The following is a 115,343-nucleotide window of genomic DNA, read 5'->3' on the forward strand; positions in this document are numbered from 1 at the left end:
GCAACGCCATCACGCTCCAGAACGTCGGGCGTAATCGTCAACGGCACTTCAAATGCTTGCCCGGCATAGCGGACGTCAATTTCGAACTCGCTGGTGATGTCCGCATCGTTGATGCCATCTGACTGCAACTGCGCGCGCGTCTGCTCTGCCATTTCTTTCAAAATAGCGATGAGCTCGGACGCGTCGGTTGTTGTCGCAAGCCGTGAAAAGCTGCGCGCTGTTTCTGTACGCATCCGCGTCGTGGCATCACCCAATGCGCACAAGACACCTGGCGAAACGGGTGACACAGCAGGCCAGCTGCCCATCAACCGCGCAACCGCGTTCACATGCAATGGTCCGGCCCCACCAAAGCCCATAAGGGCAAAATGCCGTGGGTCATAACCCTGCTGAACCGAAATCATGCGCAGTGCGCCGAACATATTTTCGTTCACAATATCAATGATACCGCGCGCAGCCGCCATCAGGTCAATGCCAAGCGCGTCAGCGATAGTCTGCACCGCTTTTTTCGCGCCCTCACGGTCAAGCTGGAACGTTCCGCCCAACAGGTTTTCTGGAAGGTAACCCAACACCACATTGGCGTCGGTCACGGTTGGCGCTTCCCCGCCCTTGCCATAGGCAACTGGCCCAGGAACAGCGCCAGCCGATTGCGGCCCAACGCGCAACGCCTTGGTCAATTCAGGCACATAAGCGATCGAACCACCGCCGGCACCAACGGTTTTGACATCAAGCGATGACGCACGCACCGCCAAATGGCCGACCTCGGTCGTACGCACGCGGCGCGGTTCCAGATTTTCGATCAGCGCAACATCGGTCGATGTACCGCCAACATCAAGCGTCAGGATATTCTTGATGCCTGCGTTTTTGCCGACCCAAAGCGCACCTGTCACGCCGCCAGCTGGACCCGACATCAAAATGTCGACGGGATGCTCCTGCGCTTTTTGCGCGGACATCAATCCACCATCGGACCGCAACAACGACAATTTGCCGGTGAAACCAGCGTCAGCCAACTTGCTCCGCAGATTGGAGATATATTTGCCGACCACCGGACGGACCGCGGCGTTCGCAACGGTTGTCAGCGTCCGCTCATATTCCTGCATTTCCGGAAGAACTTCATGGCTGAGCGACACCGGAACATTTGGCATCATTTCACGCGCGAGATCCCCCACCTGCTTTTCATGTGCGCCATTGGTGTAGGCGTTCATGAAGCTGACGGTGATTGCTTCGACGCCCTGTTCTTTCAAATAAGTCAGTGCAGAATTGGCCGACGCGATATCGAGCGGACGGACTTCTTCGCCCTGCGCGTTCATGCGGCCACCAACGGTGACTGTATCTTCCAAAGCGGCCAATGGCGTTGGCTTTGGCCAGATAATCCATGCGGCAAGACCGCCGGGCACATAAGACCGGGCGATCTGCATGATATCCCGATACCCTTCCGTGACGATCAGGCCGACGCGAGCGCCTTTGCCTTCAAGCACGGCATTGGTCGCTACCGTGGTTCCGTGGAGAAAATATTCGATGCCTGCCGCATCTACGCCAGCGTTCGCGCAAATCGCGTTGACGCCGTTCAAAATGCCCTCGCTGCTGTCATGCGGCGTCGACGGCGTTTTGTGCCTCCAAAACGCGCCAGTGTCTGCATTGAACAGCAACAGGTCGGTAAAAGTCCCGCCGACATCTACGCCCAAACGATACCCCATTAAACTCTCCTCACGCTGCTTTTGGAAATGATGGCGATTGCGCCACCATGCCGGGCAATTTCCTGCCCATAATTTCTGAAAGCCAATTGCTGGCCTCAATCAGACTTTGTAAATTCATACCTGTGCTGACGCCTGCGCGCTCAAGCATGTAGACGACGTCTTCGCTGGGCACGTTTCCGGCTGCACCCGGCGCGAATGGACATCCGCCAAGTCCGCCTAGCGAGGCATCTACGACGCGCGCGCCAGCGCCAACAGCTGCCCAAACGTTCGCAAGACCAGTGTTCCGTGTGTTGTGGAAATGCACCCGAACAGGAAGCGGGTTAACCGCCTTGCGAATTTCCGTTACGAGCCGTGCAACATGCGCTGGGTTTCCAACGCCAATGGTATCCGCCAACGCGATTTCCACGGGACCAGCCTCAGCGATCGCGACGGCCATTTCAATGACGCGCTTATCGGCCACTTCACCTTCGAATGGACAGCCAAAAGACGCCGCAATTGTGCATTGCGCCGAACGTCCTTCAGCATGGGCAAGCGCGATAATAGCTTTCGCTGCTTCGACCGATTCGTTGCTGCTTTGGCCTTGATTGGCCATCGCAAATGTATCGGTTGCAACCGCCACCGCGCCCAGCTGATCGATTTTTCCTGTAGCAATGGCGCGCTCTGCGCCACGCAGATTCATGACCAAACCTATAAACGTGACGTCGTCGCGATCAGGAAGGCCCGCACATATATCTTCCGCGTCCGCCATTTGCGGAACGCGCTTTGGGTTCACAAAACTTGTTACCTCAATACGGCGCGCGCCGGCATCGATGGCTCTGTTTGTCAGCGCCAGCTTATTCTGAGTCGAAACCAATACAGCCTCATTTTGCAGGCCATCGCGCGGTCCAACTTCGACAAACTCAATGTGGTCAGAAATGCTCATCGCGACGTAAATGGCATAATTGTATACAAAATCAAATAGGATTATGCGGCCAAATTCGACTTTCGAATTTCCGTATCGGTCGAATGCGCTTCCGCATAGGCGTGGAAGGCGCGCCGGATATGGCCAGTCATTACAGCAGCAGCCCATGCACCATCACGTTTATCAAATGCGATCAGCAATTCGTCGTGATCATGGTGCGAACGACGCAGATTTTCCAAGTCATAATGTCGTGCCGTGCGCAGAACCACAGGTTGCTCGGTAACTTGCGCAAGCATGTTGGTGAGCCGCTCAGATGCGGCAGCTGCAAGGATAATCGCATGGAACTGCCGATTATGATCCAAAAATTTCGGCACATCGGGATTAGGCATGTCGATAGCCTGCTTAAGCTGGGCATTGTGAAAACGAAGCTGCCCCAATTGCTCACGGGTAATCCGGCTTGCTGCGCGCTTTGCGGCATGCGCCTCCAGCATGGCCCGCAATTGGAAGGCATCTTCCAGATCATCCAGTGACCAGTCCGCCACAAAACTCCGCTGCGAATCGTTCCGCCGAATGAACATCTCTGCCTCAAGCCGGCGGAGTGAATCACGTACAGGCGTACGCGACACCCCGCACAATTCCGCAAGCGCCTCTTCACGAATTTGCGAACCGGGCTGCAATTCACCAGACAAAATCATGCTGCGTATATTATTATATGCTCGTTCCGATGCCCGGGACATTAGTGCAACGCTCCTCTTGACGAATGCCATTTGTATACAATAAGCTGCCCCCAAAGCAATAATTGGAAAACTAGGGGAGTAAAGTTACATGCGTATTGGGAAAAGTGCACTCCTGTCATCGATAGCAGTCAGTGTTTTAATTCCGACCACGGCGTTCGCACAGACGGCCGAAGAGGGCGTTGAAGCTGAAGAAATCATCGTAACCGCGCGTCGACAGAATGAACGGCTCGTGGACGTCCCTGCATCTGTATCCGTTATTGATGCCGAATCGCTTGCGAAAACCGGTGCAGACAATGCGCAAGGATTTGCCCAGCTTACACCCGGCGTAACAATCGTAACGGGAACCGCCGAAGCCGGTGATACACAAATCAACATCCGCGGCATTAACGGCGCGCGTGACGCTGAAAGCTCGGTCGCTCTTGTCGTTGACGGCATTTTGAAGACCAACACTGCGCAGCTCAACCAAACGCAAGGCACGCTGCGCCAGATCGAAATATTGAAGGGCCCACAAGGCGCCATCTACGGTCGCAACGCCGCTGCCGGCGCGATTGTCGTATCGACCGTGAAGCCAGGCGATATCCTCGAAGGCGCGGTGAAGCTTAGCTACGCTAACGAAAAAACGGTGGAAGGTTCGGCCTATATCTCATCGCCATTGGGCGATAATGCAGGCTTTGTTCTGTCGGGTAACTACCGCAGCACGGACGGTTTTTACCGCAACCTGTATCTCGATCAAAAGGTGGTCGACGATCAGGAGGTCTACTCCATCGACGGCCGCTTTATGGCGCAACTGGGCGATGCGACGGAACTGGACGTAAAGGCACGTTATTCGAAGTTCTCGGGCGCATCCATCAACTTCAACTCGGTATTTCATATCGAAGCATTTGGTGGCGCATTTTTCGAAGACGTCGATGCCCATGAACTGCGTTACTACAGCAACATCCGCCCAACGAACGACCAGCGGTCGATCGATCTTTCGGCAAAAATCGATCATGACTTTGGTTCAACGCGTTTAACGGCTTGGGCATTATATTCAGATGTCGACCAAAGCCTAACCGCAGACGGCACCTCGGCTGATTTCGCACGTTATATTTCACCAGCGCTGGGCGCGCCTTCGAACGCAACAAATGTGGCGGTACAAAACCGATGCTTTGCATCAACGGCATCTTTGACTGGCTTCCCGGTCAACGCACCAGGTTTCGTCGGACAAATTCCAGTGCCATTTATTTTTGCACCAGCGACGGGCTCAACCTTCGGTGCGTACAGCCCGACAACCTGCGACGGTACGCAGCTGCAAATTCGCAACCAAAAGGACATCAGCGGCGAAATCCGTTTGGCGTCGAATACGGATGGCGCGCTGAATTGGCAATTGGGTGTCTATGGACTGCACATCGACCGCACCGTGGGCGTCAGCCTTGGCGCGGACTTGGGCCAAGGCGTGAGCCGTTCGCTGTACAACGCACCGGGCAGCAGCAACCCGACTTCGCAGTTGTTCAACGACACATTCAAAACCGATGTTTATGCAGCATTTGGCTCGCTCGACTATAAAATGTCCGATCAATTCAAAGCAGGCGTCGCATTGCGTTATGACGTTGAAGATCGCACAACGTCCAACCTCGTGCCAAATGTGTTTGACCCGATTACCGGCGCGAAGATCAATCCCGGCCTTCCCGCAACAGGCGGAATCGCGGATAAATCAGCCAGCTTTAAGCAAGTGCAGCCAAAGGTCACGCTTAGCTACACGCCGAATAGCTCGACAAACATCTACGCCAACTGGGGCATTGGATTTAAATCGGGCGGCTTCAACAACACCGGTTCGTCTGCTCTGGTGAATGCAAACTTCAATGTTCCTGCAATCGGCGCAGGCGTGACGATCAATGACCTGTTCCGCAAAGAACGGTCGAGTTCATTTGAAGCGGGCATCAAGGGATCGTTGTTTGACAACCGCGTGACGTTTGATCTTGCCGGTTATTACACCCGCATCACAGACATGCAGTTCTTCGAATTCTTCGTGGGCTCCTTTGGTCTGCTGCGCGTTGTTTCCAACATCGATCAGGTCGATGTTAAGGGCGTCGAGCTGAACACAACTGCCAAAATTGTGGATGGTTGGAAGGTCTTCGGTTCGGTCAACCTGACGGACAGCGAAATTAAAGAAAATGCGTCACGGCCTTACACCGTGGGCAACAAATCGCCTTACACCGCAGACTACACAATCAACCTCGGCAGCCAGATTGATACACCGCTGAATGACAGCATGGATCTGGTTCTGCGTGCCGATTATCGGATTACCGGTGCGACGTGGTTCCACACCGTTCAGGATCAAACACGGTCGACGATTTTCAGCCAGCTGCTGCCAATTTCGGCGCTCGCGCTCCCCGGGGCCGTTGGAAACGCCAATTACAGCGTAGCCAAGCGTGATCCGTTCGGCGTCTTGAACCTGCGCTTTGGTCTCGAAGGTGATAACTGGAATGTCACTGCATTCGCTGACAATTTGCTCGACCGCAAATACATCAACGAAGCCATTCCAGCGATTGAATTTGGCGGTTCATTCATCTCGCCAGGCGCACGTCGCCTGATGGGTGTCGAAGTGGGCTACAAATTTTAATCAGACCGATCATACGCTCTAACAGAAGTTGGTAGTTGAATTCCATTCTCGCACTTTGGCTAAGTGCGAGGGATAAAAGTACCGGTAGGATGGCATCGCGAATACTATTCGTGGTGCCATCTTGCTGTATATCATGGCATTTTGCCCAGCCGAAACACCGAAAAAGTAAATAGGCTGAGGCCTTATTGCTCTCGGGGGCAATGTTGCCTTCCGCCCGTGCCTGGAAACCTGAACACAGGAACCACAAGCGGCGGGATCTTTCAATGTGGCGGCTTCCGTCAAAACATTGCACAAAGCCTTTTGATCAAATTGCGTGGAGAATGTTCGGATCGTGTTCGGATTTTTCAGGGTTCTTATAAATACCTGATTTATAGTGTAAATTTCATAGAGCCGAATCTTGCCAAGGTTGGGGTCGAGGGTTCGAATCCCTTCGCCCGCTCCAATGATTTCAATGCTTTAGGCGAAAGAGCCTTTGCTACCGAAGGCCGCCTTTCGGCGTGCGTTTGTGTATAAGTGTTCTGATTGGAACTGCTGCACAAAAATCATGGAAATTCAGTGTTTAAGTCAGCCTTGGATGGAGCATTGCCGGTTTACGCGATTGGTATTGCGTTCATCATTGAGTTCAGCTTGCCCCTAAAAACGGATGAGCGAGCTCATCCGTAACGCTTTGGGACTGGTCCGCGCAATCCCGAACCCCATATAAGCCGAATTTGTCCGGGAATAGCCGTTGGCGTCCAACACCGTTCGCCGGCGTTCCATTGAGAACAGTTTGCCTTGTCGAAAAGTCTAAGCGGCCATCGTGCTTGATCGGTTATCATGGCAGCTTCTGGGCCGGGAGCGGACATACGGCTTTTTGGTCTATGATTGTCCAACGCTGCCTGTCAGCAACCGCTAATACTCGAATTGATCTGCAGGGTGACTGGTGGATCATTCTATCAAAATGCTCGCCTGATCGCTTTCATGCCATCATCATGGAATGCGAAAAAGTAGCGCCTCAAACCACGCGCTGAATGTCTGTATATGGGCCGCTTGTTTGCAAAGTAATGATCACGCGTTGTTTGGACCGATTGCGCCAAAACCAGCCATGCGTGCCGTCAAAGGCCGTGATGATACTGCCTTTTTGACCGACTGACCCTTTGCCCTTGCCATATCCATGATAGAATCCGCGTCGTTTGACGAGCGGATCGCCGTGCGTGTCGTAATTGACAGCGCCGCCCGATACGCTCCAACTATATGTGATGCGGACACCTTTATCTGCGCGCAATTTAATCTCTGCGCCCTCCCCCGGTTCAAGCGTAATCTCCTTACGGTCCGTTCGATCAGCTACCGCGACAGCAGGAGGTGATGCTGCTTCGACCAATGGAATATCATTTAACTGAGGTTCCGACTCCAGATCAGCCGCAGCTTCATCGGCAAGTTGCATCTTGATTTCACCCATCTCGGTCAAGCCGAGAATGCGTCCTGCTCCGGTGGGATCAATGCCATATTCCGATGGAAGGACAACCGTCACAAGCAGCGCGCCTGCGCCCCCCAACGCAATCAGCGTCGATCTTATCAGTTGGCGCGATGTTGGTAGCTCAGACAATTCAGGCAGTTGAGAATTGAACATAAAAATATCCTTACGCTAAAGCCAGGCCAGTCAGCTGATAGCCCACGAGCATGAACCCGGCCATCATCAGCAAGATATTCGCAGCATAAGCATAACCAGCAAAACTGCGTGTTCTGCGCCAAAAGCTCATGATGATTAAGATTGCAGAAAGGGCAATCAATTGCCCGATCTCGACGCCAATATTGAACGCAATGAGGTTGGGCAGCAATCCGTCCTTTGACAGTTCAAATTCTTGAATCTTGGTGGCCAACCCAAAGCCATGAAAAAGGCCGAAAACAAAAGTGGCCAATCTTGTATCAGGTTGCACACCAAACCAGCGCCGGTACGCACCCAAATTATCAAGCGCTTTGTAGACCACCGATAAGCCAATGATCGCATCAATCATGTACGCGTTGGCACCTACACCTGCCAGAACGCCGAACAGCATGGTCGCAGAATGGCCAACCGCAAATAATGTCACATACAGTGCGATATCTTTGAGCTTGTAGAGAAAGAAAATGACGCCGCACAAAAACAGCAAATGGTCATAGCCCGTGACCATATGCTTCGCGCCGAGATACATAAACGGCAGGAATTGCACCCCGCTTACTTCCTGCACATAGCCTTGGTCGCCCTCGGCCACACCATGGGCAAAAGCATCGGTCGCCCCGAGCATGATGAACAGAAGCAGGGCACCGCAAAACCAAGCCCATGACGAAGCAAAATGTCTCATAACTGGAATTTTCACGACGCCGATTCCTGCGCAAATTTGAGGCAAGTGGTACGCGCCACATCAGCACCAACATGCGCTGCCGTCAAAACATTTTGCACCGCTGCTGCAATTGGGCCGGTCAGAATGCGTGGCCGTCGGCACTAGAATTGCAGATGTTGGCTGGTCCGATCCTGCAGGCTTCACTCAGTACAACTGCACCTTGAGCTGCCGGATTGTTCGCAAATTGTGCGGCCTATCACAGAGGATTGACAATGTAATGATATTCTATCACATTATTGTTGATTTCTGAGACCTTGGGAGATTAAACACGTGCGTTCTATATCCATTTTGCTGGCTGGTATTTCCTGCCTAGCGACCGTTCCTGCTTATGCCGAAGAGGTTGATGACGCTGAAATTACGGTGACAGGCATCCGTCAGGCGTATCGAGGCGATTTTGAACAGAAGGAAATCCCGCAGGCAATTGCAACGATCGATGCAAAGCAGTTGGTGGAGAACAATATCCTACGGCTGACCGATGCACTCGATCTCAACGCCTCCGTCGCGCGGCAAAATACGCTGGGCGGGTTATGGGATGCATTCGCCATTCGCGGCTTTGCCGGTGATGAGAATTTGCCCAGTGGCTATCTGGTCAATGGGTTTAACGGCGGGCGCGGTTTTGGTGGCCAACGTGACGTGGCGGGGATCGAAAGCATTGAGGTTTTGAAGGGACCTGCCGCCGCACTTTTGGGGCGTGGCGAGCCTGGGGGGACCATCAACATTGTCACCAAACAGCCCGTTTATGGCAGCGGCTTTGGAACGGCCGCGTTACAATATGGCAGCTTTGACCGATTGCGCGCAGAGGCCGATGCCAATGTGGCGATCGGACAGAACCTCTCCGTCCGCTTGGTCGGCTATGCGGAGGGGACGGAGAGTTTCCGCGACACTATCGAGTCCAATCGCCGCGGGTTTTTGCCCTCTGTAGGTCTTAGGTTGGGCGACCAGACCCGGCTGACCTATGATCTGGAATGGACCCGCGTGGCTGTGCCCTTTGATCGCGGCATCGTTGTCCTCAACAACAATTTCAAAACGATACCGCGCAGCCGTTTCTTGGGCGAGCCAGGTGATGGAGACCATGTAGCGCGCGCCGAAGGTCACCAACTACGGGTCCAACATGATTTCAATGACAAATGGAGTGTGCAACTGGGTGTGAGCCACAGGGACACCTTACTCACCGGGCAATCGTCCGATGCAGAACTGGTCCGTTCCCGGCAAAAGCTATTTGCGGACGGACGGTCGCTGTCCCGTCAGCGTAGGTCACGTATGTATGATTCCGAACACTTTGTCGTGCGTGGAGAAGTGTCTGGCGAATTTGATCTGGGTGGCATGCGGCACCGGATCCTGTTTGGCGCAGACTATGATAAGTTCGAAAATGACCAAGATTTCCGACGTTTCCGTCCACCGGCAGTTTCCGGGAATCCTTCGGATCTGGCCGCGAACATCATAGACATCGTGAATCCCGTATATGGACGCTTTCCTCTACCGACACCCGCTCCACTCACCAATCGGGTGGATATTCAGAAATCGACAGGCTTTTATTTGCAGGACCAGATTAACCTGTCTGACAGGCTGCAGGTGCGGATTGGCGCGCGTTATGATGATTTTCAATTGACGACCAATAACCGGATTACAACTGTTGTAAGCGAACGGAAGGCCAGTCGCCTGAGCCCACAGGCTGGCCTTGTTTTCGAAACATCGGATGCAGTTTCCCTATATGCTGTGTATGGTGAAGGCTTCCGCGCCAATATCGGCACAGATGCCGCCGGCCGGATATTTGATCCCGAAACCAGCCAGTCCATCGAAGCTGGTGCAAAGCTCAGCCTGCTAGACGGAAAACTGACGGGAACATTCTCGCTGTATGAGATGACGAAGAGCAATGTGTTGGCAACGGACACCGCCAATCCCGGGTTTCTGGTAACGGTCGGTAAGGCACGAAGCCGCGGTGCGGAGATGGATATCGCCGGGAAAATCACCTCTACGCTGGGTCTATTGTTCAGCTATGCCTATACGGACGCGGAATCCCGCTCGTTGATCCTTGATCCCAATTTCTCGTTTCAGATCCGGCCGGGCGATCCGCTCATCAATATTCCCAAGCATAGCGTGAATGTTCAGGTGACACAGGATTTCACCATGGGTTCCATGAACGGAAAGATCGGCGCCGGAGTGCAGCATGTCGGCAAGCGTTCAGGCGAAACCGGCACGGCATTCAAACTGCCAGCGCACAATTTGGTGCGACTGTTCGGCCAGTTTGAAGTGATCGACGGGGTGGAACTATTCGGTGAAGTGCGCAACCTGTTCAATGCACATTGGTATGCCAACAGCTATGCGTCTTTATGGGTGCAACCCGGAACGCCGAGGGCAGCTTCGATTGGCGTCCGGAGCCGGTTCTGATGACTGTCATTCAAATATCGGAACTGAGTGTTGAACGTGGCGGTAAGACAGTGCTCGACAACCTTTCGCTGTCGGTTGCAACGGGCGAAATCTATGCGCTGCTGGGCGGTAATGGCGCGGGCAAGTCGACGACGCTTTCAACGTTGCTTGGGTTTCTCAAACCGTCATCAGGTTCTGCAATGGTTGCAGGCATAAACCCGGCCCATGACGCGGAAGCCGCCCGGCACAAAATTGCGTATTTGCCGGAAAATGTGGCGCTATATGAGCATTTAACGGCACGCGAAAATGTCGATTATTTTTTGGCGCTTGCTGGTGAAACACACAGTAGTGAAGAAATTGAAGCGGCGTTTGATGCGGCAGGCCTGCAAGCAGAAGCCCGCAGCCGAACCCTATCCGGTTTTTCAAAGGGCATGCGGCAAAAGGTGGCGATTGCATTGGCGGTCGTGCGCGAAGTGCCTGTATTGTTGCTCGACGAGCCGACGTCCGGCCTCGACCCCCGCGCTACCGCCGATTTCAACGCGCTGCTCGCCACTCTCAAGGCGCGGGGCACCGCCATTCTGATGGTAACGCACGACCTGCTTGGCGCAGCGGACTGCGCCGACCGGATCGGCTTTCTCGATGCGGGGCGCATTGTCGAAGAGGTTTGCCGTGAGCAAGGCTATGACGTGATGGCTCTGCACCGCCGCTATGGCGAGGCCGTTGCTGCATGAGCAGCATCCGGTTAATTGCCGGCGACGAATGGCGTCTGCTCCGTCGGAACCGCGTTGCGATGCTCGGGTTGGTCATCCTGATTGCGCTATCGCTGATCGCCGCGCTGACTTCGATTGCCCAGCGCGACGCAAGCGACTCCATTCGCGCCAGATTCCAGCAACAAGCTGATGCGGCCTTTGATGGTGCGCCCGCACGCCACCCGCACCGTATGGTTCATTACGGCCATTTCGTATTCCGCCCGCTGCCCGTGCTTGCGGCTTTTGATCCCGGCGTGGACGCGTTTACTGGCAATACGATTTATCTGGAGGGACACCGGCAAAACAGTGCCAATTTCGGTGATGTCCGGCAAAGTTCCTTGCTCGTCCGATTTGGCCAGCTAACACCCGCCTTTGTGTTGCAGGCACTTGCGCCTTTGATGTTGATCTTCATCGGTTTTGGCGCGGTCGCGCGCGAACGGGAACGTGGCACCGTCCGACAACTTTTTGCCCATGGCGTTTCGGCGCGCAGCGTGATCCTCGGCAAGGCATTAGGGCTGGGTCGCATAGCTGCATTGATGCTGGCTCCTGTTGCCCTTGCGCTTGGCTGGTTGATGGCGACCGAGGGTGCGCCCTTGGCGCCGAGCCTTTTCATACTTTCCGGCTACGCACTTTATCTCGCGATCTGGGTTCTGCTGATCATCATTGTATCGGCCTTGTCAGGCCATGCGCGTGGTGCGCTTATGACATTGATAGGGCTTTGGGCGCTTGCGGTGATCTTGCTTCCCCGGCTCGCGCCAGATCTTGCGGTTGCGGCAAACCCCGCTCTCACCCGGCTGGAAACGGATATCGCCGTCCAGAAAGATCTGCGGAATATGGGGGATAGCCATGATCCGGATGATCCCCATTTCAACGCCTTCAAGGCACGCACGTTAAAGCAATATGGCGTTGAGAAAGTGGAAGACCTGCCCGTCAACTATCGCGGATTGCTGGCAATGGAAGGCGAAAAGCTGACATCCAAGCTGTTCGATGACTATGCGAAGCGCCAGTTTGCTGTCCATAGGACGCAGAGCCTTCAGTCAGATATTGTCGGCCTGATAAGCCCCGCAATCGCGTTACGCCGTCTATCCATGTCCGCGTCGGGCACCGATTTGGAAGGACATCGTCGGTTCCTCTCGCAGGCCGAAGCCTATCGTTTCGCGATCGTCCAGAAGCTTAATGCCTTGCAGGTCAAATCCATAACCTATGAAGATGACAGTAATCGGAACAAGGACCCCGAAGCCGCACGCCGCGTTCGCATTGATCCCAAAAATTGGCAAGAAGTGCCCGACTTTAGCTATCGTGCGGCATCAACGTCTGAGAAACTGCGGGCCGCGCTTCCGGGCTTACTGATCCTCTTGGGATGGTTTGCTGCCCTCCTGCTTGGCCTCCGCTTTGCCGCCCGTCGGCTTGGAGGCACGGCATGAAGGGACTATGGCAACAAGAGGCATATCTATTCCTTAAACAAAGGCTGGCCTTACCCGCACTTTTGCTGATGGCGATCCTCTCCATAGCGAGTGTCTGGGCCGGCATGGCAGAGATAGCACGTCAAAAGGAGACGATTGCACGCATCCAGCCACAACAGGCCAATGATGTTGCCGCTATTGCCAAATGGGTGTCGAAAGAAGGTGATGCCGGAAACGCTGCTTATTATACCTTCCATGCAACTTGGGATAATCCATCGGCGCTGGCATTTGCCGCGATTGGCCAGCGTGACGTCGCGCCCTATATCCTTCGCGTGCGCGCATTGGGGTTAGAGGCGCAACTTTATGAGAGCGAGAATTACAATGCTGAACTCGCGCTACCCGGCCGGTTCGATTGGGCTTTTGTGCTCACATATCTCGCGCCCCTGTTTGTTATTGTTCTTTTGCATGACTTGAAATCGGGCGAGCGCGAGGCAGGACGCTTTAATTTGCTGGCTGCCATGGCGCGAAATGAAACAGGCCTGTGGCGTCGGCGTATTGTTCTGCGCACAGGGCTCTTATGGTTAGCGCTCGTCATGCCACTTGCGGCAGGAGGCTTACTGTCAGGAGCAAATTTTGGTGGCATCCTGATTTTCTTTGCTGTTTCTGCCGCTTATCTGGGATTTTGGACTGTGCTATGCCTGTTGGTGGATCGCAAGGGCTGGAGCTCTGTCACCAATGCCGCAACGCTCGCCGCAAGCTGGCTGGTACTCACGCTGATCCTGCCTGCACTGGCGCATCTGGGTATCAACGCAGCCGTCCCCGTACGACAGGGCGTGGAGTTGACTCTCGAACAGCGCGAGAAGATCCATGGCGGTTGGGACCGGCCAAAGGAAGAAACGATGCAGGCCTTTTTCAAAGTTCATCCTGAATGGAGGAACAACAAGCCCGTCGAAGGTGGGTTCCACTGGAAATGGTATTACGCTTTTCAACATTTGGGCGACCTTGCGGCTGCGCCCCAAGCCCAAGCCTATCGAAATGGCCTCGAAGCGCGTGACCAATGGACGTCACGGATCGGATTTCTATTGCCTGCAGTCGGCGTGCAAGCAGTGCTGCACCGTCAGACGGAGACTGATCTTCGCGCTGGCCTAGCGTATCAAGACCGGGTCCGCGCTTATCACGAACGGCTACGGAAATTCTATTATCCCTATCTGTTCAACGACACGCCATTCCGCGAGGCCGATTTTAGCAAGGCGCCAAGGTGGGATTGACCCAAAACATTCTGACGTTCGTCTGGAAACTTGAACACAGGGTCAAGAGTGGCTAAGTCGTTTATGGCGGCGGCTTGTGGTCATCGCAGAAGATTGCTTACGCCCCGCGAACGAGCGTGCTGCGCGCAAGACGGTATACCAATCCGGTAAGCCCATCATAATTGGCGCGGTGGTAAGCAGAATCGGGCGCCAATTGTGCGGTCAGGCGTTTGTGCGCCGTCCCAAGCGCATGATATGGCACGCTGGGCAGCAAGTGGTGCAATGCGTGGTAACGTAGGCCCACAGGTGCCCAGATCTCTGCCAGCAAACCAGGCGGCGGGACGTTGACGCTGTCGAGGAACTGGGCGGTCACACTCAGTGGCTCACCGTCATTTTCCCATAAATGCGCGACAAGCGTGCGGACTTGGTTGAGCACGGCGACGCTTGCGACGATGGCAAGGAAGATGAGGAAAGACTGCAGCGGGATGAAACCGGTAAATACGCCGGTTAGGAGCACAATTGACCAGATACTTGCGGCGGTTTCCTGCACGATCCAGTTGCGATGTGCATCGCCCTCGGCGGGTCTGCGGCGGAATGCAGGGTTGATCGCAAGGCCCGAATAACGTTCGACCACTATCTTGCGCAATGCAGGAATGAACAGCGAAAGCGGCGCAAGTACAGCGTTGCGGAACAGCAAAGCGATCGGCGCCAGCAACGATACGATGATGAATACCGGCAGCGTCCATGGCTTCATCAGCGCCAAGGGCAGATATTCGGGATCCTGGTCCGTGCCATAACGTGTGCGCGCGTGGTGCAGGTTGTGGATGCCTTCATACATATAAGACGGCACGAGCAGGGGCACACCAATCACGGCGTTAAAGCCAAAGCGGAAACCGGGAAGCGCGGAATGCTTCACATGCGTCACTTCGTGAATGAAGCCGCCGGCGCGATATAAGCCAAGGATCGAGACCAACGCCGCAACGCACTGAACCCACGGGGTTCCCGACATGATGGCCACCGCAAGTCCGGCATAGCCAACCAGCGCTGACAAAAGGAAATCCGACCAGAAAATGCGCGGGTTCGGCGCAGCAAGGTCACGCGTGAGTTCGGCAACCGCACGCAACATCGCTTTGTCATCAGGAACCTGTTTGAGGCGCGCTGCGCGGTCGACGAGATCACCGCCCAAAATGGCGCCGTCTGTGTGCGTGTGCGGGGTCAGTAACATTTCACTCATGCGCGTATCAATCTGCCTGTCGGACCTGTTTGACCGTACATAGGCATTAGTCGTGGCGATAAAATGGCAGAATATATGAATTATGGCCGTTTTCTTTCGGCGCGCGAAGCCTAGCACGCGCACAGGCTTGCCAGCCGTGGCTTGGGCGCTAAACAAACGGGCATGTTAGGTGTCTGTTATTATCCCGAGCACTGGTCCGAGGATCATTGGCCACGCGACGCGCAAAGAATGTATGATCTTGGGCTGCGTTATGTCCGGATTGGCGAATTTGCGTGGGGTCGCATCGAAAAGGCGGAAGGCATATTCGATTGGGCATGGATGGACCGCGCGATAGACGTGCTCGGCGGGGCGGGACTGAAAGTCGTGCTTGGAACCCCAACCGCAACGCCGCCCAAATGGCTGTGCGAAAAATATCCCGACATTTTGCCTGTCGATATTCACACCGGCCAAGTTCGTGGCTTCGGATCGCGCCGCCATTATGACTTTTCGAGCGAAACATATCTGGTGCAGGCGGAACGCATCACTGCCGCCATGGCTGCGCGTTATGGCAGCCATCCGCATGTGGCAGGATGGCAGACCGACAATGAATTGTGCTGCCACGATACGACCACGAGCGCATCGCCAGCGGCGCTGGAAAAATTCCGGGTCTATTGTGCGCAACGTTATGGCACGATCGACGCGCTGAATGCGGCGTGGGGCAATGTGTTCTGGTCAATGGAATATGACCATTTTGATCAGATCGACCTGCCCTTTTTCACGGTGTGCGAAACGAACCCTGCGCATCGCTTGGCCTATCGGCGCTTTGCCTCGGATCAGGTCGTTCGCTTTCATGACGTCATGATATCGGCCGTTCGCCGCCACGCCGCGCCGCACCAGTGGGTGACGCACAATATCATTCCGCCGTCGACAACGGGCGTCGACAATGCCGCGCTGACGCGCGAGCTCGATTTTGTCAGCTATGACAATTATCCGCTCGGTTTTTCCGATCAGCTCATGGCCAAAGCCTCGGCTGATGAATGGAAGCCGTTCATGCGCACGGGGCATCCTGATTTGGCGGCGCTCAATTTTGATTCGGTGCGCGGGCTATCCAAAGGTGCGTGGTGGGTCATGGAGCAGCAGCCCGGGCCCGTAAACTGGGCGCCGCATAATCCGCGTCCCGCGCCGGGCATGGTGCGCCACTGGACGCTTCAGGCATTTGCCCATGGCGCGGCCTGCGTGGCCTATTTCCGCTGGCGGCAGGTGCCCTTTGCGCAAGAACAAATGCATGCCGGGCTCAGACGGCCTGATGATATGCCCGCCGCGGCATGGGCGGAAGTGGAACAGGCCGCATCGGACATGCAGCGGCTTGGCGACTTATCCGTTGTCGCGGCGAAGTCCCCCGTTGCCATTATCATTGATCCGGTGTCTGGCTGGGTCGACGACATTGAACGGCAGGGTGCGGGATATCGCTATGATGCGGTCGTCTTCCAATATTACCGTGCGTTGCGTGGCCTAGGCGTGGATGTCGACTTTGTATCCGCAGGCGACGCGCAGCTGGCGGGATATCGACTGGTCGTTGTGCCGACCATGGCGGTGGTCGACGATGCCGCGTTCGATGCATTGCAGGCGAGCGATGGCCTATTGCTTTTCGGGCCACGCGCGGGTGCGAAGACCGATGAATTTTCGATGAGCGAAGGCTTGCCGCCCGGACGGCTGCGTGACTTTGTGCCTATCAAAGTCACTTCGGTCGAAACGCTGCGCGCGGATTGCGGTGGTAGCATTGCGTACAAAGGCGCGGAATATGAAAGCGGCCGTTGGCGCGAGACGATTGAAGTTGGCGACGCGGACATCATCGCAACTTATGAAGACGGCGCACCGGCAGCGGTGCGGGCAGATCGCAGCATCTATCTTGCGACGCTGACGGACGATGCCTTTCTCACGAACTTGCTCGTCGATTTATGTGCGGAGGCGGACGTGCAGATTACGCCGCTGCCGCCCACGCTGCGCTTGCGCCGACGGGGTGAACTGACTTTCGCGTTCAATCTGGATAGCGTCAGCGCGCGCGCCCCTGCACCAAAGGGCGCAGAGTTTGTCATCGGCGGTTCGGACATCGAACCTTATGGCGTTGCTGTCTGGCGTTAGCGTTCTTTGGTCGCGCTGAATTTCAGGTCCGGGTGCTTTTCCTGCTGATAACCAACATCCCATGACGAACGCGCCATAAACACCGGATGGCCATCGCGGTCCTTCGCCATGTTTCCGCCATTGAACGAGATGAATTGCGCAAGCGCCGTGTCCGACCCGATGAGCCAGCGGGCGGTGTCATATGGTGCGGGCTCCAGAAACGCATCGACCTTATATTCCGCCTCAAGCCGCGAAATCAGAACGTCGAGCTGAAGTTGCCCGACAACGCCAATCACCCAGTTTGAACCGATCTCAGGGTAGAAGACTTGAATGACGCCCTCTTCGCTCAGGTCATCCAGCGCCTTGCGCAGCTGCTTGGTCTTCGTGGGGTCACGCAGCACAACGCGGCGCAAAATTTCCGGTGCGAAGTTGGGCAGTCCTGTAAAGCGCACATCATTACGTTCGGACAAAGTATCGCCGACGCGCAAGGTGCCATGGTTTGGAATGCCGATGATATCGCCGGGTTCCGCGCTGTCGGCAATCTCGCGATCTTGCGCGAAAAACAGGATCGGCGAATGAATCGCAACCGGCTTGCCAAGCCCCGAAGGCGTGAGCTTCATGCCGCGTTTGAAGGTGCCGGAACATAGCCGCATGAACGCGATGCGGTCACGGTGCTGCGGGTCCATATTGGCCTGCACCTTAAAAATGAAGCCCGTGACTTCTTTCTCGGACGGATCAATTTCGCCCTTTGAACTGGGTTGCGGGCGCGGTGGCGGCGCATATTTGGCGATCGCGTTGATGAGCTCGATCACGCCGAATTCTTTCAGCGCGGAGCCGAAATAAACAGGCGTTAGATCACCATTTTGGAAAGCGGTCAGATCGAACTCGGAATATCCAGCCTGCGCAAGCTCCGCCTCTTCGCGCAGCCGCGCGACGCCCGCAGACGAGAGCACATCTTCAAGGCTTGTCGCATTCAGGCCGGCATGGTCACTGACTTTGCCTTCAAACGCCTTGCTGTCGCCCGACGGCTGGCTGAGGCGACCGCTGTTAAAGTCATAAAGGCCTTCAAACTCGCCGCCCATGCCCACGGGCCAGTTCATAGGGCACACATCGAGCGCCAGTGCATCGGCGACTTCATCAATCGTCTCAAATGCGGGGCGACCTTCGCGATCCACCTTGTTGACGAAGGTGATAATCGGAACGCTGCGCAGGCGGCAAACTTCGAAAAGCTTGCGGGTCTGCGGCTCAATACCCTTCGCCGCGTCGATGACCATGATAGCAGAATCGACCGCAGTCAGCGTCCTGTACGTATCTTCGGAGAAATCTTCATGCCCCGGCGTGTCGAGCAGATTGAAGACAATGCCGTCTTTTTGAAACGTCATCACCGATGACGTAACCGAAATTCCGCGCTGCTGTTCGATCTTCATCCAGTCGGAACGCGCACGGCGTGCCTGACCGCGCGCCTTTACTTCGCCTGCCAAGTGAATGGCGCCACCTTGAAGCAAAAGCTTTTCCGTGAGCGTTGTTTTACCCGCATCGGGGTGGGAGATAATGGCAAAGGTTCGGCGGTTGAGCGTCATACCGCGCGGCTTAGGGATGATTGATTATCGCTTCAACCCGTTTGTCAGAAGGTCGGCGGCGATAGTCGCAACTTCAGCTGCATCGCGATCTTCATCAAGGACACCAAAACGCAGCCCCAAAAACACGTTCATGCCGACAATGGCCCACGCATGGACTTCCTCGACATCGTCCCGCACTTGTCCTTTGGCCGCAGCTTCTTTCAAGCTGGCGAGATATCCGTTGACGGTATTTTCATAATGCGCGCGGTAACTTGGCGGATCGACAAATTCAGCTTCGTCAATAATCCGGTACAGTTCCTTATGCTCGCGCACAAAATTCAAAAACTTGTTCAGCCCCTTACGCTCACCTTCAAGCCGGTCAGGCTCCGCAGCGATCACGGGCCCTACCGTCTGCCGTACTTGCGCCGACATATCGCGGACCAGCGCGCGGAAGAGCGAATCTTTGGAATCAAAATAGGTGTAGAAACTGCCCAAGGCTACGCCGGCCCGCTGCGTAATCGACACGACGGAACTTTCGTGAAAACCCTTTTCACCAAATTCGGCAGCAGCGGCATCCAGCAACAGACGCAATGTTTTGCGGCCCCGTTCGGTGCGGGGTGTTTTTTCAGCCGGTGTCATTGTTGCTGATATGCCACGTTCGACCGACATTCGCTATATTTCCTAAAGTGACTAAGTTGAAACATGGTTCAACTTTCACTATACGCATATTTGGAAATGGGTAAAGGCCCGCATTTCAATCAGGAGAGTGACAATGAAATCCCCCAATATTTCGATGATCCGCGCAGCATTATTGGCCAGCATTGCCGTCTCCGGCTTGGCAGTGACCGCGCCTGTTATGGCGCAAGAAGAAGCTGCGAGCGCGGAAAGTGGTGATGAAATCATCGTCACTGCCCGCCGCCGTGAAGAAAATCTGCTCGATGTGCCCATCGCCGTCAGCGCATTTTCGGGCGAAGCGCTTGAACTGCGTGGTGCGCTTGACCTGACCGACATTGGCAACATCACGCCGAACACCACGCTTGAAACATCGCGCGGTAGTAACTCGACGCTGTCGGCTTTTATTCGCGGTATCGGTCAACAAGATCCCGTGTCGGGTTTTGAACCCGGTGTCGGCATCTATCTGGACGATGTATATTTGAACCGTCCGCAAGCTGCGGTCCTCGACATTTATGACGTAGAACGCATCGAAGTTCTGCGCGGACCGCAAGGTACGCTGTATGGCCGCAACACCATCGGCGGCGCAGTGAAATATGTCACGAAGCGTTTGCCGCAAGAGTTCGCCTTAAGCGCACGGGCAACCGTCGGAACTTATGATCAGGCCGACGGCGTATTGACTATGTCTGCACCGATTGGCGACATCGTGCGCGTCGGCGGCAGCGTCGCGCGGCTGTCACGCGGTGGCTTTGGTGACAACCTGACCACTGGCCTTGAAAATTATAACAAGGATGTGTGGGCAGCGCGCGGCACATTGGAGCTTGGCGGATATGGTGCGCCGGTCTCGGTCCGTATCAGCGGCGATTATAGCCGTGACAAGAGCGACCCACGCGGCGGTCATCGCATCATTCCCGGATTGTTGTCGGGCGCGCCCGTGCTGGACAATGTTTTCGACACACGCGGCGGACTTGTTGATCCCAAACAGGATATCGAAGCTTATGGCCTCGCCATGAATATTTCGGTGGACCTGTCCGATAGCCTGACGCTGCGGTCCATCAGTGCATGGCGCAAAGATGACACGCTGACCCCCATCGACTTTGACGCGCTGCCTGCGGCAGATGTCGATGTCCCCGGCGGCTATTTCAACGAACAGGTCAGTCAGGAAGTGCAACTGCTTGTGGACGCTGGTCCGTTCAGCGGCATGGTCGGTGCATATTATCTGGATGCCACGGCAGATACCTTGTTCGATGTGCGCCTGTTCACGACGCTCAGTGGATTGACGGCATTTACCAATGCTGCGGTCGATACCGAAACCTACGCCGTCTTCGGCGATTTTACGTACGATCTTTCCGAGCAGCTCAGCCTGTCGGTTGGTGGCCGTTACACATGGGATAAGCGCACCGCGAATATTCTGCGCCAAAACTATCTCGGCGGCGGCTCACCCTTCTTTGGCGGGGCAGGTGTAGCCTTTGGCGCAGCCAGCACAAACTTCAGCGGACAGCGTGATTTCAAAAAGTTCACGCCCCGTATATCGCTGAGCTTTAAGCCAACGCCAGACGACAATATCTACGCCAGCTTCAGCCAAGGCTTTAAGGGCGGCGGCTTTGATCCGCGCGGTGTGGGTGCCAATGCGCCCGACCTCAACGGCAATGGTATCCGTGGCGAAAATGACGAAGTGGCCGCGTTTCTGAGCTTCCGTCCAGAAAGCGTCGACAGCTACGAAGTTGGCTATAAGGGCAATGCGTTCGACGGTGGCCTGACCTATGCGCTCGCTGGCTTCTACGCCGATTATACGGACGTCCAAATCCCCGGATCGGTTGCATGTATCGTCAGCGGTCTGCCATCCTTCTGCGGCGTAACGTCCAACGCGGGCAAGGCGACATTCAAAGGCGTCGAGCTTGAATTTAACGCACGGCTTGGTGAAAGCGTTGCCCGTGATGGTGACCGTTTGAACCTGTTGGGTGCAGTGGGTTATATTGATGCGAAGTTCGACCAATATATCTCGAACATCGCGAGCGTCCCGACCGATGTTGCCGCCTTCCGCGATGTGCAGAACACACCTTCATGGACCGCGAGCGCAACGCTTGCCTACATGACGCCAGTTGGCGCGGGACGCTTGAATCTCGGCACAACCGTCTCGTACCGCAGCAGCACGACGCAGTTCGAAATTCCGAACCCCTATATTGATCAGTCCGGCTATGCCCTCGTCGACGCAAGCTTGGTGTATACCGCGCCTGACGATCGTTGGAGCATTGGGCTTTATGGTAAGAACCTGCTCGACAAGGAATATAAGACTTCGGGCTACAGCTTCATCGCTGGTAACGCGACGACTGGCGTGCCCGTCCTTGGCGGAACCGGATTGCCCGTTGCGTCGCTGGGCCGCGAAGGCACGCTGACCGCATTTTACGGCAACCCGCGTCAGGTGTTTCTGACCGCTGGCGTGAAGTTCTAAAAAGCCGCGCGAAAGCGCGTTGAAAAAAGAAGGCCGGGTCATCATGCCCGGCCTTTCTTTTTATCCGCGAAGCACCGCGCCAAGTTTGGCCGCGGCCGCAATGACCTTATCTGAAATCAGTTTCAGATCATCATCGCCATAGCTTTTGTCGGTGGGTTGAAGCGTAATTTCAACCGCCAGGCTGACTTGGCCCTCAGGTACGCCATGCCCGGCAAAGCGGTCAAACAAACGCGCGGCGACGATGTTGTCTTTGTCGCATCCCTTAATCGCCCGAACCAGATCATTGGCGGGCGTATCTTGCGAAACCAGAAACGCAAAGTCGCGGGTAACGGCTTGCAATGCAGGCGGTGTGAAGGCCGGGCGCATAAAGCCAGTGGCTTTTTTGAGCGGTATCGCATCCAAAAAGATTTCCGCGGCGACAACGCTGCCATCCAGGTCAAAGGCTTTTGCCGTCGCCGGATGCAGCGTGCCAAATGCGGCAAGAATATTCTTTGGCCCCATGCGCAATGTTGCCGATTGTCCGGGATGATAATGCGCGCCGGCATCGTCCATCACAAGCAGACCGTCGGTCGCGACACCTGCTGCCTTGAGCAACGCGATGGCCTCTGCCTTGGCATCAAAAGCATCAAATTTTGCCGATTTACCGGTCGCCCAATTGCGCACGGATTTGTCACCTGCCAGCACGATGCCCGCCGTCAGACGCTCGTCGCTTGTGCCATCCGCCGCGGCAAAATAACGCCGTCCGATTTCGAATAGACGCACCGATGATGCGCCGCGGTCCATGTTCCGCTGCGCGGCAGAGAGCAGACCCGGCAAAAGCGAAGGGCGCATGACCTTCATGTCTTCGGAGATCGGGTTGGCAAGGCTCCATGTGCCGCCACCAAATGCGTCCGCTGCCTTTTGTGGCAGGAACGACCAGTTGATCGCTTCGTTCAAGCCACGTGCCGCCGCTGCACGGCGCACTTTGCGTTCCAGCGACTGAACAGGCGTTGCGGTTGGTTTGGCAACGCCGTCTGCACGGGGCAATGGCACGGACACGACATTGTCGAGCCCGACGATACGGACAACTTCTTCGACGATGTCTGCAGGGCCATCGACGTCACGACGCCATGTCGGCACGGTGACTCGCCAGTCGTCGCTTACAGAAAAGCCCAGTCTTTCCAAGATATTGCGCTGTTCCTCCGGCGCAACATCAACGCCGCCAAGTTGCTGGCAATATTGTGTGTCGTAAGAAATGTTGCGCGGCGCAACTGGTGCAGCGCCCGCCCTAGTGATGGCACTTGGCGTCCCGCCGCAATGGTCAAGCACGAGCTTGGTCGCGATCGCCAATCCGTCTTCCAGAAACGCTGGGTCAACGCCGCGCTCAAAACGTTGCCGCGCATCGCTGGTCAACGCCAGCTTCTGCCCGGTGCGTGCAATATGTTCAGGGTCGAAATAGGCGCATTCAATAAGGACATCCGTGGTCGTTTCCGAAACGCCGCTATGCTCGCCACCCATGATACCGCCAATGTCATGCACCATGCTGTCGTCAGCAATGACGGTCATGCTGGAATCCAGCATATAGGTCTTGCCGTTGAGGGCGACCATATTTTCCCCGTCGACAGCCTTGCGGGCCACCAGCGCGCCGTTCAGCTTTGCGCGGTCATAAACGTGCAACGGCCGGCCAAGATCAATGGATATGAAGTTGGTGATGTCGACGAGCACTGAAATCGGCTTTTGGCCAATGGCTTTCAGCTTGCTGCGCATCCATTCGGGTGCGTCGCCATTGCGGACACCGGAGACAGCTTGTGCGTAGAACGCAGGGCAGCCTGCGGCGTCGTCAGTGCGCACGATCGGCGCGGGTTCGCTGCCTTCATTTGGCGTGTCCAAATTGATTTTGTAAACTTTGTCCAGCGGGCGCAATGTTCCAAGGCCAGCTGCGGCGAGATCGCGCGCAATGCCGCGAACGCCCATGCAATCCTGACGGTTGGGGGTGATGCTGACATCAATGACGGGGTCGTCCAATCCTGCCCAATCGGCATAGACTGTCCCCACCGGCGCGTCGGCCGCGAGTTCGATGATGCCATCATGATCGTCGCCCAATTCCAGCTCCGCAATCGAACACATCATCCCGTTGGATTCGACGCCTCTGATCGCGGCGACCTTCAGCACCATGCCATTTGCGGGAACGACGGCGCCGGCTGGACCAAATACGCCAAGCATGCCTGCGCGCGCATTGGGTGCGCCACAGACAACCTGCAGCGGTTCGCCGCCCGCGTCGACGGACAGTATCTGCAATTTATCGGCCTGTGGATGTGGCGCTGCGCTCAGCACCTTTGCGATGCGGAACGCGGACAATTTGTCTGCCGGGTTCTCGATGCCTTCAACTTCAAGCCCGATACGGTTCAGGCAATCGGCAACGGCCTGCATATCGGCGTCGGTATCAAGATGCTCTTTCAGCCATGACAATGAGAATTTCATGCGCCTACTCCTCCGCTCAGCGTCGGAACATCGAGCGCGTCAAATCCGTAATGTTGCAGCCAGCGATTGTCGCCGTCGAAGAAGGCACGCAGATCGTCCATCCCATATTTCAGCATGGCAAGGCGGTCGACACCGGTGCCGAAGGCAAAGCCCTGCCATATATCGGGATCAAGCCCGCAGGCCTCGATAACCTTGCGGTGGACCATGCCGGAGCCAAGAACCTCCATCCAGCCTTCTGATCCGCCAATGACGCGCTTGCCGTTGACGATCGAATAGCCAACGTCGACTTCAACCGATGGTTCGGTGAAGGGGAAATAGCTTGGACGCAGACGCAAGACGACATCCTCGCGTTCGAAATAGGCCTTCAAAAATGTCTCCAGCGTCCATTTCAGATGACCAAGGTGAATGCCCTTGTCGATGACAAGGCCTTCGATCTGGTGGAACATCGGCGTGTGCGTCGCATCGCTGTCGCTGCGGTAGACGCGGCCAGGTGCGATAATGCGGATCGGCGGTTCCTGTGACGTCATGGTGCGGATTTGCACCGGTGATGTGTGCGTCCGCAGCAGCATTTTGCTGCCTTCGCGCGCCATTTCGTCGGGGAAATAGAAAGTATCATGCATCGCGCGCGCAGGATGCGTTTCGGGAATGTTGAGCGCGGTGAAATTGTGCCAATCGTCTTCGATCTCGCGCCCTTCGGCAACGGCGAAACCCATGTCGGCAAAGATTTCGGCAAGCTCGTCCATGACTTGGCTGACGGGATGCACTGTTCCGCGGGGCGTTTCGGGCGCAGGCAATGTCATGTCGACATATTCGCTTGCGAGACGCCGGTTTAGCTCGGCTGTTTCCAAAGCGGCTTTTTTCGCGGCCAGCGCTGCGGTAACGCTTTCGCGCAGACCATTGATAATCGGACCTTGCGTCTGGCGTTCATCAGGTGACATCGCGCCCATTGTCTTGAGCAACGCCGAAACGCTGCCTTGCTTGCCAAGGGCGGATATCCGAACAGCCTCCAGCGCATCCAGCGTATCCGCGGAATCAATCGCTGCCATCAGTTCGGTTTGGAGTGTCGCAATATCTGTCATCATGGTTCGCCTGAATAAGCAAAAGGGCGCGAACGGCAAGTGCCGCCCACGCCCTTTTGCGCAATATCGAAGTTTTAGGAGCTTATGCTGCTTTCGCGAGCGCTGCCTTCGACTGCGCAATGATCGTGCTAAACATCGCGGCTTCGTTCATCGCGAGGTCGGCAAGAACCTTGCGGTCCAGTTCAACGTTAGCAAGCTTCAGGCCATGCATGAACACGCCATAGGTCATGCCTTCGGCGCGGACTGCGGCGTTGATACGCTGGATCCACAATGCGCGGAAGTTCCGCTTGTTTACCTTACGGTCGCGATATGCGTACTGACCGGCCTTTTCGACGGCCTGACGTGCGACGCGAATGGTATTTTTGCGACGGCCATAATAGCCCTTCGCCTGCTCTAAAATTCTTTTATGTTTGGCTTTGGTGGTCACACCACGTTTGACGCGTGCCATAATCTATATCCTTTTTGTTTTTCGTGGTCGCGTGGCTTAACCGAAAAACCGGTTCCCACTTTTTCGCACCACGCTCAGTCTGAAAACGTTCGCTTGGTCTTACAGACCGTATGGCGCCCATTTCTTGATTGTCTTGGCATCGGGATCAGAGATCACGCTGGTGCCACGGTTTTGGCGGATATACTTGGCATTATGGCTGCTCAAACGGTGCCGTTTTCCAACGACGCCATGCTTGATCTTGCCTGTTGCGGTGATTTTGAAGCGTTTCTTCACACCGCTCTTGGTCTTGAGCTTGGGCATTTTGGTCTCCTTTGTTGAGTCCGTATCAAGCCGACATGGCAGCCCTATTGGCCAGCCTGCTTATTCGGAAGGGGCGCGCCTAACCGGATTCGCGCCCGATTGCAAGCTTAATGCCGGTAATGTGGCCCGAACCCTGAAGCGTTTGCAGCAAATGACCAAGATCGCGTGCTGGGAAACGGCGCTGCGGATCAAATGAAACGGACGGGGCTAGTGCGTTTTAGTGTTGGCATGCCAGTGCTTCGAGCACGTCATCAAGCCGGGCTGGGTCGCCCACCGCAATGATATGGCCGTCCGAAGCGCCATGCAGTGGTTCCCCCGACCAATCGCTCATCATCCCCCCTGCGCCCGTTACGATGGGGATTAAGGCCGCAAAATCATGCAGCTTTAAGCCGGCTTCAACGACGATGTCGATATGCCCGCTGGCGAGCAGGGCGTAGTTGTAACAATCGCCGCCAAACAGCATTTTCTTATGTGCCGTTTGCGCAGCGAGTTCCATAAAATGATCGCCATCATGCTGCGTAAAATATTGTGGCCCCGTTGTTGCCAGCGTCGCCTGATTTAATGCGGTGCATGCCCTTGTCGTGACAGGATTGCCGTTCAACGTCGTCGGATACCCGGCAGCGCCGACCCAGCGCTCGCCGCTAATGCATTGGTCAATGACACCCAGAACGGGCCAGCCGTCTTCGAGCAGCGCAATCAATGTTCCGAATATCGGGCGCCCGGCCATGAAACTTACGGTTCCGTCGATCGGATCGATAATCCAACTTCGGCCCGAACTGCCGGTTTTTTCGCCATATTCCTCACCGATGATCGTGTCGCGGGGGCACTCGGCATCAAGAATGCGGCGGATGGCGCTTTCGGCGGCGCGGTCGGCTTCCGTTACGGGTGACGAATCGGCCTTTGCCTCGTGGCTATAGGCTGACCGGAAAAAGGGCCGGATGGCTTGGCCCGCTGCCTCGGCCAAACGGTTGGCCAGAAGGGTATCCGCCGGTGTCATCAGTCGAACAAAGAGCTGACTGAACTTTCATCCGCAATGCGCTTGATCGCTTCGCCCAACAATGGCGCGATGGGCAGCTGGCGTATTTTGGGACTGGCATTGGCAATGTCCGACGCCAAGATGGAGTCGGTGATAACCAGTTTGCGCAGTGAGGACGCGTTGACCCGGTTCACAGCCTCGCCGGACAATACACCATGCGTAATATAGGCGACGACGTCTGACGCACCGGCGGCTTTTAACGCGTCGGCCGCGTTGCACAGCGTGCCTGCGCTATCTGCGATGTCGTCAATCAATATGCAGAAACGGTCTTTCACGTCGCCGATGATGTTCATGACTTCGGAAACGCCGGCTTTTTCGCGGCGCTTATCGACGATCGCCAGTGGCGCATCGTCGAGACGCTTGGCCAGCGCGCGCGCGCGGACAACGCCGCCAACATCCGGCGATACGACGGTGATATTCTTGTCGCCATGGCGCTCCAAAATATCGGCGCTCATGACAGGCGCGCCATAAAGATTGTCGGTTGGAATATCGAAAAAGCCCTGAATCTGGCCTGCATGCAAATCCACGGTCAACACCCGGTCAGCGCCAGCCTGGGTAATCAGATTCGCGACAAGCTTCGCCGAAATGGGCGTGCGTGGTCCCGGTTTGCGATCCTGCCGCGCATAGCCGAAATAAGGAAGCACTGCCGTGATGCGTTTTGCCGATGCACGGCGCAACGCATCAATCATGATCAGCAATTCCATCAAATTGTCATTAGCTGGGTGGCTGGTGGACTGGATAACGAACATATCTTCGCCGCGCACATTTTCATGAATTTCGACGAAAATCTCATTGTCGGCGAAACGGCGCACGCTGGCGTCGGTCAAAGGCAAGTTCATATAATCTGCAATGCCCTTCGCCAAAGGAAGGTTGCTGTTGCCTGTCATCAATTTCATGTGCGTGTCCCCGGACCCCTGAGCTTTGAATCGCGCGCCAAAGTTTCGTGAAATGCCTTAGCGACGCGCGACTGGCCTGACAATCGGCTTGCCCCGCTACATTGTGGACAATAGGGTGGTGAAATGACAAATCGGCTCAATATTGCAATGGCGCAGCTTAACCAGCGCGTGGGTGACCTGGCAGGCAACGCCGGCAAGATGCTGGAATGGCGTGCAAAAGCGACGGATGCCGACCTGATCGTGTTTCCTGAACAGCAGTTGATTGGCTATCCGGCCGAGGATCTGGTGCTGAAGCCAGCCTTTGCCGCGCGCGCTGCGGTGGAGCTTGCGAAGCTTGCGGAGGCGACGGCGGATGGCGGGCCCGCCATGCTTGTGGGTTCGATATTCCTCGACGATGGCGCTCTGTACAACGGAATTGCATTGCTCGATGGCGGTCAGATTGCAGCGGTGCGTTACAAGCATGAGCTGCCCAATTACGGAACCTTTGATGAAAAGCGGATTTTTGCATCTGGCCCCATGCCAGAACCCGTGCTGTTTAAGGGCGTGCGTATTGGCGTTCCGATTTGCGAAGATGGCTGGCTCGCCCCGGTTAGCCTCCATTTGAAGGAACGCGGCGCTGAGTTGCTTATTTCGACCAATGGCAGCCCGTATGAAATCGACAAGGATGACCGGCGTTTGGAAGAGGTTTTTGCCGCACGTGTGCGCGAAACCGGATTGCCGCTGATGTTTTTAAACCGTGTCGGTGGTCAGGACGAGCTGGTGTTCGACGGCAGTTCCTTTGTCCTGAACGCGGATGGTGCGGCGGCACATCGCTTGCCCGACTGGGAAGAGCATCTGCGTATGACGCATTGGACGCGCGGCGATGATGGCTGGCAATGCGCAGATGGGCCAAAGGCGCTTTGGGAAGACCATCCGGCGGATATCTACAGCGCCATGGTCACGGGCCTACGCGATTATGTGAACAGCAACGGCTTTCCCGGCGTCGTGTTGGGCATGTCGGGCGGCATCGATAGTGCGATATGCGCTGCCATTGCCGCTGATGCGCTTGGGCCGGACCGTGTTTGGTGTGTCATGTTGCCCAGCCGCTATACCAGCCAATCCAGTCTGGACGATGCTGCGCAATGCGCGGAAATGATTGGGTGCCGGATTGATACGATTCCCATTTCACCGGCTGTGGGCGCTTTCGACGACATGCTCTCGGGCAGCTTTGCCGACCGCGATGTCGACATTACCGAAGAAAATATTCAGTCGCGCATTCGCGGCGTCACGTTGATGGCGCTGTCCAACAAATTTGGACATATGCTTTTGACGACGGGCAATAAAAGCGAAATGAGCGTCGGCTATGCCACGATTTATGGCGACATGGCCGGCGGCTATAACCCGATAAAAGATGCCTATAAAATGACGGTTTTTGCCATTTCCGAATGGCGCAATGCGCATAAGCCGCGCATTGGTCTGGGTCGGGACGGCCCCGTGATACCCGACAATATCATCACCAAACCCCCCAGTGCGGAATTGCGACCGGACCAGAAAGACAGCGATTCGCTGCCGGATTATCCCGTCCTTGATAAAATGTTGCATGCATTGGTGGAGGAAGAGCGCTCGGTTGATGAGGTCGTTGCCCAAGGCTTTGATCGTGACACGGTCGTGCGGATAGAAAGGCTGCTCTATCTGGCCGAGTATAAACGGCGGCAGGCGCCTCCGGGGGTAAAGCTTGGCACACGAAACTTCGGGCGGGATCGCCGCTACCCCATTACAAACGCGTTCCGAAGTGGGCGATAAGCCCAGCCTCTTTACATCGCGCACTGGAAATCGCGCGATATCGGTCTTATTGGATAGCCATGTCATTTTTTAAAGATGTCTCGCTGCGCAATGCGGGCACAGATCTGATCAACTTTTTCCGCACAACGGGCACACATAGCCCGTGGCTGTTTCTGGCCGCCTGCGTGCCGACGGCGATTATCATCTACACATTTTATCTCGATACGCTTGAAAAGGCGAAGCCGCCGCCACCAACCGTGACCTATTTCGAAAGCTGGCCCGCGACGCGCACGATCGAGGAATCGAAAGCGGCGATTGCTGAATATCAAAAGCGAAAAGACGAAATGCGCGCCCGCGAGAAAGAGGCATATAAAGCATTTGGTCGCGCGGTCGGGATGGACGTGGAAAAAATTGAGCGCGAGGCCGAGCTTGAGCGTGCGCAAAAAGATGCGCAAGCCAAAGACGCTGCTGCGGGAGCAAAACAATAGCCACCGCCGATCACCGCTTCATGGCCGCAGCTTTGGCGCTGGCGGAACGTGGTGTTGGCCAGACGGGGCTGAATCCGTCGGTCGGCTGTATCATCGTCAAAGCAGGCATCGTCGTTGGACGCGGCTGGACCCAAAAGGGGGGTCGTCCTCATGCAGAAGCCATGGCGCTGGCACAGGCCGGTTCTGCAGCGCACGGCAGCGTTATTTACGTCACGCTTGAGCCATGCGCACATCAATCCGACCGCGGTCCGGCGTGCGCTGTATTGCTGATGGATGCCCGGCCAGCGCGCGTTGTCGTTGCGCTGGAGGATCCTGATCCCCGGACTGCGGGTGCGGGCATCAAGGCGCTCATGGCATCGGGCATTGTTGTCGAAACTGGCGTCATGGCGTCTGAGGCGCGCAAAAATCTCACCGGATTTCTGAGCCGCATGCAGCGGCGGCGGCCATTTGTGACGTTAAAAATCGCGACATCGTTGGATGGTCAAATCGCCATGGCGGATGGCAGCAGCCGTTGGATTACGGGTGATATCGCGCGCGCGCATAGCCATATTGAACGCGCGCGAACGGATGCCATGGTGGTGGGATCGGGCACCGTAAAAGCAGACGCACCGCAATTGAATGTGCGGCTTACGGGTCTCGAACACCGGTCGCCGCGCAAGGTCATGCTGGGCAGCGGTGATGCCCCCGACGGGTGGGAAGTTATTTCTACGCCAGCGGACATCGCAAAGCTGGATTGTAATAATGTGATGGTTGAAGGCGGCGCTGCAACAGCCACGGCTTTTTTGAAAGCTGGGTTGGTTGACCGGCTGTTATTGTACCGCGCACCCATTTTCATCGGGGCAGGCAAGGCCTGCCTTGGCGACATTGGACTGGGGCAACTGGCCGACGCGCATGGACTTTGGCAGCTGAGCGATTCCCGCAGTCTTGGCAAAGACCGTCTCGAAGTCTACGAACGCGCCAATTAAAGAGGCAATATATATATGTTCACAGGTATCATCACGGACGTTGGCAATATTCGTTCATCTGAACAACGGGGCGATTTGCGCCTTGTGATTGACTGCGCCTATGACATGGACACGGTCGCCATCGGCGCATCTATCGCCTGTTCGGGCGTTTGCCTGACCGTTGTCGACAAGGGCGAAGGCTGGTTCGCAATCGATGCGTCTGCAGAAACCGTTTCACGCACCCCTGCGGGCATGTGGGAAGCAGGGACCCAACTGAATCTGGAGCGCGCGCTGAAGGTGGGCGATGAATTGGGCGGACATATTGTCACGGGCCATGTCGATGGCGTCGGGCATATTGTTGGCAGCGAAACCGTGGGTGATAGCTGGAAAGTCACCGTCGCCGCGCCGGGCAGCCTAGCGCCCTATATCGCGGCCAAAGGATCAATTACTGTTGATGGCGTGTCGCTGACCGTCAATGACATTGCCGATCAGGCCGATGGTTCGGCGCATTTCATGCTGAACATCATTCCGCACACGGCGCAGATGACGACATTGGGGACACTGAGCGCCGGGCGGCAGGTCAATTTGGAAATTGACGTACTCGCCCGGTACTTGAAACGCATGGAAGATATGCGCGCCCGTTAAAAGGGCAGCCAACGCTGCTTTTTGGAAAAGCGCATATATCCGATATTCGTGCCCAACCGAATTCCGGCACCTACCCTGATGGTAATGAGCACGACATCGCCGCGGGCCAGATAGCTCGCATTAAAGCCACCGCCGAGATACGCGACGCCCTCACCGGAGGGATAACGTTTGAAAATGTCCTCGGTATCGTACAGATTGTAAACAAGCACAAAGGTGCTGCCCGCATTTGCGCCAGCATCGGGTCCAATCGACGGACCCGTCCAATAGATGGGCATTTTGCCCTCAACCTTGTGATTCAGCGTGCCCGATCCGTAACGAAGGCCAACGACAAATGCGCCACCACCTTCGCGGCCAACGATATAGGCATTTGGCCGGCCCTCCTTTTTCAGAATGTCCTCAATCAATTTGCCAAGACCTTCGGCACTCTTGCCAAAGACGCCTTCGGCAGCGCCGATCAAATCATCTTGTTGATAGGTGGCTTCGGTCGAGATGGCGGGAGACGCGGTCGACGTTTCCGGTAATGTTGCAGGGGCTTCTGTCGGAACACCATCCTGAACAGTCGGAGCAACATTCGCCGCTGGGGCGGTGGCCGGGGCCGGCGGCGGCGTACCAAGGTCTGAATCGATGACATCATTGGGATCGACGGTGTTAATCTGCGCCATCGCTGGCGAAGCGACAAGTGCGCCGGCCGCGAGCAGCATCCGCAAATGATATATTGACCGTTTTAGGCCCTGGCTAAATGCTAACATGCGTATCCCACCCCTTTTAAAATCAAGCAACACTCTATGAATCCTCTAGATGAGCACATGATGAACGATCGACAATGCGAGTTCAGTGCGCGCCAGAGCGATCCTATTTCGTTAATTTTCTTCTTATAGCATGCCCGTGTCAATAACCATTGCAGCCAAATGCATGCAACGCTATAGGCCGCGCATGCCAAACGCGCTGGAGACGTGGGTGAGTGGCTGAAACCAACGGTTTGCTAAACCGTCGTACTGGTAAATCCGGTACCGAGGGTTCGAATCCCTCCGTCTCCGCCACGGCAATTTCACACCATCGGAGCGTTTCAGCATCGGCAATGATTGCCGCAACCAATTGCTCTTGCTGCAGGCGGCAGCAACCAGCTTGACGCAGAATGCACGCTCCGCGCAGTCAATAGCAGCAAGCGTTAATGTGAAAAATAGAGCTTGGTCAGGAGGACATCCGACCAAGCACTTAAGGAGAGGGCGCCCCTCCTTAAGTAAGAAGCCCTCGGGTCGCAGGACCCATATAGGCTTCATTTTTTCCTTCGCGCGTGACGTAGGTCACGCTTTTGCAGCGGCAACCTTATCCTGCGTTTTGGTGTCGAAGTCGCTGGCGTCATGCCGCTCGTGCAGCTGGCTGGCGGGATCGCCCATGACGCGATTGACCATGCGCCCACGCTTCACCGCTGGCCGTTCGGCGATGAGGTCAGTCCAACGGATGACATTTTTATATTCATGGACAGATAGAAACGCGCCTGCGTCGTAAATCAGCCCTTTGACGAGCGCGCCATACCATGGCCAAATCGCCATATCGGCGATGGTATATTCCTCGCCCGCCATGTAGGTGCGGTCGGCAAGGTTGCGGTCCAGCACGTCCAGCTGCCGCTTCACTTCCATCGCGAATCGGTCGATGGCATATTCAAATTTGAACGGTGCATAGGCATAAAAATGGCCAAAACCGCCACCGAGATAGGGCGCGCTGCCCATCTGCCACATCAGCCAGTTGATCGTTTCTGTCCGCGCATGATGCTCGGTCGGCAGGAACGCGCCGAACTTTTCAGCAAGATATAAAAGGATCGCACCCGATTCAAAAACGCGCGTAGGCTCTGGTGTCGAATGGTCGAACAACGCCGGAATTTTGGAGTTGGGATTGGCTTCGACAAAGCCGCTCGAAAACTGGTTGCCGTCGCGGATATTGACAAGCCACGCGTCATATTCTGCGCCTATATGGCCAAGCGCGAGCAGCTCCTCAAGCATGACAGTCACCTTCACGCCATTGGGGGTCGCAAGCGAATAGAGTTGCATCGGATGCTTGCCGACGGGGCGTTCTTTGTCATGCGTCGCGCCGGCGATGGGCCGGTTGATATTCGCAAACTGGCCGCCGTTTTCGGTATTCCATTCCCAGACCTTCGCTGGCGTGTAATCGGAAAAAGTCTGGGTCATGGATGTGGTATTCCTTAGGTGAAATCATAGGGTGTCGGTTGATAGGCGGGGCTTAGGATAAAGGCGCGCACGCCTCATGTGCCCAAGCCAACGCGTCGCCGTCCAGTTGTGGCGCGATAATCGACAACACCTTGGCATGGTAATCATTCCACCAGCGCAGTTCCTCGCCGCTGAGCAAGCTGACATCGACCAACGTTTTGTCAATGGGTGCGAAGGTGAGCGTTTCGAAACCGAAATAGCGGCCTTCCGCGCCCGCGATTTCGCGTTCTTCGACCAGCACCAGATTTTCGATGCGGATGCCATATTCACCGGCTTTGTAATAGCCAGGCTCGTTGGAGAGGAACATGCCCGCCTGCAAAGGTTCGTCTGTGCCAGCCTGTCCGCCGGAGAATTTCCCAATACGCTGCGGCCCTTCATGCACCGCAAGGAAACTGCCGACGCCGTGGCCCGTGCCGTGCGCATAATCAAGACCAGCCTGCCAGAGCGAGGCCCGCGCCATGGTGTCCAGTTGCGCGCCGCGCGTGCCTTCGGGGAATACCGCCAGCGCAAGTGCGATGTGGCCCTTTAGCACACGGGTGAAACGGTCCTTCATTTCGGCAGTGGGCGAACCCGGTCCGACCCAGATCGTGCGGGTTACGTCCGTGGTGCCGTCCAGATACTGCCCGCCGCTATCGACCAGATAGATGCTGTTGGGTTCAATCGCCCGGTTGCTCGCCTCGTCGACTTTGTAATGGCAATGCGCGCCATTGGGACCGGTGGCTGAAATCGTGTCGAAGGACAGATCGTGCAGCATGCCGGTGTCTTCGCGGAAGGATTTCAACCGCGCCGCAGCGGACAATTCGTCCAACCCACCTTGATGCGCGGTTTGGCCCATCCAGTGCAGGAAGCGGCTAAGCGCTGCGCCGTCACGCGCCTGCGCCGCACGATGGCCGGCTTGCTCGACATGGTTTTTGACAGCCTTTGGCAAAATGGTCGGGTCGCGCGCTTCGACGATCGTTGCGCCGCCATCCTTCAGTGCGCCGAATATCGCTGCGACGGCACGATCGGGATCTACGGCGATGCGTTTGCCGTTCATGGCTTTCAATGCAGGGACAAACTCCTCCGGGGTGCGCAAGCGCACGGCATTGCCCAAATGCGCGCGGACGTCATCGCCGACCTTTTCCGGGGCAACAAACAGGTCTGCTGTGCCATCGGCATGGGCCAGCACGAAACTCAGCGCCACGGGCGTATTCGCCACATCGGAGCCACGGACATTCAGGAGCCATGCCACCGAATCGAGCGCAGAAATCACCGTGCTGTCCAAAGCATTGGCCGTCAGCCATTCGGCAACTGCCGCGCGTTTTTCGGCGCTGCTTTGTCCCGCAAAACGGTCGTCATGGACCATCAACTTCGCGTCGCTTTTGCCGGGCTGGTCCGCCCAAACGGCATCAATCGGGTTGCTTTTGACCGCGACCAATTCCGCGCCTTTGGCTTTTAACGCCACTGTCGCGCTTTCGACCCAGCCCTTTGTGTGCACCCATGCGTCATAACCGATGCGCGCGCCTGCGGGGGTATGTTCCTTCAACCAATCAGAAATGCTCGTCTGCGGCACGCCGACATATTGCCAGTTGTTGCCGTCCACCTGCTCGCGCACCTGAAGCGTGTAGCGCCCGTCGGTGAAAATAGCCGCCTCTTCCGACAGGACCACCGCAGATCCTGCAGACCCGCCAAATCCAGTCAGCCAGCCAAGACGCTGCGCATAGTCCCCGACATATTCGGACATATGTTCGTCGCAAATCGGGACGACGAATCCATCGAGCTGATCTTTTTTCAGTTGGACGCGCAAGGCATTAAGGCGGGCTTCGTAGGTGGACATCTTGTACTTCCGTTCATATGGTTGTGCAGACCATATAAGCGAGGAAGTCTTCTCATGAAAGCATTGCTCCCACTCATTGTTGCGATTGCTGCAATATCCTCGCCTGCATTTGCCCAGAAAGACATTATGACTGAAAAAACCACCGGTGAAATTAAGCCCCCAGTTGCTGAAAAGCGCCCGCATAGCGCCACGTGGCACGGGGTTATAATTACCGATGATTATCATTGGCTGCGCGATTCGGGTTATCCGACGATCGATGATAAAGAGATACTCGCGCATCTGAATGCCGAGAACGCCTATTTTGAAGCACAGATGGCACCGCAAGCGCAGCTGACCGAAACGATCTTTCAGGAAATGAAAGGCCGCGTCAAAGAAGACGATAGCTCGGTCCCGCAAAAGGATGGCGACTATATCTATTGGTCAAAATTCGAAGAAGGCGCGCAATATCGCAAACATTATCGCAAGGCGGTTGCCGGCGGTGCGGAACAGCTCATCCTCGACGAAAATATACTCGCCAAGGGCAAAGCCTATTTCCGCCTTGGTGCCGCAGAGATCAGCCCCGATGGCAAAATATTGGCATATGCGTACGACGATAACGGGTCGGAACGGTTTGATCTGCACTTTCGCAATCTGGAAACCGGCGAAAAATTGCGCGACATCATCCCCGGCACATTGTCGGGCATTGTCTGGTCATCGGACAGCAAAGGCGTTGTCTATGGCCTCGCCAATGAAAACTGGCGCACCGACAATGCATGGTACCACCGTATCGGCGACGAGCTGACCAAAGCGAAGTTGCTTTATAAAGAACAGGACATCGGCTTTGGCGTTGGTGTTGGCCTGACCGCGCAGGAAGATTGGATCGTCATTGGTACGGGCGACAATGTGACGAGCGAAGTCCGGCTGGTTCCCGCCAGCGACCCCACTGCAACACCGATCATGGTGTCCCCACGCAAGACGGGACGCCAATATAGCGTCGATGTGCGCGATGGCATGCTGTATGTTTTGACCAACGATGATCATGTGAACTTCCGCGTCGCGACCGCCAGCATGAAGACGCCGGGCGATTGGAAAACGCTGATTGCCGGGTCTGACCGCCATTATTTGACGGGGCTGTCGCTGTTCAAAAATTTCTACGTCACCGAAGGCCGCATTGATGGCCTCGATCAGGTTGAGATCCGGGATTATGCGGATGCCAACAAGGTGCAGCCAATCAAATTTCCTGAGGCCAGCTATGATGCGGGCCTTGGCGATAACCCCGAATATGATGTGACGAAGCTGCGGCTGGGTTATGAATCGATGGTCACGCCCGACACGGTGTTTGATTACCATCTGGCCGATGGCCGCTTGGAAACATTGAAGGTTCAGGAAATCCCCAGCGGATATGATCCTGCGCAATATGTTACCGAGCGCGTGATGATCACGGCGCGCGATGGTGCCAAAGTGCCAGTGTCCATCCTGACCAAAAAGGGTTTCAAAAAAGACGGCAGCCAGCCGCTGCATCTTTATGCCTATGGTGCATATGGTTATGCGATGCCGCCGGGCTTTTCGGCCAACCGACTGTCGATGGTCGACCGTGGCTTTGCTTATGCCATCGCGCATATTCGTGGCGGCGACGACCTTGGTTATCAATGGTATCTGGATGGCAAGCTGACCAAGCGCACCAACACGTTCAACGACTTTGTCGATGCGGCGAAAGGCCTGATCGAACTGGGCTTCACCGGCAAAGGCAAGGTTACCGCAAGCGGCGGTTCGGCGGGCGGTGAATTGATGGGTGCGGTGGTCAATCAGGCACCCGAATTGTTTGGCGCCGTTGTCAGCCATGTGGCCTTTGTCGATGTGCTCAACACCATGCTCGACAAGGATCTGCCGCTGACGCCGGGCGAATGGCCCGAATGGGGCAACCCGATCACTGACAAGGCCGCCTTCGACTATATCCGCAGCTATAGCCCCTATGACAATGTCACGGCAAAGGCTTACCCGCCCATGCTGTGGACCGCTGGATTGAATGATCCGCGCGTGACCTATTGGGAACCCGCTAAGATGGTCGCCAAGCTGCGCGATATGAAGACCGACGACAATGTGCTGCTGCTCAAAACCAACATGGGCGCTGGCCATGGCGGCAAGTCTGGGCGGTTCGAACGCTTGCGCGAAAATGCCGAAGAGGCGGCGTTTATCATTTGGCAAATGGGGATGGCATCATCACAAAAGTGACGCCTTTCACGCGCATATTTACCGCGCAACCAGATGACATTGACGAGCTTGGCCACGTCAACAATGCCGTCTGGGTGCGGTGGATTCAGGATATGGCGACAGCGCATTGGCAGGCGGTGGCCGCGCCGGAACATATCGCCGCCTATTTCTGGGTCGTGACCCGGCATGAAATTGATTACCGCGGCAATGTCGGACCCGGGCAAAGCGTTACCGCCAACACTTGGATTGAACGCGAGCCAAAGGGCGCGCAATTTGACCGGCGGGTGGATTTTGTCGATGCCGCGGGCAAGGTCATTGTGCGGGCAAATACGACCTGGGCGATGATCGATAAAGCGACCGGGCGACTGGTGCGCGTGCGGCCCGAGGTGTCAGCGCCGTTTATGGGCGTTCATCATTAGCTAGCTCGGGGCATGAATGCCGGCATATCGATGGAACGATAGGCGGGTTAAAAATCGACCGCTACGCCCTTCAATTCCCAATCACCATAGCGCACGGGGTCCAGTCTTTCTGCATCTGGCTCAGGTTCGCGATCAACCGCTTTCGGTGCCGGCACAGGCGGGCTTTTCGACAAATAATCGGGTGCTTTGACATGTGAAGGGCGCGTGCCCATGAAGCTTCTCCTTCGAAAGCGCGTTTGGTGAACCCCTACATCGGTGCAGATGCACCCGTTTGCAAGGTGAAGCTTGGTTATGGCCTGACATCGAACCGCTCTTCCCTTGTTTGGCGCAGACGCCTAGTGCGCTTTGCATGACTGAAGAAATTTCCGGACTTCCGACCCGCCGCGCCGCATTGCGGTTACTTGATACCGTCATGCGCATGGGCACACCGTTGGATCAAGCGACGGCAAATGCGACCAAAGGGCTGTCGCCGCCGGACCGCGCGCTCGCCATCGCCATTGCGCAAGAAACGCTGCGCTGGTCGGTGGATCTCGACCAATTGATTGACAGCAAAACCAAACAGCCACTGCCGGATGATGCCAAGGCACGCATGGTATTGCGGCTGGCGCTGGCGCAAATATTGCGGCTGGGCACGCCCGCCCATGCCGCGATTGCGACCGCGCTGCCGTTGGTTGATGGCGGACCACGGCGGCTGGTGCATGGCGTATTGGGGGCGCTCTTGCGCGCCGAAGCCACGCTGCCCGATCTGCCGTCGCTGCCAGAGGCAGTGATGATGCGCTGGCATCCGGTATGGGGCGACGCGATGATTGCAGGCGCACAGGCCGCATTGTCAGAACCGCCGCCGCTTGATCTTGCCTTGCGGGATCCGTCAGCCACGCAGGCGTGGGCAGAACGGCTGGGCGGGGTCAGCCTGATGCCCGGACATGTCCGCCTGCCGCGCGGGACCGCCATCGAAGAATTGGATGGCTATGACGAAGGCGCATGGTGGGTGCAGGATCTCGCAGCCAGCCTTCCAGCGCGCTTGCTGGGTGATGGACAAGGCAAAAGGGCGCTGGATTTATGTGCGGCCCCCGGCGGCAAGACCATGCAGCTTTCGGCTGCGGGCTTTACTGTGACCGCGCTGGATAACAGTGCCCGGCGCATGGACCGTCTGATGGCCAATCTTGAGCGCACGCAATTGAATGCAGAGCGGGTCAATGCCGACGTCATGGATTGGAAACCGGCGCAGTTGTTCGACGCCATATTGCTGGATGCGCCATGCAGTGCGACGGGCACGATGCGGCGCCATCCCGATGTGCTGCAGCGCATTGATTTGAAAGCCATCAACAATCTGGCCGCGATTCAAAGCGCCATGCTGGACCGTGCGGCGCAATGGTTGAAGCCCGGCGGAACCTTGGTCTTCGCGACCTGTTCACTTGAACCGCATGAGGGCGAGGCGCAGGCAGAGGCATTTCTTGCGCGGCAGCCGGAATATACAACTTTGGCGGCGACCGCGGACGAATTGCCAGCGGGCGTCGTTGCCAATGCACAGGGCCATGTCCGCACCATGCCCCCAATGCTTGCCGAGCAGGGTGGCCTTGACGGATTTTTCATGGCGCGGTTCTTGCGGGCTGGTTAAGGTACAAAAAATACCGAAGCCCTGAGCCGTCAGCGCGCAAGCGCTGGCGAAAAGTCGAAGGGCGGCTATCGTTTGCAAAGCGCCCTTCGACGGACGCACCCGCTCGGCGGATGCTGCTCAGGGCTACGCTATGATCGGAGGGTAAGACATGACAGCGCCAACACTCACGACCGAACGCCTCTCTATCGAACCCATGACGCGTGCGCATTGGGAAGATTATGCGGCGGCCTGGGCTGACCCGCGCATGACGGCGTTTATTGGTGGCGAGCCGCGCAGCCGCAATACAAGCTGGATGAAAATGCTTCAGGGCATCGGCATGTGGTCGCTGTTCGGCTACGGCTATTGGGCCTTTGTCGAGCGCGAGAGCGGACGCTTTGTGGGCAATGGCGGGCTGGCGCAATTTGAACGCGGCATCACCGATCTCGAAGGCTTTCCGGAAGCTGGCTGGGCGTTTACGCCCGATGCCTGGGGCAAGGGTTATGCGACCGAGGCGATGACCGCCATATTTGGCTGGGCAGACGCAACGAATTTGGGCGAAATCCGCTGCATCATCGACCGCGGCAACGCGGCTTCCCATAGTGTCGCAGCGAAGATTGGCTTCACCAAATTTGCGGAGTCACATGATGTCATCGGTGACCTGTTCGTTTACCGCCGTGAGCCGCGCCAAAGCGTGCGATAAGCTGTGTATAACGCGGTCCGCTCGCTTGCCCATGGGCGGTCCAACGTCTAAACGCAAAATATGACCATCCCTGTACGCATTGCGCCATCGATTTTGTCCGCTGACTTTGCCCGATTGGGAGAAGAAGTCCGGGCCATTGATGCCGCTGGATGTGACTGGATCCATGTCGATGTCATGGACGGGCATTTTGTACCCAATATCACCATTGGCCCTGCGGTCGTAAAGGCGCTTCGCCCACACAGCGCAAAGCCGTTCGATGTGCATTTGATGATTTCGCCCGTCGACCAATATGTGCAGGATTTTGCAGAGGCTGGCGCGGATATTATTTCATTCCATCCCGAAGCCGGGCCGCACCCGCATCGCACCGTGCAGTTGATCAAGTCGCTGGGTAAAATGGCGGGCATCGTGCTCAATCCGCACACGCCGGCTAAAATGCTGGATTATCTGATCGACGACATCGACCTTGTGCTGGTGATGAGCGTGAACCCCGGTTTTGGCGGCCAGAGCTTCATTTCAAGCCAGCTGCGCAAAATTGAAGCCATTCGTAAGATGATCGACAAAACAGGCCGCGATATCCGCTTGGAAGTTGACGGCGGCATCACAACGCAAACGGCGCCACTGGCGATTTCGGCAGGGGCCGACACCTTGGTTGCCGGAACCGCGACCTTCAAGGGTGGGGCAGGCCAATATGCGGCCAACATTTTGGCGCTGAGGGGTGAATGACCGACGGCGATGAAGGCGACAATGGGCAACGGCAAACGGCGTTGATCGTTAGGCCCCAAGGCGCGGGCCAAACTCTTCTCGAGCGCCTTTCTCTCGAATTTTACAAGTTAACATGGCGCACGCCGCTGCATAGCGGCAGGCTCACGGGCAAGGTTCCCATGCGCTTGCTCGCGGTGCCGAACGATCCCCTAAAAGGCGATGCCGGGCGCGGGCAGGCGCTGCGCATGGGCAAATTCCATTATCAGGGTTTTGAACAAGCGTTCGACGGGTTGGATTATGACAAGCTCGCGCTTCAGCCGTCGCTGACCGACTATATTCACCGATTTGATTGGCTGCGTGATTTGTCCGCGGCGACCAATCGCGGCGAAGGTGCACCAGTCGCAGCACAGATAGCCGATGCATGGTTGCTGGCCAATGGCACGAAAACGCGTGAGCCGGCATGGCGCGTTGACAATTGTGCATGGCGCTTGATGAACATGGCAGCGGGATCGCCGTTTCTGCTCAGCAGTGCGGACCCCATTTACCGTGCGCGCGTCATCAATCATTTCGCCCGGGTTGCGCGCCATCTCGATCAAACAGCCCCGCGTGCACAAAGCCATTTCGGCAAGACTGTGGGCTGGGCAGGCGTCGTCGCGGCATCGCTTTTGTTGCCAGAGGGCAAGGTGCGCCGCGCCGTTGGCGAGAGCGGCTTGGCTGACGCGCTGCGGGTGACCATTTTCCCCGACGGCGGCGTGGTGTCGCGCTCACCTGTTCAGCTTATGGAATTGATCGGCCTGCTCAGCCTGCTCAAGCAATGCTATGCGGCGCGCAGCGAGACGGTGCCTGTATTCCTGCTCGAAGCGCTCGGGCGGGCCGTGCCAGCGTTGCTTGGCCTTACCCATGCCGATGGCGGCCTTGGCGCGTGGCAAGGGTCAGCGCATATTGGTGCGGCGCATATCGATGCGCTGGTGGCCGCCAGCGAAGTGCGTGCACGACCACATCGGCAGGCACTCGATTGGGGTTATCAGCGTGTGTCTGCGGGCAAGTCCGTGTTGCTGCTGGATGCAGGTCCCCCGCCGCTCGCGCGTCAGTCCGCGTCAGGCTGCGCCTCAACGCTTGCGTTTGAATTGTCGCACGGCGGGCAACGCGTGATTGTCAACTGCGGTGGTGCGGCGCTTGTCGGTGCAACGATACCCGCTGCGTTGGCACGCGGGCTTCGGACCACGGCGGCGCATTCGACATTATGCGTGAATGACACCAACTCGACGGCCATCCTGCCCGGCGGCCAGCTGGGTAAAGGTGTTGTCGAAGTGGGGCTTGATCGCCGCGATATTGATCAGGCGACGCGTATTGAGGCAAGCCATGACGGTTACGTTCGGACCTTTGGCTATAGCCACACGCGATTGTTGATCCTGCGCTCCGATGGCATGGATCTGCGCGGAGAAGACACTTTGCTCCCTCAGGGCAACCCAAAAGAAGGCATGCCGGTCCATGTCCGTTTTCATCTTGGACCAGAAATCGAAATCGTCGCTTCCGACAGTCCACAAGCGGTGTTTTTGCGGATGGCCAACGGCAGCAATTGGGCATTTATGGCATCTGACGGTCAATTATCTGTGGATGACAGCCTCTGGGTTGACCAAAATGGCCGTCCCCACCCCACCCGCCAACTTGTGATTACCACGGACACTGGTACAGGCGGCGTCACCATCGGCTGGCAGCTCCGCCATTTAGGATAAATCTATGCAAGACGTCGTCATTAAGCGTGCCCTACTGTCCGTTTCGGACAAGGCGGGATTGGTTGAACTTGGACATGCTTTGGCCGCGCGCCATGTCGAACTGGTCTCCACCGGTGGTACCGCCAAAACACTGCGTGATGCAGGGCTTCAGGTGAAGGACATTAGCGAGCTTACCGGTTTTCCCGAAATGATGGACGGCCGCGTCAAAACGCTGCATCCAAAAGTGCATGGCGGATTGCTTGCGGTTCGCGACAATGCCGAACACGCGGCGTCGATGAAGGAACATGACATTGGTGCAATCGACCTTGTCGTCGTGAACCTTTATCCCTTTGCGCAAACCGTGGCGAAGGGCGCGTCGCGGGATGAAATCATCGAGAATATCGACATTGGTGGACCGTCGATGGTGCGCAGCGCCGCGAAGAACCACGCATATGTTACGATCCTTACCGACCCATCCGATTATGATAATCTGATCGCAGAGCTGGAGGAAAGCGGCGGCAAAACAAGCTATGACTTCCGCCGCAAATGTGCGGCCAAAGCCTATTCGGCGACCGCGGCATATGACAGCATGATCAGCCAATGGTTCGCTTTTGCGGATCAGCAGCAGCTGTTCCCCGATATGCTTGCCGTGAACGGAAATCGCGAAACCGAATTGCGTTATGGCGAAAACCCGCATCAGCGCGCGGCACTTTATTTGCCTGTCGGTCCGCATGGATCGGGGATTGCCCAAGCCGAACAGGTGCAGGGCAAAGAACTGTCCTATAATAATTATAATGACGCTGATGCGGCGCTTGAACTGGTCAGCGAGTTTCGCGATGGACCGCCGACCGTCGTCATCGTCAAGCATGCCAACCCCTGCGGTGTGGCAACCGGCGAAACTTTAATCGACGCCTACCGCGCGGCGCTCGAGTGCGACAGCGTGTCGGCATTTGGCGGCATTGTCGCGGTTAACCGCCCGCTCGATGGCGCGACAGCCGAGGCCATTACCGAAATTTTTACGGAAGTCGTTGCCGCGCCATCGGCGGATGATGCCGCAAAGGCGGTGTTCGCAAAGAAAAAGAATCTGCGGCTTTTGTTGACAGGCGATCTGCCCGATCCAAAGCGGGGCGGCTTGTCGATTAAGCCGATCACGGGCGGTCTTTTGGTGCAGTCTCGTGATAACGGTCATGTGGCCGACAGCGATTTCAAGGTTGTGACCAAGCGTGCACCAACGGTGCAGGAACTGGCCGACTGCCGCTTTGCGTGGACCGTGGCCAAGCATGTAAAGTCGAACGCGATTGTCTATGCCAAGGATGGCGCAACTGCGGGTATTGGCGCAGGCCAAATGAACCGACGCGACAGCGCGCGGATTGCCGCGATTAAGGCAACCGAAGCCGCCGAAACTTATGGTTGGGCAACGCCACGTACCGTTGGATCGGCAGTGGCGTCAGATGCGTTTTTCCCGTTTGCGGATGGTTTGTTGGCTGCTGCTGAAGCGGGTGCAACGGCGGTCATTCAACCGGGCGGATCGATGCGGGATGACGAAGTGATCGCCGCTGCTGATGCGGCTGGTCTGGCCATGGTCTTCACCGGAATGCGCCACTTCCGGCATTGATAAAAATAGCGACGCGTCATCCTGAACTTGTTTCAGGATAACGCGCTACGTTTGTTTGCTATCCTGAAACAAGTTCAGGGTGACGCCCTGGAGTCAAATTACCCAGCGCGTTTCACGGAACCTCTGTAGTTTCCGTTACCGCCCTTTTTAGGACCATAGTTCCGCGCTGGTGCGCCGGGATCGCGACGGTTTTCGCTGCGCGCGGCAAATGCACGGTCGGCGGTAGGACGACGGTCACCGCTGGCGGCATTGTCGCTACGTGGACGCGCATCGCGGCTGCCTTCACGGCTGCCGTCACGCGGTCCGATGGCTGGCTGCCATCCACCTTGTGGTGCATGCGTCCGGTTGCGGGTTTCACCGTTCAAACCAGTGCCGCCATTGTTGCCGCCCAATTTCTTGCCAGCATAGTTGGTGCGACCGCCACCGGGTTGACCGCCACCGCGACCGCCACGGGCCTGTTGTGGTTTCTTGTCGGCAACGGGGGGTGGTAATGCGGCAACAGCGGCGCGGAAGCCTTCAGGAAGACCAAGCGTCATGGCGCGCACGCCGGTTAGACGCTCAATATCCTTCATATAGCCACGCTCATCACCGGCAACAAAGCTCATCGCGATGCCTTCACGGCCCGCACGCGCGGTACGACCGATGCGGTGCACATATTGTTCAGGCACATTGGGCAGTTCGAAGTTGAACACATGGCTCACGCCGGGAACGTCGATGCCGCGCGCGGCAATATCGGTTGCGACGAGGATTTTGATTTTGCCGTCACGAAATGCCTGCAGCGCAGCGGTACGCTGGCCTTGGCTTTTGTTGCCGTGAATGGCGGCTGATTGGATGCCCGCACCGGCAAGGCCACGCACAACGCGGTCCGCGCCATGCTTGGTGCGCGTGAACACAAGTGCACGGTCAATCTCTTCGCTTTGCAACTTGAGCGTCAGCAAAGTCTGCTTTTCGCGCTGTTCGACAAAGGTCACGAATTGTTCAACACGCTCTGCCGTGGTTGCCGCGGGTGCAACCGACACACGCACAGGATTGTTCAGGAAACGGTTGCCGAGTTCAGCAATCGCCTTTGGCATGGTTGCCGAGAAGAACAATGTCTGACGCTGCTTTGGCAGCAATTGGTCAATACGCTTCAACGCATGAATGAAGCCAAGGTCCATCATCTGGTCCGCTTCATCGAGGACGAAGATTTCGACGTCCTTCAACGTTATCGCGCGTTGCTCGATTAAATCGATCAGACGGCCCGGTGTCGCAACCAGAATATCGACGCCGCCAGCAAGACGTTTTTTCTGGCTGAAAATGGGCATGCCGCCAAAGACGCAATCCACCTTCAGGCCAAGGAATTTGCCATAGGTGCGGAAGCTGTCGGCGATCTGTGCCGCAAGCTCGCGGGTTGGCGACAGCACCAGCATACGGCAGCTATATTGCTGACGCGCTTTTGGCTTTGTTGCGAAATGGTGCAGCGATGGCAAAGCGAATGCCGCAGTCTTACCGGTTCCGGTTTGCGCGATACCGCACAGGTCACGGCCTTGCAGCAATGGCGGGATCGACTGTTGCTGGATTGGCGTTGGGGTATCATATCCCGCAGCTTCAAGCGCCTTAAGGATAGGTTGGGCAAGGCCCAGGTCTTGGAAAAAAGACATATATATACTTTCAAATGGTCGTCGCAGCCCCATGATGCCGATCCTTGAAACAGGACAGCACGGGCGCAACAGCAGGTGTTCGGGAGCAGCTTATGCTGACCCGTTGGAAACAACCCTGCGTGATATGGGAAGCCTCTAAGCTTACGCATCTTGTTCGATTGGCGGAGCCACTTGTTGCGGCCCTCACGCTGCCAATACTGCGGCGGTATCGTCCGCTCGCCTCATGCGCTTGGCGGCCTATTGGCTTAATGGGGCACCAAACGCAAGTTATTTGTGCATTTGCGCAATAATCAGTCGCGACAGCTGTGCACATAACGACGATTCGTAACGCCTCGTTAACCATCTATTAGGGCATTTCGTTCACTGATTTCCCCAGAGCTTCTCTCAGGGGTATTTATGGCAGTGCAGGACCAGACAGCAGTAGACGTAGCAATCATCGGGGCAGGACCCGCCGGCCTAACCGCCGCTTATTTGCTGACGAAAAAGGGGTATAGCGTCACCGTCATCGAAAAAGATGAACGCTATGTCGGCGGCATCAGCCGCACGGTCGAAGTTGACGGATATCGCTTTGACATCGGCGGCCACCGCTTTTTTTCCAAATCGAAAGAAGTGGTCGATTTGTGGAACGAGATTTTGCCCGATGACTTCATTCAACGTCCGCGCATGAGCCGGATCTATTATGAAGGCAAATTCTACAGCTATCCGCTGCGCGCGTTCGAAGCCTTGTTCAACCTTGGCATTATCCGATCAACGCTGTGCATGGCGAGCTATGTGAAGGCCAAAGCCTTTCCGAATAAAAATGTCCGCAGCTTTCAAGATTGGACGGTAAACCAGTTTGGTCACAAGCTGTTTTCGATCTTCTTCAAAACCTACACCGAAAAGGTTTGGGGCATGCCGTGCGACGAAATGTCCGCCGACTGGGCAGCGCAGCGTATCAAAGGCCTGAGCCTTGGCGCCGCCGTCCTTGACGGACTCAAGCGATCGTTCGGTCTGAATAAAAAGCCCAATGACGGCATGGAAACCAAGACATTGTTGGAGACATTCCGTTATCCGCGCCTTGGACCCGGAATGATGTGGGATGCCGCGCGCGACTTTGTCGTGGCGAAGGGCAACACGGTGTTAATGGGCCATAGCTTTAAGCAACTCGCGCAAGATGCAAATGGCGACTGGCGCATGACTGCATCCAAAACCGATGGCAGCGAGGCGGTGATTACCGCAAAGCATGTCATCAGCAGTGCACCGATGCGCGAGCTGTCGGCACGTATCCATCCGCTTCCGCAAACATCGTTGCAGGCAAATAACCTGCGCTATCGTGACTTTTTGACGGTGGCACTGATGATCCGCTCGGACGATTTGTTCCCGGACAACTGGATCTACATTCACGACAGCAAAGTGCAGGTTGGCCGCGTGCAAAACTTCCGCAGCTGGTCACCCGAGATGGTGCCAGACCCATCCATCGCGTGCGTCGGTCTTGAATATTTCTGCTTCGAAAATGACAATCTGTGGGCGTCAACCGATGCCGACCTGATTGAGCTCGCCAAGACGGAAATGGCCATTCTCGGTTTGTGCAAGGCGGAAGATGTTGTGGGTGGCGCGGTTGTCCGTCAGGAAAAGGCATATCCCGTCTATGACGATGATTATGCTACCAATGTCGAAGCGATGCGTAACGAACTGGAAACGCGCTATCCAACGCTACACATGGTCGGGCGGAACGGCATGCACCGTTACAACAACCAAGACCATGCGATGATGACCGCCATGTTGACGGTCGAAAACATCGCCGCGGGAAGCCGCGTGTACAATATCTGGAACGTTAACGAAGATGCCGAATATCATGAGGCAGGCGACGAAGGCGAACAGCACGTCATTGCGGTCAAGGTTACCGAAGACCAAGCCGCGGCGCTTACGTCGGAACGCGACGTACCACAGCGGATCGCCCCTGTCGGTCAGCCTAACGCCAGCGATATCAGTAAGGCCGCTTAAGGATCAACATGCAGGCAGCCAAGCCGCCTGCATGATTGCGGAACCAATTCAGGGGGTGCACGGGTGATTAAACTGGCGAACCAATTACGCGGCAATGTCTTCCTGCGTTATGTGGCGGTAAGTGTATGTGCACTTGCAACCGATATGACCGTCTTCCTGCTCGTGCTGGAAACGGGCATGCCGGCAACGGCGGCATCTGCTTTTGGCTATTCAGTCGGCATATTCGCGCACTGGATTTTATCCAGCCGAAAGGTGTTTCACGATAGGGTTTCGGAAAAAGGCACCATTGCCCGCACGCAGCAAAAGGCGATGTTTCTGGCCTCTGCCCTCATGGGCCTTGTCCTGACCATGATTGTGGTCGGCGCGGGCACGGCATTGGGCATCGATGCGCGCATTGCGAAAGTCGTTGCTATCACGACGTCATTTTTGCTCACCTATCTTCTGCGCAACGTCGTCATTTTCCGGCAAGCGTCGGTGCAATAGCCGTGGTTAATTTTACCGAACGACATTTTGCCCGGCTGATAGTCGGCATCTGGCTTTGCGCCGCTTTTGGCATTGCACTCATTTCGCGTGACGCAATTTCGGCTTGGAAAATGGGCGACCCCGATGACCAGATGCGCATACTTCAAGTACGCGATTGGGTTGCGGGGCAAAGCTGGTGGGACATTACGCAATACCGCATGAATGCCCCCGCCGGCGGTGACATGCATTGGTCACGACTTGTCGATGTGCCACTCGCATTATTCATACGGCTGCTGACGCCGGTTATGGGGCAAGCAATTGCCGAGCAGGTTTCTGCCAGCATTGTACCGTTGCTCACCCTTGGTGTTGCCCTCTGGTTTTATGCGCTGGGCGCCCGCCGTCTTTTTGGAGCGACTGTTGCAGTTGTGGCCACTGCTTTGGTTATCACGATCGCTCCATTTACGACGCAAATGATACCCATGCGCATTGATCATCACGGATGGCAGATTGTGTGTTTCGTAGTTGCACTGTGGGCTTTGTTTGACCGACATACCAAGATTTGGTCAGCGGTCGTATTGGGCTTAGCATGCGCTTTGTGGATCGAGATTTCGATCGAGGGCTTGCCCTTCGCGGCATTGGCTCTAGGCATTTCTGCGCTGGGCTGGGTGTTCCCGCAGCTTGCGGCAGTTTCGGATCACGGGCGACTGCGATTTCCGGTCGCTTTGGCATCCATCGCAATCGGGGCGCTTGTATTTTTCAGCATCACCGAACGCTGGTCAGCTTCCAATTTCTGCGATGCGCTATCTCCCGTACATATTGCAGCGCTGTCCGTAATGGCTGCTGTGATCATCGCGGCGGTCCTTTTGGAAAAGGCAGCCGCCATTTTTGCGACAGTTTATTTTCGGCTGGCTGCATGCGCAGCAGCGGCAGTCAGTGGGGCTGCGATGTTGCTGTCAATAGCACCGCAATGCGCAGGTGACGCATTTGCCAGACTTGATCCGCTGGTGCGTGAATATTGGTTTGAGAGTGTCCCCGAAGGACTGCCGCTTTGGGCCGCGCCACTCGACTTCGCGATCCAGCAATATGCCTACATACTAGTTGGCTGTGTGGCGCTTGCGTTGGTCTTGTTGTTCAACAAGCAATTGTTGAAAGCTGACAAGATTCGGATGGCACTGTTGTTCCTTGGCACAGTCATAATCGGCGCATTCGTGAGCCGAACGGCGGTGTACGCGATGATGGTGGCCAACCTTTTTCTGGCAGCGACCTTGGTGGGCGGTTTTATTACCGCCGAGAGTTACAAAAATGTCATTCTGCGCATGGCTCTACGGATCGGTGCCATTTTGTTGGCGATGCCAAATGTGTCCGCGCAGTTTATCATAGACGAGCGAAATGCAGCCGAGGCGAAGGCCGATCCGGCTTTGGACAGGCTCAACAGAAATTTTGGAAAACAGACTTGGCGGTGTCAGAAAACCACGGCGATTGCGGCATTGGACCGTCTACCCCCTTCGCCTGTTATGGCCACACTAGATACCAATCCGGCTATCTTGCAATTTACCCGGCATGTTGTTGTGGCATCGGGCCACCATCGCAATCAGGCGGCAATGGCTGATGTTATTCGGACCTTCACAGGTGTACCGGATCAAGCAGCACAAGTTATTGTTGCGCGCCGCATCCGGTATCTCATTACGTGCGACGGCAGCTACGAGCTGGCATTATATGCTCGTAAGGCGCCGAAAGGTTTGCTTGCGCAACTGCGTGGCGGACGGGTCCCCGCCTGGCTCAAACGGCAGCCAGATATAGGCCCGTTTCAGATCTATGCGGTAGACCGCACACAATTGCCCGACATACGTGCCGAATATGATTGAACGTACTCCACGCGCGCAGATCGTTTTGGGCATATGGGTGTTGCTATCCATTTACCTTGTTATCGGCAGCTGGCCCATCATTAGTTCGGGCAGCGGCTGGGACCCCGACGACCAATTGCGCTTGGTGCAATTACGAGACTTTTTGAATGGCCAAAGCTGGTTCGATAACCGGCAGTACCGGATGAACCCGCCCGATGGCGCGCCGATGCATTGGTCACGGCTCATTGAGCTGCCCTTGGCCGCGATAACGTTACTGCTCACACCGATGTTCGGCCAGACTGTTGCTGAAATAGTTGCGTCGACTGCGGTGCCTCTGCTGCTGTTCGGCACTATAATCATGCTTCTGGCCCGCACCGCTTGGCACGTAGGTGGCGAACGTGCAGCCATTGCTGCAGCGATTATCACCGCAATGTCCGTCCCGCTCAGCGTGCAATTGCGGCCAATGCGTATTGACCATCATGGCTGGCAAATCGCGATGGCCGTACTGGCGTTGGCATCATTATTTTATGGGCATGCGCGCATGGCGGGATTGGTTTTGGGGGCAGCACTTGCGATATGGCTCCATATATCGCTCGAAGGCGCGCCAATGTCCGCGGCCTTTTTCCTGTTCCTGGGTTGGCAATGGCTGACCAAACCCGATGAATCAGCCCGTCTGTTTTGGACGATTGGCGCGTTCGCTTTGTCATCACTGGTTCTATTTTTTGGCACGCAGACGCAGGGCCTGGGCGCATCGACATATTGCGATACGGTTTCGCCGCCACATGTATTGGCAATTCTCGCGGCCGCAGCGATCATGATCCCGGGTCTGTACATTGCTCCCCAATCTGAGCTGGCGCGTGTCTTGGTCATGGCTACTGCAGGAGGCGCTGCTGCTGCTGTACTCGTGTTGCGCGCACCTGAATGTTTGAACGGTCCGTTCAGTACTCTGGATCCGCTCGTGCGGGACTATTGGTATGTGTATGTGAACGAAGGGATGCCGATTTGGCATCATGACCTGCCCACCATCGCGTTTGTGATGGCGGCACCAATTGCAGGACTTGTCAGCTGCCTAGTTCTGACCCGAAAAGTGGACAAAACGTATCGATCAAAATTATGGGTCGTCGGCTTCTTCAGTCTATATGCGCTTGTCCTGTCGCTATTTGTTTCCCGGACGAGCTCGGTGGCTGCGGCCTATGCCGTGGTGCCTGTTGCTGCGCTTATCGTACACATCTTTGGGGTATATCGGCAAAGCGGGGTGCAAAAGCACCGCATTTTCTATGTCGCTGTCATGGTCTTTTTGATGGCGCCTGGATCTTATGCATACGTTGTTCTCAATGTCTTGCCACAACTGACGTCTGCGGATGACGCGCGTTCAGATGCGAAGTTGATGTCATGCGAATCCGCGCAGTCGGTCGCAACATTATCCGATCTACCGCGCGGACAATTTCTGGTTCCGTTGAATATGGCGCCAATGGTCCTGGTTCAAACCGCGCACAGCGTTTTGGCGAGCGGCCATCATCGCAATCAAAAAGCGATGCACGATCACATCGAAATTCTCCGGTCGCGCCCCGATGTTGCCAAGCAATTGATAGCCGCGCGCGGTATCAATTATGTTGCGCTCTGCCCTGACGACGGGGGGCTTGATTATTATGCCCGGAAACATCCGAAGGGCCTGTGGGGACAAATTGCCAAGGGACATGTGCCGGACTGGCTTGAGCCGCTGCCCGCAAAAGGCAAGGGAATCAGGGTCTGGCGCGTGCGTTAAAGGTGCATGAAATCGCGGTCGAAGCTTTTGAGATGCGCCCCGCCATCAACGAAGATGATTTGCCCGGTAACGTCTTGCGCTTTTGCCAAATAAACCACCGCATCGGCAACAGCGGATGGCGATGGAAGCGCGCCCAGTGGCATCATGTCCGCCAATCGGAGCTCTTGTTCTTCGGTATAGTCATCGGTTGATATGACGAGCCCCGGTGCGACGCCATTATAGCGTGCGCGCCCTGCAAAAGACGCAGCCATGGACCGTACCGACGCTGCCAGCGCCTGCTTGGAGAGCGTGTAGCTAATCTGGTCGCGGTGCGGATTGACGACGCGCTGGTCGAGAATATTGACGATTGCTGGCCGCACGTCAGCGCCCGCGGCATCGACAACAGCTTTGGCGAGCAACAGTGGGGCAAACAGGTTCAGCCGGAAATGCGCCTCCAGCGTTTCGAACGACATCGACTCCCAATCATCCTGCCCAAACATCGCGGCGCTATTCACCAGAACCTGAGGTGCGCGGCCAAAATGCGTTGTTATCATTTCAACGAGATTGGCCGGGTCGCCGGTGCTCAGGTCAAAGGTAAAACGTTGCCATTCGCACTCGTTTTTTTGCAGCGTCGCCAGAAGCTTTTCTTCGGGCTGTGAATCGAGATGGCTCACCAGTGCCAACGCGTAACCCGCATCCGCAAGCTTAGATGCGATTTCGGCCCCTAGCCGACGCTTGCCGCCTGTAACAATTGCAAGCGGCGCCGTTGTCACTTGCGGCTCCGCGACATTGTAATGCCAATCGATTCATTATCTTCGGCGATGGCGAGTTTCACGATTTTGACGACGATGTGGCTAATGCGCGGGTCGTCAGCAAACAGATTATCCATGATATGATCGGCGACGGCTTCGATGAGCGTGAAGTGCACATCATTGGGCAACAGCGTCGCAGCCTCTTTCAACGTCATATAATTTTTCGACGCCGACAGCGGCGTGTCCGGCGCATAATGCGGAGCCATATCCAGCGTTGCGCTAATCGAAATACGCAGCGGCTGGGGCAGGTGCGTTTCCTGGCTGTAAATGCCTGTCAGTACATTGACCACAAGGTCATGTACTTCGAGAATGAGGCTATCGGTCATATCACTCCTTAACGTGACCAGCGGGCGAAAATAGCTGTGGGCAAAAGCATGCCCCGGCCCTGTTCGCGCACCGCGAGTTCACCAAATTCAACTTTGCCACCAAGGTCGGCAAAATGGGATTCCAACAACCCGCCCAGCGCCAGCGCCGACATGCGCACCGCGTAGACGGTCAGAAATAGAAATTTCGATTCCGCATCAAGCAACTTGCGGCAATTGGCGATCAGTTCGGGCAGATCTTCCTCAAGCCGCCAGACTTCGCCCTCGGGACCGCGGCCATATTTGGGTGGGTCCAGCAATATGCCGTCATAACGTTTTTCGCGTCGCACTTCGCGTGCCACGAATTTGGCGGCGTCGTCGACGATCCAGCGAATGGGACGGTCGGACATGCCCGACATTTCAGCATTGGCCCGTGCCTGCGCAACCGATTTCTTGGACGCATCGACATGCACCATCTGCGCGCCCGCTGCCGATAAGGCGAGGGTGCCAACACCGGTATAGCCAAACAGGTTCATCGCAACAGGATCGGTGACCCCTGCCAACTGCCCGCGCATCCACCGCCAGACAGGGTCCATATCCGGGAAAAAACCGAGGTGACGGAATGGTGTGCAGGATGCGGTAAAGTGCACCTCATCATTCCATGCGAGCGGCCAGCCATCCATGGGAACGGGTTTGTTATTATACCAACGTCCGCCGCCATCATCGTCGGATCCGGGGATGAATTCGGCATCTGCGGGCCATTCGTCGAGCGCAGGCGCCCACATCGCTTGCGGTTCTGGCCGGATGAAGCGGCGGTCACCGTAAGATTCATATTTGCGCCCGTTGCCTGAATCGATCAGCGTGTAATCGCTGCGCGGCTCGCTGATCAGGGTGACGAAATTCTGTTCCATATTTTAGCGAACGGCGCGCGCAAGCACATAGTCCCGGACGGCGTCATATGTGCCGGGCAAGACATCGAAGCGCTCTTCACGGTCAAACAGATGCGAGACACGCGCAGGCAAAGCAGGGCGAACGCCGGTTGCATTTTCCACTGCGTCCGGGAACTTGGCGGGGTGGGCGGTTGCCAATGTGACGATCGGCGTTTCCGGCTTGATGCCCGACGCCCGCGCCGCGTGCAGTGCGATTGCGGTGTGGGGATCGATAATCTGGTCCGCCGCGCCATAGGCCCAGCGCATGGCGGCGGACATCTGGTCGGCATCGGCGCGCGCGCTCGACAATAATGCAGATTTTTTCCGCATCTCGGGCGACAGAACCATTTTGCCCATTTGTTCGAACCATTTCATCCGCGCTGCGGTGGTCGATCCATCGCGACCTTCAAGGTCAAACAGCAGCCGTTCAAAATTGCTCGACACCTGAATATCCATCGATGGTGCTGCGGTCGGGGTTACGCCCAACACCGAATAGTCACCCTTTGACAGGGCGCGGTGCAAAATGTCGTTGATGTTGGTGGCGACAATCAGCCGTTCAATCGGCAAGCCCATTTGCGCGGCAACATAGCCAGCAAACACATCGCCAAAGTTTCCGGTCGGGACGGAAAACGCAATTTTGCGCTCCGGTCCGCCCAATCGAAGCGCGGCGTAGAAATAATATACCACCTGCGCCATCAGGCGGGCCCAGTTGATGGAGTTTACGGCCGATAAAGTCAGTGGGCCATTGACATCCTTGTCACTGAACATCCGCTTTACCATAGCCTGCGCGTCGTCGAAGCTGCCTTCAATCGCGATGTTGTGGACATTGGGCGCAAGGATCGTTGTCATCTGCCGCCGCTGCACGTCAGAGACGCGGTTATGCGGGTGCAGCATGAAAATTTCGATTTGTGCGCGTCCGGCCACGGCGTCGATGGCCGCTGATCCCGTGTCTCCGGACGTCGCGCCAACAATCGTCAGCTTTTTATCCGTGCCCGACAGGAAGCGTTCAAACAACTGCCCAAGCAATTGAAGTGCAACGTCCTTAAATGCCAAGGTTGGCCCGTGAAACAGCTCAAGCAACCAGTGCTGCCCATCAAGCTGCACCAATGGCGTAATGGCCGAATGGGCAAAGGACCCATAAGCCGTCGAACACAGACCCTTGAGTTCAGCCTCGGTCAATACGCCCGCTGTAAACGGCGCCATAACGCGCGCGGCCAACTCGACATAAGACAGGCCGCGCATCGCTTTTATATCTTCTGTCGAAAATTGCGGCCAATGGCGCGGGACATATAGTCCGCCATCTCGGGCCAGACCCGTTAGGGTGACGCCTGCAAAATCGAGCGCGTCCGCGTTGCCGCGGGTGCTGATATAATCTGTTCCGTTAATCGTCATAGCGCGCACGCGGTTACCCGCGACGCTGCATTTAGGCAAGATTATTGCAAATCAGCCCGGACAAATTCGGCACATCTTTCACCAATCATGATGCTTGGCGCATTTGTGTTACCAGAAACGAGGCGCGGCATGATGCTGGCATCCGCGACATACAGCCCTTCGATGCCACGATATTTCAAGCGTGGGTCGACAACATCGTCCGCATTGGGCCCCATGCGGCACGTGCCGACGGGATGGTATACGGTATCTGCGCGACTGCGGATCAGGTCGTCCAAGGCGGCATCGTCATTCAGATCGACAGGATGGCGATTCTTTCCGCCATACACGGCAAGCGCAGGTGCTTCGAAAATCCGGTGCATGGCGCGCACGCCGCTGCGCAATGTAGCCATGTCGCGATCGTCGCTCAGAAATGCCGGGTCAATCAGCGGGGCCGTGCTTGCATCTGTTGATGCAAGGCGCACCGTGCCACGGCTTTCCGGCCGCAAGACACAGGCATGGCAGCTGAACCCATGGCCTTTCACTTTGGAACGGCCATGGTCTTCCAACATAGCTGGGACGAAATGATATTGAATGTCAGGTGCTGGCAAGCTTGCGTCCGAACGCCAAAATCCGCCCGCTTCCGCAAAGCAGGTGGTCATAACGCCTGTGCGCTTGCGGCGATGTTCAATAATCGCTTTGACCATCTTTACGGTACCGGTCAGCGAATCCCCGAAAAAGTCGTCCTTTGACTGTGTTTCAAAGCTGGAGACATAATCGATATGGTCTTGCAGGTCTGCACCGACAGCTTGTTTATCATGAACGACATCCACACCGACGCTGCGCAGATGGTCGGCCGGGCCAATGCCCGACAGCATCAATATTTGCGGTGATCCAAATGCACCTGCGGACAAAATGACAGCGCCGCGTGCCTTGATCGTGCGCTTTTTGTTTCGACCTTGGCGAATGACAACGCCTGTGGCGCGTCCGTTTTCGACGATGATCTTCTCGGTCAGTGCACCGGTAATGACTTCCATCCGGTCGCGTGCCGGTTCGACATAGGCGCGCGCTGCGGTCCAGCGTTCGCCGCCCTTTTGCGTGACTTGATACAGGCCAAAGCCGTCCTGCGTCGCGCCGTTGAAGTCATTATTGACCGGCAACTGCAACTCGGCAGCCGCTTCAATGAAGGCAAGGCTGCCGGCCTGCGGCCAGCGTTGGTCAGACACGGACAGCGGTCCACCTGATCCGTGAAAGGCATCAGAACCGCGTTCATTGTCTTCGCAGCGTTTGAAATAGGGCAACACGTCGTCATAGGACCAGCCATCGCAACCCAGTGCGGCCCAATTGTCATAATCATATTTGTGGCCACGGATGTAGACCATCGCGTTAATCGCGCTCGACCCGCCAAGGCCTTTGCCGCGCGGTTGATATCCGGTGCGGCCATTCAGGCCCTTTTGCGGGACGGTTTCATATTTATAGTTCGACCCATTGCGGATGAATGGCATGAAACCCGGCGTTTTGATCAACATATTGTTGTTGGTGCCGCCAGCTTCGATCAGGCAGACCTTATATTTGCCACCTTCGGAAAGACGCCCAGCTGCAGCGCTCCCCGCTGACCCGCCACCAATCACGATGATATCAAATTCGTCCATATTGCCTGCTCCTCTAACGCGAAGGTTTAAGCGGACGATTAAATACTGGCAAGGGTGTAAATAGCGTTAGTCCGCCTTTGCCTCTTGCGCTTCAAGCCATCGCGCACGGATCGTGGTCGATGTTTCCCGGCTGCCATCGTGGCTCCACCCCGGTTCGCGCACAAGGTACGACAATTTGTGACGCCATGGTGCCGACCAGAGGTCTTTGAACATCCCCACCCATTCGTGAAACACGCTCCACAACAGGTTGAAGGTTCCGAGTTGCCGGACAATCCCGTAGCGGATTTTTTCGCTATCTACTTCTTCGGTAAAGGTCCCGAACATGCGATCCCAGATGATGAAAACGCCGGCATAATTGCGGTCAAGATAGCGGGGATTGGTCGCATGGTGGACGCGGTGATGGCTTGGCGTGTTCATCACATATTCGAACCAGCGCGGGAATTTGCCGATGGCTTCGGTATGGATCCAGAATTGATAGATAAGGTTAAATGCACCCACGAAGAGCAGCATTGCCGGGTGAAAACCGATGAGCGCCAAAGGAATGCGGAAGATAAAGCCAAGCGCAATGAAGCCGGTCCATGTCTGACGCAGCGCAGTGGAGAGATTATAATGCTGGCTTGAGTGGTGGTTTACATGGCTCGCCCAAAACCAGCGGACGCGGTGTCCGGTGCGATGCGCCCAATAATAAGCCAGATCGTCCAAAACAAAGCATAAGGGCCATGCCCACCATACCCAACCAATGTCGAACAACCGGTTCTCGTACATCCACATCGCCAGACTGAAAACCAACGCGCCGGTCAGCGCGCCTGCAACGGTGCTGCCGGTGCCGAGCGCGAGTGACGTCAAGGTGTCGCGCGGTTCATATTTCTCTGGCGCACGGCTGCGTGCCCACAGCATTTCTGCAAGGATGAGGATGATGAACGCCGGAATGGCATAATCCACTGGGCTGAAAAGTTCAGGCATGCCTATTTCCCATATTATGCTGACCGTTGTTCAAATGGCGAAGGCCAGATGCCCATGAAGGCGCTTGGTCACCCAAATTGAGCGTGATGGTTCCAAATGTCTTCTCGCCTGTTCCGATGGTGAGAAAATTCTGGTCCAAACGGGATTCGCTGTGCCGGTCGAGTAAACGTCCTGCCCATTGCACACCGTGGCGACGGATGAGCATGTGCCGTCCCTGATCGTCGCGCAACAATGCCGCGATGCCCGCTTTGTCGATTGCGATGTCGACGGGCTGGAACCCACAGAGCGTCTCTTCGGCAATGTCACGCGCCTGCGCTTCGCTGTGGATGCGGACATCGCCGCCCAAGCGCCAAAACCGCGCGAGCCATGCGATAAACAAAATCGATACAATCGACCCGGCAAGTTGCAGCAATTCTGCCATTAAGAAGCCCGTCCGCGCAGCATGTCCATCATCGCCGCAACGGGCGATAGGTCATAGCCTGCGTCAGCGGCCTGTTCCGAAAGGACGGCGGGATGATCGCCCTTCGCCGCGCGGGCCAATGCCCATAACAATGTCGATCGGGTTCCCGACCGGCAATAGGCCAATATTTTGCCGTTTGCGTTTTCAATGGCATCGGCCATGGCCGTCACCTGCCATTCGGCAAAGCCCGCGTGCGTCACGGGAATGGCGACATAAGCGATACCGGCAGCTTGCGCCGCGGCGGCGATTTCAGCGCCTGACGTCTGGTCGGCGGATTCATCTTCTGGACGGTTGTTGATGATCAACGAAATGCCCGCGGCTTTCGCGTCTGCCACGTCGGAAAGGCTGATTTGCGGCGCGGCGAAAAACGTGTCTGTCAATTTACGAAACATCAGCAAATCCTGTTATTTGCCGCACGAAGCGGTCATCTGCCCTTCGCCTTATTTTAATCTGCAATCGATAACAAGAATGGACCGCGCATTGGCCCGAAACGCCCCGCTAAAACTGCGCGATGACCGATAGGAAATCTTCGCCATAGGCCTCCAGCTTGCGTGCGCCGACACCGCTAATTCGGCCTAAGGCGTGGATGTTGGTTGGCTTGGTCAATGCCATCTCGCGCAAAGTTGCGTCGTGAAAAATAACATAAGGCGGCACGCCCACAGCTTCGGCCAGCGCGCGGCGTTTCGCACGTAGTGCCTCAAACAACGGGTTGCCAATGGGATTGTCCGGTCGACCGGCGCGACGTTTGGTGTCGGGTTTTACGATCGCAATCTGGATATTTTGATCGCCGCGCATAATCGCGCGGGCATCGCCAGCCAATTTCAAACCGCCATGTTCGTTGGCCACCATTGCCCCGCGTGCTTGCAAGGCGCGAGACAAGGGCTTCAGCATGGCTGCCTCTGCTTTGCTGACAATCCCGAACACCGAAAGCTGGTCATGCCCCAATTGGGTGATGCGGTCATCTTTGCTGCCCGTCAGGACCTTTTCCAAATGGCCCATGCCGAACATCTGCCCGGTGCGATAGGCCGCGGACAAGAGCTTGCGTGACAGTTCGGTGGCGTCATGAACGTCGGGGGCATTCAGGCAATTGTCGCAATTGCCGCATGATTCAGGAGGGCTTTCCCCAAAGTGACGCAGCAGCACTGCGCGCCTGCACCCCGCCGTTTCGACCAGATATGACAACGCGGCAACGCGCGCCAACTCCGCCTCGCGCCGTTCGGGGGGGAGCTCGCTCAGGCGCATGCGGGCGCGGGTGAAGTCTCCGGCGGACCACAGCATATGCGCCACCGCCGGGTCACCATCGCGTCCGGCGCGGCCGCTTTCCTGATAATAGGATTCGATAGATTTTGGCAGGCCAGCATGCACGACAAAGCGCACATCGGGCTTGTCGATACCCATGCCAAACGCCACCGTCGCCACCATCACCATGTCTTCGGAAGACACAAACTCTGCCTGCGCGCGCGCGCGTGTCTGCGGCTCCATACCGGCGTGATAGTACAGCGCCTTGCGGCCGGTTTCTGCGATTTGGGCCGCAATTTTTTCGGTGCGGTCACGGGTCTGGGCATAAACGATGCCCGCGCCCTGCAAGCCTTTTACCAGTGCAGCGATGCCGCTGTTCGGGGCAGCAGTGGCGGCATAGCGGATGTTCGGCCGGTCAAAACCTGCCACCATGACGCCATCGTGCGGAATGCCCAGTTGCTCGGCAATATCGTCGCGCGTGTGGGTGTCGGCCGTTGCGGTCAGCGCGAGACGCGGGACGTCGGCAAAGTCGTCGAGCAAGGGACGCAGCAGGCGATAGTCCGGACGGAAATCATGCCCCCATTCCGAAACGCAATGCGCTTCATCAATGGCAAACAGCGCGATTTTGGTCTCACGCAACAGGGTGCGAAACTCTTGTCCTGATGCCCGTTCCGGCGCGACATAAAGCAGGTCTAGGTCACCAGCGCGAAACCGGCTGATCGTTTCTGCACGGTTGTCGTCCGCCGATGTCAATGTCGCCGCGCGAATGCCAACGGCGTCGGCCGCGCGCATTTGGTCATGCATCAGCGCGATGAGCGGCGAAATGACAATGCACGTGCCGTCCATGATGACCGCGGGCAATTGGTAACATAATGACTTGCCTGCACCCGTCGGCATGATGGCCAAGGTGCGTTGCCCCGCAAGCACCCGCGATACGACCTGTTCCTGCTGTCCGCGAAATTCGGGGAAGCCGAAAATGCGGTGCAACACATCAGATGGTGTGGGGGATGGAGCGACGGGGGCCATGCCACGCCCTAGCGTGACTGAAGTGCCAGTGACAGAGTGCAGTTGTCTTCAAACCAAGTCGCTTGTGGATAGCGCGCGCTTTATACCGAAGGGACGGCTTCTTCTTCAGCCTCGCTTTGCTGCCTTGCCCACATTTCGGCATACAGGCCGCCCTTGCGCAGCAGTTCATTATGCGTCCCTTGTTCGGCAACGCGTCCGGCATCCAAAACCATGATCTGATCGGCATCGACGATGGTCGACAGCCGGTGGGCGATGATGATTGTCGTGCGCCGTTCCGAAATGCGTTCAAGCGTCGCCTGAATTTCGGACTCGGTGCGGCTATCCAGCGCGCTGGTGGCTTCATCAAGGATCAGGATCGGCGGATTTTTCAGCAACGTCCGTGCGATAGCCACACGCTGCTTTTCGCCGCCGGACAGTTTCAGCCCGCGTTCGCCGACCTTGGCGGCATATTGCTCTGGCAGTGACTCGATAAAGCCGTGAATCGATGCGCCGCGTGCGGCCTCTTCGATTTCGATCTGGCTTGATCCCTCACGGCCATAACCGATATTATAGCCGATGCTGTCGTTGAACAGCACGGTGTCCTGCGGCACAATACCGATGACGCTGCGCAGGCTTGATTGCGTCACATCGCGCAGATCCTGCCCATCGATGGTAATGCGGCCGCCGGTGATGTCGTAAAATCGGTATAGTAGCCGCGCAATGGTCGATTTGCCCGCGCCCGATGGCCCCACCACCGCGAGGGTATGGCCCGGTTCAATTGTGAAGCTGACGCCGTTGAGGATTTGCCGGTCGGGGTCATAGCCAAAGCGCACATCTTCAAACGCCACCGCGCCACCCGACACGGCCAAGGCAGGCGCACCGGGCTTATCGGTAATTTCGGCTGGTGTGTCGATCAGGTCGAACATTGCGGCCATATCCGTGAGGCCTTGGCGAATGGTGCGATACACCATCCCGAGCATATCCAGCGGCCGGAATAGCTGCGCCAACAAGGTGTTGACGGTGACAACATCACCGGTCGTAAATTGCCCCCGCGACCAGCCCCAAACGACATAGCCCATGGCACCCGCCATCATCAGATTGGTGATCAGCGACTGCCCGATATTCAGCGCGGCGAGCGAGTTTTCCGATTTGACGGCGGCGTTCGCATAATGATGAACGACCTCAGCATAGCGGCGCGTTTCCCGCTTTTCGGCGTTGAAATATTTCACCGTTTCATAATTGAGCAGACTGTCGACCGACTTTGCGACGGTCTGCGTATCCAGCTCGTTCATTTCCTCGCGCAATTTGTTGCGCCAGTTGGTGATGACGGTGGTGTAGGCGATATAGCTGACCACCATGATCAGCGTCGCCGCAACCATGCCCCAACCAAATTCAATCTTGAAATATGCCGAGACCAGAACAAGCTCCAGCAAGGTCGGCGCGATATTGAACAGCAGGAAATAGAGCATGATATCGATGCTCTTCGTCCCGCGTTCGATAACCTTGGTCACCGCACCCGTCCGGCGGTTCATATGAAAACGCATCGATAGATTGTGCAAATGGCTGAACACATTTTCGGCCAAACGGCGGGTGGCTTCTTGCCCGACGCGTTCAAAAACCACGTTGCGCAGATTGTCGAACAAGACGCCGCCAAAACGCGCGCCGGCATAAGCGGCCACGAGCGCAATCGCGATAGCGACACTGTCTTCCATGCCGGGAACCATGCGGTCGATGGCCTGGCCATAGACCCATGCCATGCTCAATTGAATGAGCTTGGACACCACCACCAGCAGCAGCGCAAATACAATGCGCGCGCGCAGCCCCGTCTCACCCTTTGGCCATAAATATGGCAAGAACCGCCGCATCACGGCGAAATCGGGCTTGGCATCTGATGTGGGGGCTAAAGGTGGCACAGGGGCCGTATAATTAGATTAAGCGAAAGCGCAAACGTCCATCATGTGCGACCTGAAAGCAGCATCCATGTCGCGACCGCGTTAATGCCCGTATATACCCCATAGGTCAGCGCAACCGCCCACGACCCGCCATTTGCGAACCACAGCGCGCCCATCAGCAACGCCAGTTCGATGGCGTAGCTGCCATAAGGACTGAAACGCGGGCTGAAATAACGCTTGGTTTCTTCAACGAAGGGATGCCCGGATTCTGAAACTGCTTTGTGCATGGCAAAATTGGCAATGCCCATAAAGAAACAGAAAATCAGCAGCATAAATTTGCTTCATGGCCCTTCGCGGATGGCGCGCGCTTCATTGCGTTCCGATTGCCGCTCAAGCGCGACCTTAATCATCGCGATGATGGGGTCCGCCAGCGCAAGCCCCAATATGCCGAACAAAGCGCCGAAAAGGATCTGCGCGCCAAGCACAAGCGCGGGCGCCAGATCGACCGCGCGTTTTGCGACCATTGGGACGATCAGATAGCCGTCGACCATCTGAACGACGAAATATACGAAGATGGCATAAAGACCGACATCAACACCTGCCGAAAATCCGACAAGGATGATGAGCGCGCCCGATACGATAGCGCCGATATTGGGCAAAAACGCCAACAAACCCGTGAGCACACCCAAAAGCGCCGCCATGGGTACGCCGCCAAGGCTGAGCAATATCCATGTGCCAAAACCTTCCACCGCCATACCGAGCAACCGGCCGGCCATGAGGCGGCGCAATACGCTGCCCATTTTGGCGGCGGTGACATAGAAATGCTCGCGCTCCGCCAGCGGCAGCATCCATGCAACGCCGCGTTCATACATACGCGGTTCGGCGGCGATGAATATGGCGAGGACCAGCATCATCGCCATGTTGGTCACAGTGCCAACCACCGAAGAGACGGCTTCGGTTACGCGGCCGACGGAGTTTAAAATCTGCGTGCCGAAGCTTTTGACATCTTCTGCCGATATGTTGAAACCGGCCGCAGCGATACGGTTGCCAATGGATTCAATCTGCGTTTCGACAATAGCCTGAAGGCTGGCGGCCTGGGCGGCCAGTTCGGATCCTGTGAAGACAAATGTCCAATACATGAAACCGAATACGGCAAGGACAACGATGGTTAGGCGGATGCCCCGCGGGATGGGCAACACCCGGCCAAGCAAACGTGCGCCGCCATCAAACATCGCCGCAAGGACAAGGCCGCCCATTATAAGCAACAGTGGCTGCGCCAACCAGACAAGCCCGACAACAAATGCGGTCATGCCAATCCAGACCGCCGCCCGCTTGATCTCGGTGCGGATTATGGGGTCGTAAAGTTCGGTTGGGCCCACCTCTTCGCGAAATATGTCTTCCTGAACCGCCCGCTTTCGGCGGGTGCGCCGCGCCTTGGCGGGTTTTGCGGCAGGGTTTTCTTTCGCGATATCACTCACTTGAATGGACCTTTTTTGGACGCAGGCTGGTGCCCGCGCGGTCACCGCGCAGCGATGAAATCCACGTTGCCGGGTTTAGGCCAGTGCTGCCATCGACAGAGAAGGTAATGATTTCCGCGCGGCCACCGATTCGATCCCACGATACAGGGCCGCCAAGGCCACCCAGCGCCTCTGGCACGCGGCTGTCGGAGCTATTGTCCCGGTTGTCGCCCATTAAGAACACATGGCCTGCGGGTATTTTGACCGGCTCCATATCATCAGTCTCGCGTCGGCGGGCATCGATGGTGTCATATTGCACGCCATTGGGCAGCGTTTCGCGAATGACGGGCAAATGACATGTCATGACGCCATTATCGCCCCGCGTCAGCGCGCCTGGGAAATCATAATCATTGCATGGATTATTGGCATCGACGGGCAATATCAGGTTGGGCTGGGTGTCTTGCTTAACGGGCTTGCCGTTCAGGAAAATCTGACCTTCGCGCAGCGAGATCGTGTCACCGGGCAGGCCGATAACGCGTTTGATCCAGTCCTGATATTTGCCCTTTGGCGTCAAAATAACAATATCGCCACGGGCTGGCATTTTCCCCCAGACCCGCTTCTCGCTTTCCGGAAGCGGGACGGCCAGCGCCTCTACTTCTTCGCGCAGCACCAGCCAGCGAAATATCGCGACCGGATTGGGAATAGTTGGCGACACATGGCTCCAGCCATATGGATATTTGCTCACGAACAACCGGTCGCCCACTAGCAATGTCGGCATCATTGATATCGACGGGATATAAAACGGCTTTGCAATGAAACTGTGAAACGCAAGAACGGCCATCAGCAGCCAGAACATCCCTTTGATTTCCGCCCAAGCAGCAGCGGCCAAGCCGCGTTTTTCAGGGGCTGGAGTGGAAGGGACATTGGGGTCGATATTGTCGGTGGTCAAACTGGTCATGCCTTTTGCGATGGTAACGCTTCTATAATGACAAATGCCTGTGCCCAAGGATGGTCATCAGTCAGTGTCAGATGAATATGGGCTTCATAGCCCGAAGGAATCATTGCGTCGAGCCGCGCTTTTGCCCCGCCCGTCAGCGCCAGCGTTGGCGCGCCTGACGGTGCGTTGACGACACCGATGTCTTTCATGAACACACCATGCTTGAATCCGGTTCCAACAGCTTTGGAAAAAGCCTCTTTCGCTGCGAAGCGTTTGGCATATGTGCCCGCCCGTGTGAATGGTCGCTTGCCAGCTTTGGCGCGTTCGATGTCGGTAAAGACGCGCTTTTCAAATCGTTCGCCAAAGCGCTCAAGCGAATGTGCGATGCGCTCAATATTACATAGGTCGGAACCAAGCCCGATTATCACCGCGCGAGGTCCATTAACGTCCGCATCTTCCGGACGCTTTCCTCTAGACCAATGAAGATTGCCTCACCAATCAGATAGTGCCCGATGTTGAGTTCGGCGAACTGGGGAATGGCGGCGATGGGTTGGACATTTTCAAATGTCAGGCCGTGGCCAGCATGCGGTTCGATGCCATTTTTAGCCGCAAGCGCGGCCGCGTCCGCAATACGGCGAAGTTCTATTTCGCGTTCTTCGCCGTCGGCATGCGCATATTTGCCGGTGTGAAATTCAACCACGGGCGCTTTCAGGCGGATGGCCGCTTCAATTTGGCGGGCGTCGGGTTCAATGAACAAGCTCACGCGGATGCCTGCGTCCGCCAGCCGCGTGACGATGGGCGCGAGATGATTGTGTTGCCCCGCGGCATCCAGCCCACCCTCGGTCGTGCGTTCCTCGCGCCGTTCGGGGACGATGCAGGTGGCATGCGGCTTATGCCGAAGCGCGATTTCCAGCATTTCGTCGGTTGCCGCCATTTCCAAGTTAATGGGCAAGCGGATTTCCCGCATAATCGCGTCGAGGTCAGCGTCGCGAATATGCCGGCGGTCTTCGCGCAAATGGACGGTGATGCCATCGCCGCCCGCTGCCTCGACCATATGTGCGGCACGCATCGGATCGGGATGCATTCCGCCACGCGCATTTCGGATCGTCGCAACATGGTCGATATTTACGCCAAGACGCAGACGAGACGAATGCTCTATCTTCATAGCTTACGGCTACCGGGCTTTACCGCCTCAGTCGCAGCCAATTCGGGCGGCAATTCATCAGGCGCATAGGTTGGAAAGTTCAACTGAATGAGCGGGAAGAACGGTACACCGAGGTCGACGGTGCCTGCTGAACGGTCCACCACTGCGCCAGCGGCGATGACATGACCGCCTGCGGCTTCGATCGCTGCTATCGCTTCACGCGATGAAAGGCCGGTCGTTACGACATCTTCCATCATCAAGATTTTGGTGCCCGGCGCGATCGAAAAGCCGCGGCGCAGACCAAAGACGCCGTCGGGGCGTTCCACGAACATCGCATCCACGCCAAGCGCCCGACCCATTTCATGGCCGATGATCAGGCCACCCATGGCCGGTGAAATGACCGCCTCGATCTCGTTTCGCAGCTCGCGCGGCATTTTTTGTGTCAGCGCTAAGGCAATGCGCCCCGCACGTTCGGGGTTCATCAGCAAGCGTGCGCACTGAAGATAATAAGCGCTGTGGCGGCCGGACGACAGCAGGAAATGTCCTTCGAGCAGTGCGTCGACGCTACGGAATTCAGATAATATTTCATCTTCGGTCATGATGGGGAGATTTTTCCTGGCTGGCGAATGTTGTGTTTTGCATGTTCCGTTTAGCGGATTGCAACGCAAATAGGTAGAAGAGTGGAGCAATTAAATGCTAAAAATCATTAATCGACCGCTTGAGGGTTGAGATAAGCGCGCCTATAGGTCGCGCGAGTCCGGCCCTCCAGCGGGGGGTCAGGCCTACGCAATTTTTCTGCGTCGCACCAAGAATACGGGGCTAAATTGATGATTATGTTGAAGAAATTTCTGGTTGTAATGGCTGCCATGGCAATGCCGTCATTGGCATTGGCGCAACCTGCGAATCCCGCGCCTGCGCCAGTCACGAAAGAAGTGGCTGCACCGGTTGTAGCAACACCAGCCGCAGCAGCACCTGTTGCCGCCGCAGCAGAAGCAGCGCCAGCCGCTGCCGCTACGCCGAAATCGATGGATGGTTCGCTTCCTGGCTACACGCCGCTGCGTCCTGACTATGCCAACAATGTTGGTATGCCGAAGCCGAAGGAAGTCGATTTTCAGGAACAGTTCACCGAGAACGGCCAATATGCGAAATGGATTAACAACGCCATTTTGTTGCCAATCATCACGATTATTTCGCTCTTCGTTCTTGGCTTGCTGCTTTGGGTGATCGTGCGCTTCAATCGCCGCGCAAACCCTGTCCCTTCAAAAACGACGCACAATACCTTTATTGAGGTTGTTTGGACGTTGGTTCCAGTCCTCATCCTTCTTGGCATTGCTTACCCATCGCTCGACTTGCTTGCGAAACAGTTCAAGCCAGCACCAGCAGACGCCGTGACTATTAAGGCAACTGGCTATCAATGGTATTGGGGTTACACATATCCTGATCATGGCGGCTTTGAAGTTGTGTCCAACATGCTCAAAGAGCAAGGCGACGCTGCCAAGGGTGAGCGCTTCCGTACCGAAAATGACGGTCCCAAGTTGCTGGCCGTAGACAATCGTATGGTCGTGCCAGCGGGCGTTCCGCTCCGCATTCAGACAACGGCTGCAGACGTCATCCACGCTTTCGCCGTCCCATCGCTTTGGTTCAAGCTTGATGCCGTCCCCGGCCGTTTGAACGAAAAGTCGCTGACGATCACGAAGCCAGGCGTCTATTTCGGACAATGTTCGGAGCTTTGCGGTGCACGGCATGCGTTCATGCCGATCGTTGTAGAAGCGCTGCCGCCCGAAAAATTTGCGGCATGGGTTAAAGCGCAGGGCGGCACGATGCCCGGCGCTGAAAAGCCTGCTCCAGCAGCCCCAGCCGTAGCTGCCCCTGCAGCCGCTGCTGCACCAACCACTGACCCAGTCGCTGCCCCAGCCGCAGCGCCAACCAAGTAAAAAGGCCAGACTGATGACCACGATTGCTGCAACAGGTACAGACCTCCACGCGCATGACCATCATGACGCGGATCATAAGCCAGGCTTCTTCGCACGCTGGTTTATGTCGACCAACCACAAGGATATCGGCACGCTCTATTTGATCTTTGCGATTTTCGCAGGGATCATCGGCGGCGCGATTTCGGGCCTTATGCGCCTTGAGCTCGCGGCACCGGGTATTCAGTATCTTCAAGGCTGGGCATCCATGATGGCCGGCAAGGAAGCGTCTTTGGACGAAGCCTATCATATGTGGAACGTTCTGATCACCGCCCACGGCCTGATCATGGTGTTCTTCATGGTCATGCCCGCCATTATCGGTGGTTTCGGCAACTGGTTCGTACCGCTCATGATTGGTGCGCCAGACATGGCGTTCCCGCGTATGAACAATGTCAGCTTCTGGCTGACGGTTGTTGCGTTCATCATGTTGCTTGGTTCAAGTTTCGTACCCGGTGGTACGGGCCTTGGTGCCGGCACAGGCTGGACAGTGTACGCACCGCTTTCGACCTCCGGATCCGTTGGACCTGCGGTTGATATGGCGATCTTCTCGCTTCACCTTGCAGGTGCGGCGTCGATCCTTGGTGCGATCAACTTCATCACGACCATCTTCAACATGCGTGCCCCCGGCATGACGCTGCATAAAATGCCGCTGTTTGTCTGGTCGGTGCTTGTGACCGCATTCCTTCTGTTGCTCGCATTGCCTGTATTGGCTGCTGCCATCACGATGCTTCTGGTTGACCGTAACTTTGGTGGCGCATTCTTTGATGCGGCTGCTGGCGGTGACCCTGTATTGTATCAGCATCTGTTCTGGTTCTTCGGACATCCCGAAGTGTACATCATGATCTTGCCAGGCTTTGGCATCATCAGCCAGATCGTTGCGACATTCAGCCGCAAGCCAGTCTTCGGCTATCTTGGCATGGCTTATGCCATGGTAGCCATCGGTGTCGTTGGCTTCGTCGTTTGGGCGCACCACATGTTCACCACGGGCATGAGCGTTGACATGAAGATGTACTTCACCGCGGCAACGATGGTGATCGCAGTGCCAACCGGCATCAAGATCTTCAGCTGGATCGCCACCATGTGGGGCGGTTCGGTCAGCTTCAAAACGCCGATGGTTTGGGCAATGGGCTTCATCTTCATGTTCACCGTTGGTGGCGTGACCGGTGTTGTGCTCGCCAACGGCGGTCTCGACGACAATCTGCACGACACATATTATGTTGTCGCCCACTTCCATTATGTGTTGTCGTTGGGAGCGGTCTTCTCGCTCTTTGCCGGCTTCTATTATTGGTTTGGCAAGATGTCGGGTCGTCACCTGAACGAATTTTTGGGCCATCTGCACTTCTGGGTGTTCTTCATTGGCGTGAACGTCTTGTTCTTCCCAATGCACTTCCTCGGAAACTCCGGCATGCCACGTCGTTACCCTGATTATCCAGAAGCCTTCGCTTACTGGAACGGCGTTGCGTCGATGGGCTATGCCATCATGGGTGTCGGCATCCTGATATTCTTCGTCAACGTGATCTGGTCTTTGTTGGCCGGTCGCCGCGCGGAAGACAATTATTGGGGTGAAGGCGCGACAACGCTTGAGTGGACGCTGACAAGCCCTCCACCATATCACCAGTTCGAAACGCTGCCGGTTATCAAGTAACCGGCGGCGGTTCGCCGCTTCAAAGCTTTAAGGCGTTTGGATACGGACATGACGACCGCAGCGCGTGACATATTAATGCCCGCCGAATGGCGTGACTTCTGGGCTTTAACCAAGCCCAGAGTTATGTCGCTTGTCGTATTCACCGCCTTATGTGGTTTGCTGGCCGCGCCCGGCACTATCCACCCCATCATCGCCTTTACAGCAGTGCTATGCATTGCCCTTGGCGCTGGTGCATGTGGTTCGCTGAACCAGTGGTACGAAGCCGATGTCGACGCCAAAATGGCGCGGACAGCACAGCGGCCATTGCCCGCAGGCCGAATGGATCGTGAGGCAGCGTTGCACTTCGGCGTTGGCCTTGCTGCCTTTTCCGTGGGCATCATGGGTGTTGCTGTAAACTGGCTGTCGGCCGGTTTGCTGGCTTTCTCAATATTCTTTTATTCCATCGTCTACACCGTCTGGCTTAAGCCCAATACGCCGCAAAATATCGTTATCGGCGGTGCTGCGGGCGCATTTCCGCCGGTCATTGGTTGGGCCGCCGTCACCGGCGATGTGACTTTCCTGCCGGTCTTGCTGTTTGCTATCATCTTCTTGTGGACCCCGCCGCATTTTTGGGCGCTCGCGCTGTTTATGAAGACCGATTACGGCGCAGCGGGTATCCCGATGCTGCCAAATGTGAAGGGTCAGCGCGTCACGCGTAACCAGATATTTGGGTATAGCTTTCCCATGGCGGGCGCAGCGATATTGCCGTTCATCTTGGGTGATAGCGGCTGGCTATATGGAGCGGCATCCGTAGTATTGAGCGGGATATTCCTGATCCTCGCATTCCGGGTCTGGCAAAATGAAGCAACCGATGCCGCGGCGATGAAGCCGGAGAAGCAGCTTTTCGCTTTCTCTATCCTATATCTGTTTCTTTTGTTCGCTCTGTTCGCAATTGACCGTATGGTGATCGCATGACCCAGTCTGACCAATCGCCATATACCGCCGAAGAAACCGCGCTTATCCGCAAACGCCAAGCGGCGCGCTCGCGTGTCATGGGCATCGCCCTTGTTGGCTTGTGCATATTGTTCTTCCTGATCACAGTCGTAAAAGTCGGAGTCTGGGGCTGATGGCGATATCGAACGCAAAAACTGGTTTTTTGGCAGGCGCGCTTGCCATTTCTATGGTGGGCGTCGGCTTTGCGGCCGTTCCCCTGTATCGCCTGTTTTGTCAGGTGACGGGGTTCGGTGGCACAACCATGCGGGTGGATGCTGCGCAGGCCGCCACCATATCCGCTACCAATAAATCCATTGTTATCCGCTTTGATGCCAATCATCGCGGCGACTTGCCGTGGGAATTCAAACCGGAACGCCCGACCGATACGGTCAGCATCGGCGCGAAGGATATGTCGATATATTTGGCAAAAAATATGTCGAGCGAAGCGGTGACGGGGACGGCAACGTTTAACGTCACGCCCGCGCTCGCGGGCAAATATTTCAACAAAATACAGTGCTTTTGCTTCACCGAACAAACACTTAAGCCCGGTGAACAAGTTAGAATGCCGGTCCTATATTATGTTGATCCAAAGATCATGACCGATCCAGAAACCAAAGATATCGAAGAAATTACACTTAGCTACACATTCTACCCAGTGGAAAAGCCAAACACGGTGGACCCACAGGCGAACGGAAGCTAAGGCAAACTTACCACGTTAAGACTACAGGGAATTGACCATGGCGGGTGCCAAAAATCACGATTATCATATTCTGCCGCCGAGCATCACACCCATATTGGGTTCGTTCGCGGCCCTGACGATGTTCTTCGGCCTCGTGATGTGGATGCATCCCGACCAGTTCAGTTTTGGTAGCCTCGTCTTTGGCATTGGCCTTATCGGCGTATTGTACACCTTTTACGCGTGGTGGGCTGATGTTGTGACCGAAGCCCATGCAGGCGATCATACGCCTGTGGTTCAGCTTCACCTGCGCTACGGCATGATCATGTTCATCGCGTCGGAAGTCATGTTCTTCGTGGGCTGGTTCTGGGCATGGTTTGACTATGCATTGTTCCCAGTGCCGCTGGAAATCGTCATCGACCCGGAAACGCACGCGTTTACGGTCACTAACCTTATCGGTCAAGAAGGCGCCGCAGCGTTGATGCAGTGGCCGCCAAAGGGCCTCGAGGTTCTCGATTCCATGAAATTACCGCTGCTCAACACCTTGATCCTGTTGTGCTCGGGCACCACCGTCACTTGGGCGCACCATTCGCTGATCCATGGCGACCGTGAAGGTCTGAAAAAGGGACTGTGGCTGACAATCCTGCTCGGCCTTCTGTTCAGTGCTATTCAGGCATATGAATATGCCGTCGCGCCCTTTCCTTTTGGCGGATTGAACTATGGTACAGCCTTCTACATGGCGACAGGCTTCCATGGTTTCCACGTTATTGTTGGCACGATCTTCTTGATTGTGTGCCTTGCGCGTACCTACAAAGGCCACTTCACACCAAAGCAGCATTTCGGTTTTGAAGCTGCGGCTTGGTACTGGCACTTCGTCGACGTTGTGTGGCTGTTCCTGTTCATCGCCATCTACATTTGGGGTGGCTGGGGCGCACCAGTTCACGCGTAAATGACAGCAGAGCAATCACCAGAAGGGCGGCCCAGCATATTGCGGGCTGCCCTTTTTGGTCTCTGCCCCCAATGTGGCGGCAAAACGCTGTTTGCGGGGCTTGGCCAGTTTGCGGATACATGTTCGCAATGCAAACTTGATTACGCTTCGTTCAACGTAGGGGATGGCCCTGCGGCATTACTCACCATGGTTATTGGTGCGTTGATCATTGTCTTCGCTTTGCTGCTCGATTCCGCTGTCCGACCGCCCTTTTGGGTGCATGTCATCATTTGGGTTCCGGTGACCGCCGCGTTAACCGTGGTCACGCTGCGGATGGCGAAAGCGGCATTGCTCGCATCGGAGTATCGCAACAAAGCACATGAAGCCGGGAAGGACGATCTGCTATGAAACGCTGGCTGATTATTCCAACTACCATTGTGATCATCGCGGTCGGTATCATGATTGGCCTCGGCGTCTGGCAGCTTCAGCGCAAGGCCGAAAAGGAAGCGCTGCTCGCCCGTTACAACGCCGCTGATGGCCTGCCGGCGGTCACTTGGCCCGACGTGCCCGATCCCAAGGCACTGCCGCTGTTTCGGCGCTCTACGGTCATGTGCGGCAATGTGATCAAAATCGAGTCGGTGTCAGGCAGCAATCGTGCGGGTGACGCGGGCTTTGCCCATGTCGCGTCATGCCAAACAGGCGGCGCTGAAGGCGTGAACGCAAAAGTTGCCATCGGTTGGTCCGAACGTCCGCAATCACCCAACTGGAGCGGCGGATTGGTCCGTGGCATTATCGCGCCCGATGGGGTGCAGTTGATTAAGCTGGTGTCGACCGATCCCGCAGATGGCCTGCAACAGCTTGCATTGCCATCGCCAGCGCAAATTCCAAACAACCATTTCCTCTATGCCATCCAGTGGTTCATTTTCGCCGCCGCGGCGTCGATCATTTATATCCTCGCGGTGCGGAAGCGCTTGAAAACGCCTTGAATCTACCCGCCGAACTCTATTTCTACATCGTCGCAAGTGCTGCCGTCATATTGGTGGGGCTTGCCAAGGGTGGATTTGCAGGGCTCGGCGCGGCAGCCATGCCGATACTGGCCTTGGTCATGGACCCAGTCGCCGGTGCGGGCATGTTGCTCCCCATATTGATGGTTCAGGATATTGTGAGTGTCTGGGCATTCCGGCGCAACTTTGACCGGCGGACTTTATTGCTCACCTTGCCGGGCGCAGTCGTGGGCATCTTCTTCGGATGGTTTTTGGCAACCTCGATTAATGCAGACGCCGTTCGGGGGTTCGTCGGCGTTATTGCGCTATCATTTGGCGCCTATCGCTTGCTTCCGTTGTTCGGCGCGCAGCTTAAGCTGGCCGGCCCCGCACCCGAGTGGGTTGGCGTGGTCATGGGCGGGGTTTCAGGCTTCACCAGCCAAATCGCTCATGCGGGCGGCCCACCGTTTCAGATTTGGGCCCTGTCGCGTAACTTTCCACATTTGGTCTTTGTCGGAACGTCGTCGATATTCTTTGCCATCATCAATTGGATGAAGGTGCCTGCTTATGCGGCGCTCGGCCAATTCAACACGCAAAACATGACGTTGACCGCCATCTTCCTGCCACTGGCTGTACTCAGCACAATGGCAGGCGTGCGTTTGGTCAAGCGCGTGTCGCCCGAACGATTCAATATCATCATTCAGCTTTTGATGGTGGTCGTTGGCGTAGAGTTGATTCGCCAAGCCATCTGGTGACTACGCCCTATTTGGGCGACAGCACCATAAGCATTTGACGGCCTTCCATGCGGGGATGCGCTTCAACCTTTGCGGTCTCGGTCGTATCGGCCTGAACGCGTTGCAACAGGTGCATACCCAATTGTTGGTGGGCCAATTCACGACCACGGAAACGCAAGGTGATTTTCACCTTGTCACCTTCCTCGATGAACTCCGCAACCTTCTTCATCTTGACCATATAATCATGGTCATCGATGTTCGGACGCATTTTAATTTCTTTAATTTCCTGCGTTTTCTGACTCTTACGCGCAAGGTTGGCCTTTTTCTGGGCCTCATATTTGAACTTGCCGATGTCCAGAAACTTGCAGACTGGTGGATCAGCGTTCGGGGACACTTCCACCAGGTCAAGACCGACTTCAGCGGCCTGCGCTATCGCCTCGCGGGTGTACAGGACACCCAAATTTTCGCCGTCATCATCAATGACTCGTACTTTTTCAGCTGTGATGAGATTATTGTAGCGCGGACCACTTTTAACAGGTGGGGTCATTGCGCGCCGGGTCGGCGGGGTGGCGATAGTCGATACTCCTTTTGATGTTGTGCTGCGCCATTACAGCCAAATCGCTGACAGATAAAGGCCTTAGCGCCGGATTATCCGCTTTTGTTGGCGACAGTGGCTCTCGAGACACGGCCAAGCGCGCATGATCGCCGCGCAGCAAACGTCCAAAGGATCCTGATCTGATCTATTTCGTGAGCGCCGTCAGGTCATCGACCGTCAATATCTGCGGCAGTATCTGCGCCTCTCCATTCGGTGGGAAGTACAGATATAATGGCACGCCGGAGCGCCCATATTTTGCGAGATAGCGGGTAATGTCGGGGTCTCTGCGCGTATAGTCGCCCACCATCACGGTCATGCCCGCTTTGCGAAATGCGTCGGTGGTCTCGGTCCGGTCAATTGCCGCCTGTTCATTGACCTTACACGTGACGCACCAGTCGGCGGTGAAATAGAGGAACACCGGCTTGCCCTCCGTACGCAGCGTGTTTAGGCGGGCTTCGTTAAAGCCTATGCTGCCGGCCTTGGACGCCGCGCCCGCAGGCTGCATCGTCACTGTGCCGATTATCAGTGCGGCGCCGATAGCTATTCCGAACAAGGCCATCACCACCCATTTATAGGGCGACCCCTCTTTCTGTTTCCGGCCGAGTGCAAACAGCCCCACGAGGATGATGAGCGCAGCAGCGCCGCCGATCATCAAACCGGTGAACCCAGCCAGTTGATATGTTAGCCACAGCAATGCCAGCGATGTCAGCGCCATGGGCAGCGCCATCCACTGCCGGAACCGCACCATCCATGGCCCGGGCCGCGGCATCCGCGTGCGTAGGGCAGGGATGAACGCAATCGCGAGGAAGGGGAGGGCCAGACCAAATCCAAGGCCTGCAAAAATCAACAATGCCAAACCGGTGGGCAGCAAAAGCGCGGCGCCCATTGCGGCGGCCATAAACGGCCCAGTGCACGGTGTCGCGACGACTGCGGCAAGCACGCCTGTCCAGAATGATCCAGAAAGGCCGCCCTGACGCGTCAGCTTTTCGCCCGCGCCAATGCCGCCGATTTCAAATAGCCCGGCCAGATTTGCGGTGACCGCGACCATCAGCAACAAGAGTATCAACACGACCGCTGGGTCTTGCAGTTGAAATGCCCAGCCCACCTCTTCACCGGCAGCGCGCAAGGCCAGCATGATGCCGCCGAGGATGAGGCAGCTGACAATGATGCCGACCGTGTAGGCCACCGCATCGCGGCGGGCCTCGCCTTCATCGCCGCCCATTTTGGCAAGACTCAGCGCCTTCAGCCCCAATATGGGAAAGACGCAGGGCATGAGATTGAGCAGCAAGCCACCGAGCACCGAGAATGCCAATATCCACCCAAAGCCAAGCGGTGGTTGTTGGCCATCGGCAGGCGTACCTTCGCCCAAAACAGAAACCGCATCCCCGCCCGATGGCACCGCGCCCGCAACAGCGCGCACCTCAAGCCCTTGCGCGTCATTGAAGCGCAGCAGCCCGTCAATTCGGCCGTCAAAGCCCGCTTTCACTTCGCCGCTGACCACCAGCCATTCGCCCACCCGCCGCGCGCTTTGCGGTGCTGCGTAGCGAAAAAGCTTTTCGGTCTGCGCGAAGAACCAGACGCGTTCCGCTTTGGCGCTGCGTGGATAGGGGATGGCGATTTCAATACGCTTGCCGTCAATTTGGTAAAGCGCCGAACGGTCAAGCGGCACGGGCAGGGCGCTGCGCCATGCGTCAAAGCGCGCGCGGTCCGCGTCAGCTATGGTGCCCGACCCGACCGTCAACGGTACGGACAATGTCGCGCCTTCGGGAACGCACACCAAGTCCGAGCAAGCCGACCAGCGGGCATCCACTGTGATGTCCAGACTTTGGCCCGGCTGTGCGTCTTTGGGTATTTTGATATCCACCAGAAAGGCATGCTTTGCCTTGTAAATATGGTTCATAAACCCGCTGACGATCAGCGTCTCGGGCACCGGCGCACGCACCGTTCCGGCAGTCACACCATTTGGCAATTGCCATGCAAGCTCAAGCGGGGTGCCTGCATCACCGGGGTTGATCCAGTAATCATGCCAGCCGGAATTGGGGTCCATGACGATGGCGACCGTCACAACATCGCCGGGTGCGGGGCGATTGGTTTCGATGTCTATCGATGCGCGCACATTTTTCGGCGATGCGTTGGCGGGCGTCTGTGCATATGCGCCGCCAACCAACAGCGTTAACGCCAGCAGAAACGCGCAGAGTGTACGCAGCAGGCGCTGGGCCAATGCCAACGTGCCGATATTCTGCTTGTGTAGAACAGCCATTTTATTCCGGTGCCATTTGTAGGGGTGGTGAACCCATATTGGGCATTGCCTTCGCCTTTTTCCAGCTGCCGTTCAGATAATAAGCGATCGACAACACACAAGAGGCGATGGATGTCGCGATGAAAGCCGCCCAAATGGCGTCCGCACCAAAACGTTCATATAATCCAAAGCCGATAGTGAAGCGGACGATGACGGCGCTGAATATCAGGATGAGCAATGGCGCGACCACGGCGCCATTTGCCCGCACCGCGAAGGTCACAACAACCGAAACACCCATCAATATAAAGCTCCAGCCAATGATATGGTTGATGTGGATGGCGATATCGATCGCTGGACTGCCGATGGGCAGGAACAACTGAAGCAACGGCGTTGCAAACAAGGTCATCAGCAAAATCAGCACGCCCGACATCAGCAGGTTAATACCGATTCCCGACCACACGATGCGACCGACGCGGTCCCATTTGTTCGCACCGATATTTTGCGCAACCATAGCGCTGACCGCGCCACCGACAGCCACCGCGGGCATTTGCACATAGCTCCACAGCTGGTTCATCACACCAAAGGCCGCTATGGTATCGACGCCCTCAATATTGACGAGGCCAATCATCACGACGGCTGAGCCCGACATGATAATCATCGACAAGCCCATGGGCAGACCCATCCGCGCTATCGGTTTCAGAAAGCGTGCGTCAGGTCGCAGCCATTTAAGCTCGGCCCCGCGCAGACGAATGGTCAGGTCAAGCGCATAGACCTTGCGCAGCAGCAGGCCGAGACTGATGATCCCTGCAACGATGGTCGCCAAAGCAGACCCGGCGATACCCATTGCGGGGATTGGACCAAAGCCAAGAATGAACACCGGATTGAGGATGATGTCGAGCACGACATTTAAGACCGTATTCCAAAATGGCGTGACGGAATCGCCAACGCCGCGCAGCGATGATGAGATCAGCACCATGACAAACGACGTTGGCATCGTCAGGAAAATCACGCGCAGATAGGCAAGCGCGAGCGGATAGACCGTCTCGGGCGTCGACATGAGCCGCAGCATGTGCGGCGCGAAAATCCAGCCTGCCGCGGCGAACAATAAGCCAGCGGCGAAAAAGACGGTGATTGCCGTCCCCATGATCCGGCGCACAGATTCAATATCGCGGCGGCCCATATTTTGGCCGATCAATATCGTTGTCGCCATGGTGAAGCCGAACAATGTGGAGAACATCAAGAACATGATGAGCCCAGCGTTCGCCGACGCCGCCAGCGCCTCTTCGCCCAAAAACTTTCCGATCCAAACCGAATTGACCGAATTGTTGACCGACTGGAGAATGTTCACGCCAAGCGAAGGCAGCGCAAACAAGAACAATGTTTTAGCAACCGGACCAACCGTCAGGTCGCGCTGATGCGCGGGTGCGCTGCTCACCCCAATCGTGCCAATGCCGCCGTCAGCCGCTCGGCCTCGGCAGCTTTTTCTGCGTGATCGGCGCGCGCTTTTTCCACGGCCTCTGGCTTTGCCTTTTCCACAAAGGATGCGTTGGACAGACGCCCTGCAAGCGCGTCACGTTCCTTGGCTGCGGCTTCGATAGCCTTGGTGATGCGGCTGCGTTCGGCGTCGAGATCGATGATGCCATCGAGCGCATAGACGACCGTATCGCCACCCACCACGATCTGCGCGACATTGTTGGTCTCGACAGGCGTAAAAGCAAAGCTGTCAATGCGGCCCAAGCGCGACAGCGCCGCGCCTTGCCGTTCGATGATGGCGATGGTGGATGGCTGTGGATCGGCGATATTCGCGGTCAAACGTGCGCCAGGCGGAATGTTCAGCTCTGCCTTAAACGAACGCGTCTTGCTGATCGTGTCAATCACCCAGTCGATTTCGCGAACGGCGTCGGCGTCAACCGTTGCGTTCGGCTCGGGCCATTTGGCATGGATGATGTCGTAGGGGCGATCACCCAATGCGTGCCACAATTCTTCCGTGATAAACGGCATGAACGGATGCAGCATGACCAAAATTTGGTCGAGCACCCAGCCCGCGACGATCATGGATTCCGCATCCATCTCGCCCTTTTCACCATCGACAAAAGCCGGCTTGATAAGCTCGAGATACCAATCGCAAAACTGGTCAAAGACCATGTGATAAATCACATCGGCCATGCCATCGAAGCGGAATTCGGCGAAGGCCTTATTGAGCTTTTCGACGGTGCCAACCACCTCGCCGATAATCCAGCGGTTAACCGCGAGCTCGGCTTTGGGGGCGTGGATGCTGTGCGATCCGCTTATGCCGTTGGACTGGGCAAAGCGTGCCGCATTCCACAGCTTGGTCGCAAAGTTGCGATATCCGGCAACGCGACTTTCATCCATTTTGATGTCGCGGCCTTGGCTTTCCATGGCGGCCATGAAGAAGCGCAAGGCATCGGCGCCATATTGGTCAATCAGGCCAAGCGGATCGACGGTATTGCCCTTGGACTTCGACATTTTGCTGCCGTCGGCGGCGCGGACGAGGCCGTGCAGATAGAGCGTCTTCCAAGGCACTTCTTTCATGAAGTGAATGCCCTGCATCGCCATCCGCGCGTCCCAGAAGAACAATATGTCGAAACCGGAAACGAGCACGTCATTGGGATAATGGCGGTCCAGCTCGGTCGTCTGGTCGGGCCAACCCAATGTGCCAAATGGCCAAAGCGCAGACGAGAACCATGTGTCGAGCACGTCCGGATCGCGCGTCAATTCAACGTCGGCTCCGGCAAGCGCTTGCGCAGCTTCCTCGGTCTCTGCGACATAGCATTTGCCATTCGCATCAAACCATGCAGGGATCTGGTGACCCCACCATAATTGGCGCGACACGCACCATGGCTGGATATTTTCCATCCAATTGAAATATGTTTTTTCCCACGACTTGGGTACGATATCGATTGCGCCCGAACGCACGGCTTCGATTGCGGGCTTGGCCAATGTTTCGGCATCGACATACCATTGGTCGGTCAACCATGGCTCAATCACTTGGCCCGAACGGTCGCCAAATGGTGTTTGAATGACGCGGTCTTCAACTTTTTCGAGGAAGCCCAAAGCGTCCATCGCTTCGACGACCATCTTGCGTGCATTGGTTGGCTCGCCTTCGATACCGAAGCGATATTGGCCGATATATTCTTGTGGAATGAGCCCATCCGATGTTTGCACAACGCGGCCTTCGCCATCGAGCATGTTGAACATCTCGCTGGCTTTGAACCCGGCGCGCTTGCCGACTTCAAAGTCATTGAAATCATGCCCCGGCGTTACCTTGACTGCGCCTGAACCCAATTCGGGATCGGCATGTTCATCGGCGACAATCGAGATCAAGCGGCCGGTGATTGGCAGGCGTACATTTTTGCCCACCAGATGCGCATAACGTTCATCCGAGGGATTTACGGCGACCGCCATATCGGCGAGCATGGTTTCGGGCCGCGTCGTCGCGACGGAGATAAATCCGCTGCCATCTTCGAGCGGATATTTGAAGTGCCAGAACTTGCCGTTGATTTCGCGCGTTTCCACCTCAAGGTCGGAGATTGCGGTTTTCAGGCCCGGGTCCCAATTGACGAGGCGCTTGTCGCGATACAGCAGGCCCTGATTATACAGTTCAACGAACACTTTGATGACGGCTTTTGAAAAGCCCTCATCCATTGTGAAGCGTTCATTTTCCCAATCCATTGAGCAGCCAAGCCGGCGCAGCTGGCCGGTAATTTCGCCGCCGCTTTCCTCTTTCCATTCCCACACCTTGGCAATGAATTCGTCGCGCGTGAAATCGGTGCGCTTTTGCTGGCGCGCGTTTAATTGCCGTTCGACCACCATTTGCGTGGCGATGCCCGCATGGTCGGTTCCCACCACCCACAACGCATCCTTGCCCTGCAAACGCGCATGGCGAATGAGGATATCCTGCAACGTATTGTCGAGCGCGTGGCCAATGTGCAGCGAACCCGTCACATTTGGCGGCGGGTTCACGATTGTATAGGGCTCTGCATCTGGCCGTGCGGGACGGAACGCGCCCGTGGATTCCCAATGGGCGTACCATTTTGCTTCAATTGCGGCGGGGTCGAAAGTCTTGTCGATAGTCATGGGTTTGTGCCTTAACGAGCCTTACCGGAAAGGGAAACCCTCACCACACGACATGTGCTTGAACAGCCCATAAAAAGCGCAGCAGCAGTAACGCCGCCCCCGCCGCTGACGTGCGTTGGGGCGGCTATTGCGCGCCCTTCAAATGCTTGGCCAGCCATGCGAACACAGTCTGGTGCCACTGGATCGAATTTTTGGGTTTCAGCACCCAATGGTTTTCATCGGGGAATACCAACAACTTCGATTCCACGCCCTGCTGCTGCAATGCGGTGAACGCGGCCAGGCTTTGCGAATACGGAATGCGATAATCCTTCTCGCCGTGAATGACTAAGGTCGGTGTTTTCCATTTGGCGACATGGTTCACAGGGTTCCATTTTTCGGCATCGGTCCGCGTCGTCCATGGCCCGCCATTATCCCATTGGTCGAACCATAATTCTTCGGTTTCATAGGCCATCGCGCGCAGGTCAAAGATGCCCGCATGATTGACAAGGCATTTGAATCGGTCGGGCCAGTTACCCGAAATCCAGTTCATCATGTAACCGCCATAGGATCCACCAAGCGCGCAGGCGTTTGCGGTATCAAGTTGCGTGTCGATTTTGCCAACGGCGTCCATGCCCTTTTGCAAATCTTCAAGCGGCCATCCGCCCCAGTTTTTGTTGATGCTGTCGGTGAATTTCTGGCCATATCCCGTCGACCCGTGAAAATCGATGGTGACAACGGCATAGCCTTGCGATGCCATGACCGCCGGGTTCCAACGATAAGACCAGCTGTTGTTAAACGTGCCTTGTGGTCCACCATGGACCAGCAACAACACAGGCAGCTTGCCCGTCGCATTTTGCGGCTTCACGATTTGGCCAAATACCTGTTCGCCATTGGCACCGGCAAAATCGAATTTCTGGTAATTGACGGGATCGAGCGTGGCGAGTGCGTCCGCATTTACGTTGGTTAGCCGTGTGGTCTTGCCCTTGGCATCCATATACACCAGGTCGGATGGACCAGAGATGCTGTTGATGGCGTAGACGATACCGCCATTTTTCAGCGGCACGGCTTCGGCGATGCTGCCGCGGTCGGTCAGCCGCGTGACTTTGCCTTTCAGGTCGACGCGATACAGCGGCGTTTCCAGAACATCTTGCGCGGTTACGAGCAAGCTTCGGCTGTCCAAAGCCCATGCAAGCGACGCCACCGAACGGTCCCACTTTTCGGTCAGCGCGGTAACCTTGCCGCTCTTCACATCCATAAGCTTTACGACCAGCCTGTCGGCTTCGTAGGTCGCGCGCGGCATCGACGTCCATGCCATCCATTTGCCATCGGGCGACATGGCGGGTGTCGTATCCGTCCCGGCATTGTCGGCGGTCAGGTTGACCGGCGCCTTCGACTTTAGCGAGGTGCTGTAAATATCGAGATTGGTCGACTTCGCCTCATTTTTGTCGGCCAACCGGAGGGTGAAGGCAATGCCGCTGCTGTCGGCGTTCCAGCTGATCTCTTCACCGCTACCAAAGGGCTTGGACGGGGCATCACCGACAAGGGTGCCGTCCATCGCGGCGCCCGATGTGCCAAGCTTGCCATCAGCGCCCAGCATGACCGTGAACACGCGGCTATAATTGCCGGGTGTTTCCCATTGGTCCCAATGGCGCACCATCAGCTGGTCATATTCACGACCGGTGCCGGGGCCGGGCTTTGATGTGTCGCCATCCTTTTCACAGCCAAATTCCATGCAATCGCGGGCGATATCGCCCCAGACAGCAAATTTCTGTCCATCAGGGGAGATTTTGAACCCGCTGACATCGGCCTTGAAATTGCTCACTTGCGTGGTTGTCGCTGTCGCAATGTCGTAGCGCCAAATCTGGTCCGATCCGCTTTCATTGCTGATGTAAAAAATGCTTTTGCCGTCGGGGGCAAAGGCGGGGTCATGCTCATTCTTGTCTGGTTTTGATGCGAACATCATTGGCTGCGGATTGGCACCGATTTTGAGCATGTAGAGGTCGGTCTTGCCCTTGTTCGCGGCTAAATCGGTCTCGCGCAATTGATAGGCGACCATTGTCCCGTCGGGCGATGCCGTCGCACCCGAAAGGCGCTTCATTGTCGCGAGGTCGGTCTCCGTCATCGGGCGCGCAAACGCAGCGGAGGAAAGGGCGGAAGTGCCGATGATTGCGGCAAGCAGGATGGTTTTTCTCATGGCCACACGCTAGTCAGCGCAAGGCAGGCAGGCAAGGAAATTAGCGGACCAGCTTGCCGTCTTTCATGACGTGGGTCAAATTTTCCAGCACGCGGATATCCTGAAGCGGATCGCCCTTCACGGCCACCAGATCGGCAAAGCGCCCTGGCTGCACGCTTCCCAGCGTTTCTTCTTTGCCCAACAGCTCCGCTGCGCGGATGGTCGCGCTTTGAACGGCCTGCATCGGGGTCATGCCATAGCGGACCATATACGCAAATTGCTTCGCATTGCCGCCATGCGGATACACGCCGCTGTCGGTTCCATAGGCAATCTTCACGCCCATCTTCACCGCTTTGGTAAAGCCAGCGCGCTGGATATCGGTCGTCTCGCGGTTCTTGCGCAAATATTCTTCGGGCCATTTTTCGCGGGTGCCGACATCGTCAATATAATCGCCATTATAGATGTCCATGACGAGCCATGTGCCGCTGGCTTTGGCCATTTTGAGGGCTTCATCGTCGATCAGGCTGGCATGTTCGATGGAACGCACGCCCGCGCGGATGGCGCTTTTGATCCCGACGGCACCATGCGCATGTGCGGTCACAAATTTGCCCCGCGCCTTGGCTGTCGTCACTACTGCGCGCAGTTGATCCTCGGTCAATTCCGGCTCGCCGGGTTCAGTGCCAATGGCGAGCACCGCGCCCGTGGCGATGGTTTTGATGAAATCAGCGCCTTGGTCTATTAAGAACGCGGTCTTCGCAGCAGCTTCCTCCGCTGTGCCCGCAACACCCAGACGCATGTCGGCCGGAAGCTGCTCGTTGGGAACGACGCCGTTGAGTTCACCGCCGCCCATCGGGGTTGTAATATATGCGCCAGCAACAAACATGCGCGATCCAGGAACGCTGCCGGCATTGATGGCATCGCGCAATGCAACATCGGTTAGCCCGCGATAGGTGCCGACATCACGCACCGTGGTAAAGCCAGCCTCAAGCGTGAGCCGTGCATTATGGGCGCCAATCAACGCGGTTGCCGCAGGCGACGTTTTTAGCGGAAGTGCCAGATCTGCGCTTTGGCTCGCGTCGGCCAGATGGGTGTGCAAATCCATTAAACCGGGCAGGACAGTGTAAGCCGACCAATCAAGCCGTTCGCTGCCCGCTGGCGTCGCGCCACAAGGGCCGACCGCGGTGATCTTGTCTGCGGCTATGCTGATGCAGTGCCCTGTCAGGACTTGTCCGGCCTGAACATCTAACAGCCTGCCTGTTTCAATATAGAGATTTTGCGCAAATGAAGCCGTTGGCGAAACCGCCAACGCCGCCGCGAGTATCAACGCCGCGCGCATCAACCCTTTTTCGTGATGCGGGTAATTTCCCGCTCAACCATCGCTTCGACGATTGGCGGCAAATGGGTGTCGAGCCAATCCTTCAGCATGGGACGCAGCAATTCGCGGGTTAGACCCTCAAGCGAGGTTTCCCCCGACCGAACGATTTGCGGCGCTACGCCGGGTTCAGAGAGGGTTTGCAACGCTGAAAAGCTATGACGCAGGTTTTGCGCTTTGCCATCGTCGAGCAAGCGATCTTCGGAAATCACATTTTCATCGGCTGTCGTGAGTTCGAGGACTTCTTCTTCTTCTTCGCGCGCAGCAGACTTGGCGCGCTTGGTCGCTGGGCGGCCGCGGTCGTCGTCGGCGATAATGCGCTTAATCGACGACAATATTTCGTCCATTGACGGTTCGCTGCGATTGTCTGCCATAAAATTTGTCCCGCTGCGTTGGATTAGCGCGATTTTCCGCCCGTAGAAATCGGTTCTATTTCTGCTTTTTGCGCCTGCGTGTCAACGGTGCGGGTCGACTTGGCGACGGGATCGGGCTGGGAAGACCAGTCGTTCCAAGCGCCATCAACCTTTTGATATTCCGCCACAGGATCGTACAAAGTTCCGCCTTCGAGACCCAAATCACGTGCCTCTGCCTTGCCCATGGCCGCAAGCAAACTGAAGCCCGCGACATAGGCATTGCGGCGTGCCGCAACGAGCTGAACTTTGCTGTTCAACAATTCCTGTTCGGCATTCAAAATGTCGAGGATCGTCCGGTTGCCCACGCTGTTCTCGGCGCGCGTGCCTTCTAACGACAATTCGTTTGCCGACACCGCACGTTCCGAGGCGGCGATGACATCAAGCGCAGCTTTCCAGCTGGCATAGGACGCCCGTGTCTGTGCAATCGCTTCGCGCTCAGCCGCAATTTCCAGCTCCTGTGCCTGACCAAGGCGCGCCTGCGCCTGACGGATTTGCGCCGCAGGTTGGCCACCTTGATACAAAGGCAAAGTTGCGCGAACGCCCGCTTGTGCATTCAACGAACTGTTGTCTGCCTGAAACCCCGGAATATTCGACGATATGGAACGCAGGGCATTGCTGTATGATGGCGATGTAAACACGCTGATCGTGGGAAGGCGCGACGCATTGGCCGCACGGCGTTCAAACCGCGCCGCTTCACGCGATTCGCGTGCCGCAATAAGGTCAGGGTTGCTTTCCAACGCAACGCTGACGGCGCTGTCGGCGGTGGCGGGCAAATTGGGCAGCGGCGGTGGCGCCTGCAATTCACCAGGTTCGCGGCCGACAAGTTGGATGTAGATTTCTTTTGAACGAATGAGGTTGGCGCGGGCCGTTTCCAAATTGCTCGTTGCCAGCGCCAGACGTGCTTCGGACTGCGCGACATCGGTGCGCGTAAGATCGCCGATTTCAAACCGGTCGCGCGTGGCGTCCAGATTGACCGAGAGCACGCCAACTTGGGCGCGGTTCAGGTCAACAATCGATTCGTCGCGAATGACGTCCATATATGCGCCTACAACGGCCGAGAAAATGGCGCTTTCGGTGCCACGCAAATTGGCAATTCCTGCCTCGACGCGATTTTCAGCGGCGCGCACGGCGTTTCTAATGCCACCACCGGCATAAAGCGGCGCGGAAATGGTGCCGCTGATGCTGACGCCACGCGCTTGCACAACCGATGCGCCGCTGTCCTGAAGCACGTTTTCAACATAGGTCGGCTGAACTGTGATATCAGGGCGGCCATTGGCCTTCGCCAGCGGCACAGCTTCGTTTGTCGCACGCTGCCCGGCGCGCGCTGCGGTCAGATTCGGGTTGGTTTCATAGGCGGAGACCAGCGCATCGCGGAGCGTATCCGCCATCGCCGGCGCCGAACATGCTGCCGATGCGAGCAAGGCGACAGTGATGAAATGACGCGCGCTCAAAACACAAACTCCGGCTTGCGGGCAAATGCGGCTAAAGGCGCGATCTCGCTATCGGCGATTGATTTCAAAGCAATGTTTCCGTTCTGCACATATCCTTTTGCGAGGCGCGTAACGGCGCCGTCAACAATGCCAGTGACCAACCGCGCACCATCTGCGGCGAGCGTAAAGAGCGCATCTGGCAGTTCTTCAGCGGCGCCATCGATAATGATGCACGTATAAGGTGCGTTGGCGCTGGCTGCGCCGAGATTGTCGGCGGCTGTCGTGGTCAAATGCGCGCTACGTGTTTTCAATATCGCAGCGACATATCCATTGGCTTGGCCAATGAGCAGGACATTGTCGTCCGCCTGCACGTCAGCCGCCTGCAACAACAATGCGGTTGAAACCGGCGGATTTAAAGTCTGGCCATTTTCCAGCTCAAGCGAGCGGTCCATATAGGCCGTCATCTGGTGCGAAACGGGGACATAATCTTCGCGTGCGATGCTGCCCATTGCGGCAAGCACCCAGCTTTCGGTTACACCGCTTGTACGCAGCTGGCTGTCCACCATTGAACGCCGCATATCTTCAAATTTACCTGATTCCATCGGAATATTTCCATTAATCTGCTGGCCATGTGGCACAACTGTATTGCAAACACAATACAGCCTCTCGGATTGGTTCTAGCCACCCTAACCCGTCCCGCCAAGCGGGATTCAGACAAACGGCCTATTTCAGGATGCAAATAGCAACTTTTTCCATGGCTTGTGGCGCACATGGCACAGCATTCCAGATTGCCGGTTGCAATGAATTCGGCAAGCCGCTAAGTGCCCGCCTTCACCACATGGCGGCATTGCTGATTAGGCAGGTTGTTGTTTAGGGGCCCGATGGCGGAGTGGTGACGCAGAGGACTGCAAATCCTTGCACGCCGGTTCGATTCCGGCTCGGGCCTCCATTTTTTCAGATTGAACGAGACGCAACCGAGCGTGTTCTTGCGGCGGGCATGTGTTCCCGCAGTCCAAACCGCTCCAGCAGTTGGGGACGAAGCGTGCGGTATTCCGTGTTACCGCTGGCGTGGCTCAGTCGCCCCCTCTTTAGCCCGGTCCGTGACTGAAAGCCGTCTTAACGCCGGTTTATGTTGCGGGTATCAAAAGCTTGGGATCAACGCGCGCATTGTTCCATTTCATGCCCCAGTGCAGATGCGGGCCGCTTGCCCGTCCGGTCGCGCCAACACGCCCAATGACTTGCCCCTGCTTCACATAATCGCCCTCTTTTACGAGCAGTTCGGAGCAGTGTAAAAATGCGCTGTTGAGGCCCATGCCATGATCAATCATCAGCAAATGCCCCTCCAGCGTGAAGGCATCCGTGGCCGCAAGCGTCACGACACCGTCCGCAGGCGCGACAAAATATGTCCCATTTGGTGCCGCAATGTCCATGCCGCTATGATAGCTGCCGGGTATCCCGTTATAGATGCGCTGCGCACCAAATAAGCCGGACGTCCGGCCAGCCACTGGGCGAATGAATTGTTGCCGCCAGCCATTACCAAGCGTGGTTTTGGCGCGGGCGGCATTGATGCGCTCGAGCTCCGCGCCGCGTCTTGCTTCAAACTCTGCTGTTGTTTTTGCGCCGCCCGTCGGGTTGGCAGACACTTTCTCAATCCGCCAGTTGCCCGGTTTTATGGCCAAAGTGCGATCCAGCGTCCGGCCATCGGCGAATGTGGCGGTCAGGATCGCGCTGCTTTCGGCATCGCGGTCAAAACCCATCAAGAAAAAGCCGTCGGCTGTCAAAGGCAGGGCAACGCCGTTAAGCGTGACGAACCGTGCACCGCGCGGCGCACGCGCGATGACGAGACCCCCTTGTATCGCTGGCATAGACATCCAGAAATCTGTGAGGGCAGCCGACTGTTGGGTATGTGCGGGTGGTGCAGCCGCTACGCTCCATGGCTGCGCGGAGATTCCCGCGAGCGCGGCTAAGAAAATCCAGCCCGAACGCTGCAATCCATTTAACCCTTTTTCATCGTCGCGCGAACAGATGCATCCGCGCTGACATAGGGTTCCTGTTTGACAACGCTCCAATAACGCAATTCTTCCAATGGAATGGCCTGCCCCGTTTCGGCGCACACGACATGGTCGCCTGCGGTCAGCATACGAAAACTGTTTGCCATATAATGCAGGCGGGCGACTTTGTTCTTGGAAGACATCAACATTTCGACATTATGGCGCATCGATGCTGAATGGGCAATGCACGGCTTTACCCGTCAAACAAATTGCCTTGATTGACAGCAGCTTTTGCTGGTTTCGCCGGGGACATTCGCGGTGCAGGCCCGCTACTTACTTGCCCGCCGACTTCGCCATCGACAAACCGCAACGTCACGTCACCCGCTTTCACGGCGGCTTCCCGCGTCATGATGGTTTTGCCATGCGCATCAGTCACGCGCGCAAAGCCGCGCTTCAGCGGGGCTTCGGGATGCAATGTGCTTACCAGCCGCGTCAACGCATCAAGGCGCTGTTGCCCGTGTTCGGCGCGCCTTGTCAAAAGACGCGGGTGCAGCATCATTGCGGGCGCGGAAAAAGCAACTTCAGCCTTGCCCACTCTGGTCCGAAGCGATTGGCGAAGCCGTTCGGACAGGTCGTCGGTGCGTTGTTGATGCGGGACGGCAAGGTCTGACAGACGCGGCATCAGACGGCGCTGCGCCTCAAGCCGTTCAGCCGCAAGATCGACCTTTTTGCGTATCATGTTCGACATGCGCAGCCCGAATTGCCCCACGCGTTGCAGCAAATCGCTGCGCACGGGAACGGCAATTTCGGCCGCTGCAGTCGGCGTCGGCGCGCGCAAATCTGCGGCAAAGTCGCACAAAGTTGTATCGGTTTCATGCCCGACTGCCGATATGATGGGTATCGTGCAATCTGCGACGGCACGGACGACGGCCTCATCATTAAATGCCCATAGGTCCTCAATTGACCCACCGCCGCGCGCCACGATGACGAGGTCCGGGCGGCGCGTGGGGCCGTCATGGGGCATTGCGGAAAATCCATTAACCGCACGCGCGATTTGGGCGGCGGCGCCTTCCCCTTGCACCAATACGGGCCAGACGATCACATGGCTTGGAAAGCGATCCGCAAGACGGTGCAGGATGTCACGGATGACTGCGCCTGTGGGCGAGGTTACGACGCCAATCGTACGCGGCAGTGACGGCAGCTTTTTTTTGCGTTCCGGTGCGAATAAACCTTCGGCGGCGAGCCGTGCCTTCAGCTTTTCAAACAAAAGCATCATTGCGCCTTCGCCTGCGACTTCGAGACTTTCGACGACGATTTGATAGTTCGACCTGCCCGCATAGGTCGTCAATTTGCCCGTGGCGACAACCTCCAGCCCGTCTTCAGGGGCGAAGGGCAGGCGCGCCGCCCCACCTTTCCACATGACCGCGTCCAGCCGCGCATTTTCGTCTTTTAGCGAGAAATAAATATGGCCCGACGCCGCGCGTTTGAAACCAGAAATCTCCCCGCGTACGCGGACATGGCCAAACCGGTCCTCAACAGTGCGCTTCAACGCCAGCGATAACTCCGACACACTCATGGCCTGGGCATTGTCGCCGGGCCGCTCCTCGGCTAACAGGCGGGCAACTTGCGGGTCAGCATTTTCAAAGGGGTCATTTGCGGACATGAATATCTTGCTCATCGGATCGGGTGGACGCGAACATGCGCTGGCGTGGAAGCTCGCGCAATCGCCAAATTGCGATACACTCTTTGCCACGCCGGGCAATCCCGGGATTGCTGAAGAGGCGGAACTGGTTGCATTGAACATATCCGATCATGCGGCGGTCATATCCTTTTGCGCGGGGCATGATGTCGGGTTAGTCGTGGTCGGTCCAGAAGCACCGCTTGTTGCCGGCTTGGGCGATAGCCTGCGCGATGCGGGCATTCCCGTTTTCGGGCCCAATCAAAAGGCGGCACAATTGGAAGGGTCCAAGGGCTTTACCAAAGACATATGTGCCGCAGCTGGCATCCCCACAGCGGGCTATTATCGTCATGATAACAAAGCATCTGCACTATCTGGCCTCGATGCATTTCAAGCGCCTTATGTCATTAAAGCAGACGGGCTTGCTGCGGGCAAAGGCGTGATTATCGCGGAAACCCGCGCCGACGCGGAAGCCGCGATTGAAGATATGTTCGGTGGCGGTTTTGGGGACGCTGGCGCTTCCGTGGTCATTGAAGAATTTATGACCGGAGAAGAAGCGAGCTTTTTCGCACTGACCGATGGCCGCGATGTGGTCGCATTCGGGTCAGCGCAAGATCATAAGCGTGTTGGCGATGGTGATGTTGGCCCCAACACCGGCGGCATGGGTGCATATTCACCCGCAATTGTTCTGACGCCTGCGTTGCAGGCCGAAGTCATGGACCGTATCATTAAGCCCACAGTTGCGTATATGGCCGCGCATGACATGCCCTATTCGGGTGTGCTGTTCGCTGGGCTGATGCTGACCGATGAGGGGCCGAAGCTCATCGAATATAATGCGCGCTTTGGTGATCCCGAGTGCCAGGTGCTGATGACGCGTTTTGACGGCGATCTTGCGGCGTTGATGTTGGCGGTTGCGACGGGCAAGCTCTCTGAGGCGGCGGCGCCAAGCTTTTCACCCGACACGGCACTGACGGTCGTCATGGCGGCGAACGGCTATCCCGATGTACCGCAAAAGGGCGGCGCGATTGATCTGGCATTTGTGTCCGGCGCTAAAGTATTTCATGCAGGCACGGCTGAAGTGGACGGGCAATTGGTGGCCGCGGGCGGACGTGTGTTAAACGTTACCGCAACCGGGGCGAACGTCACCGACGCGCAGGCGAAGGCCTATGCAGCGGTGGATCAGGTCGTTTTCCCCGATGGCTTTTGCCGCCGCGACATTGGCTGGCGTGAGGTTGCGCGCGAAGCAGGGACCTAAGCAAATCGCGCAAATGTTGGCGCGGCGGATTAACGCTTTCACGCCCCGCAAAAATTGCGTAACCCGTTGGCGATAGTGAGGGAATTTCTGGGAGGAATATTATGTCCAACAATCTACTGATTATTATTGGCGCGGTGGCCATTATTGCCATTTTATGTTTGTGGTTGCTCGCACGTAACGGTGCGAAGAAGACAGCTGCGCAGCCGAACGACGTCGCTTCGTCAGCAGCTGCGGCACCTGTTGCGAAGGCGCCTGCTGCGCCTAAGTCGCCAGCCAAGAAAACCGCGAAAGCCAAGGTAAAGGCGCCAGCGAAAGCTGCGGCAACGAAGCCCGCGCCAGCAGCAGCTGCCAAGCCCGTTGCGGCAAAGGCGAAAACGGCGAAGGTGCCTGCCCCGAAAGCTGCACCAAAAGCTGCCCCGAAAGCTGCCCCGAAAGCTGCACCAAAAGCTGCCGCTAAAGCTGCAACGCCGAAGCCTGCTGCACCTAAGGCTGCTAAACCGAAGGCTGCAGTCGCCAAGGTCGCAGCACCCAAGCCAGCAACCAAGGCCGCAGCAAAGCCAGCAGCAAAGCCTGTAGCAAAGCCAGCAGCAAAGCCTGTCGCCGCAAAAGCAAAGGCCGCGCCTGCGCCTAAGCCTGCGCCGAAAGCTGCAGCGCCGAAGGTGAAGGCAGAAGTCGCACCCAAGCCCAAGGTCGCCAAACCAGCGGCCAAGGCTAAGGTATCAGTCCCTGACAATCTCGAATTGTTGAAGGGCCTTGGTCCGAAAGTGAATGCTATGCTCAAGGGATTGGGCGTAACCAGCTTTGCCCAAGTGGCGAGTTGGACGGCCGCTGATGTTGCGGAAATTGATGGCAAGCTTGGCGCATTTGCGGGCCGCATCAGCCGCGACAACTGGATTGATCAGGCCAAGTATCTTGAGGCAGGCGATGTCGCCGGTTTTGAAAAGAAATATGGCGCGCTGGGTGGCGACGCCGCCAAAGGCTGACCTGATTATTTCTTAATGCGTTTTGGCCTTGGCTGAAGGTCGCCGCCACAATTGGGGCAGCGGCCATTCAGCGGGCCATGCACGCAGGGTGCGCAAAAGGTGCATTCATAGCTGCAAATCATCGCGTCGCCACTGTCCATCGGCAGTGGCGATGTGCATCGTTCGCATGTGTCCCGCATTTCCAGCATCTTATCTTCCTTATCGTCCAACCCGTTGCAGCCCCGTGCCGTGCATCTTTAACCATTGGTCCGCGGCCTTGCGGTTGCCTTCAAAGAGGACATCAAGCCAAGCGTAGAAATCGGGGCTGTGGTTCATATGCCGCATATGCGCGACCTCATGGGCGATGACCGAACGGCGCACAGATGCCGGCGCCATGATCAGCCGCCAGCTGAGCGAAATGGTCCCCCGGCTGGAACAGCTGCCCCACCGGCTGCGGGGGTCGCCCAGCGACAAGCGTGGGACGGGTTCCCCGGCTTTGTCGCAATAATGTGCGATTTCTTTGGTGAAAATCCGCCGTGCCTCGCCCTTGAGCCACCGCAAGATGCGGGCTTCGACCGATTCCCTTGGACCACCCAAACGCAGCATGCCTTCGCCGCAGCGAATGCTGCGCGGCCATTCTTCGCGCCATTCAATCAGGTGACTTTCACCTTCAACAGCGATTTCGCTGCCAGGGGCAATGGGGGCAATGTCAGGCGCGCTGTTTAACCGGGTGGCGATCCATTCGCGTTTCTTTTCGACAAAATCGAGCGCCACATTTGTCGGCGTATAATGCGGCATCGTTATCCGGATTTCGCGTTTTATGGCATCGGCGCGCATCGAAATGCGCTTTGCCCGCGGGTTGCGGCGAATGCGCACGGGTACGCTTTCCCCTTCTATGACCACTTCAGGATCAGAGAGGCTGTTCGACAATATGGTTTTCAAGCGGCCCAGCATGCAGTTCCGATATAGCCCGACCTTTGACCGACATGCCAGCGTCATGAATCGTCTGGCGGCTTCCACTCACCAGATAATGCCATTCGGGAAGCGGCTTGCCCGCCGCGCGCAGGACATAGGCGCAGGTAGACGGTAGCCAGACATAGTCTTCAATCTTGTCCGCGGTCAGCCGAAGACATTCGGGCACAATCGCTCGGCGTCCGCGATAGTCCGCACATTGGCATGTCTGCAGATCCAGCAATTTGCAGGCGACATTGGTGGGGTAGATGCGGCCGGTATCTTCGTCTTCCACCTTGTTGAGACAGCATTTCCCACAACCATCGCACAATGCCTCCCATTGTGCGCGGTCGAGGCTCTCTATCGGAGCTTCCCAAAAAGGCGCTTCGTTCAAATCAGCGCACCCACTTTGCCAATTCCGCCTCAACCAAATTAGGCGCGCCTTCATTGGCGTCGGTATTGGGAACGTCGGCGGGCATAAGCGCCAAAGGCTTGCCATCGGGGCCCATCAAATAAGGTGTCTGGCTGTGGCTCATCAGATAGCTTTCGGGTGAGGACCCTTCGACACGGCTGGTGTAAATCGCAAATTTCTTTGCTGCGTCCGCAATTTCGGCCTCCGTTCCGGTGAGCCCAATCGCGCGCGGATGAAATGCGCTAACGAATTGCTTCAGCACCTCTGGCGTGTCGCGCAGGGGATCAACGGTGATGAAAATCGGCTGAATCTTTGCGCCAAGCTCGGGATGGCTTTTCTCATAAGCCTTTAACCCAGCCATTAGATTCTGCATATCGGGCGTGCAGATATCGGGGCAGTTGGTGTATCCGAAATAGACGATGCGATATGCGCCGTCGAATTCCTTGAAGGTCCGCTTTTTGCCATTTTGATCGGTCAGCGCAAAATCCCCGCCAATGGTTGCACCGGCCAGCGGCGCTTCGCTCAATGGGGGTTGTGCGGGGGGTGAATCACATGCCGACAGCAAAAGCGCGGCACAGAGCGTGAAAATCAGTTTTTTGTTCATAGCGGGGCCAGACATGGTCTGCTAAAGACCAGTTATCAAGTATGTTGGAAATTTAAATGGGGCATCGTTTGTTGAAAAAGCCGTTTTTTCTCGCTTTGGCCGCAGGGCTGATTTTGCCGGTAGCCGCTGGCGTTGTTGCGCCTGCTGCACAAGCCCAGTTTTCAGACAGCTATAATTTTTTGAAAGCCGTGCGCGACCGTAAGGGCGATGAGGCGGAAAAATTTCTGGCCGCGCCGGGCACGGTGATTATCAACACGCGCGACAATTCAACCGGCGAAACTGCGCTGCACATTGTCATTCAACGCCGTGACGCGTCTTGGCTTGGGTATCTTTTACAAAAAGGTGCAAACCCCAATTTGGCAGATAAAAAGGGTACGACGCCTTTGATGCTCGCCACGCAATTGGGCTTCATCGATGGCATTGATTGGCTTGCCCGGAAAAAGGCGCAGATTGACCAGACCAATCGCGCTGGAGAGACCGCGCTGATTCTGGCGGTGCAATTGCGCAATGCTGAAGCGGTGCGCATGCTTTTGAAAGCGGGTGCAAATCCGGACAAGAAGGATAGCCGGGCGGGATATTCTGCACGCGATTATGCGCTTCAGGACGGACGGGCGAATGCCATTGTCGCGATCATCGAAAATAACGGCAAAACCGATGCGGCAAAGAAACCTGCCGAGTTGGACTTTTCGGGCATATCTGAACCGAAATAAGGCCCGTTGGCGCGCCGCGCGCTGGACGGATTATCCGGGGATAAACTTCATCGCGACGCCATTCATGCAATAGCGTTTGCCCGTTGGCTTTGGGCCATCGTTAAATACATGGCCAATATGCCCGCCGCAGCGCGCGCAATGCACTTCGGTGCGTGGCAAGCCGATTTTATAATCGGTTTTGGTGCCTATGCCACCGGCCAGCGGCGCGTAGAAACTTGGCCAACCCGTTCCGCTTTCAAACTTGGTAGCCGACGCAAACAGCCGCTGGTTACAGCCGGCGCAGACAAATATGCCCTTGCGCTTTTCGCCGTTGAGCGGGCTCGTATAAGGCCGTTCGGTATCTTCGCGGCGCAACACGCGGTAGGCAGCAGGCGACAAGCGCTTTTTCCATTCAGCGTCGCTATATGTTACCGCATAGCGCGTTTTCGCGGTCGCACTTTTGCCGCAGCCAAAGACAAATACCGCGGCCCCTGCACTTGCGAGTGACAGAAATGTGCGTTTGCTCAGCTGCATGACATGTTCCTTTGGGCGCTCCGGCTATACATATACCGGAAACGTCCCAAAGCTTTCATATCAATAGCGCGACAGTTCTACATCCATCTTGCGATAGCCATGGACGAAGCAGCCCGCCACGCGCTCGGGCTCGGCCACCACATTTGGTCGCAGGCGGCGCACTGCCATTTCTTCCAGCAAGATACGGATTTGCAATTCCGCCAATCGCGCGCCGACGCAACGGTGGATGCCATATCCGAAGGCCAAATGGCGACGGGCGTTCTCACGATCGACAATCAACTTATCGGGATTATCGAACACCGTCTCATCACGGTTGGCCGACAGATACCACATGCCAATCTTGTCGCCGGCCTTAATGGGGGCACCGAACAAATCATGGTCCTGCAGGGCGGTACGCCGCATATGCGCTAAAGGCGTCTGCCAACGAATGATTTCGCTCACCGCGTTGGTGATGAACTGAGGATTCTTCTCCAGCTTTTCGCGCTCGTCGGGGAAGCTGTTCAGTCCATAGGCATAACCGGACATCGAATTGCGGGTCGTGTCGTTTCCGCCCACGATGAGCAGAATGAGGTTACCCATATATTCAAACTGGCTCATGTCCTTCATCGGCGAATGGATCATGCGGCTGATAAGGTCGGGCGCTTCGCCGCGATTTTTGCGCTCGTCCCACAGACCCTGGAAATAGGCACCCATTTCAAACATTTTGGCAAGTCGCGCCTGACGTGTGTCTTCGGAACGGACGAGTTCGATGTCTCCCGCCCAATCGGACCATTCGGTCAACTTGCGGCGGTCTTCCCACGGGAAATCAAAAAGCAGCGCCAGCATCTGCGTGGTCAGTTCGATGGATACCAAGTCGACCCAATCAAACGCTTTGCCCACCGGAAGCGAGTCCAAAAGCTCGCCCGTGCGGCGGCGGATATCGCCCGACATGCGGTCCATTTCGCCCGGTGTGAACGCCGGTGCGATGACGCGGCGTTCTTCGGTGTGCTTGGGCCGGTCCATCGCAATGAACATCGGCATGATGATTCTTTGATCTTCGGGGATTGGCTCGGCGAGCGCATTGTCGTCGATTAAGGTGATGCCGCCATGTTCGAATGACGATGAATAAATGTCGGGAAGCGCTTCGACATGTTGAATGGCTTTGAGCGTCGTAACATTCCAATAGCTGCCGAAATCGGAGCCCTCAATCTTGTTGATCGGCGCTTTTTCGCGCATCTCTTTAAAGATGGGATGCCAGCGATCCTCCGCATAAATATTGGGCTTGGTGACGTCCCAATGATGTGGTGCCTGGTTCACTTCCCAAGGCAGCGAATCGCTTTCAATTAGGGGGGCAGTTGCCATTATTATCGACTCCTCTCGGCACCGAAACTGCCACTACTGACAGAAATGTCAATCCAGTTTCGAACCGCAACCTATTAAAGGTGATTATGCGTTCACCCCGGCATTTTGATGAAGCCGAACAACCGGCGCGCACCGTCATCCTTGGCGCGGCCGGCACTGCCTGATTTCATGACGTTTTTCTTGAAAAGATACACGCCCAGTCGCAGCAACAATATCGCAAACAAGGCCTGGCCGATAATCGCGACGGCGTGATGCCACATAGTCGGTTCAAGCGCGGCGCGTCCAATCATCGCAAAGGGCGAACTAAACGGGAAAATGGCAGCAAATTGCTCGATCGTTTCACCTGTTTTGGTCAGGGCATAAGATGCGAAGAAGAAATTGATCAGCTGCGCCATGGTGACGGGCATGGAAATGGTCTGCACCTCACGCACCGTAGCCGCCATTGCCCCTATCCCGAGGAAAAGCGCGCCGAGCATGAGATAGGCCATGATGAAATAGGCGAAGCACAGGCCAATGAACATGGGCCAGCCAACCGCCGGCATGGGGAAATTTGGCAAATCCGGCCCAATCGCGGCGAAACCAATCAGCCCAACGGTTGTCCAGACGGATATACCCAGCAACGCCATGCCGAGCATCGCAAACAATTTGCCCAGGAACACCGATTCCATGGGAATCGAGGCGGCGAGAATTTCGATAATCTTGTTCGATTTCTCTTCTACCAGATTGGATAGCACCATGCCCGCAAGCAAAATGGTCAGGAAGAAAATGAGAAATTGTCCACCCTGCGCAGTGACCGTGCGCAGCGTCTTGTCGTTGTTAGCGGACTCGACAACAATATCGGGTGTCGAACGCGGCAACGACATCGTGCCGCCGCTCTGGGCATAGCCTGCCAATAGTTCAATGTCGGCGCGCTCGCGTGTGATAGCGTTGGCTGTGCCGGTTATCACGGGTTTCGCCAGCGTGCCGGTGACGACAACGCTGAGATTGTCACTCTTTTTTGCAAGATAGCTTTGCGGCGCTTTTTGATCCGCAGCAGGATCGCCCACGACGACCATGCGGGCGAAATATCTGTCCCCCAATGTCTTCGATAGCGACTCGCGGGCGGACAGGATTTTCCCGGCCTCCTCTTTGGCCAAGGCAATGCCAACAACGGGTTGCGACACGTCTTTGGCGATTTGCTCACCCAAATTACCCGCCGCAAATCCGACAAGCACAGGGAAGAAAGGACCAAGCAGGAAGAAGATAAAGGCCTTGGAATAGATGATCGCCGTAAAATCCCGGCGGGCAATGACGAAGGCTGCGCGGATGATTTCCTTCATTTTGCTTCTCCCACATCAGCGTCATCCATCTCGGCGGCGACGGCTTCACCCGCGATGGCCACGAACGCATCGTGCAACCCCGGCCTTTCAATCGACAGCGATTTGACGCCAGCCTTGCCCTCGACCAGCGCCGTCAGCAGCGGCTCCACCCCGGTTTCGGGCAAGGTGAAATGCCACCAATGCCCTTCTGATTTGGTTTCAAGGGGCAGCGCCGATCGCCATGGTCCGTCCAACGTTTCGGTTTCCAGATGCACCTGCGGCCGCAAGCGGTCACGCGCTTCGGATACCAGTCCGTCGAAACTGATTTTACCCTTGGCGATAATGGCGATGCGTTCGCACAATCGTTCGGCATGCGCGATGACATGGGTGGAAAAAATCACCGTCACACCCTTGGCGGCTTGCGCGCGGATCATCTTTTCAAGCTTGGCCTGATTGAGCGCATCCAGCCCCGAAAAAGGTTCATCAAGTACGATCAGCTTTGGGTCGTGGACGATTGTGCCCATCAGTTGCACCGTTTGGGCCATCCCCTTGGAAAGCTGCCTAATCTGGCGGTCGGCGGCATATCCAAGGCCAGCTTCTTCGAGCAAGGCCCGCCCTTTTTTCGCGCCCTCTTTCAACGATAGTCCGCGCAGCGCGCCCATGAACGCAATGGTGTCGACTGCGCGCATCGATTGATACAGGCCGCGTTCTTCGGGCAAATATCCGACATTGCGGGACTGTGTTATCGGGCGGTCCGAACCCAGCAGGCTGCGCGTTCCGGCATCAGGATCAATGATGCCAAGTAAGGTGCGCAACATGGTTGTCTTGCCAGCACCATTCGGGCCCAAAATGCCAAAAATGCTGCCCTCCGGAATTTTCAGGTCGACCCCGTCGACAGCATGAAAGCCATCGAATTGCTTTACGAGTCCCTTTGCCTCTATTGCGTACATATGAAATTGCCCCGGAGAGATATTCGGTGCTGAATAAGGTTGGTGCGTGAAAAGAAACAACACAAATATAGTTAATGATCTGCAGGCCAAAGCGCAGAGTGAGGGCTTTGTCGCCTTTGGCATTGCGCCGGGTCACCTTGCACCACGCGCGGGGCAGCGGCTGCGCCAATGGATCGATGAAGGCCGCCATGGCGACATGTTGTGGATGGAAAGCCGCGTCGATGAGCGTGCCAATCCCGATATTTTATGGCCCGACGTAAAATCCGTGATCATGCTGGGGATGAGCTATGCGCCGCCGCATGACCCCATGGCGCTTGCCGGCGATGACACAAAGGCGCGGATATCGGTCTATGCGCAAGGACGCGACTATCATGATGTCGTAAAAGGCGCGCTCAAGCGGCTCGCAAGTTGGCTGGCCCACTCGGCAGAGGTCGGGGTCAAAGTGTTCGTCGATACCGCGCCGGTGATGGAAAAGGCACTGGCTGAGGTGGCGGGACTTGGCTGGCAAGGCAAGCACAGCAATATCGTCAGCAAAGAACATGGCAGTTGGCTGTTCCTTGGCGCGATTTATACGACGGCAGAGCTCGCGCCGTCGGTTCCCGCGACCGACACATGCGGTTCGTGCCGGGCATGCCAAGACATCTGCCCAACCAATGCCTTCCCCGCGCCATACCAAGTCGATGCCCGCCGATGTATTTCCTATCTCACCATTGAGCATAAGGGCCCCATCGACCCCGAACTGCGCCCATTGATGGGCAATCACATTTACGGTTGCGATGATTGTCTGGCGGTTTGTCCGTGGAACAAATTTGCCGAGACTGCTGCGGCACATAAGGCATTTTTGCCTCGCGAAGCGTTGGTCGCGCCGCGCATTGCGGACCTTTTGGCTTTGGATGATGCGCAATTTCGTCAGCTGTTTTCCGGATCACCCATCAAGCGCATTGGCCGCGACCGCTTTGTGCGCAATGTGTTGATCGCGGCTGGAAATGGCCGTGACCTCGGCGTGTTACCTTTGGTCGAGATGCTCATGGATGACGCGTCTCCGGTCGTCCGCGGTGCCGCGATCTGGGCGATGTCGCGGCTGTCGCCGGAGATATTTCAACGTGAAAAGCAGGCGCGGTTTGCGGGCGAACTGGACCCGTCGGTTCGTGCCGAATGGACGCTTATTTAATCAGCGGCGTTGCAAGGCATCAATGCAGGATGCGCGATCGACCGCAGCGCCATCACTGCGTCGTGCGTCGACATAAGTCACGATTTCGGTCCGGCCCTTGCCGTCGGGATAGAGAAACACATCAAGCACGCAGGCTTTGCCGACAAATTGCAGCTTGCGGCCATGAACCTCAACCACATCAAGCCGCGGTTCGCCAAAAAGGCGTTTCAACGTGGCAACATCCTTGCCCATGACCGCCTCTAGGCCCCTTGGTCCCGTGGCAGGGCGAACGGGAGTGGGCGGCGCAGTGTGCTGTACAGGTGCTGGCTGGCGTGTTTGCGCGTGTGCAGGCGGCGCAAATACACAGCCTGCCAAAATCAACGCGATCGCGCATGCGGTGATGGTTTGTTTCATATCGCTCTGTTTCCTGAATGGACGACGTGCACAGCCATTGCGGTCGCAAGCACGGGCGCCAGCAGGTTGAAAAACGGAATCAGCATGCCAATAGTGCCAACGAAACCCAGCAAGAGGCGCGGCAGTTTATGGATGCTGCCTTGTGATGCGCCATGGCGGGCAATCAGCATATCTTCCAAATCCTTGCCCAAAAGGAGCGCGTTGAGGAGCATGAAGGCGATCGCCGTTCCGATGCCCGTCACCAGCAACACAATATACAGCGGCAATGCGAGGAGGTTGTACCCAACTACGCGCGCTATTGATCGCACCGCCATATGCACGCCAGCGCCTACGCCCGGACGCTTTCCAAACGCGGCTTTCTGGGGATAATATCGGTCTTCAACCGCATCGATAATATCGTCGGCAAAGATCCATGTGATTGCGACGGCGACCACCCGGAAAAGCAGAAAAGCCGAAATCGGGATGATAGCCAGCGACAGCAAGGCCGACAGATATGCGCCGTTTTGAATGTTGAGCCACGCAAAAAACCAGTCGAGCGCAAACCACATGCCGACGCCCAATAAAAGGAAGCTGGCAAAGGTGCACAACACCACTTTGATGAGCAGCATTGCCACGCGCCTGTCCGAAAGGCTTTGGAATGAAAGCTGTAGCGCTTGTATCATGTCGCGCTTCTAAAGCGCTTGCCCGAAATGTCCAACCCCAGTAGGGCGCGGCGAGCTTACATATAGGAAAATTCATGACTGAAAGCCGCTTCGACGTCCTCGCCATTGGCAACGCAATTGTTGATATCATTGCCAACACCGACGATGCTTTTATCGACAGCGAAGGCCTGACCAAAGGCAGCATGCAGCTCATTGATGAGGAACGTGCGCAAGCATTATATGCGCATATGGGGCCTGCCCGTGAAATCAGCGGTGGTTCGGCCGCAAATACCTTGGCCGGCCTTGCACGGCTTGGACATAAAACAGCATTTATCGGGCAGGTCGCAAATGATCAGCTTGGCCAAGTGTTCGCACATGACATTCGTGCGGGCGGTATCCATTTCGATGTTCCTGCACGTGATGGCGCGCCTTCGACCGCACGTTGCTACATTCTCGTCACGCCAGATGCGCAGCGGACGATGAATACCTTTTTGGGCGCATCGCAATATCTGCCCGCCACGCTGATCGACAAGGCACTGATCGAAAGCGCGGCGATATTGTATCTGGAAGGCTATTTGTGGGATCCTGAGGAGCCACGTGCCGCGATGCGCACCGCCATCGATATCGCGCGTGCCGCCGGTCGCAAGGTTGCGCTGACATTGTCCGACGCATTCGTCATTTCGCGCCATGGACCCGACTTTTTGGCCGAAATGGATGCCGGTCGCATCGACATATTGTTTGCGAATGAAGTCGAAATTTGTGCGCTCAACAACAGCGATGATTTTGAAGCATCGGTGGCGGCGATCGCGGCGAAGGTTCCATTATTGGTCTGCACACGCGGCGAACATGGCGCAATCGCCATCGAAAATGGCGTGCGTACCGAAGTCGGCGCAGAACCTGTCACCCAATTGGTCGACACAACAGGCGCAGGTGACTTGTTCGCATCAGGTGTGTTCGCAGGGATAGCGCAGGGCCGCCCGATGGCCGAATGCCTTGTCATGGGTGCAGTTTGCGCTGCCGAGGTTATTTCGCATTATGGCGCACGGCCAGAAGCGGACATCGCAGAGCTTGTTGCCAAGCGTCTAGCTTAATCCTTTTTCTTGCGGAACAGCACCCGGTCTCCCGGGCCAAAGCCCCAGCGCCAAATAATCCAGCCATAAAGGCCGAGGATTGCAGGCACGCCAATCGCCAGTTCCACCCATTCCAGACGGGCAGGGACGCTGACGATGGCCGTGCCGAGCAATGCTGCCGCAGCGACAGCAACCAGCAACGCCCAACGCCACACGCGGATGGGCTGTCCCAATAACCGTGACAGCAATCGCGATTTGATGAGCGAGCCAATAGCAAGTGATATCATCAGCCCGCAGGCAACGGCTGCTGCCTGATACAGGCCGACATATTCGGGCTTAACGGGGATATCATCAACCAGCATGATAAGGCCGACGCTGACTAAAGCTTGGACGGCCAACATCCCGATGGAAATCAACAGGTTCCGGTGACGGGCCATATATACCAAAGCGGATTCACTGACGACCGCCGTGGCCGCCGCAACTTCGGCCGCCAGCAAAAAGGCAAGCGCCGCTGTTCCGCCGACAAATTCGGGCCCCATCAACCCCATGACGGCCTCGCCGGGGATGCCAAGCGCGAGTGCAATTCCGGCCTGCGCCGCGATAATCCAGAAACCAACCTGGCCGACCTGTTTGGCGATTTCGGCATAATTGCGGGTCTGTAAATTGCGCGTGATGACGGGGCCCAATATCGGGTCAAAGCTGGTTTTAAGCTTTTGTGGAAGGCTCGCGACCTGTTGGGCGACATAATAGATACCCACCACCGCGGGCGATGCAAATAGCCCCAATATGGCAAGGTCAAGCCGCCTGCTGCCCCATTCTGCGGCGTCTGCTGCGGCCAGTGGCAGGTTGCGCTGCGCAATCACCAAAGAACGCTTCACACTTGGCCGCCATCCCCATGCAAAGCCATAGCTGCGCCACAAGGGCCATAGTGCAAACAACAATGCGGCTGCCAGCGAAGCGACGTAAGACAGGATGAGCCCATCACGCGCGGAATAGAAATAGAGCGCGCCGGCCGCGATGCTGATCGTCCACGGTTCAACGATTGCGCGCGCCCGCACGGTCGATGCGATATCAAATTTATAGGCCAAGGCGGACAGGGCGATGTCCGTTGCGACGATTGCAAAAATGGCGAGCGGCAGAAACCGGTCGAGCCCGTTAATGCCGCTGTTGGGAAACATCAGCTCGGGCAGCATGATCAAAAATGCAGCGCCAACCGCTGAAGCCGCCATCGCCGCGAAAAGCGCATCCGCAATCATATGGGCGTGCGGGCGGTCATCCTTCGCAAGCAATTCCGCCAGCCCACGGCGCAGGCCAAGTGAAGCAAGCTGCGCGACAAATTCGATAATCAATATGGCATAGGCAAAGCGGCCAAGCGCTTCGGGACCATAAAGTCTGCCCGCGATAAACAAAAATGGGATGCGGGCGGCCAGCCGCAACAGGAAACCAAACACATTCGTCCGCCCGCCCTTGGCGAGTGCCTGAATGTCCTCTTCGTCGGTTCTGGCTGCAGTCAATGGATCGCCTCTTTTGGTACGCTAGCGGATTAGGTCCGCCGTTACCAGCTTTCGGACTTGAGCGGACGTGCCAGCAATTCGGTGACGACGGCATCGACGGTCGCTGATCTCGACAGCAGAGCGCACACGGCGCTCACGATGGGCATTTCGACATCAAGCGACGTGGCCGACTGTAACAGAACCGGCGCGGTATATGCGCCTTCGGCAACCGTCTTGCGGTCGGTCAGCAGGCTTTCAGACGATTGGCCTTGTCCAAGGCCGCGGCCCAACGAAAAGTTGCGTGAATTTTCAGAGCTGCACGTCAGGACCAGATCGCCCAATCCGGACAAGCCCGCCAGAGTTTCGGCTTTTGCGCCGCGCGCAAGGCCGTATCGCTGCATCTCGGCAAAGCCGCGCGCAATCAATGCCGCACGTGCGTTGAGGCCAAGACCTGCGCCATCGACGACACCGCACGCAATAGCGAGCACGTTTTTAACAGCGCCGCCAATTTCCGCGCCGACAACATCATCAGACCAATAGGGACGGAAGGAAGGTGTGGCGATGCGGCGCATCAATGCCGAACCCAGCGCCTGATCGGCCGTCGCGAGCGTGACCGCTGTGGGCTTTCCAGCAGCAACCTCATGCGCAAATGTCGGGCCTGACAAAACGGCAATCGGATTGCCCGGGCGCGTTGCCGCCGCGACATCTGACACCAGCATTTGGGTATCGGCCTCAATACCTTTTGCGCACAGGATCAGCGGGGCCTGTGCGTCTGGCAGCGCCGACAGCGTGGCGCGCACATGCTGGGCCGGGGTCACGATGAGCAAATTTTCACAGGCGATCATGCGGGCGAGGTCAGCTGTCGCCTCAATTTTTGGCGACAATGACGTGCCCGGCAAAAACAGGCTGTTTTCGTGCCGGTTGTTTATGCTCTCCACGGCCTCTTCTTCGCGGGCCCAGATGAGGACGTTATCGTGGATTTGCGCCATCACGGCGGCCAGCGCGGTGCCCCATGCGCCGCCGCCAATGATACCAACCGGATAGGGCATCTGGTTCATGCTTTCACGCCCGCACCGCGTGCGGGTGCTGCGTTGGGATCCAGCGGCCATCGCGGCCGCGCCACAAAATCAAGGCCATCGGTCAGACCCATCGCAAATCTCTCCGCGCCAGCCCATGCGATCATCACGCCATTGTCGGTGCACAGCCATAATGGCGGCGCGACAAAACGCATGCCACGGCTTGCGGCAAGCTGCTCGAGCATATTGCGAATGGGCACATTTGCCGCGACGCCGCCCGCGACAACCAACGCAGCCGGTGCATCAATGCGATCCAGCGTATAGCGGATCCGGTCGTACAGGCAGTCGATAACGGCTTGCTGAAATGATGCGGCAATATCCTCGACTTTATACTGGCCTGTCTCATGCGCGCGGAGCACGGCGCTTTTCAGGCCAGCGAAGGAAAAATGCGGCTCATCAGCGCCTTTTAAGGGTCGGGGTAGCGGCACATTTTTCGCGTTGCCTAACGCGGCTGCGCGTTCGACGGCTGGCCCACCGGGAAAGCCCAGGCCCAAAATCTTCGCCGTTTTGTCGAAAGCTTCGCCCACCGCATCGTCGATGGTGGTCGCCAGCCGGTTATAGTCGCCGACACCATTGACCCGCAGCAACTGACAATGGCCGCCTGACACCAGCAGAAGGAGATACGGGAAGGCGAGATCGGGATCGACCAGCCGCGGCGAAAGCGCGTGGCCTTCAAGATGGTTGACGGCAATCAACGGCTTTCCAGACGCCATGGCCAGCGCCTTTGCCGTCACAAGCCCAACCATGACTCCGCCAATGAGGCCGGGGCCAGCGGTTGCGGCAATGGCATCGATATCATGTAACGTCATGCCTGCGTCGGCGAGCGCGGTTTCCACCAAGGGGGTCATCAGTTCGGCATGCGCGCGCGCGGCGATTTCCGGCACGACGCCACCGAACGCGCGGTGATGATCTTCCTGTCCGGCCAAGGCATGGCTCAAAATCGTCCGGTCGGAACGCACAATTGCCGCTGCGGTTTCGTCGCAGCTGGATTCAAGACCAAGGATGATTGCCATTGCGCTTTCCCATAGGTGGACGTGGCGCTATGGACAAGTCGCATGACAATGATATCGTTTTCCTCCGACCGCCCGTTACGCATCGGAACACGCCGGTCTCCGCTCGCTTTGGCGCAGGCGGAGATGACGATGGCTGCCATCAAGGCGGCGCATAATCTGCCCGATGATGCCGTTGTTCTGGTCCCGATGCTCGCCACCGGCGACAAGATTCAGGACCGGCCGCTTGCCGAAATCGGCGGCAAGGCGCTTTGGACCAAAGAGCTCGAACGTGCGCTGTTGGATGATCAGATTGATATCGCGGTGCATTCGATGAAAGATGTCGAGACGGTCCGCGCAGACATTTTTGACATCTCCGCCATGCTGCCGCGTGCGGACGTGCGCGACCGATTGATTGGTGCAGCGTCGCTGGACGATTTGAAGCATGGTGCGCGGGTCGGGACATCGAGCCCACGGCGCGCGGCGCAGCTGCTGCGTGCCCGCTCTGATGTGCGGATCGTCCCCTTGCGCGGCAATGTTGCAACCCGTTTGGCGCATATTGAAAATGGTCATGCGGATGCGACACTTTTGGCCGCCGCCGGGTTGGACCGGTTGGGCATGGCCAATGTCGGCGCGCCCTTGCTGCTGAGCCAGTTTTTGCCGGCGGCATCGCAAGGCGCTGTGGGCATTGACCGGTTGACCAGTCGCAATGAGCTCGTCCCGTTTTTAGCGGCAATCAACGATCTGGACACCTTCGCCGCCGTGCATGCGGAGCGCGCCTTGCTTGAAGCATTGGGCGGCAATTGCCACTCACCCATCGCCGCGTTGGCGCAGGTCGAAGGTGCCCAGATTCGCTTAAAAGGGGAAGTTTTCACCGCGGATGGCCGGGAAATGCGCACGGGCGAAATCGTTTATGACGCGTCAATCAATGGTCCGGCACAATTGGCAGATCAATTGCTGGCAAACGCCAGTGATGAACTGCGGAGCATGTTCGCATCGTGAAGGTGCTGATTATCCGGCCGCAACCAGGGGCAGATGCCACCGCCCGCCGCTTTGCAGCCGCAGGATATGCGCCCGTGCTTATGCCCCTGTTCGCCATTGAACATCTGCCGCCGCCATCGGTGTCGGTTGACGGATATGACGCGATTGTGTTGACCAGCGGGAATGCGGCGCGCGCCGCACGCGGATTTTTGGAAAGCGCGCGCGATATCCCGATCTATGCGGTCGGTAGCGCGACCGCCAGCGCGCTGGCCCATTTGTCTTTGCCGGTTGCTGCGACTGGATCAAGCGGCGTGGAAGCGCTTGTCGGCGTTGCTGCGGCAGACGGCCGCAAAAAGCTCTTATGGCTTGCCGGCGAAGACCACAGCGCTGTTCCGCAGATTGCTGGCGTGCATATTGATATCGCTATCGTGTACCGCAGCGCGGCTCTGGAAACGCCCGCGGACTTCGCCGCGCAGGTTGCAGTATGCGATGCGGTCATCCTGCATTCGTCACGCGCGGCGGCACACTTTGCCGGTCTCTGCGATGCGGGCGGCCTATCGCGGAGCAAAATCACGCTCGCGACGTTTTCGAACGCTATCGCCGCAAGCGCTGGCGACGGCTGGGCACAGATAATTGTTGCGTCCTCACCAAATGACGCTGCGTTAATGGACGCAATAGGGCAGCATTTTACAAGGATAGATTGCACCCGGCCGCCGAATGCCGCTATTGAAGGAGCATCATGACCGATTTTCAAACAGCGACCGCGACATCACGCCGTGGATTCACATTCAAGCATATTATGCTGCTTATTTTGTGTGCCTTCGTCGGCGGCGCGATTGTCGCTTATGTGATCGCCGACAAATATGGTTTTATCACATCCACCGATGCCCCCGTGGCGGCCGAGTCATCCACTGGGGCAGTGGGCAATGTGGTCGCCACCGATGCTGATGCTATCGCACAGCCGGTTACGGACCAAATGGTTCCAAGCTACCCGTCGCTCAATATGCTCTCGCCCGAAGTTGCGCGCGCCGATGGGTTGCTGCTCACTTATGCGGTGCGGGGTGCGATAGATAAGGGTGCGCCGCTCGGCAATCTTGCCGAACAGTTGCGTCTGCGTTTTGGTGCGACCCAGCCGCAATCTGTCGCCGCGATATTATCTGCAGGGCAAGCGCCGGTCACGGTTGATACGTTAAAAACCGAATTGCGCGGACTGGCGCCGGTGCTTTTGACGGGCAATCGAGACGACAGCACGTGGGCGACCGTGAAGCGGGAATTGTCGGAACTGTTCGTGCTGCGCAAAGAAAACGGACCATCCCTCGCGCCAAATGAACGGCTGATCCGCGCTGAAGCGCTGGTCGATGCAGGCAAGCTTGATCTTGCTGCGGAGGAAGTTGCGGCTTTGCCCGGCGCATCCATCGCGCAATCATGGATGGCACGGGCGAAACGTTTCAGCGATGCGCGTAAAGCGCTCGACCGGCTGGAACAGGTCGCCATCCTTCGACCCGTAGCGGTGCCCGTGATCGTCGCGCCTCCGGTTCAGACCGGACCGTCGGACGTTCCCGTTCCAACCCCTTGAGTTACCCGTTTGAACCCAATGGCAGATGAAACGGCTTAATTGCCTTTCCGCCGTATCGGAACCGGAATGTTGCAAATGTCTGCGCCGCCAGCAGGGATGTTGAAAAAGGCATCCCGCCGGTTGGCGCGCGCATCGGCATAGGCCGCAAAGCTGTCGCTATCGGTCGACAGATATTCGAACGCAGGCACGTCCTTTGTTTCGTTGCCAAGCCGCACCGACAGTATCGGCACGCGCTCTTCTTCCTTCTCATAGAAACCAAGCGCGCCTGTGCCGCGTGGCAGGCTGGACATATGTTCGATGCCGTCGATTACGCGGCCAACGAGCGCAATGTTGCGATCCAAATGCCGCGGCGCGTGACCGATGACGGTATAGAGTTCCGCGCCCGTGCCGGTGTCAGGAGACAGATTGCGGCCAACGCCGACCATGCCGTAGCAGTGCACGGGCCAAAGCCCCTCACGACCTTGTGCCAGCGGCCAGCCACCATAGAACACATGGGCACGTGCGTAGGCGTCTGGCATTCCGTCTGCCCGGGCGAAAATCCTATTCTTGTGCGGCCAGTCAGGGGTGACATAATCCTTGGCCCCGACGGTCGCCAACCCTTCCGGCAGCGCCTTCTTCTCGGTCGCATCGCCCCACTGTACGACATAATTGTCCTGCACGCGGTTGATGCTGGTGCCATCCCACCAATGTGCCGCCGCCAGTTTGCGGATATTGCTGACCCAGCCTTGGCTGAACGGCGCAGGCATCAATTGAATGATGACGCGGCGGGACTTGCCGTTCGAATCGGGCGCAAGGTCCATCACCAATATATCCGACGGCGCAATGGCAACCCAGTCCTCCGCTTTGGCCGCCGCCACAATCTCCGACGGCGCGGGATAAGTTTTGGCCTCCTGCGCAGAGACGGGGAGAGCGGCGCAGATCGCGGCGCTGGCGAACAGGGGCAGATATCTTTTCATCAATAAGGTTATGGCAAATCACTGTGTCTTGCGAAAGCGGAAAGGAGCGGCTAGGGGCATGCGTCCCTTAGGGGAATGCGGAGACGTGGCCGAGTGGTCGAAGGCGCTCGCCTGGAAAGTGAGTATACGTCAAAAGCGTATCGAGGGTTCGAATCCCTCCGTCTCCGCCAGATTATCGTGCGCCATTGTTTGCCGCTGCCATTTGCCGATTGATGCGCAAACAGCCATGCGCGCGGGATTTCATGCCTGAAACGTCTGTGCGCAGATGTTGCGCTAACGACTGAAGGTGCCGCTTAGCTTCATGCAGCGTTGGTTAATTCGACACAGCTTATGGCGCGCTGGCCGCTGTGGCGGTCCAGTTGGATGACAACGTCGATCATGGACCGGGCGTACTCCATCGTTTCGAGGCGGCCAAGGCCAAGTCCGGCCTGCATACACATGAAGGCAATTTGTTCGAATGCGCCTTGGGGTGAATTGGCGTGCACCGTAGTGATGGAACCGGGATGACCGGTATTGATCGCCCGCAAAAACGTGACCGTTTCGCCGCCGCGCAATTCGCCCACGATCAACCGGTCTGGCCGCATACGCAGCGACGCGCGCATAAGATCGTCCACCGTCACTTGCGCCTCTCCTTGATCGCCGGCCACGGCGACCAAGCCAAGCGCATTGTCGCTGCTCAGGCGGATTTCAGGGGTGTCTTCAATGGAAATGACGCGCTCATGTTGCGGAATTTCCTTTAACAATGCGTTGAGCAATGTTGTCTTGCCAGACGACGTTCCGCCAGAAATGAGGATGGTTTTGCGCGCGGCAACGGCCGCACGGAAAAAGCCTAAATAGTCTTGATCCTGCAAAAGCGCCGCAAGCGCAGAACTATCATCAGCGACGTTACGCACCGATGGCAGCGCGCTTTGTTCAAAATAGCTTTCCAGCGTCATGTCTTGCAGCCGGTGTTTGCGGATCGCGAGCGCAACATCGCCGCGCGTTGCTGGCGGCAACACCATCTGCACGCGGGCACCGCCCGGCAATATAGCGGCGAGCAACGGGCTTTCGCGGCTAACGCCTTGATGGTTGATGCGTGCGATCTGGTGCGCAAGGCGTTCCAGCAACTGGCTATCTACTTGTGGTGCGTCGTGACGTTCCATCTGCGCACACCCAAGCCGCTCAACCCACACTTCATGCGGCCGGTTCACCAAAATTTCGGTCACATCATCGCAGGCCAGCCATTCGCCAAATGGCGCTAAATAGCTATTGAGATAGACATTTTCGGCATCGCCAGCCACGGGCGCCGCATGCCTCATTGCGCATCGCCGTCGGTGCCCGAAAAATCGAGGTCGCGGGCGATGAAGATACGGATGGCCGTCCCTTGCGCAACTTTTACCGTCGGCGGAATGTTCACGTCCCGCTGCAAGGCAATACCGGCAACGCTTTTGGCATCATCGGCCGTGCGGACGATGACATCATTGCCGCCCTGCTGCAAAAGCCCAAGGCCGGATTGCACAACGGACAACAATATCGCCGAACCAAATCGCTTCAGGAAGTGGCTATCCACCTTACCCCCTAAGCCCGCGCGGCCGAGCGGGTCGGTGACGGGCGAGCCCAGCGACACGGTTACGCCATCGGGGCGGGTCAGCCGTGTCCAGACAATGAATGCGCGCGATTGCCCCGCCGCGAGGCCCGATCGATATTGCCCGATCAAGCGGCTTCCACTCGGGATGAGCACCCGCCGGCCGTCAAAGCCCATGACGTCGCGGCTAACCACGGCACGCACATATCCCGGCAGATCGGAGTTTATCGCCGTTTCAAGGACGCCCGCGATAATGGCGCCCTGCGGCACTGTATAGCTGCTGTTGGCGATACGCACCGCGCGGGCAGGTGCATTTTCGCCCGCCGCGACGCGGTCCGAAAACCTGTCTTCTGCGCTCAACTCGTCATTTTTTGCGCCTGCCAGACCCGGCGTGGGCGGCAATATAGCGACGCCGCCTTTTGTGGTATCCACAACGATGCCCGGCGCTTGAAAGCGGTTCGGACCAATGGCTGCGGGTCCAACGATACCGGGCACCGCATTTGGGTTATTCACGGGCGGCGGGACAAGGACGGGCGGCGGCAATTCCGGTGGGCCCGGACGCAATATCGGTTGCGGCACAAGACCGCCGGGCGGAACAACCGCAGCTGCGGTGCGGGTGGCAGGCTGTGCCGCAACTTGGTCTGCTTCATTCCGGCTTTTGGCCAAGCTGCTGAAGGTTAAAATGGCAAGCAAGCCAATACCCACCACGCCCAATTTCATACCCGGGGATAGACCATTTGGCATGGCCACCGGCGACAAAATCCGTTGGTTCGCTTCCTCAAGCGTATCAGCATCGATGGCGGTGCGCGGGTCCGTATTACCCGATTTAAACATGCTCACGGCTTGGCCTCCATCGATTTGCACCCAAAAAGCCCGCATTTCTTCTTTGGCGCGCGTGGCTTGGGGGCATCTGCGCCGGGTGTCGGCACGGCATAGGCATCGTTAAAGATGATGGTGACTTCTTTGCCATGACGCAGCACAAATTGCGGCGCGATTTGTTCGACAACCGTATACGGCCCGCGCACCGCGAAGTTGACGATGCTTTCGCCGGCATCGGGCGTGATGCTGAAAATGGCAGGCGCCGCTGATCCAGCGGCAAAACGGAAATAGGTCGCTTTGCCGTCGTCAAACACTTGCTCAGGCACATTGGCCGTTGCGCCGTCATAACTATAGGCGCGGTTCCACAATTCAGGCGGGGTCGAAATCAACGGCGGCGGCGTTGCCATATTGTCGGCGGCCACGACTTTGGGTGGATAACGGAAACGCACAGCATAAATAATCTGGCTTTGTGGCACACGCAGGCCGGATTTGGCCAGCAGTTCCAAATTGTACCGCCGCAGATTTGTGATGATCGACAGATTGGTCGCAGGCGGCAATCCCACGGGTTTTAGGAACATGACGGTTCCTGCGCCATTGGGGGTTACCTGCCAACCAGAGGCGTCACCAATGCCGACGGTTTCAATCTGTTCACCCGGCTCAAATTCCAGCATCATTTGATAGCCGGTATGGCCGGTCAGACGAATGATGGCATCGGGGTTATAATCCACATAACGGATATTTGGCGCAACCTGCGCTGATGCTGCCATCGGCTGCATAATAGCGACGCCAATCGCCATGGTGATAAGGGTGGGCCAATGATAATGTCGGGTCATGCAACGTTCCTAATGGCTTTAATCGGCGCGCGGACCGCATTGACGGGGCCCCGCGAAATGCGCCGGTCGGAATAATTGTTCGGCTGTCCTGCTGGATTGGCATCCGCATATGCCGGTTGCGGCAACAATATGCTGCGCGGATTGCCCGGGCCCATGTTTGCGGTTGCGGCGGCGGAACGCTCAATAGCGCCGACCAGCGACTGCATGCGTTCATTATACACGACATTATTTGACGGCATCGGGACATCAGCGGCGGGCGCGGAAACCAGATTATCCGCTGCGCGATGTTGCCCAAAGGGCAAGGTCCAGCCGCTGACAATCGTGCGGCCAATGCGGAATAGCTGCACCGCCACCGCCACCATGATGAGCACGATGACCAATATCGTCAAAGCCGCGCGCAATGAAAAATCACCCTGGCCCGCCGATACATACATTTGCGTCAATATCGGCTCAAGCGCTGCCAGTGCCCCCGTTGATGTGATCATCGTCATAATGGGCACCAACGCCATCATGACCGCCGCACGGCCCCAGCCGACCGCTAAACCGCGTGTAGAGGGGAATAAACCCAGCACTGCAAAAACGGGGCCGAGGAGTAACAACAGGCCCAAGATGATTTTCGCCACGACCAAGACACCTGCCGATGCCAGCACGAGGAACAGCGCGCTAAACAACAGCATATTGGGGCCAAGCGAGTCCTGTGGCGCGACAACAGCGGTGATATTGCTTGCGGTCGCGGGAAGCGCTGCGGGTGCTGGCGCCGTTGGGCTTGCCGGCAGCATCTGTTCCGGCCGCGCGTCAAATTCGGTCCAGGCATCCGCAAGGTCGACCATGCGGCCCGACAGCATATCGACACGTTCGGTCATACTGCGCACATTACCATCATTCGGGTTCATGGCGCGCACGATTTCGTACGGCCCGTCGGTCAGCACGTCATATACCAAAACCTGATAGGTCGCCCAGTTACTCGTCAGCGCAAGCACGGCACCGATCATGATCATGCGCGGCATCATTTCGCCAACGCTGAGTGACGACCGTCCAAATATCAGCCGGTAGCCGATGATCGCGACGTAAATGGTCAGCGCAATGGTTAAGGCGACACTGAACACGCTGCCTTCGCCAAGCAAATTGGCATAGCCCGCCTGTACGGTCGACTGGACGTAACAATCGACGGCATTGACCATCGTTTCCGCCGAACCGGCCGCAGTGTTAAGGGCAACGCAATTTGCCATCAGCTTTGCGTGCCCGTCCTGCTTGCGGCTGGCCGCTGGGTCAACGTCCCGTCCTGCGCTGCCTGCAACAGCATCGGCAACCATTCGGACGGCGCATCGCCATGAACGCGGCGAAGCTCGTCCAATTTGCGCACGCTGGCTTCACGGCCGGACAACACCGTGATCGCATCAGGCATATTGCCCATATCCAGACGCGCAACGACGCTGGTCCCGCCTTGCTTAATCAAAACGCAGCGTAAATGTTCGGGCAAGGAGCGTACGAGATCAAGCTCATGCGCGGTCAACCCAAAGCCGCCGCAATAATCGGATGCTTGCGCCTTGGGATTGCTCATGAACAATTGCGTTGCGGATTGTTCAATGATGGTCGCGGCGATTTTGCTTTCAATCGCGTCGCTGGCGCTTTGTGTGGCAAAACCAACGACACCATTGCGTTTGCGGATGGTCTTCATCCAATCCTTCAGCCGGTGCACAAAGATGTCATCATCCAGCGCCTTCCACCCTTCATCGATGACAATCATCGAAGGGCTGCCGTCCAAACGTTCATCGACGCGGTGGAACAAATACATCATCGCGGGCGTGCGCAACGCTGGATTATCGAGCAACGCGGTCATGTCAAAGCCAGCGGTTCTGGTATCGAGGTTCAACTGGTCCGTCGGGTTATCGAACAACCATGCATGCTCGCCTGCGCCATACCAAGGGGCAAGGCGCGATGCGAGATCGCCACGAACGGGGCG

105 protein-coding genes and 3 tRNA genes (1 of these 108 running past the window's edge) are annotated in these 115,343 nt (G+C 56.8%); 42 read left to right on the top strand and 66 right to left on the bottom strand.

Annotation, left to right across the window (positions count from 1 at the left end; genetic code table 11):
• From ACIQZK_RS00005 to ACIQZK_RS00015, 3 genes are all read right to left on the bottom strand, one after another.
• Nucleotides 1-1,694: hydantoinase/oxoprolinase family protein (locus ACIQZK_RS00005; protein ID WP_397574340.1), on the bottom strand; the 1,694-nt coding region annotated here is incomplete at its 3' end.
• Between the two features lie 10 nt (nt 1,695-1,704).
• Nucleotides 1,705-2,616, bottom strand: coding sequence for a hydroxymethylglutaryl-CoA lyase (locus ACIQZK_RS00010; protein ID WP_397574341.1), 912 nt, complete (start codon nt 2,614-2,616; stop codon nt 1,705-1,707).
• A gap of 41 nt (nt 2,617-2,657) precedes the next feature.
• A complete protein-coding gene (locus tag ACIQZK_RS00015; protein WP_397574342.1) occupies nt 2,658-3,362 on the bottom strand; it encodes a GntR family transcriptional regulator in 705 nt (234 codons plus the stop codon).
• A gap of 58 nt (nt 3,363-3,420) precedes the next feature.
• On the opposite strand from ACIQZK_RS00015, the gene ACIQZK_RS00020 reads away from it, so the two are divergent.
• Nucleotides 3,421-5,934, top strand: a complete 2,514-nt coding sequence (locus tag ACIQZK_RS00020) for a TonB-dependent receptor (protein ID WP_397574343.1) — start codon at nt 3,421-3,423, stop codon at nt 5,932-5,934.
• Nucleotides 5,935-6,928: 994 nt separating this feature from the next.
• Here ACIQZK_RS00020 and ACIQZK_RS00025 read toward each other — a convergent pair.
• Together ACIQZK_RS00025 and ACIQZK_RS00030 are read right to left on the bottom strand one after the other, a co-directional pair.
• Complete coding sequence (locus ACIQZK_RS00025) at nt 6,929-7,543, bottom strand: transmembrane anchor protein (RefSeq protein WP_397574344.1); 615 nt, start codon at nt 7,541-7,543, stop codon at nt 6,929-6,931.
• A gap of 10 nt (nt 7,544-7,553) precedes the next feature.
• Nucleotides 7,554-8,255 (bottom strand): HupE/UreJ family protein, encoded by a 702-nt coding sequence (locus ACIQZK_RS00030; RefSeq protein WP_397574345.1) that lies wholly within the window; start codon nt 8,253-8,255, stop codon nt 7,554-7,556.
• Between the two features lie 318 nt (nt 8,256-8,573).
• On the opposite strand from ACIQZK_RS00030, the gene ACIQZK_RS00035 reads away from it, so the two are divergent.
• From ACIQZK_RS00035 to ACIQZK_RS00050, 4 genes are read left to right on the top strand one after another with little or no spacing between them, the layout of a single operon-like run.
• Nucleotides 8,574-10,682 (top strand): TonB-dependent siderophore receptor, encoded by a 2,109-nt coding sequence (locus ACIQZK_RS00035; RefSeq protein WP_397574447.1) that lies wholly within the window; start codon nt 8,574-8,576, stop codon nt 10,680-10,682.
• Nucleotides 10,682-11,392, top strand: a complete 711-nt coding sequence (locus ACIQZK_RS00040) for an ABC transporter ATP-binding protein (protein ID WP_397574346.1) — start codon at nt 10,682-10,684, stop codon at nt 11,390-11,392. Before ACIQZK_RS00035 ends, ACIQZK_RS00040 begins: the two co-directional genes overlap by 1 nt.
• Nucleotides 11,389-12,834, top strand: a complete 1,446-nt coding sequence (locus ACIQZK_RS00045; protein WP_397574347.1) for a DUF3526 domain-containing protein — start codon at nt 11,389-11,391, stop codon at nt 12,832-12,834. Before ACIQZK_RS00040 ends, ACIQZK_RS00045 begins: the two co-directional genes overlap by 4 nt.
• On the top strand, nt 12,831-14,081 hold the full coding sequence (locus ACIQZK_RS00050; RefSeq protein WP_397574348.1) for a DUF3526 domain-containing protein: 1,251 nt from the start codon (nt 12,831-12,833) through the stop codon (nt 14,079-14,081). The genes ACIQZK_RS00045 and ACIQZK_RS00050 overlap by 4 nt, the downstream gene beginning before the upstream one ends.
• Before the next feature lie 97 nt (nt 14,082-14,178).
• On the opposite strand, the gene ACIQZK_RS00055 is transcribed toward ACIQZK_RS00050, so the two are convergent.
• Complete coding sequence (locus tag ACIQZK_RS00055; RefSeq protein ID WP_397574349.1) at nt 14,179-15,294, bottom strand: fatty acid desaturase family protein; 1,116 nt, start codon at nt 15,292-15,294, stop codon at nt 14,179-14,181.
• A 162-nt stretch (nt 15,295-15,456) separates the two neighbouring features.
• Between ACIQZK_RS00055 and ACIQZK_RS00060 the strand changes: the two genes are divergently transcribed.
• The gene (locus ACIQZK_RS00060) at nt 15,457-17,415 is read left to right on the top strand and encodes a beta-galactosidase (RefSeq protein ID WP_397574350.1); all 1,959 of its coding nucleotides are present in this window, start codon (nt 15,457-15,459) and stop codon (nt 17,413-17,415) included.
• Here the strand turns inward: ACIQZK_RS00060 and ACIQZK_RS00065 are convergent.
• Together ACIQZK_RS00065 and ACIQZK_RS00070 are read right to left on the bottom strand one after the other, a co-directional pair.
• Nucleotides 17,412-18,974: a peptide chain release factor 3 gene (locus tag ACIQZK_RS00065; RefSeq protein WP_397574351.1), complete on the bottom strand. Its 1,563-nt coding sequence runs from the start codon at nt 18,972-18,974 to the stop codon at nt 17,412-17,414. The genes ACIQZK_RS00060 and ACIQZK_RS00065 overlap by 4 nt on opposite strands.
• 24 nt (nt 18,975-18,998) lie before the next feature.
• Nucleotides 18,999-19,592, bottom strand: a complete 594-nt coding sequence (locus ACIQZK_RS00070) for a TetR/AcrR family transcriptional regulator (RefSeq protein ID WP_397574352.1) — start codon at nt 19,590-19,592, stop codon at nt 18,999-19,001.
• Between the two features lie 133 nt (nt 19,593-19,725).
• On the opposite strand from ACIQZK_RS00070, the gene ACIQZK_RS00075 reads away from it, so the two are divergent.
• The gene (locus tag ACIQZK_RS00075; protein ID WP_397574353.1) at nt 19,726-22,077 is read left to right on the top strand and encodes a TonB-dependent receptor; all 2,352 of its coding nucleotides are present in this window, start codon (nt 19,726-19,728) and stop codon (nt 22,075-22,077) included.
• Between the two features lie 60 nt (nt 22,078-22,137).
• Here the strand turns inward: ACIQZK_RS00075 and pheT are convergent, their stop codons facing one another.
• The 6 genes from pheT to ACIQZK_RS00105 all read right to left on the bottom strand — a co-directional run bounded on the left by pheT (nt 22,138) and on the right by ACIQZK_RS00105 (nt 28,296).
• Nucleotides 22,138-24,537 carry a phenylalanine--tRNA ligase subunit beta gene (pheT, locus tag ACIQZK_RS00080; protein ID WP_397574354.1) on the bottom strand — a complete coding sequence of 800 codons (2,400 nt, stop codon included), beginning with the start codon at nt 24,535-24,537 and terminating at the stop codon, nt 22,138-22,140.
• Nucleotides 24,534-25,616 carry a phenylalanine--tRNA ligase subunit alpha gene (pheS, locus tag ACIQZK_RS00085; RefSeq protein ID WP_397574448.1) on the bottom strand — a complete coding sequence of 361 codons (1,083 nt, stop codon included), beginning with the start codon at nt 25,614-25,616 and terminating at the stop codon, nt 24,534-24,536. Before pheS ends, pheT begins: the two co-directional genes overlap by 4 nt.
• A gap of 82 nt (nt 25,617-25,698) precedes the next feature.
• Complete coding sequence (gene rplT / locus ACIQZK_RS00090) at nt 25,699-26,064, bottom strand: 50S ribosomal protein L20 (protein ID WP_183942150.1); 366 nt, start codon at nt 26,062-26,064, stop codon at nt 25,699-25,701.
• A 99-nt stretch (nt 26,065-26,163) separates the two neighbouring features.
• Nucleotides 26,164-26,364: a 50S ribosomal protein L35 gene (gene rpmI / locus ACIQZK_RS00095; protein WP_125231188.1), complete on the bottom strand. Its 201-nt coding sequence runs from the start codon at nt 26,362-26,364 to the stop codon at nt 26,164-26,166.
• A gap of 217 nt (nt 26,365-26,581) precedes the next feature.
• Entirely contained in the window at nt 26,582-27,361 is a 780-nt protein-coding gene (gene hisN / locus ACIQZK_RS00100) for a histidinol-phosphatase (protein ID WP_397574355.1), read from the bottom strand.
• Nucleotides 27,361-28,296, bottom strand: a complete 936-nt coding sequence (locus ACIQZK_RS00105; RefSeq protein WP_183942152.1) for a ribose-phosphate pyrophosphokinase — start codon at nt 28,294-28,296, stop codon at nt 27,361-27,363. Before ACIQZK_RS00105 ends, hisN begins: the two co-directional genes overlap by 1 nt.
• Before the next feature lie 123 nt (nt 28,297-28,419).
• Between ACIQZK_RS00105 and ACIQZK_RS00110 the strand changes: the two genes are divergently transcribed.
• The 4 genes from ACIQZK_RS00110 to ACIQZK_RS00125 are packed head-to-tail and all read left to right on the top strand — an operon-like array spanning nt 28,420 to nt 32,134.
• Entirely contained in the window at nt 28,420-30,078 is a 1,659-nt protein-coding gene (locus ACIQZK_RS00110; RefSeq protein ID WP_397574356.1) for an NAD+ synthase, read from the top strand.
• A 59-nt stretch (nt 30,079-30,137) separates the two neighbouring features.
• On the top strand, nt 30,138-30,545 hold the full coding sequence (locus ACIQZK_RS00115; protein WP_397574357.1) for a hypothetical protein: 408 nt from the start codon (nt 30,138-30,140) through the stop codon (nt 30,543-30,545).
• Complete coding sequence (ribD, locus tag ACIQZK_RS00120; protein ID WP_397574449.1) at nt 30,542-31,510, top strand: bifunctional diaminohydroxyphosphoribosylaminopyrimidine deaminase/5-amino-6-(5-phosphoribosylamino)uracil reductase RibD; 969 nt, start codon at nt 30,542-30,544, stop codon at nt 31,508-31,510. Before ACIQZK_RS00115 ends, ribD begins: the two co-directional genes overlap by 4 nt.
• Nucleotides 31,511-31,525: 15 nt before the next feature.
• Nucleotides 31,526-32,134 carry a riboflavin synthase gene (locus ACIQZK_RS00125; protein ID WP_397574358.1) on the top strand — a complete coding sequence of 203 codons (609 nt, stop codon included), beginning with the start codon at nt 31,526-31,528 and terminating at the stop codon, nt 32,132-32,134.
• Here ACIQZK_RS00125 and ACIQZK_RS00130 read toward each other — a convergent pair.
• Entirely contained in the window at nt 32,131-32,883 is a 753-nt protein-coding gene (locus tag ACIQZK_RS00130) for a DUF1134 domain-containing protein (protein ID WP_397574359.1), read from the bottom strand. The genes ACIQZK_RS00125 and ACIQZK_RS00130 overlap by 4 nt on opposite strands.
• 198 nt (nt 32,884-33,081) lie before the next feature.
• Here ACIQZK_RS00130 and ACIQZK_RS00135 point away from each other — a divergent pair.
• Nucleotides 33,082-33,174: transfer RNA gene (locus ACIQZK_RS00135), tRNA-Ser, on the top strand.
• Between the two features lie 264 nt (nt 33,175-33,438).
• Here the strand turns inward: ACIQZK_RS00135 and yghU are convergent.
• Entirely contained in the window at nt 33,439-34,320 is an 882-nt protein-coding gene (yghU, locus tag ACIQZK_RS00140; protein ID WP_397574360.1) for a glutathione-dependent disulfide-bond oxidoreductase, read from the bottom strand.
• 52 nt (nt 34,321-34,372) lie between these two features.
• Entirely contained in the window at nt 34,373-36,175 is a 1,803-nt protein-coding gene (locus tag ACIQZK_RS00145; protein ID WP_397574361.1) for an aminopeptidase P family protein, read from the bottom strand.
• Between the two features lie 126 nt (nt 36,176-36,301).
• Between ACIQZK_RS00145 and ACIQZK_RS00150 the strand changes: the two genes are divergently transcribed.
• Both ACIQZK_RS00150 and ACIQZK_RS00155 read left to right on the top strand, forming a co-directional pair.
• On the top strand, nt 36,302-38,386 hold the full coding sequence (locus tag ACIQZK_RS00150) for a S9 family peptidase (protein WP_397574362.1): 2,085 nt from the start codon (nt 36,302-36,304) through the stop codon (nt 38,384-38,386).
• On the top strand, nt 38,353-38,784 hold the full coding sequence (locus tag ACIQZK_RS00155; RefSeq protein ID WP_397574363.1) for an acyl-CoA thioesterase: 432 nt from the start codon (nt 38,353-38,355) through the stop codon (nt 38,782-38,784). The genes ACIQZK_RS00150 and ACIQZK_RS00155 overlap by 34 nt, the downstream gene beginning before the upstream one ends.
• 47 nt (nt 38,785-38,831) lie before the next feature.
• On the opposite strand, the gene ACIQZK_RS00160 is transcribed toward ACIQZK_RS00155, so the two are convergent.
• Nucleotides 38,832-38,996, bottom strand: a complete 165-nt coding sequence (locus ACIQZK_RS00160; RefSeq protein ID WP_183942161.1) for a DUF1674 domain-containing protein — start codon at nt 38,994-38,996, stop codon at nt 38,832-38,834.
• Between the two features lie 137 nt (nt 38,997-39,133).
• On the opposite strand from ACIQZK_RS00160, the gene ACIQZK_RS00165 reads away from it, so the two are divergent.
• The 5 genes from ACIQZK_RS00165 to purH all read left to right on the top strand — a co-directional run bounded on the left by ACIQZK_RS00165 (nt 39,134) and on the right by purH (nt 45,113).
• Complete coding sequence (locus ACIQZK_RS00165; protein WP_397574364.1) at nt 39,134-40,402, top strand: RsmB/NOP family class I SAM-dependent RNA methyltransferase; 1,269 nt, start codon at nt 39,134-39,136, stop codon at nt 40,400-40,402.
• Nucleotides 40,403-40,550: 148 nt separating this feature from the next.
• Nucleotides 40,551-41,081, top strand: a complete 531-nt coding sequence (locus tag ACIQZK_RS00170; RefSeq protein ID WP_397574365.1) for a GNAT family N-acetyltransferase — start codon at nt 40,551-40,553, stop codon at nt 41,079-41,081.
• A 60-nt stretch (nt 41,082-41,141) separates the two neighbouring features.
• Nucleotides 41,142-41,804, top strand: a complete 663-nt coding sequence (rpe, locus tag ACIQZK_RS00175; RefSeq protein ID WP_397574366.1) for a ribulose-phosphate 3-epimerase — start codon at nt 41,142-41,144, stop codon at nt 41,802-41,804.
• Nucleotides 41,801-43,519: a heparinase II/III family protein gene (locus ACIQZK_RS00180; protein WP_397574367.1), complete on the top strand. Its 1,719-nt coding sequence runs from the start codon at nt 41,801-41,803 to the stop codon at nt 43,517-43,519. The genes rpe and ACIQZK_RS00180 overlap by 4 nt, the downstream gene beginning before the upstream one ends.
• A 4-nt stretch (nt 43,520-43,523) precedes the next feature.
• Nucleotides 43,524-45,113 carry a bifunctional phosphoribosylaminoimidazolecarboxamide formyltransferase/IMP cyclohydrolase gene (purH, locus tag ACIQZK_RS00185; protein WP_397574368.1) on the top strand — a complete coding sequence of 530 codons (1,590 nt, stop codon included), beginning with the start codon at nt 43,524-43,526 and terminating at the stop codon, nt 45,111-45,113.
• Nucleotides 45,114-45,211: 98 nt separating this feature from the next.
• Here the strand turns inward: purH and ACIQZK_RS00190 are convergent, their stop codons facing one another.
• Nucleotides 45,212-46,753: a DEAD/DEAH box helicase gene (locus ACIQZK_RS00190; protein ID WP_397574369.1), complete on the bottom strand. Its 1,542-nt coding sequence runs from the start codon at nt 46,751-46,753 to the stop codon at nt 45,212-45,214.
• A 366-nt stretch (nt 46,754-47,119) separates the two neighbouring features.
• Between ACIQZK_RS00190 and ACIQZK_RS00195 the strand changes: the two genes are divergently transcribed.
• From ACIQZK_RS00195 to ACIQZK_RS00210, 4 genes are all read left to right on the top strand, one after another.
• Complete coding sequence (locus ACIQZK_RS00195) at nt 47,120-48,736, top strand: NAD(P)/FAD-dependent oxidoreductase (protein ID WP_397574450.1); 1,617 nt, start codon at nt 47,120-47,122, stop codon at nt 48,734-48,736.
• 63 nt (nt 48,737-48,799) lie between these two features.
• On the top strand, nt 48,800-49,219 hold the full coding sequence (locus ACIQZK_RS00200) for a GtrA family protein (protein ID WP_397574370.1): 420 nt from the start codon (nt 48,800-48,802) through the stop codon (nt 49,217-49,219).
• A gap of 2 nt (nt 49,220-49,221) precedes the next feature.
• Nucleotides 49,222-51,063 (top strand): hypothetical protein, encoded by a 1,842-nt coding sequence (locus ACIQZK_RS00205; protein ID WP_397574371.1) that lies wholly within the window; start codon nt 49,222-49,224, stop codon nt 51,061-51,063.
• On the top strand, nt 51,056-52,807 hold the full coding sequence (locus tag ACIQZK_RS00210) for a hypothetical protein (protein ID WP_397574372.1): 1,752 nt from the start codon (nt 51,056-51,058) through the stop codon (nt 52,805-52,807). The genes ACIQZK_RS00205 and ACIQZK_RS00210 overlap by 8 nt, the downstream gene beginning before the upstream one ends.
• Here ACIQZK_RS00210 and ACIQZK_RS00215 read toward each other — a convergent pair.
• The 16 genes from ACIQZK_RS00215 to pyrE form a co-directional block, all read right to left on the bottom strand.
• Nucleotides 52,804-53,559, bottom strand: coding sequence for an SDR family oxidoreductase (locus tag ACIQZK_RS00215; RefSeq protein WP_397574373.1), 756 nt, complete (start codon nt 53,557-53,559; stop codon nt 52,804-52,806). The genes ACIQZK_RS00210 and ACIQZK_RS00215 overlap by 4 nt on opposite strands.
• Nucleotides 53,556-53,924, bottom strand: a complete 369-nt coding sequence (locus ACIQZK_RS00220) for a dihydroneopterin aldolase (RefSeq protein ID WP_397574374.1) — start codon at nt 53,922-53,924, stop codon at nt 53,556-53,558. The genes ACIQZK_RS00215 and ACIQZK_RS00220 overlap by 4 nt, the downstream gene beginning before the upstream one ends.
• An 8-nt stretch (nt 53,925-53,932) precedes the next feature.
• Nucleotides 53,933-54,811: a class I SAM-dependent methyltransferase gene (locus ACIQZK_RS00225; RefSeq protein ID WP_397574375.1), complete on the bottom strand. Its 879-nt coding sequence runs from the start codon at nt 54,809-54,811 to the stop codon at nt 53,933-53,935.
• Nucleotides 54,812-54,814: 3 nt separating this feature from the next.
• Entirely contained in the window at nt 54,815-56,221 is a 1,407-nt protein-coding gene (gene thrC, locus ACIQZK_RS00230) for a threonine synthase (protein WP_397574451.1), read from the bottom strand.
• Nucleotides 56,222-56,262: 41 nt separating this feature from the next.
• Complete coding sequence (locus ACIQZK_RS00235; RefSeq protein WP_397574376.1) at nt 56,263-57,849, bottom strand: GMC family oxidoreductase; 1,587 nt, start codon at nt 57,847-57,849, stop codon at nt 56,263-56,265.
• Nucleotides 57,850-57,915: 66 nt separating this feature from the next.
• Nucleotides 57,916-58,812, bottom strand: coding sequence for a sterol desaturase family protein (locus ACIQZK_RS00240; RefSeq protein ID WP_397574377.1), 897 nt, complete (start codon nt 58,810-58,812; stop codon nt 57,916-57,918).
• Nucleotides 58,805-59,233 (bottom strand): hypothetical protein, encoded by a 429-nt coding sequence (locus tag ACIQZK_RS00245; protein WP_397574378.1) that lies wholly within the window; start codon nt 59,231-59,233, stop codon nt 58,805-58,807. Before ACIQZK_RS00245 ends, ACIQZK_RS00240 begins: the two co-directional genes overlap by 8 nt.
• Nucleotides 59,233-59,664, bottom strand: a complete 432-nt coding sequence (locus ACIQZK_RS00250) for a TIGR01244 family sulfur transferase (protein ID WP_397574379.1) — start codon at nt 59,662-59,664, stop codon at nt 59,233-59,235. Before ACIQZK_RS00250 ends, ACIQZK_RS00245 begins: the two co-directional genes overlap by 1 nt.
• 106 nt (nt 59,665-59,770) lie before the next feature.
• Entirely contained in the window at nt 59,771-61,537 is a 1,767-nt protein-coding gene (gene recQ, locus ACIQZK_RS00255; protein ID WP_397574380.1) for a DNA helicase RecQ, read from the bottom strand.
• Between the two features lie 80 nt (nt 61,538-61,617).
• Nucleotides 61,618-63,429 (bottom strand): ABCB family ABC transporter ATP-binding protein/permease, encoded by a 1,812-nt coding sequence (locus ACIQZK_RS00260; protein ID WP_397574381.1) that lies wholly within the window; start codon nt 63,427-63,429, stop codon nt 61,618-61,620.
• Between the two features lie 41 nt (nt 63,430-63,470).
• Nucleotides 63,471-63,695, bottom strand: coding sequence for a hypothetical protein (locus ACIQZK_RS00265; protein ID WP_397574382.1), 225 nt, complete (start codon nt 63,693-63,695; stop codon nt 63,471-63,473).
• A 54-nt stretch (nt 63,696-63,749) separates the two neighbouring features.
• Entirely contained in the window at nt 63,750-64,802 is a 1,053-nt protein-coding gene (locus ACIQZK_RS00270) for an AI-2E family transporter (protein ID WP_397574452.1), read from the bottom strand.
• Nucleotides 64,803-64,878: 76 nt separating this feature from the next.
• Nucleotides 64,879-65,823 (bottom strand): signal peptidase I, encoded by a 945-nt coding sequence (gene lepB, locus ACIQZK_RS00275; protein ID WP_397574383.1) that lies wholly within the window; start codon nt 65,821-65,823, stop codon nt 64,879-64,881.
• On the bottom strand, nt 65,820-66,230 hold the full coding sequence (gene acpS, locus ACIQZK_RS00280; RefSeq protein ID WP_397574384.1) for a holo-ACP synthase: 411 nt from the start codon (nt 66,228-66,230) through the stop codon (nt 65,820-65,822). The genes lepB and acpS overlap by 4 nt, the downstream gene beginning before the upstream one ends.
• Complete coding sequence (locus ACIQZK_RS00285; protein WP_397574385.1) at nt 66,227-66,967, bottom strand: pyridoxine 5'-phosphate synthase; 741 nt, start codon at nt 66,965-66,967, stop codon at nt 66,227-66,229. Before ACIQZK_RS00285 ends, acpS begins: the two co-directional genes overlap by 4 nt.
• The gene (pyrE, locus tag ACIQZK_RS00290; protein WP_395636580.1) at nt 66,964-67,545 is read right to left on the bottom strand and encodes an orotate phosphoribosyltransferase; all 582 of its coding nucleotides are present in this window, start codon (nt 67,543-67,545) and stop codon (nt 66,964-66,966) included. Before pyrE ends, ACIQZK_RS00285 begins: the two co-directional genes overlap by 4 nt.
• A 228-nt stretch (nt 67,546-67,773) precedes the next feature.
• On the opposite strand from pyrE, the gene coxB reads away from it, so the two are divergent.
• The 9 genes from coxB to ACIQZK_RS00335 are packed head-to-tail and all read left to right on the top strand — an operon-like array spanning nt 67,774 to nt 74,875.
• Nucleotides 67,774-68,880 carry a cytochrome c oxidase subunit II gene (coxB, locus tag ACIQZK_RS00295; protein ID WP_397574386.1) on the top strand — a complete coding sequence of 369 codons (1,107 nt, stop codon included), beginning with the start codon at nt 67,774-67,776 and terminating at the stop codon, nt 68,878-68,880.
• 13 nt (nt 68,881-68,893) lie between these two features.
• A complete protein-coding gene (gene ctaD / locus ACIQZK_RS00300; RefSeq protein WP_397574387.1) occupies nt 68,894-70,561 on the top strand; it encodes a cytochrome c oxidase subunit I in 1,668 nt (555 codons plus the stop codon).
• A gap of 48 nt (nt 70,562-70,609) precedes the next feature.
• Entirely contained in the window at nt 70,610-71,515 is a 906-nt protein-coding gene (locus tag ACIQZK_RS00305) for a heme o synthase (protein ID WP_397574388.1), read from the top strand.
• Nucleotides 71,512-71,667, top strand: coding sequence for a hypothetical protein (locus ACIQZK_RS00310; protein WP_395629521.1), 156 nt, complete (start codon nt 71,512-71,514; stop codon nt 71,665-71,667). Before ACIQZK_RS00305 ends, ACIQZK_RS00310 begins: the two co-directional genes overlap by 4 nt.
• Nucleotides 71,667-72,233 carry a cytochrome c oxidase assembly protein gene (locus tag ACIQZK_RS00315; protein WP_397574389.1) on the top strand — a complete coding sequence of 189 codons (567 nt, stop codon included), beginning with the start codon at nt 71,667-71,669 and terminating at the stop codon, nt 72,231-72,233. The genes ACIQZK_RS00310 and ACIQZK_RS00315 overlap by 1 nt, the downstream gene beginning before the upstream one ends.
• 37 nt (nt 72,234-72,270) lie before the next feature.
• A complete protein-coding gene (locus ACIQZK_RS00320) occupies nt 72,271-73,158 on the top strand; it encodes a cytochrome c oxidase subunit 3 (protein WP_397574390.1) in 888 nt (295 codons plus the stop codon).
• Nucleotides 73,159-73,545 carry a DUF983 domain-containing protein gene (locus ACIQZK_RS00325; RefSeq protein ID WP_395629649.1) on the top strand — a complete coding sequence of 129 codons (387 nt, stop codon included), beginning with the start codon at nt 73,159-73,161 and terminating at the stop codon, nt 73,543-73,545.
• Nucleotides 73,542-74,123, top strand: a complete 582-nt coding sequence (locus tag ACIQZK_RS00330) for an SURF1 family cytochrome oxidase biogenesis protein (protein ID WP_397574391.1) — start codon at nt 73,542-73,544, stop codon at nt 74,121-74,123. Before ACIQZK_RS00325 ends, ACIQZK_RS00330 begins: the two co-directional genes overlap by 4 nt.
• Nucleotides 74,120-74,875, top strand: coding sequence for a sulfite exporter TauE/SafE family protein (locus ACIQZK_RS00335; RefSeq protein WP_397574392.1), 756 nt, complete (start codon nt 74,120-74,122; stop codon nt 74,873-74,875). Before ACIQZK_RS00330 ends, ACIQZK_RS00335 begins: the two co-directional genes overlap by 4 nt.
• A gap of 7 nt (nt 74,876-74,882) precedes the next feature.
• Here the strand turns inward: ACIQZK_RS00335 and infC are convergent, their stop codons facing one another.
• The 9 genes from infC to ACIQZK_RS00380 all read right to left on the bottom strand — a co-directional run bounded on the left by infC (nt 74,883) and on the right by ACIQZK_RS00380 (nt 87,755).
• Nucleotides 74,883-75,401 (bottom strand): translation initiation factor IF-3, encoded by a 519-nt coding sequence (infC, locus tag ACIQZK_RS00340; protein ID WP_183942192.1) that lies wholly within the window; start codon nt 75,399-75,401, stop codon nt 74,883-74,885.
• Between the two features lie 193 nt (nt 75,402-75,594).
• Nucleotides 75,595-77,709: a protein-disulfide reductase DsbD family protein gene (locus ACIQZK_RS00345; RefSeq protein WP_397574393.1), complete on the bottom strand. Its 2,115-nt coding sequence runs from the start codon at nt 77,707-77,709 to the stop codon at nt 75,595-75,597.
• 1 nt (nt 77,710) lies between these two features.
• Nucleotides 77,711-79,123 carry an MATE family efflux transporter gene (locus ACIQZK_RS00350; RefSeq protein ID WP_397574394.1) on the bottom strand — a complete coding sequence of 471 codons (1,413 nt, stop codon included), beginning with the start codon at nt 79,121-79,123 and terminating at the stop codon, nt 77,711-77,713.
• Nucleotides 79,120-81,786, bottom strand: coding sequence for a valine--tRNA ligase (locus ACIQZK_RS00355; RefSeq protein WP_397574395.1), 2,667 nt, complete (start codon nt 81,784-81,786; stop codon nt 79,120-79,122). The genes ACIQZK_RS00350 and ACIQZK_RS00355 overlap by 4 nt, the downstream gene beginning before the upstream one ends.
• Before the next feature lie 124 nt (nt 81,787-81,910).
• Nucleotides 81,911-83,959 (bottom strand): alpha/beta fold hydrolase, encoded by a 2,049-nt coding sequence (locus tag ACIQZK_RS00360; protein ID WP_397574396.1) that lies wholly within the window; start codon nt 83,957-83,959, stop codon nt 81,911-81,913.
• Between the two features lie 40 nt (nt 83,960-83,999).
• Nucleotides 84,000-85,274 carry an amidohydrolase family protein gene (locus ACIQZK_RS00365; protein WP_397574397.1) on the bottom strand — a complete coding sequence of 425 codons (1,275 nt, stop codon included), beginning with the start codon at nt 85,272-85,274 and terminating at the stop codon, nt 84,000-84,002.
• Nucleotides 85,274-85,684, bottom strand: coding sequence for a DUF2497 domain-containing protein (locus ACIQZK_RS00370; protein WP_397574398.1), 411 nt, complete (start codon nt 85,682-85,684; stop codon nt 85,274-85,276). The genes ACIQZK_RS00365 and ACIQZK_RS00370 overlap by 1 nt, the downstream gene beginning before the upstream one ends.
• Nucleotides 85,685-85,707: 23 nt before the next feature.
• A complete protein-coding gene (locus ACIQZK_RS00375) occupies nt 85,708-87,111 on the bottom strand; it encodes a TolC family outer membrane protein (RefSeq protein ID WP_397574453.1) in 1,404 nt (467 codons plus the stop codon).
• 59 nt (nt 87,112-87,170) lie between these two features.
• Entirely contained in the window at nt 87,171-87,755 is a 585-nt protein-coding gene (locus tag ACIQZK_RS00380; RefSeq protein WP_397574399.1) for a protein-L-isoaspartate O-methyltransferase, read from the bottom strand.
• A gap of 273 nt (nt 87,756-88,028) precedes the next feature.
• Here ACIQZK_RS00380 and ACIQZK_RS00385 point away from each other — a divergent pair.
• Nucleotides 88,029-88,102: transfer RNA gene (locus tag ACIQZK_RS00385), tRNA-Cys, on the top strand.
• A gap of 178 nt (nt 88,103-88,280) precedes the next feature.
• Here ACIQZK_RS00385 and ACIQZK_RS00390 read toward each other — a convergent pair.
• The 3 genes from ACIQZK_RS00390 to xseA all read right to left on the bottom strand — a co-directional run bounded on the left by ACIQZK_RS00390 (nt 88,281) and on the right by xseA (nt 90,807).
• The gene (locus ACIQZK_RS00390) at nt 88,281-89,018 is read right to left on the bottom strand and encodes a M23 family metallopeptidase (RefSeq protein ID WP_397574400.1); all 738 of its coding nucleotides are present in this window, start codon (nt 89,016-89,018) and stop codon (nt 88,281-88,283) included.
• Between the two features lie 131 nt (nt 89,019-89,149).
• The gene (locus tag ACIQZK_RS00395; protein ID WP_183941503.1) at nt 89,150-89,353 is read right to left on the bottom strand and encodes a DUF2093 domain-containing protein; all 204 of its coding nucleotides are present in this window, start codon (nt 89,351-89,353) and stop codon (nt 89,150-89,152) included.
• A gap of 44 nt (nt 89,354-89,397) precedes the next feature.
• Complete coding sequence (gene xseA, locus ACIQZK_RS00400; protein WP_397574401.1) at nt 89,398-90,807, bottom strand: exodeoxyribonuclease VII large subunit; 1,410 nt, start codon at nt 90,805-90,807, stop codon at nt 89,398-89,400.
• On the opposite strand from xseA, the gene purD reads away from it, so the two are divergent.
• Together purD and ACIQZK_RS00410 are read left to right on the top strand one after the other, a co-directional pair.
• Nucleotides 90,806-92,077 (top strand): phosphoribosylamine--glycine ligase, encoded by a 1,272-nt coding sequence (purD, locus tag ACIQZK_RS00405; protein WP_397574402.1) that lies wholly within the window; start codon nt 90,806-90,808, stop codon nt 92,075-92,077. The two genes, xseA and purD, sit on opposite strands and share 2 nt — an antisense overlap.
• Nucleotides 92,078-92,178: 101 nt before the next feature.
• On the top strand, nt 92,179-93,060 hold the full coding sequence (locus tag ACIQZK_RS00410) for a hypothetical protein (protein WP_397574403.1): 882 nt from the start codon (nt 92,179-92,181) through the stop codon (nt 93,058-93,060).
• A gap of 5 nt (nt 93,061-93,065) precedes the next feature.
• On the opposite strand, the gene ACIQZK_RS00415 is transcribed toward ACIQZK_RS00410, so the two are convergent.
• Genes ACIQZK_RS00415 through ACIQZK_RS00430 form a run of 4 tightly spaced genes read right to left on the bottom strand, consistent with a single transcriptional unit; the run spans nt 93,066 to nt 95,021 of the window.
• On the bottom strand, nt 93,066-93,248 hold the full coding sequence (locus ACIQZK_RS00415) for a DUF1272 domain-containing protein (protein WP_395634400.1): 183 nt from the start codon (nt 93,246-93,248) through the stop codon (nt 93,066-93,068).
• A gap of 10 nt (nt 93,249-93,258) precedes the next feature.
• A complete protein-coding gene (locus ACIQZK_RS00420) occupies nt 93,259-94,038 on the bottom strand; it encodes a M48 family metallopeptidase (RefSeq protein ID WP_397574404.1) in 780 nt (259 codons plus the stop codon).
• Nucleotides 93,950-94,384 (bottom strand): YcgN family cysteine cluster protein, encoded by a 435-nt coding sequence (locus ACIQZK_RS00425; protein ID WP_397574405.1) that lies wholly within the window; start codon nt 94,382-94,384, stop codon nt 93,950-93,952. The genes ACIQZK_RS00420 and ACIQZK_RS00425 overlap by 89 nt, the downstream gene beginning before the upstream one ends.
• 1 nt (nt 94,385) lies before the next feature.
• Complete coding sequence (locus tag ACIQZK_RS00430) at nt 94,386-95,021, bottom strand: SCO family protein (protein ID WP_397574406.1); 636 nt, start codon at nt 95,019-95,021, stop codon at nt 94,386-94,388.
• 41 nt (nt 95,022-95,062) lie between these two features.
• Here ACIQZK_RS00430 and ACIQZK_RS00435 point away from each other — a divergent pair, with 41 nt between their 5' ends.
• Nucleotides 95,063-95,716, top strand: a complete 654-nt coding sequence (locus ACIQZK_RS00435) for an ankyrin repeat domain-containing protein (RefSeq protein ID WP_397574407.1) — start codon at nt 95,063-95,065, stop codon at nt 95,714-95,716.
• A 30-nt stretch (nt 95,717-95,746) separates the two neighbouring features.
• Here the strand turns inward: ACIQZK_RS00435 and msrB are convergent, their stop codons facing one another.
• The 4 genes from msrB to ACIQZK_RS00455 form a co-directional block, all read right to left on the bottom strand.
• Nucleotides 95,747-96,229 carry a peptide-methionine (R)-S-oxide reductase MsrB gene (gene msrB, locus ACIQZK_RS00440; protein ID WP_397574408.1) on the bottom strand — a complete coding sequence of 161 codons (483 nt, stop codon included), beginning with the start codon at nt 96,227-96,229 and terminating at the stop codon, nt 95,747-95,749.
• A gap of 60 nt (nt 96,230-96,289) precedes the next feature.
• A complete protein-coding gene (locus ACIQZK_RS00445) occupies nt 96,290-97,570 on the bottom strand; it encodes a cytochrome P450 (protein WP_397574409.1) in 1,281 nt (426 codons plus the stop codon).
• A 92-nt stretch (nt 97,571-97,662) separates the two neighbouring features.
• Complete coding sequence (locus tag ACIQZK_RS00450; RefSeq protein WP_397574410.1) at nt 97,663-98,889, bottom strand: ABC transporter permease; 1,227 nt, start codon at nt 98,887-98,889, stop codon at nt 97,663-97,665.
• Complete coding sequence (locus tag ACIQZK_RS00455) at nt 98,886-99,818, bottom strand: ABC transporter ATP-binding protein (protein WP_395634392.1); 933 nt, start codon at nt 99,816-99,818, stop codon at nt 98,886-98,888. The genes ACIQZK_RS00450 and ACIQZK_RS00455 overlap by 4 nt, the downstream gene beginning before the upstream one ends.
• Nucleotides 99,819-99,864: 46 nt before the next feature.
• Between ACIQZK_RS00455 and queG the strand changes: the two genes are divergently transcribed.
• On the top strand, nt 99,865-100,989 hold the full coding sequence (gene queG / locus ACIQZK_RS00460) for a tRNA epoxyqueuosine(34) reductase QueG (RefSeq protein WP_397574411.1): 1,125 nt from the start codon (nt 99,865-99,867) through the stop codon (nt 100,987-100,989).
• Here queG and ACIQZK_RS00465 read toward each other — a convergent pair whose 3' ends face one another.
• The gene (locus ACIQZK_RS00465; RefSeq protein ID WP_397574412.1) at nt 100,990-101,382 is read right to left on the bottom strand and encodes a hypothetical protein; all 393 of its coding nucleotides are present in this window, start codon (nt 101,380-101,382) and stop codon (nt 100,990-100,992) included. It lies immediately after the preceding gene.
• A complete protein-coding gene (locus ACIQZK_RS00470) occupies nt 101,379-102,044 on the bottom strand; it encodes an EI24 domain-containing protein (RefSeq protein ID WP_397574413.1) in 666 nt (221 codons plus the stop codon). Before ACIQZK_RS00470 ends, ACIQZK_RS00465 begins: the two co-directional genes overlap by 4 nt.
• A gap of 74 nt (nt 102,045-102,118) precedes the next feature.
• On the opposite strand from ACIQZK_RS00470, the gene ACIQZK_RS00475 reads away from it, so the two are divergent.
• The gene (locus ACIQZK_RS00475; RefSeq protein ID WP_397574414.1) at nt 102,119-103,114 is read left to right on the top strand and encodes an adenosine kinase; all 996 of its coding nucleotides are present in this window, start codon (nt 102,119-102,121) and stop codon (nt 103,112-103,114) included.
• Here the strand turns inward: ACIQZK_RS00475 and ACIQZK_RS00480 are convergent.
• The 3 genes from ACIQZK_RS00480 to tsaD are packed head-to-tail and all read right to left on the bottom strand — an operon-like array spanning nt 103,111 to nt 106,675.
• Nucleotides 103,111-104,607 carry a lipopolysaccharide biosynthesis protein gene (locus ACIQZK_RS00480; RefSeq protein ID WP_397574415.1) on the bottom strand — a complete coding sequence of 499 codons (1,497 nt, stop codon included), beginning with the start codon at nt 104,605-104,607 and terminating at the stop codon, nt 103,111-103,113. The two genes, ACIQZK_RS00475 and ACIQZK_RS00480, sit on opposite strands and share 4 nt — an antisense overlap.
• A gap of 41 nt (nt 104,608-104,648) precedes the next feature.
• Nucleotides 104,649-105,644, bottom strand: coding sequence for an NAD(P)H-dependent glycerol-3-phosphate dehydrogenase (locus ACIQZK_RS00485; RefSeq protein ID WP_397574416.1), 996 nt, complete (start codon nt 105,642-105,644; stop codon nt 104,649-104,651).
• A complete protein-coding gene (gene tsaD, locus ACIQZK_RS00490) occupies nt 105,641-106,675 on the bottom strand; it encodes a tRNA (adenosine(37)-N6)-threonylcarbamoyltransferase complex transferase subunit TsaD (protein ID WP_397574417.1) in 1,035 nt (344 codons plus the stop codon). The genes ACIQZK_RS00485 and tsaD overlap by 4 nt, the downstream gene beginning before the upstream one ends.
• 42 nt (nt 106,676-106,717) lie before the next feature.
• On the opposite strand from tsaD, the gene hemC reads away from it, so the two are divergent.
• From hemC to ACIQZK_RS00505, 3 genes are read left to right on the top strand one after another with little or no spacing between them, the layout of a single operon-like run.
• Entirely contained in the window at nt 106,718-107,653 is a 936-nt protein-coding gene (gene hemC / locus ACIQZK_RS00495; RefSeq protein WP_397574418.1) for a hydroxymethylbilane synthase, read from the top strand.
• The gene (locus ACIQZK_RS00500) at nt 107,650-108,375 is read left to right on the top strand and encodes a uroporphyrinogen-III synthase (protein WP_397574419.1); all 726 of its coding nucleotides are present in this window, start codon (nt 107,650-107,652) and stop codon (nt 108,373-108,375) included. The genes hemC and ACIQZK_RS00500 overlap by 4 nt, the downstream gene beginning before the upstream one ends.
• Complete coding sequence (locus ACIQZK_RS00505; protein ID WP_397574420.1) at nt 108,372-109,208, top strand: hypothetical protein; 837 nt, start codon at nt 108,372-108,374, stop codon at nt 109,206-109,208. Before ACIQZK_RS00500 ends, ACIQZK_RS00505 begins: the two co-directional genes overlap by 4 nt.
• 35 nt (nt 109,209-109,243) lie before the next feature.
• On the opposite strand, the gene ACIQZK_RS00510 is transcribed toward ACIQZK_RS00505, so the two are convergent.
• Complete coding sequence (locus ACIQZK_RS00510; RefSeq protein WP_397574421.1) at nt 109,244-110,164, bottom strand: peptidylprolyl isomerase; 921 nt, start codon at nt 110,162-110,164, stop codon at nt 109,244-109,246.
• Between the two features lie 79 nt (nt 110,165-110,243).
• On the opposite strand from ACIQZK_RS00510, the gene ACIQZK_RS00515 reads away from it, so the two are divergent.
• A tRNA-Ser gene (locus tag ACIQZK_RS00515) sits at nt 110,244-110,334 on the top strand.
• Between the two features lie 129 nt (nt 110,335-110,463).
• On the opposite strand, the gene virB11 is transcribed toward ACIQZK_RS00515, so the two are convergent.
• The 5 genes in view from virB11 to ACIQZK_RS00540 are tightly spaced (at most 2 nt apart) and all read right to left on the bottom strand, a layout consistent with a single transcriptional unit that may run on beyond the window.
• The gene (virB11, locus tag ACIQZK_RS00520; RefSeq protein ID WP_397574422.1) at nt 110,464-111,462 is read right to left on the bottom strand and encodes a P-type DNA transfer ATPase VirB11; all 999 of its coding nucleotides are present in this window, start codon (nt 111,460-111,462) and stop codon (nt 110,464-110,466) included.
• Complete coding sequence (gene virB10, locus ACIQZK_RS00525) at nt 111,459-112,562, bottom strand: type IV secretion system protein VirB10 (RefSeq protein WP_395636096.1); 1,104 nt, start codon at nt 112,560-112,562, stop codon at nt 111,459-111,461. Before virB10 ends, virB11 begins: the two co-directional genes overlap by 4 nt.
• A gap of 2 nt (nt 112,563-112,564) precedes the next feature.
• Nucleotides 112,565-113,380, bottom strand: coding sequence for a TrbG/VirB9 family P-type conjugative transfer protein (locus tag ACIQZK_RS00530; RefSeq protein WP_397574423.1), 816 nt, complete (start codon nt 113,378-113,380; stop codon nt 112,565-112,567).
• Nucleotides 113,377-114,693 (bottom strand): type IV secretion system protein, encoded by a 1,317-nt coding sequence (locus ACIQZK_RS00535; protein ID WP_397574424.1) that lies wholly within the window; start codon nt 114,691-114,693, stop codon nt 113,377-113,379. Before ACIQZK_RS00535 ends, ACIQZK_RS00530 begins: the two co-directional genes overlap by 4 nt.
• Nucleotides 114,609-115,343: the end of a VirB4 family type IV secretion/conjugal transfer ATPase gene (locus tag ACIQZK_RS00540; RefSeq protein ID WP_397574425.1), read on the bottom strand. It continues 1,695 nt past the right edge of the window; the window shows 735 of its 2,430 coding nt (coding positions 1,696-2,430); its start codon lies off the right edge, out of view; the stop codon is at nt 114,609-114,611. Before ACIQZK_RS00540 ends, ACIQZK_RS00535 begins: the two co-directional genes overlap by 85 nt.

The organism is Sphingorhabdus sp. (assembly GCF_044338195.1).
Classification (GTDB): Bacteria; Pseudomonadota; Alphaproteobacteria; order Sphingomonadales; family Sphingomonadaceae; genus Sphingorhabdus_B.

What these genes read in the sequence shown, in the direction of transcription:
- ACIQZK_RS00020 (WP_397574343.1), top strand. Translation starts at nt 3,421, where the DNA reads ATGCGTATTGGGAAAAGTGCACTCCTGTCATCGATAGCAGTCAGTGTT.
- ACIQZK_RS00265 (WP_397574382.1), bottom strand. Translation starts at nt 63,695, where the DNA reads ATGCACAAAGCAGTTTCAGAATCCGGGCATCCCTTCGTTGAAGAAACC.
- rpe (WP_397574366.1), top strand. Translation starts at nt 41,142, where the DNA reads ATGACCATCCCTGTACGCATTGCGCCATCGATTTTGTCCGCTGACTTT.
- purD (WP_397574402.1), top strand. Translation starts at nt 90,806, where the DNA reads ATGAATATCTTGCTCATCGGATCGGGTGGACGCGAACATGCGCTGGCG.
- ACIQZK_RS00105 (WP_183942152.1), bottom strand. Translation starts at nt 28,296, where the DNA reads ATGAAATTGATGACAGGCAACAGCAACCTTCCTTTGGCGAAGGGCATT.
- coxB (WP_397574386.1), top strand. Translation starts at nt 67,774, where the DNA reads ATGATTATGTTGAAGAAATTTCTGGTTGTAATGGCTGCCATGGCAATG.
- ACIQZK_RS00010 (WP_397574341.1), bottom strand. Translation starts at nt 2,616, where the DNA reads ATGAGCATTTCTGACCACATTGAGTTTGTCGAAGTTGGACCGCGCGAT.
- tsaD (WP_397574417.1), bottom strand. Translation starts at nt 106,675, where the DNA reads ATGGCAATCATCCTTGGTCTTGAATCCAGCTGCGACGAAACCGCAGCG.
- ACIQZK_RS00235 (WP_397574376.1), bottom strand. Translation starts at nt 57,849, where the DNA reads ATGGACGAATTTGATATCATCGTGATTGGTGGCGGGTCAGCGGGGAGC.
- ACIQZK_RS00360 (WP_397574396.1), bottom strand. Translation starts at nt 83,959, where the DNA reads ATGAGAAAAACCATCCTGCTTGCCGCAATCATCGGCACTTCCGCCCTT.
- virB10 (WP_395636096.1), bottom strand. Translation starts at nt 112,562, where the DNA reads ATGTTTAAATCGGGTAATACGGACCCGCGCACCGCCATCGATGCTGAT.
- msrB (WP_397574408.1), bottom strand. Translation starts at nt 96,229, where the DNA reads ATGCAGCTGAGCAAACGCACATTTCTGTCACTCGCAAGTGCAGGGGCC.
- ACIQZK_RS00510 (WP_397574421.1), bottom strand. Translation starts at nt 110,164, where the DNA reads ATGAAAAGATATCTGCCCCTGTTCGCCAGCGCCGCGATCTGCGCCGCT.
- ACIQZK_RS00055 (WP_397574349.1), bottom strand. Translation starts at nt 15,294, where the DNA reads ATGAGTGAAATGTTACTGACCCCGCACACGCACACAGACGGCGCCATT.
- lepB (WP_397574383.1), bottom strand. Translation starts at nt 65,823, where the DNA reads ATGACCAGTTTGACCACCGACAATATCGACCCCAATGTCCCTTCCACT.
- ACIQZK_RS00505 (WP_397574420.1), top strand. Translation starts at nt 108,372, where the DNA reads ATGACCGATTTTCAAACAGCGACCGCGACATCACGCCGTGGATTCACA.
- ACIQZK_RS00445 (WP_397574409.1), bottom strand. Translation starts at nt 97,570, where the DNA reads ATGGCAACTGCCCCCCTAATTGAAAGCGATTCGCTGCCTTGGGAAGTG.
- ACIQZK_RS00420 (WP_397574404.1), bottom strand. Translation starts at nt 94,038, where the DNA reads ATGACGCTGGCATGTCGGTCAAAGGTCGGGCTATATCGGAACTGCATG.
- ACIQZK_RS00390 (WP_397574400.1), bottom strand. Translation starts at nt 89,018, where the DNA reads ATGCCAGCGATACAAGGGGGTCTCGTCATCGCGCGTGCGCCGCGCGGT.
- ACIQZK_RS00250 (WP_397574379.1), bottom strand. Translation starts at nt 59,664, where the DNA reads ATGTTTCGTAAATTGACAGACACGTTTTTCGCCGCGCCGCAAATCAGC.
- recQ (WP_397574380.1), bottom strand. Translation starts at nt 61,537, where the DNA reads ATGGCCCCCGTCGCTCCATCCCCCACACCATCTGATGTGTTGCACCGC.
- ACIQZK_RS00310 (WP_395629521.1), top strand. Translation starts at nt 71,512, where the DNA reads ATGACCCAGTCTGACCAATCGCCATATACCGCCGAAGAAACCGCGCTT.
- virB11 (WP_397574422.1), bottom strand. Translation starts at nt 111,462, where the DNA reads ATGAGGCATGCGGCGCCCGTGGCTGGCGATGCCGAAAATGTCTATCTC.
- ACIQZK_RS00180 (WP_397574367.1), top strand. Translation starts at nt 41,801, where the DNA reads ATGACCGACGGCGATGAAGGCGACAATGGGCAACGGCAAACGGCGTTG.
- ACIQZK_RS00110 (WP_397574356.1), top strand. Translation starts at nt 28,420, where the DNA reads ATGACAAATCGGCTCAATATTGCAATGGCGCAGCTTAACCAGCGCGTG.
- ACIQZK_RS00075 (WP_397574353.1), top strand. Translation starts at nt 19,726, where the DNA reads ATGAAATCCCCCAATATTTCGATGATCCGCGCAGCATTATTGGCCAGC.
- ACIQZK_RS00395 (WP_183941503.1), bottom strand. Translation starts at nt 89,353, where the DNA reads ATGTTGATGTCTTCCAAGAACAAAGTCGCCCGCCTGCATTATATGGCA.
- ACIQZK_RS00485 (WP_397574416.1), bottom strand. Translation starts at nt 105,644, where the DNA reads ATGAACCAGATGCCCTATCCGGTTGGTATCATTGGCGGCGGCGCATGG.
- ACIQZK_RS00220 (WP_397574374.1), bottom strand. Translation starts at nt 53,924, where the DNA reads ATGACCGATAGCCTCATTCTCGAAGTACATGACCTTGTGGTCAATGTA.
- ACIQZK_RS00330 (WP_397574391.1), top strand. Translation starts at nt 73,542, where the DNA reads ATGAAACGCTGGCTGATTATTCCAACTACCATTGTGATCATCGCGGTC.
- ACIQZK_RS00025 (WP_397574344.1), bottom strand. Translation starts at nt 7,543, where the DNA reads ATGTTCAATTCTCAACTGCCTGAATTGTCTGAGCTACCAACATCGCGC.
- ACIQZK_RS00475 (WP_397574414.1), top strand. Translation starts at nt 102,119, where the DNA reads ATGACTGAAAGCCGCTTCGACGTCCTCGCCATTGGCAACGCAATTGTT.
- ACIQZK_RS00325 (WP_395629649.1), top strand. Translation starts at nt 73,159, where the DNA reads ATGACAGCAGAGCAATCACCAGAAGGGCGGCCCAGCATATTGCGGGCT.
- ACIQZK_RS00365 (WP_397574397.1), bottom strand. Translation starts at nt 85,274, where the DNA reads ATGCGCGCGGCGTTGATACTCGCGGCGGCGTTGGCGGTTTCGCCAACG.
- ACIQZK_RS00040 (WP_397574346.1), top strand. Translation starts at nt 10,682, where the DNA reads ATGACTGTCATTCAAATATCGGAACTGAGTGTTGAACGTGGCGGTAAG.
- ACIQZK_RS00320 (WP_397574390.1), top strand. Translation starts at nt 72,271, where the DNA reads ATGGCGGGTGCCAAAAATCACGATTATCATATTCTGCCGCCGAGCATC.
- ACIQZK_RS00305 (WP_397574388.1), top strand. Translation starts at nt 70,610, where the DNA reads ATGACGACCGCAGCGCGTGACATATTAATGCCCGCCGAATGGCGTGAC.
- ACIQZK_RS00455 (WP_395634392.1), bottom strand. Translation starts at nt 99,818, where the DNA reads ATGTACGCAATAGAGGCAAAGGGACTCGTAAAGCAATTCGATGGCTTT.
- yghU (WP_397574360.1), bottom strand. Translation starts at nt 34,320, where the DNA reads ATGACCCAGACTTTTTCCGATTACACGCCAGCGAAGGTCTGGGAATGG.
- ACIQZK_RS00470 (WP_397574413.1), bottom strand. Translation starts at nt 102,044, where the DNA reads ATGATACAAGCGCTACAGCTTTCATTCCAAAGCCTTTCGGACAGGCGC.
- ACIQZK_RS00150 (WP_397574362.1), top strand. Translation starts at nt 36,302, where the DNA reads ATGACTGAAAAAACCACCGGTGAAATTAAGCCCCCAGTTGCTGAAAAG.
- ACIQZK_RS00410 (WP_397574403.1), top strand. Translation starts at nt 92,179, where the DNA reads ATGTCCAACAATCTACTGATTATTATTGGCGCGGTGGCCATTATTGCC.
- pyrE (WP_395636580.1), bottom strand. Translation starts at nt 67,545, where the DNA reads ATGACCGAAGATGAAATATTATCTGAATTCCGTAGCGTCGACGCACTG.
- ACIQZK_RS00070 (WP_397574352.1), bottom strand. Translation starts at nt 19,592, where the DNA reads ATGACACCGGCTGAAAAAACACCCCGCACCGAACGGGGCCGCAAAACA.
- ACIQZK_RS00130 (WP_397574359.1), bottom strand. Translation starts at nt 32,883, where the DNA reads ATGTTAGCATTTAGCCAGGGCCTAAAACGGTCAATATATCATTTGCGG.
- ACIQZK_RS00030 (WP_397574345.1), bottom strand. Translation starts at nt 8,255, where the DNA reads ATGAGACATTTTGCTTCGTCATGGGCTTGGTTTTGCGGTGCCCTGCTT.
- ACIQZK_RS00430 (WP_397574406.1), bottom strand. Translation starts at nt 95,021, where the DNA reads ATGTCTGGCCCCGCTATGAACAAAAAACTGATTTTCACGCTCTGTGCC.
- xseA (WP_397574401.1), bottom strand. Translation starts at nt 90,807, where the DNA reads ATGTCCGCAAATGACCCCTTTGAAAATGCTGACCCGCAAGTTGCCCGC.
- ACIQZK_RS00450 (WP_397574410.1), bottom strand. Translation starts at nt 98,889, where the DNA reads ATGAAGGAAATCATCCGCGCAGCCTTCGTCATTGCCCGCCGGGATTTT.
- ACIQZK_RS00370 (WP_397574398.1), bottom strand. Translation starts at nt 85,684, where the DNA reads ATGGCAGACAATCGCAGCGAACCGTCAATGGACGAAATATTGTCGTCG.
- ACIQZK_RS00145 (WP_397574361.1), bottom strand. Translation starts at nt 36,175, where the DNA reads ATGTCCACCTACGAAGCCCGCCTTAATGCCTTGCGCGTCCAACTGAAA.
- ACIQZK_RS00225 (WP_397574375.1), bottom strand. Translation starts at nt 54,811, where the DNA reads ATGGAACAGAATTTCGTCACCCTGATCAGCGAGCCGCGCAGCGATTAC.
- pheS (WP_397574448.1), bottom strand. Translation starts at nt 25,616, where the DNA reads ATGACAGATATTGCGACACTCCAAACCGAACTGATGGCAGCGATTGAT.
- ACIQZK_RS00240 (WP_397574377.1), bottom strand. Translation starts at nt 58,812, where the DNA reads ATGCCTGAACTTTTCAGCCCAGTGGATTATGCCATTCCGGCGTTCATC.
- ACIQZK_RS00380 (WP_397574399.1), bottom strand. Translation starts at nt 87,755, where the DNA reads ATGGAATCAGGTAAATTTGAAGATATGCGGCGTTCAATGGTGGACAGC.
- ACIQZK_RS00065 (WP_397574351.1), bottom strand. Translation starts at nt 18,974, where the DNA reads ATGACGCTCAACCGCCGAACCTTTGCCATTATCTCCCACCCCGATGCG.
- ACIQZK_RS00245 (WP_397574378.1), bottom strand. Translation starts at nt 59,233, where the DNA reads ATGGCAGAATTGCTGCAACTTGCCGGGTCGATTGTATCGATTTTGTTT.
- ACIQZK_RS00535 (WP_397574424.1), bottom strand. Translation starts at nt 114,693, where the DNA reads ATGGTTGCCGATGCTGTTGCAGGCAGCGCAGGACGGGACGTTGACCCA.
- ACIQZK_RS00375 (WP_397574453.1), bottom strand. Translation starts at nt 87,111, where the DNA reads ATGGCGGATACGCTCCGCGATGCGCTGGTCTCCGCCTATGAAACCAAC.
- ACIQZK_RS00160 (WP_183942161.1), bottom strand. Translation starts at nt 38,996, where the DNA reads ATGGGCACGCGCCCTTCACATGTCAAAGCACCCGATTATTTGTCGAAA.
- ACIQZK_RS00170 (WP_397574365.1), top strand. Translation starts at nt 40,551, where the DNA reads ATGACAGCGCCAACACTCACGACCGAACGCCTCTCTATCGAACCCATG.
- ACIQZK_RS00050 (WP_397574348.1), top strand. Translation starts at nt 12,831, where the DNA reads ATGAAGGGACTATGGCAACAAGAGGCATATCTATTCCTTAAACAAAGG.
- ACIQZK_RS00190 (WP_397574369.1), bottom strand. Translation starts at nt 46,753, where the DNA reads ATGTCTTTTTTCCAAGACCTGGGCCTTGCCCAACCTATCCTTAAGGCG.
- ACIQZK_RS00165 (WP_397574364.1), top strand. Translation starts at nt 39,134, where the DNA reads ATGACTGAAGAAATTTCCGGACTTCCGACCCGCCGCGCCGCATTGCGG.
- pheT (WP_397574354.1), bottom strand. Translation starts at nt 24,537, where the DNA reads ATGAAATTCTCATTGTCATGGCTGAAAGAGCATCTTGATACCGACGCC.
- purH (WP_397574368.1), top strand. Translation starts at nt 43,524, where the DNA reads ATGCAAGACGTCGTCATTAAGCGTGCCCTACTGTCCGTTTCGGACAAG.
- infC (WP_183942192.1), bottom strand. Translation starts at nt 75,401, where the DNA reads ATGACCCCACCTGTTAAAAGTGGTCCGCGCTACAATAATCTCATCACA.
- ACIQZK_RS00355 (WP_397574395.1), bottom strand. Translation starts at nt 81,786, where the DNA reads ATGACTATCGACAAGACTTTCGACCCCGCCGCAATTGAAGCAAAATGG.
- ACIQZK_RS00045 (WP_397574347.1), top strand. Translation starts at nt 11,389, where the DNA reads ATGAGCAGCATCCGGTTAATTGCCGGCGACGAATGGCGTCTGCTCCGT.
- ACIQZK_RS00345 (WP_397574393.1), bottom strand. Translation starts at nt 77,709, where the DNA reads ATGGCTGTTCTACACAAGCAGAATATCGGCACGTTGGCATTGGCCCAG.
- ACIQZK_RS00060 (WP_397574350.1), top strand. Translation starts at nt 15,457, where the DNA reads ATGTTAGGTGTCTGTTATTATCCCGAGCACTGGTCCGAGGATCATTGG.
- rplT (WP_183942150.1), bottom strand. Translation starts at nt 26,064, where the DNA reads ATGGCACGCGTCAAACGTGGTGTGACCACCAAAGCCAAACATAAAAGA.
- thrC (WP_397574451.1), bottom strand. Translation starts at nt 56,221, where the DNA reads ATGACGATTAACGGAACAGATTATATCAGCACCCGCGGCAACGCGGAC.
- hemC (WP_397574418.1), top strand. Translation starts at nt 106,718, where the DNA reads ATGACAATGATATCGTTTTCCTCCGACCGCCCGTTACGCATCGGAACA.
- ACIQZK_RS00465 (WP_397574412.1), bottom strand. Translation starts at nt 101,382, where the DNA reads ATGAAACAAACCATCACCGCATGCGCGATCGCGTTGATTTTGGCAGGC.
- ACIQZK_RS00435 (WP_397574407.1), top strand. Translation starts at nt 95,063, where the DNA reads ATGGGGCATCGTTTGTTGAAAAAGCCGTTTTTTCTCGCTTTGGCCGCA.
- ACIQZK_RS00530 (WP_397574423.1), bottom strand. Translation starts at nt 113,380, where the DNA reads ATGACCCGACATTATCATTGGCCCACCCTTATCACCATGGCGATTGGC.
- ACIQZK_RS00015 (WP_397574342.1), bottom strand. Translation starts at nt 3,362, where the DNA reads ATGGCATTCGTCAAGAGGAGCGTTGCACTAATGTCCCGGGCATCGGAA.
- ACIQZK_RS00125 (WP_397574358.1), top strand. Translation starts at nt 31,526, where the DNA reads ATGTTCACAGGTATCATCACGGACGTTGGCAATATTCGTTCATCTGAA.
- ctaD (WP_397574387.1), top strand. Translation starts at nt 68,894, where the DNA reads ATGACCACGATTGCTGCAACAGGTACAGACCTCCACGCGCATGACCAT.
- ACIQZK_RS00210 (WP_397574372.1), top strand. Translation starts at nt 51,056, where the DNA reads ATGATTGAACGTACTCCACGCGCGCAGATCGTTTTGGGCATATGGGTG.
- ACIQZK_RS00415 (WP_395634400.1), bottom strand. Translation starts at nt 93,248, where the DNA reads ATGCTGGAAATGCGGGACACATGCGAACGATGCACATCGCCACTGCCG.
- ACIQZK_RS00285 (WP_397574385.1), bottom strand. Translation starts at nt 66,967, where the DNA reads ATGAAGATAGAGCATTCGTCTCGTCTGCGTCTTGGCGTAAATATCGAC.
- ACIQZK_RS00115 (WP_397574357.1), top strand. Translation starts at nt 30,138, where the DNA reads ATGTCATTTTTTAAAGATGTCTCGCTGCGCAATGCGGGCACAGATCTG.
- ACIQZK_RS00315 (WP_397574389.1), top strand. Translation starts at nt 71,667, where the DNA reads ATGGCGATATCGAACGCAAAAACTGGTTTTTTGGCAGGCGCGCTTGCC.
- rpmI (WP_125231188.1), bottom strand. Translation starts at nt 26,364, where the DNA reads ATGCCCAAGCTCAAGACCAAGAGCGGTGTGAAGAAACGCTTCAAAATC.
- hisN (WP_397574355.1), bottom strand. Translation starts at nt 27,361, where the DNA reads ATGACACCGGCGGATACCCTTCTGGCCAACCGTTTGGCCGAGGCAGCG.